Raw genomic sequence first — 115,343 nt, forward strand, 5'->3', positions numbered from 1 at the left:
CGGTGTGCTGGCCCAGCCAGGACACGAACATGTCGCACCAAGACTGGTTCTTGTAGACCGAGGCGCTCTCGGCGCCGATGCGGTGGGCGTTCTGCTCGCCCAGCGACGAGCTGACGTACCAGTTGTTGAACTTGCTGTTGCCCGAGGCGTTCTCGTGGGTGCCGACCTGCGTGCGCGCGAGCTTGATGACGTCCTGCGCGGAGGCGCCGGCCTTGGCGCCGTTGGCATCGGCCTTGGACACGGCGGCGACGTGCGCGACGTTCGCGGGCTTGGTGTCCGCCTGGGCGGACGGGGCCAGGGAGGCGAAGCCGAATGCACCTGCCAGGGAGAGGACGGCGCCGGCAGCGACGCGGGTGCCCACGCGCTTGGTCAGGTCAAAGGTACGAGCGGTCATACGAAGGTTCTCCTGAGTTCTTCCAGTCCGCCTACCGGGTTAGCTGTCGGGTTCGGGCATGGAAGTGGCCCTACCGCGGCCCCGCGCACGGCGGGGGTGCGGATTCACCCCGGTGTTTCGGTGGGTCCCCGGCTCCGCTCGGCCGTGATCGGCGCTCTGCGGACTCGGCGGCGGACGTGCCTTGATCGGCCGTCCTGATGATCAGGGACTCGATGCGCCCTAAATGATCTGGTCGGACGCTTCGGACGGGCTTTCCCGTCGGTCACACACCCACAACAGGCTCAAGCGGCCCCATATTTCGTCAAGCACGTCCCAAAGACCCGGCCCACCTGCAAAGACTCAACAAAAGTCCCTAAACGCAAGGGCTGCGGTCCAGTCAGGCGGGACCATGATTTTCCGGTCCGCCACCTCCGCACAGAGGGAGGCGACCACACCCGACCGCCCCAACGTCGCCTGAAGTTCGCGTGCCACATAGCTCGTTGTCTTTGAGCCAACTGTGCGGATCTGAGCCGAGCGTGGAGGCGGATCCCCCGCCGCCTACGGCGATGCCGGACACGGGTCGGACGCGGGTCGGTGAACAACGCAAGGGTCGGGGCAGCAACCCGGAATTCTGGACGGAGAACGTGTGCACAGGCACCGCCGTGAGCGTCGAAGCTGGCGCCCACGGCCGTCATTCATCCCGCCGTCGGAGCCCCGCCCGGCGTCCGCAGCGACTCCGCGACCCGTTGCCACTCCGACCACCGGCTCAGGACGGATGCTGCGCGCCACCTGGCCGCGTCAGTGACTCGTGGTGTTCTCGTGAACGCGCAGAGCTGGGTTCGCCGGCCGTGAGGACTCGGTGCTCCTGATCAGCCACAGGCCCGTGAACACGGCGGTGGCCAAGGTGACGACGCCGGCCACGACGAAGGCGCTGTCGAGCCCCTCCTCGAAGGAGGCGCCACCGGACTCCCGGGTGCGGACGACGGCTCCGAGCACCGCCACGCCGAGGACCGCGCCGATCTGCCGGGTGGTGCTGCTGACGCCCGACGCCAGGCCGCCCTCCTGCGGGCTCACCGACTGGATGGCGGCGCCGGTCAGCGGGGACATGGTCAGGGCGAAACCGATGCCGACCACCGCCAGCCGCCACCACACGTTCGTGTAGCCGGTGCCGGCGTGCACGAAGCCCAGGGCCAGCAGTCCCAGCCCGGCCAGCGTCAGGCCGATGGTGACCATGATCCGGAAGCCGTACCGGGCGGCGAACCGGCCCGCGAACGGGCTGATGACGACCATCGCGAGCGTGGCGGGCAGGGTCTGCACCCCCGCTCGCAGGATCGAGCTGCCCTGGACGTAGACGAAGAACTGGGAGAAGAAGAACGACGAGCCCATGAGCGCGAAACCGACCACGATCATCGCCGTGTTGGAGACCGTGAACAGGCGTTGCCGGAAGAGTCGCAGTGGCAGCATCGGTGCCGAAACCCGCCCTTCGACGACCACGAAGACGGCGAGGATCACGGCCGCGGCGGCGAAGCTGCTCAGGATCACAGGCGAGGTCCAGCCACGGGAGCCGCCCTCGATCAGCCCGTAGGTGAGCGCCCCCACGCCCAGGACGGACAGGACCGTTCCCGGGACGTCGATCGCCGGCGCGCTCGGGTTGCGGGACTCCCCCAGCGCGCGCAGGCCGGCGACCAGCAGGACCGCGCCGACGGGCACGTTGACGAGGAAGATGGCGGGCCAGCCGAAGGCCTCCACCAGAACGCCGCCGGCCAATGGTCCGGCGGCCAGACCGATTCCGCTGAATCCGGCCCACAGCCCGATCGCCCTGACCCGCTCCTGCGGAACCGGATACGCGGCGGCGAGCAGGGTCAGCGAGGCGGGGCTCAGCGCCGCGGCCCCGACGCCCTGCAGCACCCGCCCGACGATCAGCCAGCCGATCGAGGGTGCGGCGGAGCACAGGACGGACGCGGCGGTGAACACCACGACGCCGGCCAGGAACATCCTCTTGCGGCCGAAGCGGTCGGCGAAGACGCCGCCGGACAGCAACAGCATGGCGACCAGCAGCACATAGGCGTCGACGATCCATTGCAGCCCGGTCAACTGGGTGTGCAGCCGCTCCTGCATGTCGGGCAGCGCCGCACCGACGATCGTGTTGTCGAGCAGCACCATGAACTGCCCCAGGCAGGTCACCGTGAGCAACGCCGCCCGGTTCGGCACGGCCACCGGCGGTGCAGACTTCATCGCTCCTCCTAAAGCAGCTTGCTACTGCTTTAGGACCCTAGACAGTGAGGGCCGTTAACGCAACTGCGAGCTGCGCTAAGGTGGGGGCATGGAGGAACGACGGCCGGTCCGGCGGCCCGGCGGGCGCAGCGCCCGTGTCCGGACGGCGGTGCACCGGGCCGTCACGGATCTGGTCGGCGAGCGCGGCTACGGCGAGTTCACGGTCGGTGACGTCGCGGCCCGCGCGGGCGTGGCCGACACCAGCGTCTACCGCCGGTGGGGCACCCTAGAGGCCCTGCTCACCGACGTGGTGCTCACGCGCCTGAACGCGCAGTCGCCGATGCCCGACACCGGGAGCCTGGCCGGTGACCTGCACGCCTACGCGGCCCAGGTGGCGCGCGAGATCATGGGACCCGACGGCCTGGCGGTGCTGCGCCTGACCGTCGCCCTGTCGAACAGGGGCGAACGGGGTCTGCGGGCGCGTGACGACTTTCTCGCCGAACGCACCCGGTTCGTGCAGGCCATGCTCGACCGCGCCGGCGAACGCGGCGAGAATCCGCCCGACGTACTGGGCGTGCTCGACCACATCATGGCCCCGATGTACATCCGCGTCCTGTTCGGCGCGGGCCCGCTCACCCCGGACTACATCGCCGGCCTGGTCGACCGATTGCTGGGGCAGGACTGATCGCCTGCCCTTCGGCAGAGCGCGGAACGGCCGGGCGGTGCATGCTCTCGCTGATGGCACCGCGGTCGTCGCCGAGGCGCACCTCGGCACTGGAGCCGACCAGGGCCTTCCGCGCGGAGTCCGCGAGTGCGGCGGCTTCTGGAGAGCGGACGCTCCGTGGCGCAGCGGGCTGGGCGGGTTCACGCCCGCGGCGCAGGGCGTCGTCGACCGCGAGATGGGATCGAGGCGGTCAAGTAGGACGCCTCTGCGCCGACCTCACACGGGGCGGCCGCGGCCAGGACGCCGTTGGGGTCGTTCCGGCATCACCGAAAGTGCGGCCATATGCGGATGGGGCGAGACCTCGGCCGTCGTAAGGACCGGCGTGACACAGGCGTCGGTCAGCCCGAGGCCCTCGGGCATGGTCCGGTAGAAGGCCGGCGAGGGCCCCTACGGCCATCCAGCCGCCGTCGGCGCAGCGGTAGGTCCGGTAGAACGGCCGGCGGGTGGCGTCCCAGGCCCGCGCGTCCGGCTCGCCGGATCGCTCGACCCGTACGACGTCCGCGCCGAGGGACGCGAGCAGCATGCCGGCGTGCCGAACGGGACCGATGCCGCCGAGCTCGACGGCACGGACACCGGACAGGAGCCGTGGACGCCTTCGCTCATTCGACGGCGGAGTCGCAGCTCGCCGCGGCCTCGGTGAACCGGGTGTCGATGAGGTCCGCGGAGTCGAGCGGTTTGTCGTACTCCAGCTCGCCGCGCTTGAGGGAGAACGCCTGAAGGTCGTCCGCGAACTTCTCCGTTCCCTTCATCGAGAACGACGGGTCGAAGGCGAGGAGGGCCGAGTTCTTGATCGTGGCCTTGTCGACCTCCTCGGCGGTCGCGAGCAGGTCCACCGTCTCGGCGTTCTTGCGGTAGTCGCCATCGAGGTACTTCTTGGTGACCTTGCTGAGCACCTGGGTGAACTTGACGGCGAGCTCGGGCCGGTTCAGGAGCGTCCGGCCGGCCATGATGGCGGTGCCGGTCACACCCGGCGGGTAGCCCGCGATCGGGACGAGATCGGGATTCTTGGCGGCCTCGACCTCGAGAGGAGCGGAGATCCAGGCGGCCTTGACCGCACCGTTCGCGAGTGCGTTGAGCGCGTCAGGGCCGACCAGCGGCTGGGCGAGCTTGACGTCCTTGACGCCCAGCCCCACCTTGCTCAGGGCGTTGTCGAGGATCAGGCCGCTCACGCCGGTGCCGCCGGTGGGGGTGCTGACGGCGGCGCCCTTGAGCTTGGCGAGGTCGGGGGAGGTGGCACTGCCGACGATGTCCTTGCGGGACCAGTAGCCGGGCACCGGGGTACCGGCCGGGATCTCCTGCTGCTTGTCCATTGGAACGATCCAGCGGACGTTGACGCCGTCGTTCAGCGTGTTGAAGTGGGACGAGCTCAGCGAGGTCATCTGCGCGTCGAGCTGACCGCGGGCGACCAGCGGCAGCGATTCGGCGCTCGGGATCTTCTCGATCTTGACGTCGACGCCGGCCTGCGCGAACGCCTTGGTCTCGACGCCGAGCAGGAGCGGCGCGAACACGGCGAGCGAGGAGCTCATGCCGATCTTGATCGTGCCCTTGGTGTCGGCGGTCGGGCAGATCTGCGCCGCGGACTTCTCGTCCGCCCCGCCGTCGCCGCTCCGGGGGTCGGCGCAGGCGGCCAAGGCGCCCGACAGCGCCAGCACCGTCGCAGCGGCAGTGGTCACCGAACGCGCAGGAACTCGACGCATCGTGGCCCATCTCCTTGCTCATCGATCATTTCTTTCAGTGGAACTTTATTCCACTGTGTGCAATCCTGTGACCACGATCACTGGTCTGTCAAGGCTCGTGCCGACATTCGGCCGCATTCACCTCGGAGGAGACCCCCGTGAGCGACGCCCACGAAACCGCGCCCTCCGCCGCGACGGCCGAGGAGCGCGAAGCACCCGAGGTGCTCGTCGAGGACCGGGAGGGCGTGCTGGTCATCACCCTCAACCGGCCGCAGGCGAAGAACGCGATGACCTGGAACATGGCCCGGCTCATCGCGGCCGCCCTCGACCGGCTCGACGACGACCCGGCCCTGCGCCTCGCCGTGATCACCGGCAGCGGGGGCAGCTTCTGCGCGGGCATGGATCTCAAGGGCTTCCTCCGCGGCGAGCGGCCGAGCATCCCGGGACGCGGCTTCGGTGGAGTGACGGCGGCGCCGCCGCGCAAGCCGCTCATCGCCGCCGTGGAAGGATGGGCGCTGGCCGGCGGCTTCGAGCTCGTGCTCGCCTGCGACCTGGTCGTCGCGGCGTCGACCGCACGGTTCGGCATCCCCGAGGTGAAGCGCGGCCTGGTCGCCGCGGCGGGTGGCCTGCACCGCCTGCCGGACAGGCTGCCCGAGGTCGTCGCCATGGAGCTGGCGCTGACCGGGGACCCGGTGGGTGCCGAGCGGCTGCACGCCCTCGGCCTGGTCGGCACGCTGACCGGCACGGGAGGGGCACTCGACGCCGCCCTCGCCCTCGCCCGCAGGATCGCCGCCAACGGGCCGATGGCGGTCGCCGCGAGCAAGCGGATCATCGTCGAGTCCCGCGCCTGGCCGCACGAGGAGCGCTTCGCCCGCCAGCAGCCGTACGTCGACGAGGTGTTCGCCTCCAACGACGCGCGGGAGGGCGCCCGCGCCTTCGCCGAGAAGCGGCCGGCGGCCTGGACCGGCAGCTGAGCCCCGGCGCTAGGCTGCCGGCGTGGAGCTCCACCAGCTGCGGGCCTTCCTGAGCGTCCGCGACACCGGCAGCGCGACGGCCGCCGCCGCACGGCTCGGCGTCCGGCAGTCGACGGTCTCGGCCGCGATCCGCGCCCTGGAGCAGGAGCTCGCGGCGCAGCTGTTCCACCGCGTCGGACGCGGGATGTCGCCGACGCCGGCGGGCCACGCCCTGGTCGGGCCGGCGCGCCGGATCCTGCGCGACTGCGGGCAGGCCGGGGAGACCCTGGCCGCGGCCGGCCGGGGCGGCCGGCTGGAGCTCGCGGCCCTGTCGCCCGTGGTCAGCGGCCCGTTCTCCTCGCTCGTCTCGGCGTGGCTCGGCGCCGCGCCGGGACGCGCGGTCCGGGTGCACGACCTCGACCGCGAGGACGCGGTGGCCGACGTCCTGACCGGCGGCACCGCGGAGATCGTCTGCACCCGGCTGCCCGTGTCCCCGCCGGTGGCCGGCGCGCTGACGGTGCTGCCGATCGGCTCGTGGGGGCTGCGGGTCGCCTTCCCGCCGCGCTCCGAAGCCGTCCCGGAAGGCGCGGTGACGATGCGGGAGCTGTCCGCCGTGCCGACGGTGCTCGTCGCGGCGGGCCGCAACTCCTCCCTTGAGCGGGCCACCGCCCGGACTCCCCTGTCGGCCGCCGTGGTCGCCGATCAGCGGGAGGCCCGCACCTCGCTGATGCTGGCCGGGGTGGGCGCCACGATCGTCGGCCCGCGGCTCGCCGTGGACGCGGCCGCCGCGGGCGCGCACGTGCGGCCGCTGGACCCGCCGTTCACCCAGTCGGTCGGGCTGGTCTTCGACCCGGCCCGCCTCTCACCGGTCGCCCGGGGGTTCCTCGCGGCCGCGGGCGAGTTCGACGAGGGCGGCGCCGGCGGGTGACAGCGCCTGCTCGCGCCAGACCAGGTGGGCGTCCCGCCACAGCGGCGGGTCGAGCGAGCGGAGCGACGCCCAGGGCATGACGGCCTCCGCCGTGTCCCGGCCGACGAATGTCGCGACCGCGCCGTCCCTGACCAGCTCCCACAACATCGCCCGGTGGGCGCACTGGGCCCGGACCCGGCCCGCCATCGACGCCACAGCCGTCGCGGTGGCGCTCGCGGAATCAAGATCCGAGGGGACCACCCCGAGGTCGAGGTCCGCGACCCGTGCGCGCGTGACCGGCTCCGCCAGCCCCGCGGCGAATTCCGGGCTCGCGACCAGCACGATCTCCTCGGCCCCGAGGTCGCACCGGCCCCACCCCGCGTCCGGGGGCATGACGTCGGCCATGCCCAGTTCGGCCTCGCCCGAGCGCACCAGATCGAAGGTTCCGGCCGCGGTGCCCGCGTCCCGGACGTGGATCTCGAGTCCGGGATGCCGCCCGCGGAGCGCCGCGACGATCGGGGTCAGGGGGTGCACCGCGAGCGTCGTCGACGTCGCGACGACCAGCCTGCCGACCTCCAGGCCGGCCACCTGCCGGACCCGTTCCCTGGCACCGTCGGCCTCGGCGATCACCTGGCGCGCCAGGCCGAGCAGCCGCGCGCCGTCGGCGGTGGGACGGGCGCGCCGCCCGGACCGGTCGAAGAGCCGGACGCCGAGCTCGTCCTCAAGCCGGCGCATCGCCAGGGAGAGCGACGGCTGGCTCACGAACAGGACGCGTGCCGCCTGGGTGATGCCGCCCTCGTCGACGACCGCGACGAAGTAGCGCAGCGTCCGGAGGTCCATGGCCGCCCACCCTAGCGAGACATAGGACGCATCGATGGGACCTGCGAACGAGAGGTCTTTGCGCATATGCCTCCCGGGGCGCGACAGTAGGAGCCGAGACACCCCTACAGGGCCGTACGCTTGCAGAACACCGGAGAACCCATGACCGATCGTCACGTCACCGTCGAGCGGCAGGGCCGCGTCGGCCTGGTCTTCCTGGACCGCCCGGACCGCCGCAACTCCTACACCCCGCTGATGGCCCTCCAACTCCAGGAGGCGCTGGTCGCCTTCGACGCCGACCCGGAGGTGGCGGTCGTCGTGGTGAGCGGGCGCGGCGAGCACTTCGGCGTAGGCGCGGACCTCGACATGAACTGGCGCGACGAGAAGACCCACGGCGTCGAGACCCTGACCGAGCCGGAGAAGGCGCCGTGGAACCTGGGCACGCCGATCATCGCGGCCATCAATGGTGACGCCATCGGCGTGAGCCTCACCTGGGCGATGCAGGCCGACATCCGTGTGGTGGCCGACTCGGCCCGGCTGGCGTTCTCGTTCAACCGGGTCGGCATCATGCCCGACCGCGGCTCGACCTGGCTCCTGCCCCGGCTGGCGGGCTTCGGCGTCGCGATGGACCTGCTGCTGACCGGCCGGACGGTCGACGGCACCGAGTTCGAGCGCCGCGGCCTGGCGACCCACATCGCCGCGCCGCAGGACGTGCTCAAGGTCGCCGTGGACCTCGCGACCGACATGGCCCAGCGCTGCGCGCCGGTGTCGATGACCGCGACCAAGCGGCTCATGTACGAGTTCCTGGAGTCGACCGACCGGGTCGCGGCGTACAACCGCGAGCGCCGCGTCCTGACCTGGATCCGCAGCTGCGGCGAGACCCTGCGCGGCATCGCGGCCTTCAAGGAGAAGCGCGCGCCCGAGTGGGGCACCACCAAGCACACCCGCATCCCGGCCGAGCTGCGATGAGGGCGGACGTGGTGGACAAGCCCGATCTCCAGGTTCCCGACCTGCGTCCCCTGCTCTCTCCCGCCACCGTCGCCGTCATCGGCGGGACGTCGAAGGAGACGGGCCTCGGCGCCCGCACCCTGCGGCACCTGCGCAGGGCGCGGTTCGGCGGCGAGCTGCTGACGCCCGCCCCCCGGGACGGTCTCGACCGGGACGTGGACGTCGCGCTGCTCTGCGTGCCGGCCGCAGCAACACAGGAAGTCCTCGACCGGATCGACGGGCGCGCGAAGTTCGCCGTCGTGTTCGCCTCCGGCTTCGAGGAGGCCGGCGGCGGCTCGCTGACCACCACCCGGGGCACCATCGTCCTGGGCCCGAACACCGTTGGGCTCTACCACGCACCCGACCGCGCGGTGCTGACCTTCGCCCAGGCCTTCGACGGCCTCGTCGACTGCCGGCACGGGAGCGGCGCCTTCCTCGTCTCCCAGAGCGGCGCCTTCGGCGCCCGCGTCGTCACGGCCGCCGCCCGGTACGGCTTCCACCTCGACGGCTTCATCGGCAGCGGCAACGAGACCCATCTGGACGCCTGCACCCTGGCCCGTGGCGTGCTCGTCGCGGCCGAGCCCAGGGTCCTGCTGCTCTACCTGGAGGGCATCCGCGACGCTGGAACGCTCCAGTCCCTGTTGGCCGACGCGGCGGCCCGCGGCGTGCCGGTGGTGTGCCTGCTCGGCGGCCTCTCCGAGGCCGGATCCACCGCGGCCGCCTCCCACACCGCGGCGGTGAGCACGGACACCGCGGTGACCCGCGAGCTGTTCGAGGCGTACGGCGCCGCGCTCGTCGGCTCCGACCGCGAGCTCGTGCTCGCCGGGCTGGGCCTGTCCCTGATGGGCCGCGCGGCCGGGCGCCGCACCGGCATCGTGACGGGCTCCGGCGGCGCCGGCGTCGTGGCCGCCGATCTGCTCAGCGGCGCCGGCCTGGAGGTCCCGGTGCTCACCGCCGGGCTGCGGGAGCGCTTGATGGCGCACCTGCCGGACATCGCCTCGCCGCGCAACCCCGTCGACGTGACCGCGCAGGCGATCGGCGACGACACGACCCTCGATAAGGTCTGCGCGACGCTGCGCGAGAGCGGCGAGGTCGACCTCGTCCTCGTGATCGCCCGCGAGAACCAGGCCGCCGCCGCGGGCGCCCGCGCGGGCGCCGCACCGCCTACGGTCGTCGCCACGCTCGACCGGGAGCCGGCCACCGTCCGGCCGCGCATCGAGGCCGGCGAGGTCGTCCTCCCCGATCTCGACTCGGCGTGCCGCGTCCTCGCGTCCTGCGCGCCGCCGAGGTCGAGCGGTATCGCCGTGCTCCGCCCGGCCGCCGCCGGCCCCGGTTCCCTCGGCTCTGACCCGACCGCGTCCGAAAGCCTCCGGCTCGTCGCCGGCGTCGGCGTCGAGGTGGCGGACTGGGACGCCGCGACCACGGCCGCCGAGGTGCTCGCCCACGGCGAGCACCTCGGCTGGCCCGTCGTCCTCAAGTCCGACGTCGCGGCCGGCGTCCACAAGGCGCGCGCCGGCGGGGTCCGGCTCGACGTCACCGCGGCCACCGCCCGCGAAGCCGCCGCCGAGCTCCTCGCGAGCGGTGTCCCGCTCATCGTGGCGCGCCAGCTCCGCGCCTCGATGGAGCTGTTCACCGGCGTCCGGCGTGACCCCCAGTGGGGACTGGTCGTCTCGGCGGGCCTCGGCGGCGCCCATGTCGAGCTGCTGGACCGGACGGTCGCCATGCCGGCGGCCCTCGGCGCCGAGCACTTCGCCCGGCGGCTCGCGGCCGAGCTGTTCGACCGGGTGCCGGGACGGTACGACGGGCTGGCGGCGGGGCTCGCCGCGGCGGCGTTCGCCCTCGCCGACCTCGCCGACCGCACCGGTGCCGCGCTCGTCGAGTGCAACCCGATCGGCGTGGTCGACGGCCGGATCGTCGCCCTCGACGCCAGGGTCGTGCGATGAGCGCCGCGCTGCAGCTGGAGGAGCTGCTGCGGCGGGTGCTGCCCGCGCGCTGGACCGAGCTGGTCGACGCCGGCGACCGCGACGGCCTGGCCGACCACCTCGCCGGCCTCGACGCCGGCCTGACCGCCGATCTCGTCCGTACGGTCGCGGCGGACGGCTGGCTCGTCCCGGAGTGGCCGGCCCACCTGGGCGGACGCGCGCTGTCCGCCGACGAGACGGTCGACGTCCGCCGCACCCTCGCCCGCTGGCGGGTGGGCACGGTGGAGAGCGCCATCGGCACCGGCTGGGTCGGACCCGCGATCCTGAAGTTCGCGGGCGACGACGTCGCCGCCGAGCTGCTCCCCCCGATCGCCCGCAACGACGTTCTCTGGTGCCAGCTCTTCAGCGAGCCGGAGGCCGGTTCCGACCTGGCCTCGGTCCGCACCCGCGCCCGCCGCGACGGCGACGGTTGGCACCTCACCGGCCGCAAGATCTGGACCAGCCGCGCCGACCGGGCCCGCTGGGGCCTCGCGGTCGCCCGCACCGACATCGACGTCCCCAAGCACGCCGGCCTGACCTGCTTCCTCGTGGACCTTTCGACGCCCGGCGTCCAGGTCAGGCCGATCCTGCAGATGACCGGCGACGCGGAGTTCTTCGAGGTCACCCTCGACGACGTCGTGGTGCCCGACCGGTACCGCCTCGGCGCGACCGGCCAGGGCTGGGACGTCGTGCGCGCGGTGCTCCAGCTCGAGCGCGCGGCCGGCTCGGGAGCGGGCGCCGCCACCCCCGGCTCCGTCGTCGGCCGCACCGTCGACGAACTCGTCGCCGAACGCCTGGCGGCGGCCGACCCCGTCCAGGCCGACGCGATCGTGCGCCTGTACGTCGAGTCCCAGGCGATCGCGCTGAACAACCGGCGCAACGCCCTGCATCGTGCGGAAGGCCTGCCTCCGGTGGCGAACGGCACGCCGTACAACAAGGTCCTGCAGGCCGAGCACACCAAGCGCCTGCAGCGCGGCATCCTCGGCGGCGCCGGCCTCGGCGCGGTCGCGCACGCCCCCGGCGACCGCGCCCGCGCGTACGACGCCTGGGCCTTCCTGCGCGTGCAACCGAAGACCATCGCCGGCGGCGCCTCGGAGGTGCTCCGCGACCAGATCGCCGAGCGCGCCCTCGGCATGCCGCGCGGAGCGGACCCGAGCAAGACCGTCTCCTGGCGCGAGTTCACGGGCTCCCAGGGAGGGAACGCATGAGGCTGGCGTCCACCGAGCAGACGGATTTCGCCGAGAGCGTCGGTGCCCTGCTCCGCAAGCGCGATCCGCTAGGGCCCATGCGGCACGCGCCAGGGCCCCGGAAGTTCGACGCGGGGCTCTGGGCCGAGCTGATGGCCAACGGGCTGCTCGAACCGGCCGAGGCGGGTGACGTGCTCACCGCGTGCCTGGTCGCCGAGGCGCTGGGCCGAACCGCCGCTCCCCTGCCGTTCCTGAGCGCTTCGGTCGCGGGCGCCCTCATCGGGCCGGCCGGCGGCGAGGTCACCGGCCTGGCCACGTACGGGCTGCTGGCCGAGGACGGCACCTGGTCCGCGCCCGCGCTCGAGTACCGTGACGGACTGGTCCACGACACCCTTCCCTTCGTGCCGGACGGGGACATCGCCGACGTCGTCGTGGCGCCCGTCCAGGCGCCGGACGGTCGCCGGCTCGCGCTGGTGCGGACGAGCGACACCACCGTCGAGCCGCTGGAGAACCTCGACGCGACCCAGCCGCTCGTCCGGGTGGTCTGCGACGGCTCCCCCGCCACCCTGCTCCCGGCCGGTGGCGACGCCCTGGCATCCGTTGTCGAGGAGGCGCGGCTGCTCGCGCTGGCCCTGCACGGCGCGACGATGCTGGGACTGGCGACCTGGCTGCTCGACACCACCGTCGAATACGCCGGCCGGCGGGTCCAGTTCGGAATGCCGATCGCCGCCCGGCAGGCCGTCAAACACCGGTGCGCGAGCATGCTGATCCAGGTCGAGTCCATCCGTTCGATGGTGCTCGAACTGGCCGATGCGCTCGAGTCCGGCGCCGGCGATCGCGCCCTCGTCGCCGCGACCGCGATGGCCTGGACGACGGAGGCGGCCGAGGAGGTCGCCGGCGGCGCCCTGCAGTTGCACGGCGGCATCGGCTTCACCTGGGAGCACGACCTCCACCACTACTTCAAGCGCTGCACCGCCGGCGCCCTGCTGCTGGGCACGGCCGCCCACCACCGCGCACGGGTCGCGGCCGCACTCACCGCCTGACCTGCACAAAATTCGACTGAGCAAAACTGCGGTAGGCTCCAGTGGAACCGTCCCGTCGATTCAGGAGGCCGAGCGGTGGCCGAGGGTTCGATCGCACGGACGCTGCGGGTGCTCGAGACGGTCTGCGACCACGGTCCGGAGACTCTCAAGGTGCTCAGCGAGCGCACCGAGCTGGCGCCGCCGACCCTGCTGCGGATCCTGCGCCTGATGGCGGACGAAGGCTACGTCGTGCAGCAGGCCGACCGGACCTGGCGCGGGACGATGCTGGTCTGGCGGCTCGGCTGCGCGGTCAACACCTCGGTGGGCCTCTCGGCCATCTCCCGCGAGCACACCGACCGGCTGACCGCCGAGCTGGACGAGACATCGGTCTACGCCGTCTACGAGCAGGGCGCGGTGACCTACGCGGCCCACTCCGAGCCGATCAAGCCGGTCCGGGCGCACGTGCGCCTCGGTCAGCGGTACCGGCTCCTCGCTGTCACCACCGGCCATGCCGTGCTGGCACAGCTCGACGAGCCGTCCGTCGAGCGGGCCCTCGCCGAGCAGGCCGAGAGCGGCGATCCCCGCGACCGCGAGCAGGTCGTGACCATGCTGGCCGAGATCCGGCGGCGCGGCTACGCGGCCGGCCCCGGTGTGCGCTGGCCCGACCTGTGGGGGTGCGCCGCACCCGTCTTCGACGCCACCGGAGACGTCGTGGGCGCCCTCGGCATGTCCATCCCGACCGCACGCGCCGAAGAGATCCGCGACCGGGTCGTCGCCGGCGTGCTGCAGGAGGCGGAGGCCATGAGCACCCGCCTCGGCCGTCCGGCCGTCGTCCGGGAAGTCTGACCGGGCAACATACGAACGGGCACATACGAACGGGCACATACGAACAGGCAGCGCACGAAACCCCTGCCGCGCCCTTCGAGGATGGTGCGCAGGGGCTTTCACGCGGCCGCCCTCGCCGGGTCAGGTCAGCTGGAGCGTCCGGGCGATGATGCCCTTCATGACCTCGCTGGTGCCGCCGTATATGCGGGCGACCCGCGCGTCGGCGTACATCCGGCAGATGTCCTGCTCCCAGACGTAGCCGTAGCCGCCGTGCAACTGCAGGCAGGCATCGGCCACACGGCCGTGCAGCTCGGTGCAGAAGAGCTTGACCTGGGCCGCCGCCGGAGGCGCGAGCTCGCGACGCTCGTGCCGGGCCATGGCCTGGTCGACCAGCGCCTGGCCGGCCGCGATCTGCGCCGCCTGCTCGGCGAGGACGAACCTGGTGTTCTGGAACCCGCCGAGCCGCTGCCCGAACACCTCCCGCTCGCGCACGTAGTCGCAGGTCAGGTCCAGCGCCGTGACGGCCTGGGCCTGCGAGTTGACCGCGATGGACAGCCGCTCCTGGGCCAGGTGGGAGGACAGGTAGCGGAACGCCCGGCCCTCCTCACCGAGCACGTTGGCCGCGGGTATGCGCACGTCGTCGAAGAAGAGCTCGGTCGTGTCCTGCGCCTTGAGGCCGAGCTTGTCGAGCTTGGCGCCGCGGCTGAAGCCCGGCATGCCCGCCTCGACCGCGACGATCGTCAGCCCGGCACGGCGGTCGTCCGCGGACGACGAGGAGCGGGCGACCACGAGGACCAGGTCCGACTGCGCGCCGCCGGTGATGAAGGTCTTCGCCCCGTTGAGGATCCAGTCGGACCCGTCCCGGCGCAGCGTCGTGCGCATGCCGGCCAGGTCGGAGCCCGTGCCCGGCTCGGTCATGGCGATCGACGTCATCAGCTCGCCGCTCGCCATCCCCGGGAGCCAGCGGCGTCCCTGCTCGTCGGTCGCGAGGGACAGGATGTACGGGGTGACGACGTCGGTGTGCACGCGCAGGGAGCCGAGGGTGACGCGCTCGTAGGCGACCTGCTCGGTCACGACGCAGTTGAAGAGGAAGCCGTCCTGCCCGCCGCCGCCGTACTCCTCCGGGATCTGCAGGCCGACCAGGCCGAGCTTCCCGGCGGCCCGGTAGACGTCCCGGTGCACCATCCCCGCGGCCTCGAACTCGGCGACGCGGGGTGCCACGTCAGCGCGCAGGAAGGCTCCGACCATGTCGGCGAAGTCCCGGTGCTCGTCGCCGTAGACCGTCCGGTCCAGCTGGGGTCGCAGAGCCACGTCACTTCCTCCGCTGGCTGCCGCTGACGCCGAGCACCTGGGCGCCGAGCACGTTGCGCATCACTTCGGGCGTCCCGCCGCCCATGGTGAGGCCGCGCCCGTCGCGGAAGTAGCGCTCCACCGGCCAGCGGCGCGAGTAGCCGCGCGCGCCGTGGACGCCGATGGCCGTGTTGGTGACCCGCTGCACCATCTCGCTGCTGTGCAGCTTGGCCATGAGCGTCGCCGTCTGGTCGGGGAAGCCGCCGCCCCCGCTGCGGGCGGCCCGCCACAGCAGCATGCGCGACACGTGCACGTCCAGCGCCATGTCGGCGATCTTCCACTGGAGGCCCTGGAACTCCGCGAGCGGGCGGCCGAACTGCCGGCGGGCGTTGAGGTGGCCGACGCTCGCGTCCAGGGCGGCCTGGCCGAGGCCCGTGCACATGGCGGCGTTGCCGCACCGCTCGGGGTTGAACTGGTTGACGAGGATGCCGGTGCCCTTCTTGGAGTGCTCCTCGGGCATGACCAGGACGTCCTCCGGGTCGATGCGCACGTTGTCGAAGTGCACCAGGCACTCGGCGACGCCCCGGATCCCCATCTTCGGGTCGATGTGGAACTCGCCCACCCCGTCGGGCCGCCCGGTGAGCACCACGGCGCCGATGCCGTAGGGGCCGGCGGTGCCGGCCAGGCGGGCGAAGACGATGATGGTGTCGGCGACGTGGCCGCCGGTGATCCAGCACTTGGTGCCGGTCAGCCGGAACCCGTCGCCGTCCGGGGTCAGGGTGGCCCGAAGGTCGGTGCCGGCACTGCCGGCGGCCGGCTCGCTCATGGCGATCGCGAAGTGGTTCGTGCCGGCGGCGACACCCGGGAGCAGCCGGTCCTTCATCTCCTCGGTACCGAGCACGTGGATCGCGCGCCACGGACCGTTCAGGAACGGCTGGACGGACATCGCGGTGCTCAGGCAGGCGCGCGCCAGCTCCTCCACCGCGATGCATCCTTCGAACAGGCTCTCGCCCTGGCCGCCGTACTGCTTCGGGACCGTGAGCCCGACGAGCCCGGCTTCGAGGACGGCCTCGAACGTCTTGCGCGGGAACTCCTCGGTCTCGTCCCAGTGGCCGGCCATCGGGCGCAGTTCGCGGACGGCCACCTCGCGGGCCCGTTCCCGGATTTCGCGCTGGTGCGGCGTGAGCTCCGCCCACATGCCGTCGTACGTCGGCTCCGGGTCGAGCAAGGCCGGGTCCCAGACGTCGCGGGCGACATCGAACATCGGCTCCTGCCCTGCCGGGCCGTCCCCCGTCGGGGGTCCGCCTGCGGGAGTCGTGGTGTCGACGCTCATGGAGGGCTGCCTTTCAGAGGGAGGGAGCGAGGGCTCGGCCGACGTCATCGCGGGGACATCCGGATGGCGCCGTCGAGCCGGATCGTTTCGCCGTTGAGCATGGGGTTGGCGAGGATGTGGGCGGCCAGGGACGCGAATTCCGCGGGGTCGCCCAGGCGCGCCGGGTGCGGGATCGAGGCGGCCAGGCGGTCCCGGAGCTGCTCCGGCACGCGGGAGAGGATCGGGGTGTCGAACAGGCCCGGCGCGATCGTGTTGACGCGGACGTGGTTGCGGGCCAGGTCGCGGGCGGCGACGAGCGTCATGCCGACCACACCGGCCTTGGACGCGGCGTACGGCAGCTGGCCGATCTGCCCCTCCCATGCCGCGACCGAGGCGGTGAGCACGCACGCGCCGCGCTCGCCGTCGGGCAGGTCGTCGAGGGCGACCATCGCGGCGGCCGCGTGGCGCAGCACGTTGAACGTCCCGACCAGGTTGGTCTGGATCACGCCCTGGAACTGCTCCATGGAGCCCGGCGTGCCGTCCTTCTCGACCACCCGGACGGGCCCGCCCCGGCCGGCGCAGTGCACGAGCGCGCGCAGCTCGCCGAGCTCGGTCGCGGCCTTGACGGCCGCGGCGACCTGGCCGGCGTCGGTCACGTCGGCCGCGGCGAACCGCACCCGCCCCTCGGCACCCGCGCCGAGCTCCTCGGCGAGGCGCTCGCCGTCGCTGCTCTCCAGGTCGAGGAGGACGACGTGCGCTCCGGCGGTGACCAGCTCCCGCGCGGTCGCCCGGCCGAGGCCGGACGCCGCCCCGGTGACGAGTGCCGCCTTGCCCCGGATGTCCATTCGTTGTGCCCTTCGTGTCGTCGGTGGCGTGCGCCGTCAGGAGATCCGTTCGAGGACGGTCGCGTTCGCGAGGCCGCCGGCCTCGCACATGGTCTGGAGGCCGCGGGTGCCGCCGGTCTGCTCCAGGTGGTTGAGGAGGGTGACGAAGAGGCGGCATCCGCTCGCGCCGAGCGGGTGGCCGAGCGCGATCGCGCCGCCGCGCGGGTTCAGCCGGGCGTGGTCGACGCCGAGTTCCCTGGCCCAGGCGAGCGGGACGGACGCGAAGGCCTCGTTGACCTCGAAGGCGTCGAAGTCGTCGAGCCCGAGGCCGGTGCGCTCCAGGATCCGCCGGGTCGCCGGGATGGGGCCGGTCAGCATCATCTCGGGGTCGTCGCCGACGACGGACGAGCCGGTGATCCGCGCGCGCGGGGTGAGGCCGAGCCGCTCGGCCTTCTCCGCGCTCATCAGCAGCACTGCCGCCGCCCCGTCGGTGAGCTGGGAGCTGTTCCCTGCGGTGACCGACCAGGTGCGGCCCGGCAGGAGGTCGGCGTAGTCCTCGGACTCGAAGACGGCCTTGAGCCCGGCGAGCCGTTCGACCGTGGTGGTCGGGCGGATGGTCTCGTCGGCGGTCACCTCGGTGCCGTCCGGAAGGGTGATCGGGACGATCTCGTTGTCGAAGCCGCCGGACTCGGCGGTGGCCCGCGCCCGCCGGTGGGAGTCGGCGGAGAGCCGGTCCTGCTCCTCGCGGGTGATGCCCCAGGTCTCGGCGACCCGCTCGGCGGCGACGCCCTGCGGGACCAGGCGGAAGCGCCCGGCGACACCTGGGCCCCACGGGTCCTGCTCGATGCGGGCGATGCCCATCGGGACGCGGCTCATCGACTCGACCCCCGCGGCGATGACGACGTCGTGCATGCCCGTCGCGATGCCCTGCGCGGCGAACTCGATCGCCTGCTGCCCCGACCCGCACTTGCGCTCGACCGTCGTGGACGGGACGTGGACGGGGAAGCCCGCCGAGAGCCATGCCATCCGGCCGGGTGTCGCGGACTGCTCACCGGCCTGGCTGACGCACCCCACGATGACATCGCCGACGATGCCCGGGTCGATGGGCGTCCGCGACAGGATGTGGGTGAGGGTCTGGGCGAGAAGCTCGACGGAGTGGAGGCCGCTCAGCGCGCCCCCCGGCCGGCCCTTGCCCATGGGGGTGCGGCACCCGTCGATGATGACGACGTCACGAAGCTCGGCCATGGCTCACGCCCCCCGTCCGCCGGCGGCGGCCTTGCGCCGCGCCGGACGCTGGTCGAAGGAACGGTCGAGCAGCTCGGCGGCGATGCGGGTGCGCTGGATGTTGGGGGTGCCGCCGGCGAGCGCCCAGCCGTGCGCGTCCCGGTGCATGCGCTCCAAGCCGTACTCCTCGGTGTAGCCGTTCGCGCCGTGCAGCATCATCGCCATGTCGGTGACGCGCTTGGCCATCTCGTTGGCGGCGCACTTGGCGAGCGAGACGTGCAGGGTGCTCGGGGTGCCGGCGTCGAGTCCGGCCACGGCGCGGTCGCGGAGCATGCGCACCGACTCGACCTCCAGGAGCATGTCCGCGAGGGTGACCTGGACCGCCTGGAACTCCGCGATGGGCCGGCCGAACTGCTCGCGCTCCTGGACATAGGCGATGGTCTTGTCCAGGGCGGCCTGCCCCAGCGCGAGGCTCATCGTGGTGTTGCCCAGCCGTTCGATGGAGAACATCGAGAACAGGTCGCGGAAGCCGTCGGGGGGGCGGGCGACGATGTTCTCGACCGGGACCTCCACATCGTCGAGGACCACGTCCGCGGACGGCAGGCCCCGGAAGCCCATCAGCCGCTCGCGGGCCCCGAACGAGACGCCTCTGCGGTCGGCCTCGACGATCACGGCCCCGATGCCCTTGGCGCCCGGGACGTCGTCCATCCGGCAGTAGACGAGGTAGCGGTCCGCGTCCCCGCCGTTGGAGATCCAGCGCTTCAGGCCGCGCACCACGACGGTGTCACCCTTGATCTCCGCGCGAGTGACCATGTCGGTGGCGGCCGATCCGGCGTCCGGCTCGGAGATGCCGATGGCCATCGCGTTGTCGCCGCTGATCACGCCGGGTAGGAAGCGCCGCTTCTGCTCCTCGGTGCCGAGCCGCACCAGGTGCTGCGCCGGTCCGACGTTGGCCTCGAAGACCTGGAAGGCCGCCGGCGGCCATACCTTGGCCAGCTCCTCGACCACGGTCAGCGCTTCGGCGAACGTTCCTCCGGCGCCGCCGTACTCCTCGGGGAGGGCGATGCCCAGCCAGCCGAGGGACCCCAGGTAGCGCCGCTCGTCATGGGTGATGACGGTCCGGTCGCGGTCCCACTGCTCGACGTGGGGGGCGTACCGCTTCTCCGCGACCTGGCGGACGATCTCGCGCAGCTCGGACAGGTCGGTCTGCTGGGCGGCGGGGCACGGGTCGGCCGGCCGCGGGTCGGATGTCGTGGTCATGCGCTGTGCTGCTTCCCCGTCTGCGGGAGTGCGGGACCGTCCCGGCGCTCGTCGTCGAACGCGGGCAGGTCCTGCGTGGTGGATGGGAGGTGTTGCGCTGCGGTGGCGGCCGGGTCAGCGGCTCTGGGCGTACTCGCTGTCCGCCCAGCGCGACAGGCGGGAGCCGAGCAGCCCGACCAGTCCGCTGAACAGGACGCCGACGATCGAGATGGTCACGACGCCGACGTACATCCGGTCGGGGACGAAGACCTGCCAGGCGTGCCAGGTGTAGTAGCCGAGGCCCTCGTGGGCGTTGACGAACTCGACGGCGACGACGAGCAGCATGGAGATGCCCGAGGCGAGCTTGAGGCTGGAGACGATCTGCGGCGTGATCGCCGGGACGATCATCCAGCGGAACCGCTGGCCGGGCGACAGGCCGTAGGACCGCGAGACCTCATGGAACGCGGTGGGGATCATCATCGCGGCCGACAGCGTCGTGAAGGCGACGATGTAGAACGTGCCAAGGGAGATGAAGACCAGCTTCGGCACCTCGCCGAGTCCGAACAGGAGCAGGAACAGCGGGAGCAGCGCCAGCTTGGGGATGACGTAGAGCGCGCGGATCAGGGGCTCCAGCATCCAGCGCAGGATTTTCACCTGGCTCATCAGCAGGCCGATGAGGATGCCGGCCAGCGATCCGATGACGTAGCCGGTCACCAGCCGGACGATGGTGATCCTGAGCTCGGACCAGAGCAGCCCGCTCCGCAGGTCCTCCCCCGCCTTCGACGCCACCGCGCTCGGCTGGCTGAAGAAGCGGGCGTCGATCCAGCCCGACCTGGCCGAGATCTCCCAGGCGACGAGCACGCCGACGGGGAGCACGAGGCTGAGCAGGAGGCGCAGGACACCGTCGCGCCTCGCCTGGTCTGTCGCCGACCGCTGCTTGGGATCGGGCCGGCGCTCGACCCAGCCGTCCTCGTTCCGGGAGACGCCCCGGTCCATCTGCACGGTCACTGGACGGCCCCCTCGATCGCCTCGACATCGCCCTTCAGGTCGGCCCAGAGGTCCTCCTCCAGCCGAGCGAACTGCGGGTCCTTCCTCAGATCCGCCGACCGCGGGCGGGCGAACGGGACGTCGACGATGCGGCGAACACGTCCGGGACGGGCCGACATCAGGGCGATCCGGTCGGAGAGGAGGATCGCCTCGTCGAGGTTGTGGGTGACGAAGAAGACCGTGTAGCTGTGCTCGCGGACGATGGCGAGCAGCTCCTCCTGGAGCACCTTGCGCAGCTGCGCGTCGAGCGCGGCGAAGGGCTCGTCCATCAGCAGGATCTCGGGCTCGACGACGAACGCGCGGGCCAGGGCGACGCGCTGCTTCATCCCGCCGGACAGGTTGCCCGGGAGCGCCTTCTCGAACCCGGTCAGGCCGACCCGCTCGATCCACTCCTGGGAGCGGCGGCGCGCCTCCGCGCGGTCCACACCGGCGGCGTCGAGCCCCAGGCGCACGTTCGCCTCGACCGAGCGCCACGGAAAGATCGAGTATTCCTGGAACACCGGGGCACAGAGCGGCCGGTCCTGGTGCTCATGGTGGATCCGGACGACTCCGCCGGTGGGCTTCTGCAACCCCGCGAGCACCCGCAGCAGCGTCGACTTCCCGCACCCCGACGGCCCGGCGACCGAGAGGAACTCGCCGCGGCCGACGGTCAGGTCGACGGCGTCGAGGGCGACGACGTCCTCCCGGCCGCGACGACGGTATCGGTAGGACAACCCCTCGATGCGGATCTTGTCGGCGTTCGGCGCAACGTCGCCCGTCGGGGGCGACTCGGAGCGCACGGCCTCGGTCATCGGGCCCCTCCCAGCATCGTCACGACTGATGAATTCTATTGAATGGAATCTAATTACCCTGGTATGAATCATCGGTGTGATCCGAGGCTATGTCAAGGGTCATCGACCCCGACGGAAAGGAACGACCATGCGCCTGTGCGCCAACTGGCTCCCGCTTTCCCCCGGCCTGACCCGGCAGGTGGCCGCCCAGTGCGAGGCAGCCGGCCTGTGGGGCATGGGGATCGGCGACTCCCCCAACTACGGAGAGCTGTACTCCGCCTGCACCGACGCGCTCGGCGCGACGTCCTCCCTGGTCGTGAGCACCAGCGTGACCAACCCCGTGACCCGGCACTGGTCGGTGCACGCCAGCGCCGTGCGGACCCTGACCGCCGCCCACCCCGGACGGTTCCGCCTGGGGTTCGGCCGGGGTGACTCGGCCGTGCACACCTTCGGCCTGCGGCCCGCGTCTCCGGCCGGCCTCGAAGACTTCGGACACTCGGTGGCCGAGTCCGCGCGGGCGGCCGGCGTCGACCCCTTCCTGCTCGTCGCGGCGAGCGGCCCCGCGACCGCGCGCAGCGGCGGGCGCGTCGCCGACGGAGTCATCGCCGGCGTCGGCGGGGATCCCGTCGCGCTCGGCACGATCCGCGAGTGCGCGCAGGAGGCCCGCGACGCGGCCGCCGCTCCGCTGGAGATCTGGGCCTCGATGCGGATCGCCATCGGACGCGACGACGACGAGGTGCGCGAACTGCGGCGGCGCCTCGTCCCGCGCGCGGTGAGCGCCTCGCACTTCGCCTTCGCGTCGACCTTCGAGGGCAAGAACGTGCCCGCGGAGTACGCCGACGTGCTGGCCGAGCGCTACGCGACCTACGACTACGGCTCGCACGGCCGCTCCGGCGCGACCTCGAACGCGACGATGTTCGCGGACCGGCCCGACATCGAGGACTACCTGCTCGGCCGCTTCGCCGTCGTGGGCCGCGCGGACGAGTGCCGGGCCCGGCTGGAGGAGCTCTCGGCGCACGTCGACGGCATCTATCTGTCGCTGCTCTTCGAGGACGCCCTGCCCCAGATCGACCGGATCGGCGCGATGCTCGCATAGGTACGGGACCCCCGGCTTCGGCGGCACGTCTTGGTCGTGAGCACCGCGGCGCAGGCGCGGTGATCGGGCGACGCGGGCGCGCCCACCTGGGACGCGACACTGGGGCCCGTCTTGTGACCATCCGTCACGCGGCGATAGATTCCGTTCAGCAAAAGCAGATTGGAATGAATAGAACAACAAGGGGGAGGGTGCCCGTGCGCGCGCTGGTCTGGGACGGAACAGGTCTCCACGTCGACTCGACCATCGAGGTCCGCCCGCCGGGCCCGGGCGAGGTCGCCGTCGACATCGCCATGGCCGGCCTGTGCCACAGCGACATCAGCCCGGTGGAAGGCCGCATCCCCCAGCCCACGCCCACCGTCCTCGGCCACGAGGCCGTCGGCGCGGTCACCGCGGCGGGCCCCGGCACCGACGTGCCCGTGGGGCAGCGGGTCGTGCTCACCGTCCTGCGCCGATGCGGCGAGTGCCGCCACTGCCGCGAAGGCCGTCCGACCCTGTGCCCCGTCTCCGGCCGGCCCGTCGACAGCCCGTTCTCCCGCGGCGGCGACGTCGTGCACCAGTTCGTCAAGCTCGGCGCCTTCGCCGAGCGGATCGTGGTGGCCCAGGAGCAGGTCATTCCGATCCCCGCCGAGCTCTCCGACCCGGTCGCCGCCATGCTCGGATGCGCCACGGTCACCGCGTTCGGTGCCGTGGAGGACCGCGCCCGGCTCCGCGCCGGCGAGACCGTGCTCGTGACCGGCGCCGGCGGGATCGGGCTGAACGCCGTCCTCGCCGCCAGAGCGGCCGGCGCGAACCGCATCGTGGTCGTCGACCGCAACCCGGCGAAGGAGCGGATCGCCCGCACCTGCGGGGCCACCGACTTCATCGTCCCGAGCGATCCGGCCGAGATCGTCCCGGCCGTCCAGGCGCTGGTGCCCGGCGGCGTGGACGCCGCGTTCGAGTGCGCCGGCCACACCGGACTCCTCGAAGCCTCCGTCAGGGCCCTCGCCTGGGGCGGACGGGTCGTCATCCTCGGGCTGCCGCCGACCGGCGCGTCCATCGACCTCGAGGTGCGCGAACTGTTCCATGACAAGTCCCTGCTCGGCTGCCGCATGGGCTCGGTCGACCCGCACCGGAAACTGCCCGACCTCGCCGAGCGCGTCCTGCGCGGCGAACTCGACCTGACACCGCTCGTGTCGGCGGTCGTGCCCCTGGAGGACGCGGAGCAACTCGTCGACGACTTCCGCAACGGCCGCATCGACCGCGGCTTCCTCCGCTTCGGGAGTACCTCGTGACCACGACCGGCCACCACCTCATCGCCGGCGACAAGCTGAGCGGCTCGGCGACGTACGACATCACCGACCCCTACACCGAGCAGGTCATCGCCGTGGTCGCCGACGGCGACCGCACCGCGGCCGACGCCGCCGTGGCCGCCGCCGCCGACGCGCGCGACGCCTGGGCGGCGACCCCGGTCGAGACCCGCCGCCGCGTGCTCGGCCGCGCCGGCGAACTGCTCGAAGCCCGGCGCGGCGAACTCGTCGACCTGGCCATCGCCGACACGGGCGCCCGCCGCGCCGTCGCCGAGCAGACCCAGGTGGACGCGGCGCTGGCCCGGCTCCGGCACTGGTCCACCCTGCCCGCCGACCTGCTCACCGTCCCGGCGGAACCCGTGGCGTCCGGCCTCGCGGGAACGGTCACGCGCACCCCGGTCGGCGTGGTCGGCTGCATCAGCCCCTACAACTTCCCGCTGCTCGCGATGGTCGGGAAGATCACGCCCGCCCTGTTCGCCGGCAACACCGTGGTGATGAAGCCGGCCCCGCAGGATCCGCTGCTCGTCATCGCGCTCACCGAGGCGCTCAACGAGGCCCTGCGGGCGGAGGGCGCACCGGCGGGCGCGGTCAACCTGGTGACGGGCGCGGGCGCCGAGCCCGGCGCCGCGCTGGTCGACCACCCCGAGGTCGGCGCGATCAGCTTCACCGGCAGCACGGTGGTCGGCACCGAGATCTACCGGTCGGCGGCGCCCGGCATGAAGCGGCTCCTCCTCGAACTCGGCGGCAAGGGCGCGCTCGTCGCCCGCGCCGACGCGGACCTCGACGCCGTCGTCGCCGGCGCGACCCGGGCATGGACGGTCCACTCCGGGCAGGTCTGCGTGACGCCCGCCCGCATCATCGCCGACGCCTCGGTGCACGACGAGCTGGTCGGCCGCCTGCGCGCCGCGCTGGACGGCCTCGTGCACGGCGACCCGCGGGACCCCGCGACGACGACCGTTCCCCTGATCAGCGGGGTCCAGCGCGACCGCGTCGCCGCGCTGGTGGCCGGTGCCCGCGCCGAAGGCGGAACGGTGCACACCGCGGCGAACGTCCCGGACCACGGCTACTTCCACCCCGCCACCCTCGTGACGGGCGTCCGCCCTGAGATGACGGTCATGCGGGAGGAGGCGTTCGGCCCGGTCATCTGCGTCATCCCGGCGTCCTCGGACGACGAGGCGGTCGCCATCGCCAACTCGACGCGCTACGGACTGACCGACCAGGTCTACTCGCGCGACCTCGACGCGGCGCGCCGCGTAGCCGCCCGGCTGGCCGCAGCACAGGTCGGCATCAACACCTGCGCCCGCCGGGGGGACCTCCCTTTCGGCGGCACCAAGGCCAGCGGCCTGGGACGCAGCGGCGGCACCTACGCACTCGACTCGTACACCGAACTCCGCGCAACGGTGCATCCAGCCGGCTGAACGCCGGATCGTCCACATGAAGCACTACAACCCAGGGGGAGCGTGGAGTAGGTCGGCTACGGCTTCGGCCACCTGGTCGGCTCCTGCGAAGAAGGTGAAGGCGGGGGCCGGATTGGCCTCGAAGCAGAACCAGTCGCCTTCCGGGGTCATGCGCCGGTAGGGCTTCGCTGGTGGCGCGCCTTCTCTCCTCGACAGATTCCTCATCTGAGGTCCCGATAAGAAGGAAAGCGGTGTCGTCGTGCCGCTGCGCGGCGGTCGGAGCGCAGCTCTGGAGGATGTCGGCGACGGCCTCCATAGGCACCACAGGTCGGCCGGAGGTACCAGTCGAGACGCTTTCAGGCCATGCAGAGCGAGGCTCCCGCTCTGGCGCCGACCTCTCCGCTGGTCCACATGTCGTGGGCGGTTTTGCCGCGGATCTATCGGAACACCCGTCCCCAGGGTCATTGTCAACGCCAACGGCTGTCCGCAGGGTCAACCCCGCAGTTCCACACTTGTCCTGGCTTCTAGAGGTCAGTTCTCAGGCGTCCGGTTCATCGGCTGCCAAGTCGGAGTGGCGCGGTGGTGGACGGTGCCGTCCGGCTCGAAGACCAGGTAGCGGTCGAAGTCTTCGGCGAACCAGCGGTCGTGCGTCACGGCCAGGACGGTGCCCTGGTAGGCGGTCAGGCCGTCTTGGAGGGCTTGGGCGCTGGCGAGGTCGAGGTTGTCGGTTGGCTCGTCCAGCAGGAGGAGGGTGCTGCCGGACAGTTCGAGCAGCAGGATCTGCAGGCGTGCCTGCTGTCCGCCGGACAGGGTGTGGAAGGGCTGGCGTCGCGTGGGGGCGAGTTCGTATCGGGCCAGCGCCCGCATGGCGTCGTTCAGGGTTATCCCGAAGTCGGTCGTGATGATCTCGTCAGGGCTGCGGTCACGCAGGTCGGGGCGGGCGTGGGTCTGGACGAAGTGGCCTGGAGCGACGCGGGCGCCCAGCCTCACCTGGCCCTGATGGGGGACTGAGGACGGGTCGGCGAGCAGCTTGAGGAACTGTGACTTGCCCGACCCGTTCGCGCCGAGGACGGCGATGCGTTCGCCGTACCAGGCTTCCAGGTCGAATGGCTTGGTCAGGTCGGCGAGTTCGAGTCGCTGGCAGATCACGGCGCGTTTTCCGGTGCGTCCGCCGCGCAGGCGGACACGGATGTTCTGCTCGCGCGGCGGCGGCTTGGGCGGTCCCGCCTCCTCGAAGCGGTTCAGGCGGGTGCGGGCGGCCTGGTAGGACGAGGCGACGGCGTCGTTGGCGGCAGCGCGCTGGCGCAGGGTGTGGACCAGGCGGCGCAGTCGGGCATGCTCCTCCTCCCACCGGCGGCGCAGTTCGTCCATGCGGGAGGCGCGGTCGCGGCGCGCGGCCGGGTAGGTGGCGAAACCGCCGCCGTGCACCCAGACAGTGCCGGACTCGACGGTGATGATCCGGTCGGCGGCCCCGGCGAGCAGGCGGCGGTCGTGGGAGGCCAGCAGCACGGTCTTGGTGGTGGCTCGCAGCCGTTCCTCCAGCCACTGCTTGCCGGGGATGTCCAGGTAGTTGTCGGGCTCGTCGAGCAGCAGGACCTCGTCGGGACCGCGGAGCAGCGCCTCCAGCATGAGCCGCTTCTGCTCGCCGCCGGACAGTGTGCCCGCGGCGCGGTCCCGGACGTCCTCATACGACAGGCCGAGCGCCCGGGTCGTGCAGGCGTCCCAGACGACCTCCAGGTCGTAGCCGCCGGCGTCGCTGAAGTCGCTGATGGCCTGGGCGTAGGCCATCTGACTGTCCGGGGCGTCGGTCAGCGCGGCTTCGGCGTTTGCGAGCGCGCCGGTCGCCGCCCGGATCTGCGGCGGTGCGACCGACAGAAGGAGTTGGCGGACGGTCCGGTCCTCCGCAGTGAACTGGCGCATCACGCCGAGGCCGCCCGTGCTTGCGACCGTCCCCGCGGAAGGGGCCAGTTCCCCGGCGATGAGCCTGAGAAGCGTCGTCTTGCCGCCGCCGTTCGGACCGACCAGGGCCGACTTCGCGCCCTGCCCCACACGGAAGGTCACCTCGCGCAGCAAGAGCCGTCCATCGGGCAGCGCATAGGTCAGGTCGCTCACATCGATGTGCCCCACAAACCACCTCTGAACGCCGATCGGGTAACTAGAACGTTGATCCGGTACTCGTTCACCGTACTAGAGTGGGCGGATGGGAACGAGCCGAGCGGGCGACATCTGGTTGAGGGAGCCGCGCGGACGGCGGGAAGCGCCGCCGCTGTCACGGGAGCGCATCGTCGCCGAGGCGATCGCGCTCCTGGACGAGGAGGGCGCGGACCGGTTGACCATGCGGCGGCTGGCCGAGCGGCTCGGCACCGGCTCGACGACGCTGTACTGGCACGTGGACACCAAGGACGACGTGCTCGACCTGGCCCTCGACAGGGTGTTCGCCGAGGCCGAGGTGCCGCCGGCGACCGACGACTGGCGCGCTGACGTCACCGCGATGGTGGAGCGGTGGCGCGCGGTGATGCTCCGGCATCGATGGACCGCCACGCTGATGGGCCGACCGACGCTCGGCCCGAACGTTCTCACGCGCACCGAGTTCCTGCATGCGGCCCTGCAACGCGCCGGGCTCACCGGCGCGCCGCTGACCGCCGCAGCCTACGGCCTGTCGCACTTCGTGATCGGGGCCGCGATCAGCCAGCTGTCATGGCACGGGAGGGACGAGTCGTCCACCCGCGACGCCGCCGAAAAGCTTCTCGCGGCGCAGCGCGAGACGTATCCGACGCTGGCCGCGCACGGGCATCCCAGCGACAACGACTGGGACGACGCGTTCCACCGCGGCCTGAAATACCTGATCGACGGAATCCGCGCCAACACCATCGGGTAGCCAGATCCAGTCCCTGCCCGTTCCCGATCAGGTGGGCGGTGTTCGCCGGACATCAGCCAGTCGGCGAAGCCGTGGAGGGCCTCGGTGCGGTTGGTGATGGCGGTGATCTGCTCGCGCAAGTGCGGGCTCGGACAGGTAGCGCAGCAGGGTGATGGCGCGGATCGCTCGGCCGAGCGCGCGAAAGCGATGGACCAGCTCTTCCCCGAGATCATCCAGGAGCCGCCGGCAGGCAGCCAATCAGGCTCCGGGTGCTTCGGAGGGCTGTGAAAGGAAGGGGTGGGCGATACTGTTTTCGAGCCTGTGGCCTGTTCGATGTGAACACGATCGGATAATACGCCTGCACAACCTTTCAGGAATCAGCACAGGTCAGATGCCCTTCCTCCGTTCCTTTAGCACCTGCTCGAGGAAAATCAACTATTCCTGATATCCATATTTCACACCCACAGCCCTACACGAACGCAGCCACTCTGAGTTTCTGCCGCATCGTCGACGAGCTGGCTTCCCGGCCGTCGTGCCGGGTGGGCGCCAGTTCCACGGGCCGGTCGGGGCTCCTTTCGGGGTTTGAGGTGTGGTTGAGTCGTCTTACTGCGGGATTTCTCGGCCGACCGTCGCCGAGGCCCCTATCAGCCCGAACTGGTCGTCGGCGAGCTTGACACCGCACCTTCCGGGCCCGTCTGGCGCGACCCTGGCCATGCGATGGCCAACGTCCTCACGCGAGGTTGCGGTACGGAAGCCTCAACGTCGACTTTGCCCTCTCGTGCCGGGCACTTGCCCTGGCGCAGGCTCTGCCTCACCTAGCGATGCGTAGCGTGAAAGTGTGTCGGATGAGATCGCGCGCTCACATGTCCTTGAGGTCGCCACCCGCCTGTTCGGGCAACTCGGCTATGACGGGACCTCACTGCAGCTGATCAGTGACGCCCTCGGCGTCGGTTCCGCAGTTGTCGCCGAGGTGGCCGGAGACAAGCGCGCTCTCTACCAGGAGGTCATGCGGCAGGCATTCGAGGCGGAACGGGAAATGCTGGAAGCGGCCGTGTCCCGGTCGGACTCCGCGCGGTCAGCGGTGCACGAGATCGTCGACGCCTATCTCGATTTTCACGTGGCGAACCCGCAGAACCGCGCATTGTGGGCACATCGTTGGGTGGACGACGCCGCCGACTTCTCCACCATGGAGGACCAGTACGCCCGGCCGCTGCTCCAACTCGCCGCCCGCAGGATAAAAGACGCGGTCCCGCCGGACGTCAACACCTACTACCTTCTCGGCACCATGGTCTGGTGCGTGCACGGCTTCCTGGGATCGGGAATTCTCAACCACGACCAGGGGATGAAGGACCCGGCCCAGCCAGAGGTCGTCGAGTCATTCCGTGCGCACCTTCACGTCCTTATGGACCGACTGCTCGCCCCGTGGCGCCCGGCCCCCGATGACACGGGTCCACCGACCAGGCTGTCCGCCCCTCCTTCGGAGTAGCCGACCAGGTTGGCGCACTCACCGGCTCACCGGGCCGGGGCGGTTCGCAACGCATCCTGACTATGGGCATGGCCATGGACGGCGCACGGGCCGATCAGGTCGGATTCGAGCACGCAGAGGACGACTCGCGACACGGGCGCGCGCTTGATGGGTCAGGTGCTCGTGGTCGGGGCGCGGTGTCGGGCGCGCCCTACCCGGTCAGTGGCCCCATAGCGTCATGACCGGTGTTGGCCCGTGGGAAGTATGTCTTGGTGGCCGATCCCACGGGCCACTCCAGGCAACAGGCGCCCGTGCAGCCTCGCTCGGGTCTGGGGTGAAACACCAACGTGAGCACGCTGGGTGACTTGGCGGTTAATTCGGATGAGTGGACCGGGACGGGCGGAAGCAGCCCGGCGTCACGTTGTGCCGGCTTGCCTGCATCGCTTCGGACGGGAAGTGCCGTCGTGGTAGCCGGATCCCTTCGGCGGTGGGGGGCTGACCGCTCCTGCCCGGAAATGCGCGTGGTTTTGGGACTTGTGTATCCGGTCCGTTGTTGTGGCGCCCTTGGGTGCGGGTTGCCCTCTCGAGAATGCGGGGGGACAGTGCCGTGGACCCGGTTCGACGGAAACCGGGGACACAGCAAAGGGGCTGCTCTTCGTGGGTTTCATGCGAATCAAGAACACCGGGTTCAACTCGGCGCTGGTGCTGCCGACCGGGGCATGGAAAGCGATGTTCGTGCGCGGCGATCAGATGGCGCAGACCAGCGCGGCGGGCCTGGACCACAACGGGCCGATCGGCGCCACGAGCATTCACAGCGGGAAGCTGAACGGCATTCCCGAACCGTACAAGAGTGCCTGTGAGGGCGCGCTGATGCTGCCGATGACCGGCGGGTCCTGGCAGATGCTGCTTTTCAAGGGCGACCGGGTGTGCTGGTACCACTGGGACACCAAGGTCCGCAGCGAGGGACCGGTCACCGAACTGAGGCACGCCGACGGACTCCCGGCCTGGGGCACGATGCTGCCCGTCGGCTACCGCGAGGGCGTGGACGCGCTGCTGATGGACTCCACGGCCGAGTCGCCGTACTGGACGACCTACGTGTTCAAGAACGACCGGGTCGCCACCATCGACTGGCGAAACGGCTGCACCCGGGAGTGCCGGATCTACGAGGGCGCGCAGCCCACCGCGGGCTGGGCGAGGCTGCCGGCCGAGTGGCTGCGGGACTACGACCACGTACTGCCGCTGCCGGACGTGTCGGGCGCCAAGCGCAGCCTGCTGATCAAGGGCGGCAACGGGTGCGTGTTCAACTGGAACACCGGCCCGGAGAAGACCGGTGCGCTCACCACGCTGATGCCCGAACTGGCCGCGCTCCCCGCGCCCTACACCACGCAGTACAAGCCGATCGTGGGCCGCTGGGCCACTTCGGCCGCACCCAACCCGGTCACCGTGCGCGTCGATCTGGACGGCCTGGGTGCGACGCGGCAGTTCAGTGGGGACATCGACCAGATCAGCGGCATGACGCGGAGCCCCTTGTACTCCTTCCGCGTCAGCGCGCCGGACATCGCCGCCTCGGCCACCGAGGTAACCGCCACCGGCAGGGTGCGGTGGAAACCGGAGTGGGTCGGCTGCACCGCCAAGATCACGATTCCGCGGGTGACGCAGTCCTCCTCCACCCCCGCCCTGCGGGTGGAATTCCGCTTCGACGACGGCAACGTCCCCGTCTTCGATCTGCCCTACGAGTCGGCGCACCTGCGCACCATCGACCTGGAGATCGACGCGATGGCCAACCGGGCGGCCCTGGCCTCGTACAACACCGCCACCGATGCGGTGGCGGGCCCGCCCGACTACGTCGACCGGCAGCTGACCATCGCCTCCGCTTTCGCTGAGGCGGGCATCGAGTTGCGCTCCGCGGGCACGGTCAACGAGGTCGGCACCGCCGACTCCGGCACCGACCTGAAATGGTCGGACTCCGAACTGCACACCGCGATGCTCCACAACTTCTCCGGCCACGCCGAGACCGAGCAGTGGAAGCTGTGGGCGTTCGTGGCCAGTCGGCACGTCAACGACAGCACGGGCGTCATGTTCGATGTCAACGAGGGCAAGCAGCGGCAGGGCATGGCCGTCTTCTACGACCAGATCAGCGGCCAGCCCGGCTACTTCGTCCTGGGCCTGTACGTCCATGAGCTCGGCCACTGCCTCAACCTGCAGCACTCGTGGCAGAAGAACGACTCCGGGGCCCCGCTCGGCCCCAGAAACGGCCATGGCGACCTGTCATGGATGCAGTACTGGAACCTGTACACCGCCGAGGACGGCAGTAGCGGCTGGGACGTCTTCTGGAGCCGGTTCCCGTTCACCTTCACCGCCAACGAGCTCGCCCACCTCCGGCACGCCTTCCGCTACGACATCATCCCCGGCGGGGCCAACTGGGCCGCGCAGGGCAGCGCCGCCTACAACACCCAAGACCCGGCACTGGCCGCGATGGACGACCCGATCGCCGACGATTCCGGCCTGGCCCTCACCCTGTCGGCCCGGCCGTTCGCCTATGGCGAGCCGGTCACCGTCGAGGTCAGACTCGCCCGCGACGGCCGTGATGTCACCGTGCACCGCGACCTGTCGCCCAAGAGCGAATACCTCACCATCGCCATCACCGCCCCCTCCGGCATCACCCGGCCGTTCCGGCCTCTGGCCCGCCAGTGCAACGGGCACAGCGACGACACCCTGACCACGTTGACCGCCGAGGCGCCCGCCCTGTACGAGTCGGCCTACCTGGGCGCGGGCGCCGACGGCCAGTACTTCACCGACCCCGGGCTCTACACCGTCCGCGCCCTCTACACCGCACCCGACGGCTCCCGCGTGGTCTCACCCGACCTGACCATCCGGATCCGGCTGCCGCGCACCGGCGACGACCAGGACGCCGGTGAGCTGCTCATGGGCGACCAGGCCGGCACCCTGATGGCTCTGCTGGGCTCGGACTCGCCCGCCCTGCAAGCGGGCAACGACGCCCTGGCCGAACTGTCGGAACGCTTCCCCGACCACCCCTTGGCCGTCTACTCCCACCTCGCCCAGGGCGCCAACGCCGGCCGCCACTACCAGCACATCCGCGACGGCCGGCTTCACATCCGGCAACCCGACACCAAGAACGCCGTCACCCAGCTGACCGCCGCCGTCGACGCCTCCACCGGCTCGGGCGGCCTCAACGACATCACCCTCAACGCCGCCATGCGCCGCCTGGCCACCGTCCACGCCAAGGCCGGCGACCGCACCGCCGCCGGCGCCACCCTCGACCGCATGGTCGACCACTTCCGCGGCCGGCACCTCCCCGCGCATATCCTGACCACCATCCAGGACCAGGCCGACGCCACCCGTCGGCAGATCATCCCCGGCGACCAGAACCGCCCCCACAAGGGCCGCAAGCGCACCTGACCCCCACCACCCGGCCACACCGTGCGCCCACCATCAACAGGCGGTGGGCGCACCCGGCCGGTCCCCCACCGAGAGGTGTGGGGTTGGAGGATGCGGCCGGCGCGGCCACCGCCTTCGAGGAGTTACTGGCCGGGGGCCCCGGCGGGGTGCCGGTCCCCCGGCCACCTTGACCATCCCGCCCATGACCACCCGACGCAATCTGGCGCAGGGGCGAGATCGGGCGGTCGATCAAGGGTAAGTGCTCTCTCAGAAACAAACATTTCTGAGAATGGCCCAAGGTTCGCACGCGCGGACGGACGGTCGCCCGGTCGGCAGTCTTGTCCACTCCTCGTAACGGCCCAGACTCAGCGGGCGGCCTTCTTCAGCAGGACCCATATGTAGTGAACATTTTTCAACGTGCGTTGAGTTCGCGGTTCTGGAAGACGTGGATGGCCTCGGCCAGGTGACCGGCCCGGTGGGGGCAGCAACGTCGCTTGGTCAGTGACTTTCAGTTCTTGGCTGGGCGTTGGCTCGTTCGCCCGGGCCGCGGAGCCTGGAGTGGGAGCGGTTGGCGTCCATAAAGGGCTCGGGCTTGTTCTTGCCGCGAAGAGCTCCGAAGCGGCCAAGGACTGGCCGCGCGTGACATCGAGGCCGCTCTGAGCCATCACTTCCACCAGGGCATCGGGGCTGCTTCCCGTCCGCTCGGCGGGGCGCTCGAAGCGGGTGTGCAGCTCACCGCGCGGTCCGGTGGCGACGGGTCAGGCCTCCCCCGCCGACGACGGGCCGGTGTGGCCGCCGTAGGTGGCGATCTTGTATTCGGTCGCCGCCAGCGACAGGGTCAGCTCCTTGAGCTGCCGGCGGATCGTGTCGCGGTGTTCGAGCAGCAGGTCAAGGCGCTCGGGGACGGTGCCCTCGCCCTCGTCGGCCAGCCGCATGTAGTGCTGGAGGTCGCGCATGGCCATCCCGGACAGGCGCATGCGGGTCAGGAACACCAGTCTCCGTACCGCCTGCGCGTCGTAGCTGCGGTGGCCGCCGGCGTCGCGGGCGACCTCGATCAGCCCGATCCGCTCGTAGTAGCGCAGCGTGTGCGGCGACATGTCGAGCAGGTCGGCGACCTCGGTGATGGTCATGGGGTCGGTGGCGGCGCTGACGTCACCAAGGCGGTGGATCACCTCGACCGACATCGGGCCGTCGACCTCGTCGAGGGCGGCGAGCGCCTTCGACATCAGATCGTCGGTGGCCATGGCGACACTCTAGATCGGCCGGACGGATGCGGCGGCGCCGGGGAAGTCGGCGGCACGCGCGGTAGGGGCCCAGCGTTCGAGCTCCTGAAGGTTCTGCCGGTAGGACCTTGCGATGCGCTCGACCGCCTCACGCCCGAGCGGAAGGCGCAGCGGCAGCTCGTCACCGGCGACCAGGTCCACGATGATCTGCGCGGCCCGTACCGGATCGCCCTCCTGAATACCGTCAGCGCTCGCCATGTCGTTGCGGACGGCCCCCAGCAGCCCGGTGTAGGCGGCGCTGGCGTCGGCGATCCCGAGGACGTCGGGCGCGTTGAACGAGGTGCGGAACCGGCTCGGCTCGACGATCATCACCCGGACCCCGAACGGCGCGACCTCGCCGGCCAGCGCCTCCGACCAGCCCTCCAGCGCGAACTTGCCGGCCGAGTACGCGCCGACACCGGGGAAGGAGATGCGCCCGCCCTGGCTGCTCATCTGCACGATCGTGCCCGACCCCTGCTCGCGAAAGTACGGCAGGACGGCCCGCACGAGCGCCGCCGGACCCAGCAGGTGCAGTTCCAGAGACGCGCGAAGCTCCTCCTCCCCGACCTCCTCGGCCGCGCCGACGACCCCGCGGCCGGCGTTGTTCACCAGCACGTCCACCCGGCCGAACCGCTCGACCGCCGACCGCACGACGTCCCCGGCGCGCCAGGTGTCACGCACATCGAACTCGGCGACCAGCACCTGGTCGCGGTGGGCGTCGGCGAGGTCGGCCACCGACCCGGGCCGCCGCACGGCCAGCACCACGTTGTCGCCCCGCCCGACCGCGTACTCGGCGATGGCACGGCCGAAGCCCGCCGACGCGCCGGTGATGATCCATGTCCGCTGAGTCTCTGATTGAGATGTCATGCCGGCGACGCTAGGAGTTCGAGCGCGCTCGAACGCAAGCGCGGCGTCCGCCACAGCCAAACGACGCAAGCGGGGACGGACTATCGCGACAGCGGCCACGCTTTCACCTCGCCCGACGACGACCCGCTGGCCCCTGAACGGCTGACCCGGCTGTTCCAGGGGCTGGTCGCCGAGCACGGGTTGCCGGCGGTCCGGCTGCACGATCTCCGTCATGGCGCGGCGACGCTGGCGTGTCCACCGAACTCGCCCAGCACCGCACGCGAGAGCTGACCGAACATGGGCAGCGCACCGACCGGTTCACCGCCGCCGTCGCCCAGCTCGGCGACCCCTCCCCCCGCGATCCGGCTCGGCGGCGTCCACGCCCTGGCCGGGCTCACCAGCGGCGCCGCCACCCGCGAGTTCCACCAGACCTGCATCGACGTGTTATGCGCGTTCCTGCGTCCGCCCGATGACCCCGAACCCGGCGACTCCCCTGCCGAGGGCCAAGATCCCGCTGAGGATGCGCGCTGGGCTGGACAGTGGCCGTGCACCCGCGACAGCTCACCGCTTCCGGTCGGAGGATGCAGGAACCTTCTCCCACGCTCTCGGCTCCGACCGAGCCCGCATCCTTCTCTCCCCGTTTCGCGCCCCGCGGCGCGAAACGGCATGCGCGGTGCGGAGGCCGGTTTCGGTCGGGATGGTTGGTCGATCGCGACAACCGAGGTGATCGTCGGGGCGTCCTCACTGCAAAGCCGGGATCGGGGAGGAGTTCATGTGCGGTTCGTGAGGCGTTTCGCGATTCCCATGGCGGCGGTGGCGGGGGTGGTGCTCGCCGGAGCGCCGCCCGTCCTAGGAGCGGAGGCGGACTGGCGGAAGGTGCCGCACTCCAGCGCGGAGGGAACCCTCAAGGACGTCGCCGTGCTCGGTGGAAGCGACGCGTGGGCGGTCGGGGAGAAGCATCCGCCATACGAGTCCGCCGATACGGTCGCCGAGCACTGGGACGGCACGTCCTGGAAGGAGGTGACGGTTCCCGACACGCCGACGGGCACGGGCAGCCTCGACGGTGTCAGCGCCGTGGCGTCCAACGACGTCTGGGCCGTCGGCGACAGCGCCGGTCTCGGACCGGTGCTCCGGCACTGGGACGGTGCCGTGTGGACGGCGGTCCAGCCCGCCGCGCCGCCCGACGGCGCGCATGTCGGGGCCGACCGGCTCAACGACATAGCGGCGGTCTCCAAGACGCTGGCATGGGCGGTCGGATCCTTCTCCGACCGGAGCACCCCCGGCCCGGTCACCCTGGTCGAACGCTGGGACGGGACGAAGTGGTCGCGGGTGACCTCCCCGAACCCGGGTCGTCTCAGCAACACCCTTCAAGGCGTCGCCTCCCTCTCGGCGACGAACGCGTGGGCGGTCGGGTGGTACCTCAGCGACGCGGGCAACAATGTCGCGCTCGTCCTGCACTGGGACGGTCGCGCCTGGACCAGGAGCCCGCTGACCCTTCCGTCGGGCAACACTGAACTGCAGAGCGTCACCGCCGTGTCCGCCAAGAATGTGTGGGCGGTCGGCGACCATGAGGGCAGGCCGCTGGTGATGCACTGGAACGGCACTCGCTGGCGCGTCCTGCCGGAGCCCGCGCTGACCGAGTCGTGGCTGAGCGCCGCGGCTCCGGACGGCAGGGGCGGGGTCTGGGTCGGCGGTTACCGGATGACGGACGGCGGGGTGACGAGCAGACCGCTGTTCCTGCACTGGAACGGCACCGCCTGGACCACCGGCACCAGCGAGGAGGCCGAGGGGACCGTCGAGGGACTCACCCGCGTGGGCACCTCGATCTGGGCCGTCGGGACGACCTCGCCCTGCAGCTGCTTCGTCGCACCACCACTGGTCGAGGTCAACGGCCCTGTCCCGCAGTGACGCCGCGCCGCCGAAGATGCCGCCGGCACCGGGTCCGCGGGTGCCGATGCCCTCGCGAGGGCGGTCTTGCCGCCGGACGTCGACCCGATCACCGCGTCCTCGGGCACGGCGTAGTAGAGGTGGCGACCGCCGTACGTTATTTACGGTTGTCTATTTTTATGCAGGTCAGAACGAGAATGAGATTGCTGCAGCGTGCTGTAGCGGTCCTCTGGGTCAGCGCAGTGCGGCGAGTTCGGTGACGTAGCGGTCGGGGGTGCCCAGGAAGAGGTCGGTGGGTCCCGGGCCATTCGAGATGTTCAGGGTGTCGAGCCGGTAGGTCCACTCGCCGCCGTGTGTTCCGGCGAACCGGTAGTTGATCTGCCAGCGGAGCCAGTCCCCAGGTGTGAGGCGCACTGCCGGAGGCCGACGCCACCTGCGTGGCATGCCATAGGGCGTCACGGTGAGTTGGACGCGGAGCAGGCCGTTGTCCTCGCGAAGGAGCACGCCGGAGTCTGAACTGGTGACGGGCAGGCCTTCGTGGGCCGAGGCATGAGGCTGGAAGTCATCATGTTCGTTCATGAGGACCTGGTGGACGAACGGCGGTTGCATGGGCGGTAGCGGAAACGCGGTCGGTGCGGCGTTGCGGCCTGTGGCGCGGGGCTCGCCGCGAGACTGCTTTGTCCACGAGGTCCGGACCCATTGAACAACTGCTTCCATGGGTTGATCTTCCAGTAGGAAGTTGCCCGGGGCCAGCGGACACGGTGGATCAGGCCGCCAGGTCCAACCTCTCAAGGTCGATATCGGCGGACCCTGCGTCGGAGGCTTTGCGGCGCAGTCTCAGGGAAGCGCCCCCGGGAGGCGGCTATTAGTCGACGGCAGTGTTGATTCCTGTAGTCCTCTGCACTGACCGGTCTGAGCGCCTGTTCGCCGCGCATCGCGGTGGAGAGGGCTTCATTGCGCGCGTAGCCGTCGGATGGCCACACCCAACGGGAAGGCCCGCACACGGAGGAAAGGTTCACAGCAGGCCGTTATCGGCATCTCCACAGGGCAGATATTCTCCTCGACAAGTTATCTCGCGTCTCGGGAAGATCGTGTCCTTCGCGCTCTCCTGCGGTTAACGCCCTACCCGCCGTTGACAGCACAGTGGCGCGCAGTAAGCGAAGCCAGTTCAATTCGTAGCATGCGAGCCGGTACGTGTGGGAGGATCTGCGCGGCTACGTGGTCGAGCCGGACAAGCGGAATACTCCCAGGCGGGCGGTCGCCAGCCGGGGGCCGGGAGCCTCACTCCAACGGTCAGCCGGCGAGGTAGGGGGCTTCCCGTGCCCGCCGACCGGCGGTGACCTGACTGCACGCGCCGACGATCGTGTGCGAGGCTGAATCTCCTCGCATAAACCCCTCACCGCCAGCCGCACGCGCTCTCGACGCGGCGAAGCAACCGCGCGAAGAGGCTGGCACGCGCGCGGTCGGGTTCCCTCTGCGGACGTGAGCGGCGTCCAGGCGGTCGACATCGAGATCAGAGCCCGCACGCGGCTGTGTTCACCAGTTGCGTATCTGTCCGACAGAAGTCGCGTATACTGATCAGTCAATGTCGATGATGGGTAGGACTTTATCGTGGCTGGTCAGCGGGAATCCGGAATGCGGGTCATCGGCCAGAAGGTGCTCCGCCCCAGGGAGCAGGTCGAGGAGCGCATCCGGACGACGATCCTGTCCGGTGAGCTCAAGAGCGGCGACATGCTGCCGCCCGAAGCCGAACTGGCCCGGCAGTTCAACGTCAGCAGGACGACCCTCCGAGAGGCGTTGAGGTCGCTGACCACGCAGGGGCTCATCTACAAGATCCCCGGGTCGCGCGGCGGCAACTTCGTCCAGTCGGTGGATCACCACTCGCTCGGCTCGGTGGTCATCGACTCGGTGCACAACCTGCTCAAGCTCGGCAGCATCGACTTCGCCGAGGTCGCCGAGGTGCGGCAGTATCTCGAGGTCCCGTCCGTACGGCTGGCGGCGGTCAACCGCAGCGAGGAGGATCTCGAGCGCCTTCGGGACATCGTACGGCGGCAGAAGGCGGCCTCGGTGGACTCCCCGGAAGTGCCCAAGCTCGACGAGCAGTTCCACTCGCTGATCGCCCAGGCGTCGGGGAACCGGGTGCTCGCCTCGTTCGTCGCGGCCCTGCATCACGAGACCGAGCCCGTCCACTACCTCGATCTCTCCTCCGAAGTCGGCCGCACGACGGTGCGCCAGCACACCGCCATCGTGGAGTCCATCGCCGCGAAGGACCCGGACGCGGCGGAGGCCGCGATCGTCGAGCATCTGACCTACCTGCGCAGGCATCTGGCCGTGCATGTGAGCGACTGAGGCCCTCCGCCGGGTCCAGACCGAGGCCGTCACGGGTACACCGTGGCGGCCTCTTTGCTGTCGCGTAAAAGTTGGACCTTGTACAGCTAGGTGAAATGACCTACCGTTTCGGGCTACCAGCCACAGCGCACATGGGACACAACCTCAGGAGGGCGTCGGCATGGTCACTCCAACCCAGTCGGTCGGCGTGCCGATCCGGAAGGTCGCCTTCGCGAGCTTCATCGGCACCTGCATCGAGTTCTTCGACATGTACATCTTCGGTACGGCTTCGGCCCTGGTCTTCAGCAAGCTCTTCTTCCCGTCGCTGGACCCGCTGGCCGGCACACTCGCGGCGTTCGCCACCTTCGGGGTCGGTTTCGCCGCGCGCCCGCTGGGCGGGGTGATCTTCGGTCACTTCGGCGACCGTTTCGGGCGCAAGAGCATGCTGGTCCTGAGCCTGGCCATCATGGGCTCGGGGACGACGGTGGTCGGCCTGCTGCCGACGTACCAGCAGATCGGCATCTGGGCGGCGGTCCTCCTGGTGCTGGCCCGCCTGATGCAGGGAGTGGCGATCGGCGGCGAGTGGAGTGGCGCGGTCCTGATGGCGGTCGAGCACGCTCCGCCCCGCAAGCGCGCGTTCTATGCCAGCTGGCCGTTGTGCGGCGTTCCGGTCGGCTTGATTCTGGCCACGGGTTCCTTCTACCTCATCGGGCTGCTTCCCGAGAGCACCCTGATGAGCTGGGGATGGCGCCTGCCGTTCCTCGCCAGCGCGATCCTGCTCCTCGTGGGTCTGTACATCCGGGTCCAGGTCACCGAGTCGCCCGCTTTCCAGGCCGTGCGCGACCGCGGCCATGAGGCGCGCTTTCCCGCGAGCGAAGTGGTGCGCCGGAACGGCAAGGCCGTCCTCATCGGCGTTCTCGCGATGGCGGCCAACAGCATCCCGTTCTACATGCCCACCGTGTTCGCACTGCGCTACGGCGTAGAGGAGGGAGGCGCGAGCAAGGGCACGATCCTGCTGGCGGTCTGCATCGCCGCAGTGATCCAGGTCTTCACCATCCCGTTCGCCGCGGCCTTGGCCGACCGGTACGGGCGCCGCCCGGTTCTCCTCGCCGGGAGCCTGCTGGCGATTCTCGAGGCATTCCCGTTCTTCTGGCTGCTCAACACCGGCAACACGCTCGCCATCATCGTGGCGATGGTCATCGCGATCCCGGTGGTGCACACGCTGACGTACGCACCGATCGCCAGCTTCCTGTCCGAGTTGTTCGAGACCCGGCTGCGGTACAGCGGCTCCGCGATCAGCTATCAGATCGGCAGCATGGTGTGGAGCGGGCCGGTGCCGTTCGTCTCGGCGGCCCTGTTCGCCTGGTCGGGGGCCGCCTGGCCTCTGGCGCTGTACATGCTCATCCCCTCCCTCCTTTCACTCGTGGCGATCTACTCGGCCCGGGAGTCCTACCGAGACGACATCGTCGATCTGGGGGGTGAGGCCCCGACCGGCCCTGTCCGCACCGGGGCGGAGGGTTTCTGATGTGGAGAAATGTCGAACAATATAAGGTGTGTTCATGACTGCACCGCAGCAACCAGAATCGACAGACGGACCGTTGCGAGGTCTCCGCGTCGTGGACATGACGACCTCGTACGCCGGCCCCACGGCCTCGATGTACCTGGCGGACCTGGGCGCGGACGTGATCAAGGTCGAGCGTCCGGGGACCGGCGACGATGCGCGCTCGTGGGGCCCGCCCTTCATCGGAGCGGACTCGGCCTGGTTCGCCTCGGCCAACCGCAACAAGCGCTCGGTGGTCATCAATCTGCGCGCTCCCAGCGGGCCCGCCACGCTGCGCACACTGGTCGGCCAGGCCGACGTGTTCATGGAGAACTTCAATCCCGGCAAGCTGAAGGCGCTGCAGATCGACCACGAGAGTCTGCGGACGGAGTTCCCCCGTCTGATCTACTGCGCCATGTCGGGCTACGGGCTGGACGGTCCGGACCACACCCTGCCCGGGTACGATCTCGCCGCCCAGGCACGCTCAGGGCTGATGTCGGTGACAGGCGCCAAAGGCGGTTCACCGCAACGTGTCTCCACCGCGCTCACCGACATCGTGACCGGCATGTGCGCCGCGCTGGCGATCAACGCGGCGGTGGTGCGGCAGCGGGCGGAGGGCGTCGGCGACCTCATCGACGTGTCGCTGCTCGACTCCTCCCTCGCGGTGATGGCGCCCCGGGTCGCCGCCCATCTCGCGGGCGAGCCGGACCCGTCCCCGAGTGGCGGCACCGATTCGGTGCTGGCGGTGTACCAGTCGTTTCCGACCGCCGACCGCGATCTCGTGATCGCCATCGGCAACGACGCGATGTGGCGCCGGTTCTGTGTCGCGATCGGCCTGCGCGAGCTCGCGGAACGTTCCGAACTGGCCGACAACGCCGGCCGACGCGCCCATCGCGAGCAGCTGATCGATCTGGTGACCGGCCGGCTGACCCAGCGCACCGCGGCCGAATGGCAGTGCGTGCTCGGAAACGCGGGCATCCCCTGCTCGCTGGTGCAGCGGGTCTCAGAGGTGGTCGCGGATCCGCAGGTGGTCGCCCGCGAGGCCCTGTTGCCGGTGCCCGGCACATCCGCCCGCACGGTGCGCGGCCCGTTCCGGCTCGCGTCGATGCCGCGGCCCCGCAATTCGCGATTCCCCGAACTCGGCGCGCACACGGCCGAGGTCCTCGCCGAGCACGGTTTCGGTCCGGACGACATCGCGCGGCTCGTCGAGTGCGGAGTCGTCGAGGTCGGCGGCGCGCGTGAGAGTGCGGTGCGATGACCAGCGAGTTCGTGGTGGTCGAACGTGATGGCGCGGTGGCCACGGTCCGGATCGACCGCCCGGAGGTGCACAACGCGTTGAACGCGGAAATCCTGCGGCACCTCGGGGAAGAGATCGCCGCACTGGCCGACTCGGGAGGCACGCGCGCCATCGTGCTCACCGGTAGCGGCGCCAAGGCGTTCAGCGCGGGCGCAGATCTCGACGAGCTGGCGGGGCTGAGCGCCGAAGAGGCGGCTCCGGTGATGAGGGCGGGGCAGGCGGTCGTCCGGAGCATCGAGCAGTGCCCGGTACCGGTGATCGCCGCCGTGAACGGCCTCGCCCTCGGCGGGGGGTTCGAGCTGGCACTCGCCTGCTCGTTCGCACTCGCCTCGGCGGACGCGGCGTTCGGGCTGCCGGAGGCGGGGCTCGGGCTGATCCCCGGTTACGGCGGCACCCAGCGCCTCGCGCGCGTGGTGGGGCCCGCCGTGGCCCGGCATGTGATGCTCACCGGGCACCGGATCGACCCTGAACGCGCCTACCTGCTCGGCATCACGGTGCTGCCGCCGGTCGAGCCGCAGGCACTGATGCCGCTCGCACTGGACACGGCCCGCCAGATCGCCTCACGAGGTCCGGCCGCCTGCCAGGCGATCATCAACGCCGTCGACACCGGAATGGACGGTCCGCTGGACGCCGGACTCGCCCTGGAGACCAGCCTGGCCGCGGTGGCCATCGGCGGGAGCGAGTCGGCCGAGGGGGTGGCCGCGTTCCGGCAGAGGCGGCCACCGGCCTTCGGGATGGCTCGACCCGAGCGAAAGGGCGGTGCGCCGTGAACCCCACGGTATTCGAGCTCGATCTGGACCGGGACCCCGAGGCCTACCTCGCGCTGCACCGGTCGCTCGACGAGTCGGCCGCGGACGCGCTGCTGGACGAGCGGGAACTCTCCGTGCGCATGGCGGTGCGGGAGGTGGTGGCCCGCGCCGTCGCCCCCCGGGCCGCCGCCGCGGACCTGGACCATGCGTTCGTGCACGAGAGCTACCAGGCTCTGGCCAAGGAGGGCCTGGCCGGCTTGATCTTCCCGGAAAGACTGTCGGGAAGCGGCGACAGCAATGTCGCCTACGCCGCGGCGGTGGAGGAGATCACCGTGGGTTGCGCGGCCACCAGCCTGGTCTACATGACACAGATGCACGCGGCGTACCCGATCATGATGGCCGGGACGGAGGAACTGGCCGAGCGCTACATACCCGGGCTGCTGAGCGGGCGGACCTATGGTGCGCTCGCCATCACAGAGCCGGACGCGGGCAGTGACGTCGCGAGCCTGCGGACGGCGGCCGTTCCGCATGACGGCGGGTACCGCCTGTCCGGGGGCAAGACGTTCATCACCACTGGTGACCGGGCCGACGTGATCATCTGCTTCGCCACGGTCGACCGGGCGCGCGGGCGCGACGGCATCACCGCCTTCGTGCTCGACGGCCGGTGGCGGGGGCTGTCCCGGGGAAACCCGCTGGACAAGCTCGGCATGCACGGGTCGACCACCGCCGAGCTGTTCTTCGACCATCTCGAGGTGCCCGCCGACCACCTCCTGGGCGAGCCGGGCCAGGGCTGGCGCATCGTGATGAACTCCGTCACCAAGTCGCGGATCAGCGCGGCGGCCCAGGGCGTGGGGCTCGCCCGCGCCGCGTACGCGCGGACGTTGCGCGCTCTCACCTCTCTGCACGGCACCCGGCCGCCCGCCGAGGCCGCTTCCGCCCTCGCCGCGCTGCGCGGCCGGATCCTGCAGGGCAGGCTTCTGCTCTACAGCGTCGCGCGGCAGGTGGACGCTGCGGCGGATCCGCCGGCCGGGCAGATCGCCATCATGAAGCAGTCCTGCACCGATCTCGGCTGGCAGGCCTCTCGCGAGGCCATGCGCATCCTCGGCCCCTACGGCGACCTCGCCGAGCTCGGGGTCGAGCGCTGCCTGCGGGACGCGAAGGTGACCCAGATCTACGACGGCACGAACGAGATACAGCGGTTGCTGATCGCCCGCGACACGGCGCGCGCGATGGAGGAGCGGAGATGACCACGGTGCGGGAACGGCCATTGGACGGGAAGGTGGCCATCGTCACGGGCGCGGGGCGCGGCCTCGGACGGTCGATGGCCGGAGCGTTGGCCGATGCCGGCGCTCGGGTCTGCGTCGCCGCGCGGTCCGGCGATGAGCTGGACACGTTCGTCCGGGAGCAGGCGGATCTGGGCCGGGAGGCCCTGGCATGCCCGACGGACGTCACCGATGCCGAGGCCGTGAACCGCCTCGTCGACGGCACGGTGGACGCCTTCGGCCGGCTGGACGTCCTGGTGAACAACTCGGGAATCGTCGCCACCACCCCCCTGCTGGATCAGGAGCCGGACGAGTGGGACCGGATCATCGCGACGAACCTGCGCGGCGTGTACCTCGCCACCCGGGCCGCCGGCCGGTACATGGTCCCGGCGAAATCCGGCAAGGTCGTGAACATCGCGTCCAACCACGCGATGATCGGCGTTCCGGGTTTCGCGGCCTACGCGGCGTCCAAGGCCGGCGTCATCGCGTTCACCAAGACGATGGCGATCGAGTGGGCCCGGTACGGGATCAGTGTCAACGCGCTCGCGCCCGGCTACTTCGCGACCCCGCTGAACGCGGGGCTGCGCGCCGACCCGGAACTGACGAGGCGTGTGCACAGGGCGATCCCGGCCCACCGGTTCGGCCGGCCCGAGGAGCTCGCACCCTGGCTGCTCCTGCTCGCGGGAGACGCCTCTGACTTCATGACGGGAGAGACGATCGTCATCGACGGCGGCCAGATCGCCCGATGAGCACGCCACATCGCGAACAGGAGTGCACGACGTGACAACGCAGAACCACCTCGTGGCGGTGCTGGGGGCGGGGACCATGGGGTCCGGGATCGCCACCGTCGCCGTACGGGCGGGCCACCGGACCATCATCCACGACCTCGACGAACGGGGCGTCGAGCGGGGCCTCGGCGCGGTCCGTGGATTCCTGGACAAGAGCGCGCGCCTCGGCAAGATGACCGAGGAGCAGGCCGGGGAGGCGGCCGCCCGGATCGAGGGCACGACCGACCTGAAGGCGATCGCCGGAGCCGACGTGGTGATCGAGGCGATCTACGAGGACCTCGGCGCGAAGCAGGCGCTCTTCGCAGAACTTGACGGCATCGTGGGTGAGCACACCCTCTTCCACACCAACACCTCGACCTTGTCGGTGACCGCGATCGCGGCCGGATCGAGGCGGCCGGAACGGGTCGTGGGCACCCACTACTGCAACCCGGCCCCGCTGATGAAGCTGGTGGAGATGGCCGACGGCCGGCACACGGCGGGCTGGGCGCACGACGCCACCCTGGAGTTCCTGGCCGGCCTCGGGAAGACCACGGTGGTCACCAAGGACCGACCCGGCTTCATCGTCAACCGCTTCCTCATTCCCTGGGAGAACAGCTGTATCAGCGCGCTGGAGTCGGGCCTCGGCACCAGGGACTCCATCGACGCGGCGGTGACCGGGGCACTGGGCCACCCGATGGGTCCGTTCCGGCTGCTCGACGTGGTCGGGCTGGACATTCACCAGCAGGTCGCCACGAGACTCTATGAGCAGTTGCGCGACCCGCGCTTCTACCCGCCCCCCATGGTGGATCGGATGGTCGCCGCCGGCGATCTCGGGCGCAAGACCGGGCGCGGCTTCTACACCTACGACGACAGCCGGCTTTTCGGCTCCTGAGCAGGAGATTGCGCATGTCTGACATTCGACGGGTGGCCGTGCTGGGGCTGGGGACCATGGGTTCCGGTATCGCGCAGGTCGCCGCGGCGGCGGGCTACGAGGTCACGGCCCTGGAGGCCGACCGGGACAGGATCGATGCCGGGCTGGCCGCGCTCGGAACGTTCCTGGACGGCGGTGTGGAGCGCGGCAAGATCACGCAGGCCGAGCGGGACGGCACGTTCGCCCGCATCCGGCCGGTGACCGACGTCGCCGAACTCGCCGGTTGCGACCTGGTGGTCGAGGCGGTGACCGAGCGGGCCGAGGTGAAGCGCGCACTGTTCGACGCGGTGGCCGGAGTGGTGGGCCAGGACGCGCTGATCGTCACCAACACCTCGGCGTTGTCGGTGACCGATCTCGCGGCCTCGGTGGCCCGCCCAGAGCGGTTCGCCGGCCTGCACTTCTTCAACCCCGCACCGCTGATGAGGGTCGTGGAGGTGGTCCGCGCCCTGCAGACCGCCCCCGAGGTGATCGAACGGCTGGCGGCCTTCGTCGGCTCACTGGGCAAGGACCCGGTCGTCGTCAAGGACCGGCCGGGATTCCTCGTCAACCACCTGCTGATGCCCTACCTGAACGACGTCGTCGGCGAGTATGACGGCGACCTGGCCGACGCGGCCGACATCGACACGGCCATCCGGCTCGGACTCGGTCACAAACTGGGGCCGTTGGAGTTGCTCGATCTGATCGGGCTCGACGTCCACCTCCACGCGACGCAGAGCGCGTACGAGGCCACGCTCGATCCGAGATTCGCGCCGCCGCCTCTGCTGCGGCAGATGGTCGCCGCCGGCCACCACGGCAGAAAGAACGGCCAAGGATTCCGTATCGGCCGAGAGGACGCCCGATGACCGAGTACACCGACATCACCGCGCAGGTCGACGGCCCGGTCGTGACGATCAGCATCGACCGGCCCGACCACGGCAACAAGTTCCGCCACCAGACCTGCCTCGAACTCTTCGACGCGCTGCAGCGGTTCCGGCTCGATCCGGGACTGCGGGCCGCCGTGCTGACCGGCACCGGAGAGAAGTTCTTCTGCATCGGTGGAGAGCACGACGAGGTGACCTCGCTCGACCAGTCGCAGGTACTGCCGATCGTCGACGTCTACCAGGCGGTCGACACGATCCCGAAGCCGATCGTCGCGGCGGTCAACGGGTTCGCGGTCGGCGGCGGCAACGTGCTGCACACCGTGTGCGACCTGTCCATCGCGGCGGACAGCGCAGTGTTCCGCCAGGTCGGCCCCATGGTGGGAAGCTTCGACGCCGGGTACGGCACGTGGTACCTGGAGGACACCATCGGCCGCAAACGGGCCAAGGAGATGTGGTACCTGAACCGCAAGTACAGCGCGGCGCAGGCGCTGGAGATGGGACTGGTCAACCAGGTCGTACCGGCCGCCGAACTGCGGGCCCGCGCCGCCGGGGTCGCGCACGAGCTGGCCACCCGCAGCCCGATGGCGCTCGGCGCACTGAAGTCGGCGTTCTCCGGTCGGCACAACGGGGTGTCCGGACAGGCCAGGATGGCGCATGACCAGTACCTCAGCGTGTACCTGACCACGGGCGAGGCGCACGAGACGAACGCGGCCTTCACCGAGCGCCGCGCCCCCGACCCCGGAAGGTTCTGGTCGTGATTCGCCATGCGCCGGCCCTCACCACCGAAGAGGCCGATCTCGCGGACATGGTCGGCGAGGTCGTGGCCGGAGCGAAGGAACGCCCGTCCGACGAGCGGCCGGGCGAGGTCACGACCGTCCGGCGCCGCCTCGCCGAACTCGGAGTGTGGACGCTGGAACCCGGTGAACCGTCCGGGGACGCCGGCGGCACGGGGGAAGACGTCGAAGGGGATCATCTCGCCGCCGTCATCTTCGCCTGCCTCGCGCAGAGCTGGCCCGCCCTCGCCTGGGGGTCGGTGCAGGCGAGCGTGGCGGCCCGGATCGTGGACGGGACGAGGCTCGCCGTCACCATCCGGGCCGGGGACACCGCGGTGGCGGTGGTCGACGGCGACTCGGACGCGGTGCGCCTGACCGTCCGGGACGGAATGGTCTCCGGGCGCGTCGACCGCATCGACCCGGCCGGGGAGCGGCCTTGCGTCGTCGTGGTCGGCGACGGTTCGGTCCTGGTACTTCCCCCCGAGGCCCTCCGGTTCGAACGGTTGCGGCGCACCGGCCTCGACGGCGCGCTGACCACGTCCGCCGAACTGGTCGAGCCGGTACGAGAAGCCGAAGCGCTGGCCTTCGGTGTCGACACCGACGCCGCCCGTGTCCGGCTCCGGCTCGGCGCCGCCGCGGTCGCCACCGGGATCGCCGACGCCGCGGCAGAGGCCGCACTGGCCTACGGCGGGCAGCGGGTGCAGTTCGGTGCGCCCCTCACGGCGCTACCGACCGTGAGGGACACGCTCTTCTCCGCTTCCCTCGCGGTGACCACCGCGTGGCGCCAGGTGCTGCGGCCGCGGGACTGCCCGGTCTGGCAGGCCGCGGCGGTCCTCGACTCCGCGTGCGAACAGGCGATCGATGCTTGCGCCGCGGCCGTCCAGTCCCACGGTGGCTATGGCTATCTCACCGAGTACCGGGTCGAACGCATGCTCCGGGACGCGCTCTCCCTTCGCGCGGCATGCGACGTGGTGACCGCCCGACGCACCGCCGCAGTGGCCCTGGCCGGGTCGCCGCCGCCCACCGACGCTGGAAAGGAATCTCAATGACCGGCTTGCTGGAGCACGGGCTGCGCGGCCAGTACACACCGATCACCGACGCCGACGCCGACGCGTTCCGGGCGGAAGGCTTCTGGCAGGGCAGGACGCTCCGCTCGCTGCTGACCGACGCGGCTGACAGGTATCCCGACCGCGTCGCGCTGGTCGGCTACCGTGCCGCCGGAACGCCGGTACGGCTGACCTACCGGGAGTTCGAGCACGCGGCCAGCCAGGTCGCCTCGGCACTGGCCGCCATCGGCGTGGGCGCCGGTGACGCCGTCGCGCTCATGCTGCCCAACCAGGTGGAGTACGCCTCACTCGTCTTCGGCATCAACGAGATCGGTGCGGTCTACACCGGCATCCCTGTCTCCTATGGCGAGCGCCAGATGACCGCGATCATACGACGCTCGCGGGCGAAGGTGCTGGTCATCCCGCGGCGGTGGCGCGGCACCGACCTCCTTGCGGTGGCGCGCCGCCTGCGGGGGGAGATCTCAACCCTTGAGCACCTCGTGGTGCTCGATGAGGACGGGGCGCAACTCGGTCAGGGCGAACACGCGTGGACGTCGTTCCTCCGTGTGCCCGCCGTCACGTTCACCCCACCGGAACCGGAAGCCCTGTGCTACCTCGGCTTCACCTCGGGCACCACGGGCGAGCCGAAGGGGGCGATGCACACGCACGACACGCTCGTCTACCCCCTCAAAGCCCTCGCCGACCACCTCGGACCCGAGACCTTCGGCGATCCGATGGTGCAGTTGGTCGCCTCCCCCGCCGGACACCACTCGGGCTTCGCCTGGGGCATCCTCTTCACCGTCTACCTCTGCGGAACCGGTGTGCACATGGACTCCTGGGACCCGGCCTGGGCGGTCGAAGTGATCCGTGCCGAGCGAGCCACCGCGTTCTTCGGCGCGCCGACGTTCCTGCAGGACATGCTGCGCACGGAACTCGCCGGAGATCCGGAATGCCCCCTGGAGTGCCTGGTCATCGCGGGTTCGTCCGTGCCGAGGACATTGCCGGCCAAGGCGGGCGAGGCGCTCGGCGCCTACATCGCCCCGGCCTGGGGAATGACCGAGTGCAGCATCCTGACCTCGGCCACGCCCGCCGAGGCGGAGGAGATCCAGCGCACCGACGGGTCGGTCCTCGCGGGCTCCGAGGTTCGGGTCGTCGACCCGACCGGCGCCGAGGTGCCGCCCGGCGTGGTCGGGGACCTGCTGATGCGGGGGCCTGGAGTGCTCGTCGGCTACTACGACCGCCCGGACGCCACGAACGAGTCCTTCGCGCCGGGACTGTGGTTCAAGACCGGCGACACGGCCAGTGTGGACGCGAACGGATGGCTGTCCCTGCACGGGCGCAGCAAGGACATCATCATCCGGGGCGGGGAGAACATCGCGGTGGCCGAGGTCGAAACGATGCTGTTCGACCATCCGGACGTGCTCAAGGCGGCGGTCGTCGGCTACCCGGACGAGCGGCTGGGCGAGCGGGCCTGCGCCGTCCTCGTCACGCGGCCGGGAGCGAGCCTGGACCTGCCCGCGGTCTGCGGCTACCTGCTCGCCAACGGCCTGTCCAAGCACTACCTGCCGGAACGGCTGATGCTGCTCGACGAACTCCCGTTGACGCAGAGCGGCAAGATCCAGAAGTTCAGGCTCCGCGAGCTCGCCGCGTCCGGAGAGGACCCGCGATGACACCCGTCCGCCCACTGTCCGGTGTGCGCGTGCTGGACCTGTCCACCCTCCTGCCCGGGCCGCTGGCCACCCTGCTGCTGGCGGAGGCCGGCGCCGACGTCGTCAAGATCGAGCGACCGGGCCCCGGTGACGAGATGCGCACCTACCGGCCCGTCCTCGGGGAGGTCAGCGCGAACTACGCGGTCCTCAACCGGGGGAAGCGCGGCTTCGCCGCGGATCTGAAGAACGCGGTCGAGCGCGACCGCGTGCTCGCGCTGGCGAGCGAGGCCGACATCGTGGTCGAGCAGTTCCGTCCGGGCGTCACCGACCGGCTCGGGGTGGGCTACGAGGAGGTGCGCGCGCTGAACCCCCGCGTGATCTACTGTTCGATCACCGGTTACGGGCAGCGCGGGCCCAACGCGAACCGCGCCGGGCACGATCTGAACTACCTCGCCGAGACGGGTCTGCTCGGCGTCGTGGTGGACGGTGCCGGAAAGCCTCCGATTCCTCCGACGGTGCTGGCCGACATCGCCGGCGGCACCTATCCGGCGGTGATGAACATCCTTCTCGCCCTGCGGCAGCGCGACGTGACCGGGACCGGGTGCCACCTCGACATCTCCATGACCCACAACCTGCACCTCTTGGCCTACGGCTACTTCGCGACACATCAGGGCGGCGGGGGCTGGCCCGTACCCGGCAAGGAACTGCTCACGGGAGGAAGCCCGCGCTACCAGGTGTACGCGACCTCGGACGGACGGCACGTCGCCGTCGCCGCGCTCGAGCAGAAGTTCTGGGAACGGCTCGCCGGCCTGCTCGAACTCCCCGCCGAGTACCTGGACGAGCGCGGGCGGGAGAGCGAGGTCATCGAAGTGGTCGGCGACCTCATCGGGGCACGCCCCGCCGAGCACTGGCGGAAGCTGTTCGATGGGGAGGACGTGTGCACGGTGGTGGTGGCCACGTTCGAGGAGGCCACCGCGGCCGGACTGGTCGACACCGATTCGGATGATCGGCTCGTCGGCCAGGGGTTCGACGTCGGCACGCTTCCGAGCCCGGTGGATCCTGCCCTGCGCCGACCGCCCGGCGCCCTTGGCCCCGCCGCGCTCGATCCGCTGCCGGACGGGCGAATCTGGTCAGAACGCTGAACGGGCGAGGGCACCCGGACGACGGGTGCCCTCGCCCCGGCCGGATCCGGCTAGATCTTCGCGTCCGGGACGGCCACGGTGCCGCCGTCGACGACGACGGTCGCACCAGTGGTGCTCGCAGAGAGTGCCGAGAGCAGGAACACGATCGTGGCGGCGAGTTCCGACGGCGCGGCCACGCGCCCCAGGGGCACCTGGTCGTCCAGTACCTTCCTCGCCGCCTCGATGGCGAAGCCGTCCCGCTCGCTGAGACGTTCGGCGCGGCGCTCGTAGCGATCCGTGGCCGTCACTCCAGGGACGACGGTGTTGACCCTGATCCGCCGTTCGGCGAGTTGAGCCGCGTAATGGCGCGACAACGCCTCCACGGCCGAGTTGACCGCGCCGACGTGGGGCGCCCGGGGCATGTACCGCATCGACGCGATCCCTGAGATGTTGACGATCGAGCCACCGTCGCGCAGGTGAGGGAGAGCCGCCTGGACGACGGATTCGTAGCCGAGGAGTTTGAGCTCGAAGAGCTGGGTCCACGCGACCCGATCAGGGTGGCCCTCGTGAACGGCGAAGCCCGCCGCGTTGTTGACCACCCCGTCCAGCGGCCCGAACCGTTCGACCGCGGCCGTCACGGCCGTCCCACCCGCATCGGCGTCCCGCAGGTCGGCCTGGACGAACGCGACACGCGGATGTGCACCGAGCTCGGCAGCCGCCTTCTCGATCGATGCGCTGGTCCGCGCCGCGACCGTGACCGCGGCGCCCTCCTCCAGCAACAGCCGGGTGGTCGCCAGGCCGATGCCTCGCGTGCCCCCAGTCACCAGGTACGACCGCCCGCCGATTCCGAGGTCCATCAGACGCCGCCACGGGGGACGGAGGGAACCGGCGCGCCGGTGATGTGGTCGGTCATTGCTTCTCCTTCGACCTGCCATGCGATGCGTGGACGGCCCTCGTCCACGCCCGCGAGCTCGGGGTGGTCCGGCATTGCCGTGCAGTGCTCGGGCCGACAGATGGTAAAGTCGGACATTAGTCGGAACAGCTCGATCCTGTCAATGTCAGACATAGTCGTTTAATGTCCGACTATTGACGCCTCTCTCCCAGATGGGTAATGTTGGACAAATATGGGCCGGGCTGGGAGCGGCTCGCCGGCGGAAGCACGGGCGACCCCCTGGTCGGCTCCTCCGCCTGCCCGCCGATTGCGAGGAGAACCACGTGAGCCCAGTGAACAAGCCGTGGGACGGTGCCATCCCCGACGAGGACCTTGCGAGCTTCGGGCGGGAGTTCGACAACGTCGAGCGCCCGCTGAAGGCCGGCGCCCGCCCGGCGGTCGTCGTCGTCGACATGACCCGGGCGTTCGTCGATTCCACTTACCGGACCGGCTGGAGCCCGACGGGCTACCCGGCTGTGCACGCGAACGCGAGCCTGCTCGGCGTCGCCAGGGAGGCGGAAGTGCCGGTCTTCTTCACCAAGGCCTACGCCGACCCGGACCACGAGCCTCTGCACCTGGAACGGGGACGCTGGAAGCTGGCCTCCGACCCCGAGCCGCTGCCGGAGGGGACGCCCCCCGGCGATGTGATCGCCGACGGGATCGCCCCGCTGCCCGGGGAGATCGTCATTCCCAAGGGGGCACGCCCCAGTGCGTTCTTCGGCACCCCGCTGGCGTCCTACCTGATCCAGGCGGGACGCGACACGGTCATCGTCACCGGGATGACGACGAGCGGATGCGTGCGGGCCACCGTACTGGACGCCTTCCAGTACAACTTCAACGTCGTCATCCCGTTCGAATGCTGCGCAGACCGCAGCCAGATCTCGCACAAGGTCAACTTGTTCGACATGCACATGAAGTACGCGGACGTCATCAGCGTGGACGAGACGATCGACTACATCCAGAAGCTTCGTTTCGCTTGATCCGCGGTATCGGCCGAGACCGCGGCCAGTACTGCCATCCCTGACTGAGGAGAATCATGCGTAACGAGCTCTACTCTTACTCCCCGATCACCTCCCGGCCACCGCTGGCCTTTCCGAACGGTGCGCGACTGGCGTTCTACGTCGGCCTCAATATCGAGCATTTCCGCATCGACATGCCTTTTCCAGGGGTCGGGAGCATACCGGATCCGCTGTCTTACGGCTGGCGGGACTACGGGAACCGCGTGGGCGTCTGGCGGCTCATGGAGCTGTTCGACGAGGTCGGCATTCGCCCCTCGGCCATCATCAATTCCGACGTCTGCACCGAGTATCCGCAGATCATCGAGGCCGGCGTCCAGCGAGACTGGGCGTGGGTGGCCCATGGCCAGACGAACTCCGTCTTCCAGGCGGCCATGGCCGACGAGGAACCCGAGGTGGAGGCCCGGTTCCTCAAGGAGATGTTCGCCGCGCTCGACGACTCGCTCCCGGCCCGGCCGCGGGGCTGGCTGGGCCCCGGTCTCAGCGAGACGTTCGCGACAGCGGGCATGCTCGCGGATCACGGCGTCGACTACCTCCTCGACTGGTGCTGCGACGACCAGCCGTTCCCGCTCAACGTTCCGGGGATGCTGTCGGTGCCGTACTCGCTCGACGTCAACGACTTCGTCCTGTTCGTCTCGACGCCCGGGCTGTCGGGGCCCGACTACGAGCGGATCGTCCTCGACCAGTTCGAGCAACTGCTCGAAGACTCGGCCACCACGGGCCGGGTCCTCGCCCTGCCGGTGCACACCTTCATCGCCGGCCAGCCGTTTCGCGCGAAGTACCTGAAGCGAGTGCTGCGGGAGATCACCTCGACGCCGGAGGTGTGGGTCTGCACGAGCGACGACATCGCCGACCACTACCGCGCCGTCCGCGACGACCTCGCGGGCGCGGCAGAGTCCGGCTGACCGCCCTCCACAGCCGAGGGAAGCTCAGAGAGTCCCCCTGAGCTTCCTTCGGCTGCGACGCGTCGAGGCCTGCCCCGCCCGGCTCCGCTCAGCGGGCCGCGCGCCACACGGCGAGAAGCCGCGACACACCACCCTGTTCCGGGACTGCCGCCGCAGTTCGGAACAGCGGGCCGCCGAGCTCCCCGAGCAACGCGGTGCAGTGACGGTCGAAATCCGCCGGCTTCCAGCCGCTCGTGTCGCCGTCGCCCGCGAGCGCGAGCCGCCGGCCGTCGGAGAGCACGACGTCGATTCGAGCGGTCAAGCCGGAACGCGCCGGGTCGCCGACGACCTCGACCGAAGCCTCACTCGTCCGGAGACCGGGATGGAACGCCCGCACCGCCGCAAGGGTGATCCCCTCCACGCTGGAGATCGATTCGGCCGACGCGTCCCGCTGGTTGCCGTACCCGGCCGCGAACGGCGCGAGCCGGACGACGATCCGCTCGGCCGACCCGCTGACCGGGGGCCGCCGCTGGAAGGCATCGAAGATCGACTGGCCGTACATCGCGACCGGATGCCGCTTGAAGGTGACGCGAAGAACAGCGGGTTCACGCACCTTCGGCAATGACGCCGTCCCATCCCCGAACAGCTCGTACAGACCGTGGGGCCCCGTCAGCGCTCCCGCCCCGCCCCGCAGACCGGCCGTCGCGGCGACAGCCGCTGACACACCCGCCTGTACGGCGAGAGCCGGCTGGAGCCGCCAGGCGTCGCCCGCGGTCGAGACGACTCCGAGCGGCCCACCACTGGCGGAGGAGGCCAGCCCCAATGCGGCACAGGCGTCCTCCTCCGGGAGATCGAGGGTGAGCGCCATGGTGGCGGCCGCCGCCAAAGGAGCGATCACCGAGGTGACCCGCCAGCCCCGGCGCGATACCTCGGGCAGGAGCCGGTCGGCCAGTCGGCAGGCGCATTCGTACCCGCCGACGACGGCTCGCAGGACCCGCTCCCCGTCCACGGCCCTCCCGGTTCGGCGGGTGGCCTCTTCCAGCGCCGCCAGCACGACCGGCACGACGGCGAGGCCCGGATGCGCAGCGACCCGGAACGAATCATCGGTGAGCCGCGCGTGCATCAGATAGGCGTTGGCGAGAACCGCGCCGGCCATGGCGGCTCCCTCCGGCGAACCGCTCACCGTGCAGGCGCCGGGCGGCCCCGCCAGCGCCGCCGCGGCCGAGCGGTGTCGCGGGGCACGTGCGGACACGACCATGTCGGCGATGGCGACCGCCAGGCACCCCGCCGCGCGTTCGAGCGCGGCGGCATCGGCCGCCTCGGCCCCGTCGCGGGCGCACCGCCACAACGTCAGGCATGGATCCTCGACCGAGCCGCCCGTACCCGACGCGGCCGCCGTCGGGACGACCGCGCCGCCGTCCGGGCCCGTCACCGCTCGCCCTTCCCGCCGGGCGACCCGGCCATCTCTTCGTACATCGTCGCGATCCGGGTGCAGTCCTGCTCGCCGTAGCCTCGCTCGACGGCCAGCCGCCAGCAGTCCACCACCGCATGCGCCAGAGGCGCCGGGAGATCGAGCCGGTCGGCCAGATCGCTGAAGAGCGCCACGTCCTTGAGTGCGCCCACGACAGGGAAGCCGAAGTCGAAGCTCCCCGTCAGCACGTGCTGGGGGAACTTCACGGCGGTGGCGGAATTCCTCCCCGAGCCGAGGTTCAGCGCGCCGAGCGCGACGTCCAACGGGACCCCCGCCCGGCTGGTGAGGGCGGTCGCCTCCGCAGTGATCGCCAAAGCCCCGAGCGACAGGAGGTTGTTGGCGAGCTTCACCACCTGGGCCTGCCCCGGTTCGGGGCCTACCGCGACCACATGTTCGGCGATGACGTCGAACACGGGCGCGCATCTCGCGATGTGGTCCGGCAGCCCGGAGACGATGGCGGTCAGTGTGCCCTGCCGCGCGCCGGCCGCTCCCCCGCTGACCGGTGCGTCCACGAAGCTCATCCCCGCGGCCGACAGCGTGGCGGCGACCTCCCTCACGGCGGCGGGCCCGGTGGTGGAGGTGTTGATGACGACAGTGCCGCCTGACGATTCGGCGGCCATCCGCGCGCCGACATCCAGCAGGGCCGCGGGCGCGGGCAGACTGAGCAGCACGGTGTCCACCCCGCTGAGCAGGTCCGCCACGTCCTCGTGGACCGTCACCAGCGCCTGGCCACGGAAGGGGGCGGTGGCCTCCGGTGCGGGATCGAGCAGCCGGACCCGTCCACCTCGTTCCACGAACCGCCAGGCCATCGGCGCCCCCATCATCCCCGCGCCGATGAACGCGACATCCCGCATCAGTGCCAACCTTCTGTCGAGAACCGATGATCCGGCCTGGTCGGCCACCCTCGCCGAAGGCAAGCCCAAGCGCCGCCGGACCTTCTCAGCGCGACCGCGGTCCGCCAAGGGACGCCACTCGAACCTGCCATCTGCACGTGCCCATCCCTTGTATCGATGTAGACAGCAAAACTATTGTTAGACATTCGTCAGATGTCAACCCCCGGAGCCCTCGATGCAGGACAGGTCGACCCCGGTGTCACCGGGGGACGCGGGGTGCTCGCCCGGCGGGCGAGGAGGCCGAGCGGTGCAGTGGACCCGTCGCAACGCGGGTGGAGGTCGGCGGGCCGGAACCCCCTGCAGAGCACCGTCGGCCGGACCGGCCCGCCGCCGCCCAGACCCTCCTCAAGATCGTCTCTGACGACCCGCCCCTGCGGGTGCTGTTCGGCCAGGGCTTCTACCCGACGATCCAGCGGACCTACGCCGACCGGATCAAAATGAGGGAGGACGGACAGAACCTGTCGGCCGCGGCCTACGGCAATTCGATCGATTGATCCGGCAACCGCGTCCGCGCGTCTCAGGCGGCCGCGTCGTTCCTGTGCCCACTCGCCTGACGAGGGCCTCTAGGACGCACGACGCCCGACCGCATCACGACGGCCAGTGCGACAACCGGGGCCCTGAACGGCTCCGGAAGCTCGACACAGCGGCCGCTTCAGCCAGGGGCAGGCCGTCCAGATCGACGAGCTCGATGAGAAGGTCCGGTCCGGCCACCCGCGCGCCGCTGGACGCTAGAGCACCGCTCAGGAGCTCCGCGAGCCACTACGGTGCCGCTAGTCTCCCTGGCCGCGAAGGGCGTCCCGTCCCTCCCGGAAGGTCTGCAGGACGTTCGCCGACGTCCCCGGACCAACGCCGCCGGACGATGAACGCGACCCGGATCACGTTGTCGGTCGAGCACGCTGGCGAACGGTCGGGGTTAGCGGAGGAACCGCTAACGCATCAACCAAAACGAGTCATGCACAAGGAGTCGTCCCATGGACGAGCCCACCCACGAGTCCGAGCCCGACAAGCCCGAGCCGCAGCATCCGAGTTTCCATGAGAGGGCCGCAACGGCGGCCGTGATCATCGAAGAGAACATGAAGGTGGGCAGGCCCTTCACGGAGGCTGTCCTGCACGCGGCAAAGTGGTTCAACTAAGTCGTTTGACCCGACCAGGTCTGGCGACAATCTAAATGCCCAGGTGGGGAGCCGGTGTCTTACTAGCGTCGCCGCTCCCCACCCCCGCGAACGGGGTGGTGGGGCACAACCATCACCCGGAGTCGAGGTGGGAGGGATTGAATCCCTCCCACCTTTCTTTATTCTCCGGGCGGCTGCGCACGCACCAGGTGGCGGTGGGCCAGGTGCCCGCGATCGGGCAGCCCGCGGCTAACGTCGCGAGCGCCGGACGCCCGGCAGCTTCCGCCACCGCTTCTGAAGGCCTCGCGGAGGCGGATAGTGCGGCATTGAGTGCAGCCGGTTGCCCATCCAGTCGCCGCGCGGGGTGATGACGGCGAAGCGGGCGCCCGCGGGATCGGTCATGAAGGCCATGCGCCCCTTCGCCACTTGTTCCTCGTCGGTCGGGCCGAAACGGATGCTGGCGCCCAGCGCCGCGGCCCGGCTGGCCGTGGCGTCGCAGTCCTCGACCCATATCCAGGGAAACCAGTGGGGCGGATAACCCGCCGGAAAGGAGTCATCCATCTCGATTACGCTTGCGACCACGTTCCCGTCGACCGTCCAGGCGGTGACGGGGCGGTCACGGAAACGGCGCTCCACGGCCTGCCAACCGAACACCTGCTCGTAGAACGCACGCGCCTGCCCGGGCCGACGACAGGCGAGCTCCACCCAGCAGACGGCGGAGGGCTCATCGACGACCGCGGCGCCGTGGAGCCGGCGGGGCCGCACGACGGCGAAATCGGCCCCCTCGCGGTCGCCGTACATCGCGAGCTGTTCGAGGTCTGCGACATCAATGGGGTCGGACAGCACGTGACCGCCCGCGTCCACCACCGCCTGCGCGGTGACCTGCAGGTCGCCGGCACGGAAGTAGCAGAGCCAGGACGGATACTGCGCGCTGTCGGCGAGCGGCTGAACCCCGAGGACCTCTGGGCCCAGGTCGCCGAGCGTGAACATGGACAGATCGGTCAGACCCGGGATCGTCACGTCATAGACGCCCCACCCGAACAGCTCGCAGTAGAACCTTTTCGAGCCCTCCACGTCAGGGCTGGCCAGCTCGATCCATGCCGGCCATCCTGCCGGATACTCGTCAACGTCCGGCATATACACATCACCTCTCTAAAGCTGCAACTTTAGGCGCTTGAGAGGCGGATTTTTCAACAAAGCTTTGGTATAAACGCCTTAAAATGCTCACAAAGGGCTCCAGTAAGTCTAGGTTTTGAACGCGGACAGACGGGCCTCCTGAGTGAAAGTGGGCCACCGGAGCAAGAGAAACCTCTTCGTGCCTGGACTGTTCCACAGGGGCGCAGTTGCATTCGCTATACAGGGATGGACACCAAGACAGTAAGACGCCACCACAACGCCCGACAAATCAAGGGAGGCAGTGCAGGGGCGGCATCGAACGGTCCGGGCTGCCCACGCCACGTTTCCCCTCGGGCCGGATCTCTCCACTGGCGGCGAAACTCCGCCTCACTGTCGAACGCGCCCGCCAGGACCTGGACCCGAACATCATGTAGGTGAACAGCGAATTGATGGACCGCTGGAACGCCGCAGGGGCCGAGCGCCTGTTCAAGACTGCTTCCCATACGCACGGCCCACATGGGGCCGGAGGGACCCTGGGCCAGCTCCGCCGCTCCGCTCTCCTCCGCCTCGCGCCGCCCGCCAACCGGTCATCACCAACACCGGGCCCCTGCACGATCCGCCTCATGGGCCAGTCACTACTGTCCGGGTCTCTCTTCGGTGGCGGCACCTCAGACCGTCCCGTCACCACTGACCGGCTTTCCGGCCGAGAAATCAGTCGCGCTTGACTGGCGGACCACCAGTGCGGGGTGGAGGGTGGCGGATTCGCTGGTGTTCCCCTCCAGCATGGTGATGAGCTGGCGGGCCGCCACCTCGCCCATCTCCCGCAGCGGCGTGTGGACGCTGGACAGCGGGATGGGCAGGTCCTGGGCGATGGCGATGTCGTTGTAGCCGACCAGGGCAAGGTCGCGGCCGACGGTCAGGCCGTGGTCTCGCAGTGTCCCCATGGCTCCTATGGCGGCCGAGTCGTTGACGGCGAAGATCGCTGACGGCCGGCGGGGGTGTTCGAGCAACTGCCTGGCCGCCCGCCGGCCTCCCTCCGGATCGAAGTCGGTGTGCACGATCCGGTCCGATGCGACGGTGATGCCCGCCCGCTCGTACACCTCGACGCAGCCCTGGACCCGGTCGAGGGCGACGGGGTAGCGCGGCCCGGCGATGATGCCGATGTCGCGGTGGCCGCGCTCCAGGAGGTGCTCGCCCACGAGCTGCCCACCGAGCCGGTCGTTGCCCGTCACGGACACGTGGCCGGCCCGGCGGTGGTTGACGAGGACCCCGAGGGTCTCGGAGCGGCGCAGCTCGCCGTAGATCCCCTCGTCCAGGGTGGCGTCACCGATGACCAGACCGTCCACCTTGCGGCTGAGCAGCATCTCGACGCGCTCCAGGCGCTGCTCGGATTCGCCGTGCGTGTTGGTGACGATCGTCTGGTAGCCGAGTCTGAAGGCTTCGGCGTCGATCCCGCTCAGGATCGCTGCGAGCACGACGTCGTGCAGCCGCGGCATCAGAACGCCGATGACCCTGCTGCGTCTGGTCCGGAGGCTGGCCGCGGTGAAATCCGGCCGGTAGCCGAGGCGTTTTGCGATCTCGCGTACACGCGCCTCGGTCTCGGCGAAGTCGGCCCGCCGGGGCCCGGGCTGCCGGCGCAGGATCCTCGAGACCGTGGAGGGGTGGACGCCGGCCTCCTCGGCGATCAACTTGTGCGTCGGAGTCCTCGGCCCCGGCCCCGTCGGCTCGTTCGTCAACTGTCGTCTCCTTGCGATGCAGGTCAAGCGGCGAGATGCGTGGAAGTGCCTCTTGACAACCGGGCTCCTGCAGTCGATTGTACCTATACGCAGTCGACTGCAGATAACTCCTCCGGACATGCCGGGAGAACGTCGGGCCGACTGAAGGGCGGGCAGAACCTGCCACCTCATCCGTCGCGTCATGGGGACGGGTGCCGTGAAGGCGATGTCCGATCGACTGGAGGCGCAGATGAGGTGTACCGGAACGCTCGCGATGGCCACCGCCCTGATACTCGCGGCCGCCGGCTGCGGCGGCACAGCCGGAGGCGGTGAGGAGTCCGGGCCGATCAAGATCGGGCTGTCGACCCCGCTGTCCGGGGCCGCCGCATCACTCGGGGAGAACGAGCGCAGGGGCGTCGAGCTCGCGATCGAGCAGGTCAACGATGGCGCGGGCCTCTTCGGCGGTCGGAAGCTGCGGCTCGCCGCCGAGGACAACGCCTGCAACCCGACCGAGGGCGCGAGCTCGCTCACCAAGCTCATCACCAAACAGCGGGTGTCCGCGGTGATCGGTGCGCTCTGCAGCGGGGTCACCCTGTCGGCCATGCCGCTGGCGAAGCGCCACCGGGTGCCGTTCATCGTGTCGACGTCCACGTCACCTGACATCACCACCGCCTCCGGCAAGGGAGGCAACGAGTTCACGTTCCGGATCAACCCGTCCGACGCGACGCTCGCCAACGCGCTCGCGACCTATCTGGCCTCGGCCGGCAAGATCCGCAGGCTCGCGATCCTGGCCGAGGACAGCACCTACGGCCGTACCGGCGCGAAGGCGCTCAGCGAGGCGCTCAAGCAGAGGGGCCTCGGGGTGACCGGCATCGACTACGTCCCGCAGGGAACCGCCGACTTCTCGACGCAGATCAGTAAGTACCGAAACAACGGGACCCAGGGCGTCGCGCTGTACGTTTCAGGCGCCGACCATCTCGGATTCCTGCGGCAGGCGGCCGGAGCGGGCCTGCGCCTGCCGATGACCGGCCGGGTCGAGTTCGAGGGACAGAACCTGCAGATCCTCAAGAAGGAGCAGTTCGCCGGGTCGTCCAGCGTCTATCCCTACAGCTCGCTCATCAATACACCGCAGAACGCGAAGTTCACCCAGGCGTACCAGAGCCGCCACAAGACCCCGCCGACGTACGAGTCCTTCGAGGGCTACAACGCCGTGATGGTCATCGCGGACGCCGTCCGGCGGGCGAAGAGTTCGGATCCGGTCGACATCCAGAAGGCCCTCGTCAACCTCAACATGCCTTCACTGACCGGCGGAACGGTCAAATTCGATGACCACAACCAGGCACACGACAAGGCATTCATCCTGCAGCTGAAAAAGGGCGACATCACCATCGAGTCAGACGTCACCACCTGATCCGGCCGCGCTTCCGGATCGGAGTTGGAGGTAATCTCCCGTGGATACGACATTTATTTGGGAACTACTGGTCAACGGTGTGATCCTGGGGTCCAGCTACGCATTGCTCGCCGCGGGCCTGGCCGTCATCTTCGGCGTTCTCAACGTCGTGAACTTCGCGCACGGCGCACTGTACATGCTCGGCGCGTTCGCCGCCTACTTCCTGATCCCGCACAGCGGGTACTGGGTGGGGCTGCTGCTCAGCGCTGGGATCATGGCGGCGTTGGGCGCCGCCCTGCACGGCGGATTGCTGCGGCGCCTTCCCCCCGACGGCGCGTTCTCCAGGAGCCTGCTGCTCACCCTGGGCCTCGCGATGATCATCCAGAACGGGGCGATCATGTTGTGGGGTGCCGGGCCGCGGCAGCTCGCCGAGGATGCGCGGCCACAGGGGCACATCGTGCTGGCCGGGGCGACGATCCCGTCCGTCCGGGCGCTCGTCGTCGTGGTGGCGGCCGTCACCCTCGGGGCGCTCTATCTGTTCCTCAACCGGACGCAGATGGGCCGGGCCATGCGCGGCGTCTCCCAGAATCCGACGGCGGCACTGGTCGTCGGCATCTCGCCGACCAGGGTCGGCCGGCTCGCGATGGCACTGGGCGTGGGCCTCGCCGGCCTCGCCGGCGCCACCCTCGCACCGGTGTTCACGGTCAGCCCGCAGATGGGCATCACGATCGTGTTCAAGGTGTTCGCCATCGTCGTCATCGGCGGCCTGGGCAGCGTGCCCGGCGCGGTGATCGTCGCCTTCGGCGTCGGCGTCCTGGAGAGCTTCGCCGGCGGCTACGGGACGGCGATGACGCAGAGCGTCAGCGTGTTCCTGTTCATGATCGTGATCATGCTCGTTCGGCCGCAGGGGCTGTTCTCCAAGGAGGTGCGAGTGTGACCGCGGCGATGAGGGCGCACGAGCGCGCGACCGGGACCGGCGCGAAAGTGCCGAATGGGGCCCCGTCCCCGGCGACCCGCCTGATGGGAACGATCCAGCGTCACCCGCTCCTGCTGACGGCCGTGGCGATCGTGCTGCTGCCGGCGGTGGTCGCCAACGACTACTACATCGACGTCGCCAGCCTCGCACTCACCTTCATGGTGCTGGGAACGGCCTTCAACCTCCTCTACGGCTACGTGGGGCTGCTCTCCTTCGCGCAAGTCGCCTTCGTCGGCATCGGCGGCTACACCTGCAGCTGGCTCGTGACGCACACCGGTGTCTGGCAACCGATCGCCTTCCTGTCCGCGGGTGTGGTCACCGCGATGGTCGCAGCGGCGATCGGCGTCGTGACGGTGCGCCTGTCGGAGGGCGCGTTCGCCATCATCACGCTCAGCTTCTCGTTGCTCTGCGCACTGGTCGCGGCGGAATGGACGAGCGTGACCGGCGGCAGGCAGGGCATCTTCGGGCTGCCCGCCCCCGAGTTCTCGCTCGGTGCGGTCAACCTGGCGGCGGACACCCCTCGCCACTACTACTTCCTCCTCGCCGGATTCACCGTGTGCGCGCTCTGGGCCATGCACCGACTGGTCAAGTCGTCCGCGGGAACGGTGATGATCGCCATCCGCGACAACGAGCCGCTGACGAAGGCGCAGGGTTACGCGACGAACTCCTACAAGCTCGCCGTCTTCACTCTCTGCGCATTCGTGACCGGCCTCACCGGTGCGCTTCACGTTTTCCGCCTCACGGCGATCGACCCGTCCATCTTCGACTTCTACCTGATGCAGGTAATGCTCATCATCGTCATCCTCGGTGGCGCGGGAACCTTCTGGCCGGTCGTCTGCAGTGCCGTGCTCTTCTCGGCCCTCCCCGAGATTCTCCGGATGGCCGATGAGGCCCGCCTGGTCATCTACGGCGTGATCCTGGTGGTCGGGCTCCTGTTCGCCCCGCAGGGCGCCGGCGGATTCCTTCGAACACGTGCGGTGAACAAACGCCTGCGCGGCATGAGAGTCGAGGGCCAATGATGAACGCTTCTCAGGAGAAGGAGCCCGCGGCGCTGAAGGTGACGGGCCTCGGAAAGTCCTTCATGGGCGTCGCCGCACTGCAGGACGTCGACTTCTCCCTTACCAGGGGCAAGATCCTCGGCCTCATCGGCCCGAACGGGTCGGGCAAGTCGACGGCCCTGGACTGCATGACCGGATTCGTCCGCCCGGACTCGGGCCAGATCACGCTGGACGGGCAGTCCGTCTTCGGTAAGGCGCCCCACACCATCGCCAGGTCCGGCCTGGCGCGGACCTTCCAGACCGTCCGGCTGTACGACGAACTCACGCTGGACGAGCATGTCGAACTCGCGCTTCACGGGCTGGCACGGTCGAGACGGTCCCGCCGCAGCCGTCGGCGGGAGGCCGACAGGGAAAGGGCGATGGCCTGGTTGACCCTGTTCGGTCTCGAACGCCTCCGGACCGCGCCGGCGGGGATCCTCTCCTACGGCCAGAAGAAACTGCTCACGCTGGCCTCGATCTTGGGGGCACAGCCACGCATCGTGATGCTCGACGAGCCTCTGGCGGGCGTCAACCCGCGGGTGATCGACCTGATCCTCGACGCCATCCTGCAGGCCAACAAGGACGGGCAGACCTTCCTCATCATCGAGCACAACGTCGAGTTCATCACCTCCTGCTGCTCCTCGGTCGTCGTACTGGACGCGGGCAGGAAGCTCGCGGAGGGTCCTCCGTCGGTCATCTGGGAGGACCCCGCCGTGTACGAGGCATTCCTCGGCAGAAAGGCGTCCTGACATGAAGACCGACCCGAGCCTGCGCGTTTCCACCTTCTCAGCCGGATACCTGAACGACGTTCCTATCGTCACTGACCTGACTCATGGTTTCGCGGACAACAGCGTCACGACCATCGTCGGTCCGAACGGGGCCGGAAAGTCGTCTCTTCTGAATGGCATCTACGGTCTGACGCGGTGGTCCACCGGCTCCGTCCGGATCGGTGACGTCGAGGTCCGCAGGATGCCGGCCTGGAAGCGCTTGAAGGCGGGCATCAGCCTGGTCCCCCAGGGACGCTGCAACTTTCCCCAGATGACCGTCCTTGAGAACCTCCGGCTCGGGGCCTACACGCTGCCGCGAAACGACCGCGAGACGGCCGTCGCGGCGGCGTTGGACGAGTTCTCCGCACTGGCCGCCTTCAGGGCACGTGCCGCCGGGAACCTCAGTGGGGGCCAGCAGCAGCTTCTGGAGATCGCCATGGCGATGGTGGTGCGTCCGAAGGCCCTGCTCATCGACGAGCCATCGCTCGGACTCTCCCCGAAGGCCCGCTGCCAGGTCTTCGACAGACTCCAGGAGATCGCCGCGAGCGGCGTCTCCGTCGTCATGGTCGAGCAGAACGTGGTCGAGGGACTGGCCGCGTCCGATGTCGCCGTCGTCATGACGGACGGCCGGATCCACCGGAACGGACCGGCCGGCGAAATCCTCAACGACCCCGAGATGAAGAACGTCTTCCTCGGCGGACGGCCCACCGCCGCCGGAACCGCCTCGCGATCTGGAGGAGACCCTCGATGAAACCCACGGTGGCCGACCACCTCAGCCGCCTGGCCCCCGGAGACGTCGGCCGGGGGCTGATGGAAGCCGGCCGGCTGGCGAGCGGTAACGCGATCGGCGTCCCCTATCTGATCGCCCGCGGTACGGGAGACGGCCCGTGCCTGTGGGTCAATGCGGCGGTGCACGGCGACGAGTCCCAGGCCCCCATCGTGGCGACACAATTCTTCCATTCCATTTCGACCGGCCCGCTGTCCGGCGATGTCATCGTGACGCCCGTCGCCAATCCGCTCGCCCTCGACCACCGGCGCAAGCACTCGCCGTTCGACGGCACCGACCTCGATCAGAGCTTTCCCGGACAAGTCGACTTTCTCGGCACCCAGCGGCTCGCCCACCGGCTCTTCGCGGAACTGTCGCCGCTCGCCGACACCACGGTCAACATCCACACGATGGGCCCCTTCCTCGACGCCTGCAACTACGCCGTCTACAAGAACCATCCGAAGGGCGGCGACGAGGGCGATCTGCTGGCCCTGCTCGCCCTGCTCGACGTGCGCGTGGCCTGCCGGATGGACGTTTCCGGCGGTGGCGAACTGCCCGGCCGGATCGAGGGCGCGCTGGACTACCAGATGAACGAGCTGGGCAAGCGGGCATTCATGCTGGAGGCGGGGGCGGGGGGCCGGCATGACCGCCCTGCCGTCGACAGGGCGGTGCGCGGCCTCGTCCGGCTCGCCGCGGAGACGGGCACGGTGGCGCGGACCGGGGCGCCGGCCGACCGTCCCGCCTCCATCTGCAGGGCCACCCGGCGGACCCATGTCACCTCGGCCGAGGGAGGCTTCTTCCGCGCCCTCGTCCGGCCGGGAGACGTGCTGCCCGCCGGGCGGCCGCTCGGCGAGATCCGCAGCGTGTACGGGGACGTGGTGGAGGCGGTCTCACTGCCTTCGCCGGTGCTCGTGATCGGTGTCCGGCGCGATCCCGTCGTGCACTCCGGTGACCGCGTGGGGTTCGTCGCCACCGAATGGGCCGACGTCGACCTGACCGCGGCACTCCGGGAGGCATCATGACCCGGCAGGTCACGACGATCGGCGGCGGCGAGGTCGGGACCTTCCGGGTCGCGTCCGGCCGGACCATCGAGGTGATCAACACGCTCGGCGGCCAGGTCGTCGACGCGTGGTTCTGCGCGGCCGACGACCCGGCCGGGTTCGCGTCCATGAGCCACTCGCGGGCGTCCTTGCGGACGATCCGGCCGACGGTGGGATGCGCCTTCGTCACCAGGCGCCGCGAGCCCCTGATGACCCTGGTCGCCGATTCGTCACCCGGCATCCACGACATGACGATGCCGCCCTGCGACGAGTGGCGCTACCGGCAGCTCGGCGCACCGGGGCACGGCAACTGCGCCGACAATCTGCGGTCCGCGCTGCGGGCGGCGGGGCACGGGGCCATGGACGTGCTGCCCGACCCGCTGAACCTGTTCCAGAACTCGCCGTACGACGCCGAAGGCCGTCTCACCTTCCTGGAATCGCCCGCCCCCGCCGGTTCGTCCGTCAGTCTGCGGGCCGAACGGGACCTCGTCGTGTACCTGTCCGTGTGCCCCATGGACATCATGCCGATCAACGGTGGCGTCCCACGTTCGATCGGCGTCGCCGTCCTCGATCCGGACGAGGCGAGGTAGATGTCCGCGTCGCTTTCCGAGTTCACCCTGGAGGAGACACGGGCCGCCCTTCTCCGGCGGGACGTGTCTCCGACGGAGGTCGCCGCCGGCTACCTGGCCGCGATCGGCCGCTGGGAGCCGGCCGGCGCGTTCGTGACGGTCAGCGAGGAGCGCCTCCGCGCGGACGCCCGACGCGCGGAGAACGACCTGCTGGGCGGGACGGCCGGCCCGCTGACCGGCATCGGTGTGAGCGTCAAGGACAACATCGACGTCGCGGGGCTGCCGACCACGGCCGGTTCCGCGTGGTTCAGCGAGCGGGTCGTGGCCGACGCCGAGTCCTGGCGGCGGCTGGCGGTGGCCGGAGCGGTGCACGTCGGCAAGACCAACATGCACGAGTTCGCGTACGGTGCGAGCAACGTCAACCACAAGGCGCGCGCAGCGCTCAACCCCTGGGACCTGCGACGGGCGAGCGGCGGATCGAGCGGTGGCAGCGCCGTTTCGGTGGCCATCGGGGCGTGCGGGGCTTCGCTCGGGACGGACACCGGGGGGTCGGTGCGCATCCCCGCCGCTCTGACGGGCGTGACCGGCTTCAAGCCCAGCCAGGGTCTGGTCCCGACGGCGAAGGTGTTCCCGCTCAGCCCGTCCTGCGACACCGTCGGCGTGTTCAGCCGCACGGCGGCCGGCTGCGCCCACGTCATGCGGAGTCTGCTCGCCGAGAGCGCGGGCGGGGGCGGGGACATCCGCCGGGACTCTTCGCTCCGGGGGCTTCGTCTCGGGCTCGTCCGGGCGCATCTCGCGGCGGCCTCCCCGGCGGTGCGCGAGGTGATCACTTCCGCGCTCGGCGTCCTCGAAGGGCTCGGTGCCGCCGTCGACTGGGTCGATCTGCGCCACGAGGAGGAGGCCCGCGCGGTCACGAGCACCGTCGTGGCGTTCGAGGCGGCGCAGGTGCACCGGCGCTGGCTCCGTGACCGCCCCGGGGACTACGAGGACGACGTCAGGGCGCGACTCGAAAAGGGCCTCGCGGTGCCGGCCTCCCACTACCGGGCGGCCAAGCGGGAAAGGCGGCGGCTCACCGCGGAGTTGCTCGCCGGACAAGCCTCCTTCGACGCCGTCATCGGCCCGACGGTCCCCGTCACCGCCCCGAAGGTCACCGACTGCGGCACCGAGCGGGCACCGGCGGTGCAGGCCGTGCTGCTCGCCAACACCTACTGCTTCAACGTCACCGGCCAGCCGGCGATCTCCATCCCGGGTGGGACGGCGTCCGACGGCCTCCCGGCGGGGCTCCAGATCGCGGCCGGGCCCGGGAAGGACCGGGACGTCCTCGCCATCGCCATGGCCGTGCAGGACGCGACCGACTGGCATGACCGCCGGCCTCCGCCGAAGGAGCCCGTCCCATGAGCACGGGCAGACCGACCAGCTCCCACTGGGGTCCCCTCCGCGCCCGGGTAGAGGACGGGCAACTCTCCATCGTCCCTCACGAAATCGATTCGTGCCCTTCCTCCCTGCTGCGCAACATGGGCCCGGCCAACGGGCATGCCGCGAGGATCCACCACCCGATGGTGCGACGCGGATGGCTGGAGAACGGGTCCGGTCCCAGCCAGGCGCGCGGGCGCGACGAGTTCGTCCGCGTGGAGTGGCCCGAACTCGTCGCGCTTCTGGCGGCCGAACTGGACCGCGTCATCGACCTGCACGGCAACGCGGCGATCTTCGGCGGCTCCTACGGGTGGGGCAGCGCGGGCCGGTTCCATCATCCGCAGAGCCAGGTGCACCGGTTCCTCAACACCGTCGGCGGCTACGCGCGCTCGGTGAACACCTACAGCACGGGCGCGTCCAGCGTGATCCTTCCCCATGTGCTCGGTGCCGGCGTGGACGCGGTCCACGGCCTGACCGGCTGGTCGGTGCTCGCCGAGCACACCACCTTGATCGTCGCCTTCGGGGGGCTTCCGGCCAGGAACATGGCGGTGGCTCCCGGGGGGATCACCCGGCACCGCGGGGCGGCCGCGTTGCGTCAGATCATCGGCGACGGCACCGCCGTGGTGGCCGTGACCCCGTCGCGGGCCGACTGCCCGGACGGGCCCGACGTCCGATGGTGCCCCATCGATCCCGGGACCGACGTCGCGATGATGCTCGCCCTCGCCTGGGTCCTGATCACGGGACACCTGCACGACACCGAGTTTCTCCGCACGCGATGCGCCGGCTATGACCGGCTGGAGGCGTACGTCCTCGGGCTGGAGGACGGTGTCCCGAAAACTCCCGAATGGGCGGAGGTGATCACCGGTGTCGCGGCCGCCGAGATCTACACGCTCGCCGCGCGGATGGCGGCGAACCGGACCTTCGTCTCGGTCACCTGGTCACTGCAGCGCGCCCAGCACGGGGAACAGCCCCCGTGGGCGGCCGTCGCGCTGGCCGCCGTCCTCGGCCAGATCGGCATGCCGGGCGGCGGATTCGGGCACGGCTACGGATCCATGGGCGACGTGGGGCTTCCCCAGCGGCGAAACCCTCTCCCCACGCTTCCGCAGGGCCGCAATCCCGTCGGAGCGTTCATTCCCGTCGCCAGAATCGCCGACATGCTCCTCAATCCGGGAGCCCATTTCGAATACAACGGAGGCGTCCACCGCTATCCGGACGCACGGCTCGTCTACTGGTGCGGAGGGAATCCGTTCCATCACCACCAGCACATCGGGCGACTGCGCAGGGCGTTGGCGATGCCGGACACGGTCGTCGTTCACGAACCGTTCTGGACCGCGACGGCCAGGCACGCTGACATCGTCGTCCCCAGTGCGACCTCCCTCGAACGGTCGGACATCGGCGCCTCGCGCAACGATCCCTGCCTGCACGCCATGCATCAGACCTGCGACCCGCCCGGCGACGCGAGAACGGACTACGAGACCTTCAGTGAACTGGCGGCCGCGATGGGGGTCCGGTCCGCATTCACCGAAGACGCCTCGGAACGCGACTGGCTGCGCCGGATCTACGAACGCTGGCGGCGCCAGCTCGCCGGTCAGGGAGCGGCCCCGCCGCCTTTCGAGGAATTCTGGAACGCCGGTCACACCGAACTGCCGGAGCTTCCGGACGACGAAGTCATGCTGCGCGACTTCGCGCGTGACCCGGAGACCTACCGGCTGAGTACGCCCAGCGGACGCATCGAGCTCTTCTCCGAAACGATCCAATCGTTCGGCTACGACGACTGCCCGGGCCACCCGACCTGGCTGCCGCCGGACGCAGGACCGAGCGCGAAGTATCCGCTCACCCTGCTGGCGTCCCAGCCCGCGAACCGGCTGCACAGCCAAATGGACATGGGCCCCGCCAGCCAGGAAGGCAAGGTCAACGGGCGGGAGCCCATGCTGATGCACCCGGAAGACGCGGCGAGCCGGGAGATCGCGCCCGGCAGCATTGTCGTCATCAGCAGCGCCCAAGGAAGCTGCCTGGCGGGCGCCGTGCTCACAGACGACATCAAGAAGGGATGCGTCCAGCTCTCCACCGGCGCGTGGTACGCCCCACTGGATCCCTCTGACGTCGACTCGCCCTGCGGTCACGGCAACGTCAACACCCTGACCGTCGACCGCGGCACCTCGCGACTCGCCCAGGGATGCACGGGCCAGCTGGTGAGCGTTGACGTGCGCCGACATCAGGGCCCCGCCCCGGCCGTGTCGGCTCACGCGCCGCCGCGAGACGCCGTCCCGAACCCCCCGGCCCGGCCCTGCGACGGCCGTCCTCGTTCTGTGGAAGACAGGAGCACGAAATGACCGGCGAAGATCACACTGCCTTCATCAGTTTCGATGAGATCGAGCGATGGCGCGCCACCGGAAAGGTCCATGGCCTGCTGGACGTTCGGGAGCGGGGAGAATACGCGCTCGGCCAGATCCCCGGCAGCTGCCCGCTTCCACGAGGGCTCATCGAGATCTGCCTCGAACGGATGGTGCCGTGGAAGGACGTCCCCCTCGTCCTGTACTCCAACGCGGAGCATCGAAGCGTCCTCGCCGCGCGGACCTGCCTGCGGCTGGGGTACCGGGACGTCCGCGTCCTCGCGGGCGGCATTCAGCAGTGGTCCGCCAACGGGCGCTCGCCGGCGTACGGGGTCAACGTCATCGGCAAGACCTTCGGCGAGAAGCTCTCGGTGACCGACGAGGTACAGCAGCTCACGCCCGACGAGGTCGCGGTTCTCGCGGAGGCGGGGAACACCCTCATATTCGACGCGCGCACCGCGAGCGAATACGCCAAGGGCCACATCCCCGGCGCCTACAACGTGCCCGGTGGCCAGCTCGTCCCCACGGTGTTCGACGCCGGAATCGAGCAGACCGACCGCAGCGCGCCCATCATCGTCCATTGCGCGGGCCGGACACGGAGCATCGTGGGTGCCTACCTGTTGCGGCAGGCCGGCTTCGAGAACGTGTTCGCGCTCCGCAACGGGACGATGGCATGGGTGATGTCGGGCCGGGAACTCGACCGGGAACCCAGGCCGTGGACCGGCCCGCGGGCCGACGCCCAAGGACCGGCGAGATCAGCGAAGTTCGCCCACGAGTTCGTTCGCGGCACGCACGCGTACCCCATTTCGGAATGCGAGCTCCCCGCCCCGGGCGAGTTCCACCGACCCTGCTACCTCATCGACGTGCGCATGGTGGACGAATTCACCGCGGGACACATCCCGAGCGCCCTCTCCTGCCCTGCGGGCCAGCTGGCCAACGCGGTGGACGAGCAACTCGCCGCTCGTGACGCGCTCCTGGTGTGCTACTCCGGCAGCGAGACGCGCGCCAAGATCGGAGCCGGGCTGCTGGCGCGCATCGGATACCGCCGCGTCGCCTGGCTCACCGGCGGCCTCTCGGCATGGGGCGGCCCCATCGAGACCGGCGGTCCGAACGCCTACCTGGACGATCTCTCCTTCTCCCGGCCCGGCGTCCAGACGATCGACGGCGCAGAGCTGGCGGACGTCCTGCGAGACGGCACCGGCACGCTCCTCGACGTCCGGCGGAGCAGCGAGTACGCGCTGAGCCACATACCCGGATCGGTGTGGATCCCGCGAGGCGACCTCGAACGGCGCATCGACGCCCACGCGGCGCCCGGTACCCGGCTCATCGTCGCCTCCGACCGAGAACTCCGCTCGACGCTGGCGGCGAGAACGCTGCTCGACCTCGGCCACCGGAACGTCTCGGTGCTCGAAGGCGGGATCAACGGATGGATCTGCGCGGGCCGGCCGACGGAGGAGGGACTCGACGGCGCGGACGTCTCCCTGGCCGAGGCCAAGGAGGACGCGGAACTCGTCGCACGGCGTCCCAAGCTGCTCGAACGCAACCGTGACGACATGGTCCGCTACCTCGACTGGGAGGAGCGCCTGGGGACGCGGAAGCAGGCGAACGCGGAATCCAAGACCGGTGCGTCCGCCGGTCCCGGAGGAGACCATGGCCGAGCTTGAACTCAGCGAGTCCCGGCTGCGCGCCCACGGAGGCAAGAAATGGCGCACCTATGCCGATGACGTGCTTCCGATGTGGCTCGCCGACATGGACTTCCAGCCCGCGGAGGCCGTTCGGCGCGCCGTCCTCGAGCCGGCGATCGAGGGGGCCTTCACCTACCCGTTCGACGCCGAGCACCGCGGTGTCGCCGAAGCCTTCGCCGCACGCATGCGCACCCGTTTCGGGTGGGAGGCCGGCGCGGACCGGACGGCCGTCGTCGCCGATCTCGTGCAGGGCCTCACAGCGACCGTGCTGGCCTACAGCGAGCCCGGAGACGGGGTGATCATCTTCAGCCCGATCTACCCGCCGTTCGTGCGGAGCGTCGAGGTGAGCGGCCGGCGGGTCGCCGACGTGCCGATGATCGACGCGCCGGGCGGGTTCGCGATCGACTTCGACCTGCTCAGGCGGCAGGCCGCGCGCCCGGATGTGCGGCTCATGCTGCTGTGCAACCCCCATAACCCGACCGGCCGGGTGTTCACCGGCGAGGAGCTGCGGCAAGTGTCGGAGGTGGCGCACGACCATGGGGTCGTCGTGGTCTCCGACGAGGTGCACGCGGACCTCGTGTACGCCCCGCACCGCCACGTCGTCTTCTCCACCGTGGCCCAGGACGCCTGTGCCACGGTCACCCTCCAGTCGGCCACGAAGGCGTTCAACCTGGGCGGCCTCCGATGCGCGGTCGTCCACTTCGGATCCGAGCGGCTGCGGGAGCGGTTCACCACGACGTTCCCGGACCGGGTGCTCGGCCGGGTGTCGGGTGTCTCCGCCGCCGCGACCGCCGCCGCCTGGAACGACGGGGACGCGTGGCTGAGCGCCGTACTGGAGATCCTCGAACTGAACCGCCGGGCGGTCTTCGAATGGGTGACGGCCAACCAGGGGGCCGTCCATGCCCACATGCCCGAAGGCACGTACTTCGCGTGGCTCGACTTCAGGCGGCTCCCGCCCGGCGGCGGGTCGGCCCACGAGCACCTGCTGAAGTCCGCTCGCGTAGCCCTGCAGGCGGGCGAGGACTTCGCCGACTCCTGCTCGTCATGGGCCCGCCTGAACTTCGCGACCTCGCCCCTGATCCTTGCGGAAGCCCTGAACCGCATGGACGCGGCCCTCGCCCCCCGCTGACCCGACGATCACGAAGGAAGGCGACGCATGAACGCCCTCGACCAGTTCATCCATGACCTGACCGACCTCACCACCGCCGAGAACAGGATGCCCGACGAGGCCCTGGCGAGCACCGTCTCAGAACTGCTGCGGCAACTCGTCATGCGACCGGACCCGATCCCCGCCGAGTTCACGCGGCTGTCGGCCGCGCACAACGGCCGCGGACGCTACCTCCTGCACCGGTCGCCCACTTTCACCGTCAGCTCGATCGTGTGGGCGCCCGGGGAGGTGGCCCCTCCCCACACCCACGAGACGTGGGGTGCCATCGGGCTGATCTCCAACCGCATCGAAGAACGGCGCTACGAGCTCGCAGGCGACGACACCCTGACCCCGGTCGACCACCAGCGGCACACGGCGGGCGCCGTCTCCGTCCTCGTCCCGGACGAGGACATCCACTCGATGCACAATCTGACCGACACCGACACGGTGGAGATCCACGTCTACGGAAAGGACCTCACGGGCCTCGTCCGCCGCCGCTGGACGCTGGACGGGGACGGCATGCAGGAATTCGCCAGCGGCAAATACTTCAACTGCTGACCTGACCCGGCCGCCGTGACCCCGCCCACCCCGCGGCGACTGCTGTAGCAGGGCCGCGCTCCGTCAGACGACGGGCGCGCTCTGCTCCCCGGGCAGCGGGCTGCGTACTGCGTCTCACCTGGCCGCACAGCCAAGTGCTGACCGAGCGCGGCCACGAAGGCTGCCGTTGACCGCCGCACCATACCGCCGCAAGCCCGGCGCTTCCGTGCAGGTCAACCAGCGCGCGGGGTCTCGCGGCCGGCAGATCGTAGAACCCCCTTACCTGCGCGGGCCACTGCACTCCGCCATCAGGGGACATACGGCACCGCCGTGCAACGTGCTCAACGCGGCCGAACTCCACGAGCTCGTCGCGGAACTCGAACCGATCGCCGCCGCGGGGGAACTACGGCTCGCGACGGTCTGCTCGATCAGCATCGGCGTGCTTCCTACCGCGCTGCGCGCCTGGACCCGCCGCTACCCGGGGATCGATGTCCGGTTGTTCGAGCACCGGCACGCCGGCGAGCTGGCCGACGCGATGACAGCCGGGCGGGCCGACCTGGCCATCGGCCCGCTCCCGCCCGGCTGGCCCGGACCGGTCCGAAGGCTCGGTACGGAGGAGTTCGTGGTGGCCGTCTCCGCGGACGATCCGCTGGCCGTCCAGGGCGCGGCCGAGGTCGAGTTCGAAGCGCTGCGCGACCGCCGATGGGTCCACTACGGACCGGACAACGGCCTGGCCGCCGTCCTGGACCAGGCATGCCACAACGCCGGCTACCGGCCGAGAACCGCGGTCCGCGCGGAGCAGACCGCGTCCGCCCCGACCCTGGCGGCCGCCGGCCTCGGCCCCGCCCTCTCCCCCGCCAACCGGTTACCGGTCGTGAGCCGCTGACGTCCTGGTGAGCCACGCCTCCAGGCCGTCCAGAAGGCGCTCCAGCCCGAAGTCGAACCCGTCTTCCTGGCTCTTCTCGAGATGCACGTCCTTGTTCTCCAGCCACCATGCGCTGAGGTTCGGATGGTCGGCGGCGATGCGCTGGATGTAGGGCTCCATCTTGTCGACGATGTCGTCGGCGTTCTGCCCGGTCTGGGCGGTCATCGTCCGCGTGGCCGCCTCGGTCACGGCCGTGCCGATGGCGTGCGACGTCAGCAGCGAGCTGGCCCAGGAGATCTCCTGACCCGTGAACCCGGCCGCCGTCAGCAACCCGATGGCCCTGTCGCCCACCCTCATCGCGTTGGGGCCGATGTTGGGCTTGACGCCGAAGATGCCGATCGCCCACGGGTGGCGGAGGATCATCGACCGCATCCCGCGAGCGTAGTCGCCGGCCGCGACGCGCCAGCCGACCTCGGCGGCGTCGGGGCCCACGACCTCGCCCATGATCTCGTCGATGGCGAGCTCGAGCAGCTCGTCCTTGTTCGCGACGTAGAAGTACAGGGACGTCGCGCCGGCACCGATCGTCGCACCGAGCCTGCGCATGCTCAGGCCGTCCAGGCCCTCGGCGTCGAGCAGCTCGACCGCCGCGGTCACGATCTCCTCGCGGCTCAGCTGCGGCCTGCCCCGCCGTGCCCTGACCGGACGCATCCAGACGGAGCCGGTGATCGGGTCGGTGTCGCGTGGCATGCGCAGTCCTTCGGGCGGCGGAGTCGTCGAGCTTCAGCGTACCGGTTTGCGGACGCTGTTCGAAAATTAGTACAGTGTGCGAAAAATCGTGCATTGTACCAACGGAGAGCCATGTCGTCCCCGCATCCCCGCCGGTGGTGGATCCTCTGCGTCCTCTGCCTGAGCCTCCTGGTCGTCGTCGTCGACAACACCGTCCTCAACGTCGCCATCCCGTCACTGATCCGCGACCTGCACGCCAGCAACTCCGACATCCAGTGGATCCTCGACGCCTACATCGTGGTGTTCGCGGGTCTGCTGCTGACCGCGGGCGCGCTGTCCGACCGGTTCGGCCGCCGCCGCGGCCTGATCATCGGGCTGGTGGTGTTCGGCGGCGCCTCGGTGCCCGCCGCCCTCGCCGACTCACCCGGCCAGCTCATCGCCGCACGCGCGCTGATGGGGGTGGGCGGCGCGTTCCTCATGCCGGGAACGCTGTCGATCCTCACCAACGTCTTCGACGAGAAGGAGCGCAAGAAGGCGATCGCCATCTGGAGCTCGGTCCTCATGCTCGGGGCGCTCGGCGGCCCCGTCGTCGGCGGCCTGCTGCTGGAGCACTTCTGGTGGGGATCGGTGTTCCTGATCAACATCCCGATCGCCGCGCTCGCCGTCATCGCCACCGTGCTGATCATCCCCGAGTCGCGCGGCCCGGCCGGCCGGCCCGACCTCGTCGGCGCCCTCCTGTCGACCGTCGGCATGACGGCCCTGGTCTGGAGCGTCATCTTCATCCCGCGGGACGGCTGGTCCGCTCCGCAGGTGCACATCGGGTTCGCGGTCTCAGTCCTGGCGCTGGGGGGCTTCGCCCTCTGGGAGCGGCGCGTCAGCGAGCCCATGCTGCCGGTGAAGCTGTTCCGCGACCGCGACTTCAGCGGCGCCAGCCTGTCGATCGTGCTGCTGTCGTTCTCCTCCGGCGGCCTGATGCTCGCGCTCACCCAGTACCTGCAGTTCGTGCTCGGATACAGCCCGATGAAGACGGGCCTCGCGTTCATCCCGCTGCTCGTCGCGGTAATGGCCTTCAACGGGATCGGGGTGGTGGTGGACAAGAAGCTCGGCGCCCGCGTCGCCCTCGCCGCCGGCCTCGTGCTCCTGGCAGGAGGGTTCGGCCTGCTCGCGATGATGTCGCCGGGTGACGGTTATCCCCGCCTCGTCATCGCGCTTGTCGTGATGGGCATGGGCAGCGGGACCGCCGGCCCCGCAGCCTACGGCACGCTGCTGGGCGCCCTCCCGCCCGAGCGGGCCGGCGTCGGCTCCGCCGTCAACGACACCGTCCAGCAGGTCGGCCAGGCGCTCAGCGTGGCCATCCTCGGCAGTGTCCTCACCGCCGCCTACACCGACGCGATGCCCGAGAACGTCACGGGACCGGCCCGCGACTCCATCGGCAACGCGCTGGCCATCGCCGCCGCCCGGGGGGACGTCGCCCTGGCCGGCGCAGCGAAGAGCGCCTTCGTCGACGCGATGTCGTTCACCGCGATCGCCGGAGTGTTCGGCGGCCTGGCCGCCGCGGTCCTGGCCTTCGTAGTGCTGCGCCCACCCTCGCGCAGCGCGGAGGCCGCGCGCCCCGAAGTCGTCCCCGACGTGGACGGCCAGCCCACCGCCCACTGAACAAGACCGCTGGACCGGTGTCTCGTCGGTGCAGGCCAGGGCGTCCAGCCGCGTGCGGGACGCCCCGGCCTGACGAGTTCGGACCGCCGTCACCATCGAGACCGAGCCCCAGCCTCCGCAGGTGCTCCTGCTGCGCAGGCGGATCTCGATCACCGAGGGATCTCGCCCTCCAGAGCCGATTCCAGCACCCGCTTGGTCAGCGGCTGCAGGCTGTCGGTCACCTGACGTCCCCTTGATCATCAGATCCGCCGTTGATCAGACACTCCCCGCGCGTAGACCGCGGCGGGGGTGCAGGGTGGAACCGGTGCCGTGGGTCAGGTGTTCAACAGAAGTGCGCAGCGGATGACACCGAGGTGAGTGTAGGCCTGGGGGTGGTTGCCGAGGCCCCGTTCGGTCACGGGGTCGTACTGCTCGGGAAGCAGGCCGGTGGGGCCGGCGGTGTTGAGCATCTGGGTGAACAGCTCTTCGGCGTCGTCGCGGCGGCCGGTGCGCAGGTAGGCCTCGATCAGCCAGGCGGTGCACAGGTGGAAGCCGCCTTCTCGACCCGGCAGGCCGTCGTCCCAGCGGTAGCGGTAGACGACCGGGCCGCTGCGCAGTTCGGCTTCGACTAGTTCGACGGTGGCCAGGAACCTGGGGTCGTCAGGGGCGAGCAGGCCGGACAGCCCGACCCAGAGCGAGGAGGCGTCCAGGTCAGGGTGGCCGTAGGCGACGGTGTACGCGTTCGCCTCAGGATGCCAGCCGTGTTCGGTGACGTCGGAGGCGATCTGGTCGCGCAGCCGTCGCCACTGGGGCCGGTCATGGCCGCGATGCCGCGCCGCGATGTGGAGTGCGCGGTCCACCGCCAGCCAGCACATCACCTTGGAGTAGACGTGGTGGCGTCGGGGCAGCCGGGCCTCCCACAGTCCGTGGTCGGGCTCGCGCCAGCGTCGGTGGACGGCCTGGACCGCCGCCTCGACGATGCCGAACTCCGCGTCGCCGATGCCGCCGCGGGCATCGGCGACCGCGGCGATCAGGTCGGTCACGGGCCCGAAGATGTCGAGTTGCACTTGGCGATCGGCGAGGTTCCCGACACGGACAGGCCGGGAGCCGGCGTAACCGGGCAGGGTGTCGATGACGGCTTCGGGGCCGAGGTGCCGACCGTCCAGGGTGTAGAGCGGATGCAGGCGTTCGGGGTGGCCGCCGGTGGCCGCGATCAGGTCACCGGTCCAATGCAGCAGGTTCTCGGCCTCGCGGTGGCTTCCCAGGTCGACCAGGGTGCGGGCCGTCATTGCGGCGTCACGTAGCCAGCAGTACCGGTAGTCCCAGTTGCGGACGCCTCCGATCTCCTCGGGAAGGGAGCTGGTGGCGGCTGCCAGGATGGCTCCGGTCGGCGCGTGGCACAGACCGCGCAGGGTCAGGGCGCTGCGCAGGACGTCGGCGCGCGCGAAGGCCGGCAGGCGCAACCCGGCCGCCCAGTCCCGCCACGGCCGTTCGGCCAGCGTCTGGCGGCTTCCAATGTCGATCGGGGGATGGTGGAGATCATGTGTTCCTAGGCGCAGTTCGAGGGTGACGGTGCCACCGCATGCCGCGAGGTCGACGATCGCGCGTGCGGTGTCATGGCCGTCCTCATCGGATCGCACGGTCCAGTCGACCTGGGGTGAGTAGAGGGCGGCCCGCTCGCCGGCACCGGCCACCAGCAGCCCGTCTGGACGAGTCGCGAGCCGAACCTCGACCTGGCCGAATTCCGGGCGCGGGGCGAACTCCAGCTGGGCCGTGCTCGTGCCGGACAGCACCCGGACAAGGGTGGTGGTACCAGCGGGCCGGGCCGTCGCCTCGGGGTGGCCGCCCGAACCGCCCGAACCGTCCGGGCCGGTCGGGGCACCGGACTCCAGCCAGTCGGTGACGGTCAGTCCGGGCCACCGGGTCTCCAGGGTCATCGTGCCGGTCCGGTAGCGCTGCCCCAGAGGCAGGCCACCGCGGTAGGGGCCCGTGGTCAGGCGTCCGGCGGCGGCACCGCCGATCAGGTGCCCGAACAGCGTGGGCGAGTCGGGCCGGGGATGGCACAGCCAGGTGACGGTGGCGTCGGGGGTGAGGAGGGCGACCGTGCGCTGATCGGACAGCAGGGAGTGGCGTTCGATGGGGACGGCCGGCTCTCCGTACAGCCACCGGCGGCGGGTCCGCTCCAAGAGCCCCAGCGCGCCGACCGCCGTGGCGTCGGGCTCGCCCGTGGGGCGGGTGGTGTCTATGCCCAGGTCCGGACCGTTCAGCCGCGCGAACACCTCCGCGTCGGCCTGGCCGTCGCCGATGAACAGCACCGCCCCGGCTGAGGTCCGGGCGCGCAGGGCCTCCACGGCGCTGCCGGTATCGGTGCTGATCAGCGCGGGTCCCAGGGTGTGCTCGACACCATGGCCCGCGATGAGATGCACCTCGGCGGGCAGCCGCGACAGCGTGGCCAGTTCGCCCAGCGGCCTGCCGGACATCACGGCGACCGAGGTGTCCGGCAGCGCCGCGAGCATCCGCAGCACCGCGACGGCCTCGGGGGCCGCGACGGCCTGGCCCCGGTCGGTGCCCGGCGGGCTGAGGACGCCGTCGTAGGCACAGGCCACCAGCAGTCGCGGCACGCGCGCGATGCGATGCACGGCGGCGGCCAGTTCGGGGTCGCGCGGGCCGTCCTCGGCCGCGCTCGGCTGCCGCGGGTGCGGGTGGTGAGGACCCCTCGGGTCCAAGGTCGCGCTCATGCGGCGCTGCCTCCAGGTGGTGTCATGCGAACGGGCGCACCGGGAAAAGGTGCACAGGGGGATGAGCGCGGGGAACGGGTGCGGGGGGAACCGGGTGCTCAGAGAGTCACTACGGCCTTCACGAAACCGTGCGGTTTGGAGTCGAGGGCCCGGTAGGCCTCGTCGATGCGGTCGAGCGGGAAGTGGTGCGTGAGCAGCGGCGCCACGCTCAGCCGTCCGGCGGCCATCAGACGCAGTGCGGCCCGGGTGGCCTCGGCGAGACGGCCGGAGTCCCGGACGTGGGCGTTGACGACATCGAGCGCTTTCCAGTTCCAGGTGCGCAGGTCGATGGCACGGCTGGGGGCCTGGTGGTAGCCGAGAATCGACAGGACGCCGTGTTCGGCGGCCATGGCGGTGGCCAGCTCCACGCCCGCCTGGGTGCCGCTGGCCTCCACGACAAGGTCGGCCGAGGACGGGAGAAGCCCGGGATCGGCCGGATGCAGGACCTCGGTGATCCCGGTCGCGGTCGCGGCCATCCTCGCGTCCTCACGCGGGTCGATCCCCAAGACCCGGGAGGTGGGGCTGCGGGCCAGGAGCTGGGCCATGACCAGCCCCATGAAGCCGAGCCCGATCACCGCCGTTCGCGCGCCGACCGCGGGCCGGGCGCGGCGGTAGCCCTCGACGACGCATCCCAGGGGCTCCCCCAGGGCGAGCGCGGGATCGACCTCGTCGGGTACGACGACGATGTCGGCCGGCGAGGCCGTCACATAGTCGGCGAACGACGGGACGAGCCGGCCGGTGACGACCTGGCCCACGCGCAGGCCGCTGACCCCGTCACCGATGGCATGCACGGTGCCGACCGGTTCGTGGCCGAGGCGTAGTGGGGGGTCGCCGTCGGCGGGTCCGGTGCGCCAGTCGCCGAGGTCGCTGGCGCAGATCCCGATCCGGTCGACCTTGACGAGCACCTGTCCCGCCCGGGGAAGTGCGAAGCGGTGCTCCCGGACGGTGAAGGTCCGGGGAGCGGTGATCTCGGCGATGCGTCCCGTGAGGGCGGTCATTTGGTGGCTCCAGCGGTGAGGCCCCGGATGAACTGCCTGTTGAGCAGCAGGTAGACCGCGAGGACGGGGACTATCGCCAGCGTGGTGCCGGCGGCGATGACACCGGTGTCGCTGGTGAAGCGTCCCTGGAAGAAGGTGAGCCCGATGGGCAGCGTGCGCACCGATTCGTCCTGGAGGAAGAACAGCGGCACGACCATCTCGTTCCAGGACCACATGAACTCGAAGACGGTCAGGGCCTGCAGGGTCGGGCGGGCGAGCGGAAGCACGACGGACCAGATGATGCGCAGGTTGCCGGCACCGTCGATGCGGGCCGCGTCGATGATCCCCTGCGGGATGGTCTGCATGAAGGCCCGCAGCATGAAGATGGCGAACGGCAGCCCCAGGCACGCCTCGACCAGGATCGCACCGGTCCGGGTGTTGACCAGGCCGGCGGAGCGCATCTGGAAGAACAGCGGGATGATGATCGACCAGATCGGGATCATCAGGCCGAGCAGGAACAGCACGAAGAGCGGCCTCGACAGGGGCAGCCGCAGGCTGCTGAGCGCGTACGCGGCGGGCACGGCGCACATCAGCACGACCAGCACGGCGCCGGCGGCGATGAGGAGGCTGTTGCCCAGGTAGTCGGCGAAGTGCGCCTGCGTCCAGGCCCTGACGTAGTTGTCCCATCGGGGCCGGTCCGGCAGCCCGAGCGGGTGGGAGGTGATCTGGGTCGAGTCGCGCAGCGAGGCTACGCCGACCCACACCAGGGGCGCCAGGGAGGCCACCGCGGTCAGGCAGAGCGCGGTGTATCCGGCGGATCTGGTGATGAGCGACGGACGGTCTGTCATGAGGTCAGTCCCTTTCCCGCAGGCGCAGGAAGACGATGGTGATGATCAGGGTGAGGAGTGTGAGGATCACCGCCGCCGCGGCGCCGTAGCCGACCTGCCGGGTCATGAAGGCCAGGGAGTAGATGTAGTACGCCACCACCTCGGTCGACCCGCCGGGACCACCGCTGGTCATGACGTAGACCAGGTCGAACGTGCGGAGCGTGTTGATGAACGAGACGATCAACAGCAACGTGATCTGGGAGCGCAGCCCCGGGATGGTGATGTGGCGGAACTGCGCCATCGGACCCGCGCCGTCGATCGACGCGGCCTCGAAGAGGCTCCGGTCGAGGTTCTGCAGGCCGGCCATGAAGATGACCATGGCGAAGCCGAAGTAGGTCCAGTTCGCCGTGGCGATGATCGCGGGCATCGCGGTCGACTCGTCGGACAGCCAGCCCGTGGCCAGCGGCCCGGCCTCCACGGTTCGCAGGGCGTTGTTGAGCAGCCCCCAGTTGGGGTTGTAGACGAAGTCCCAGACGATCCCGACGACCACCAGGGACATGGTCGCCGGTATGAAGAAGATGGTCCGGAAGGCGGCGCGGCCCCGGATCCACGTCGCGGACAGCAGCGCCGCCAGCGCGAGCCCGAACCCCTGGGCGAGCCAGCTTCCGGCGACCCACTTGAAGTTGTTGAGCAGGGCACCGTTGAAGCGGTCGTCGCCGACGAGCCTCCGGTAGTTGTCCAGCCCGGTCCAGGTCGGTGAACCGGTCAGCCCGTCCCACTGGGTGAAGCTCAAATAGATCGTCTGACAGATGGGCACCAGTAGGAACGCGCCGTACAGGAGCGCCGCCGGTAGCAGCAGCGCGTACCCGCCGGCCATACGCCGGGTGCGCGGCCACCGGCCGGGCCGGTCGCCGGCACGGTGGCGTCTCCCCGGTGCCGCGGGGCGGTCCGCGCCGGACTCCTTCCGGCCGGCGCCGGCCGAGAGCCGTGAGAGGAGCAGCATGGTCGCGCCGCCTAGCCTCGGGCCTGCCGGGCACTCGCGAGCGCCTTCTGCAGGTCCGCGGTGAACTTGGCGGCGCTGATCCGGCCGTCCAGGAATCGCTGCGCCGAACTGTTCCACGCCTCGGTGACGAGCGGCGAACTGGAGTAGCCGGTCCAGGCGCCCAGGCCCCCCGCGCTCTGCGCCGCCCGCACGACCGCGAGGCTGTCGCCGACCAGGGCCGGAAGGGTCGTCCCGGAACCGGGCCCGTAGCCGGTCGTGGGCAGCACACCCGCCTGCAACCAGGCGCTCTCGGCCTCTGGGGAGAAGTGCACGAAGTCGATCCAGTCGGCGGCGATCGCGGGGGCCTTCGCTGCGGCGGAGATCGCCCACGCGCCGCCGACGCCGCCCTCGGCCTGCTGCCCCAGCGCCTGATTGATCATCGGGAACGGCACGAACTCGGCGGTGCCGGGACGCATGTTCTCCATCACGTCCGGGGTGAGCCCGGTGCCCTCGATGAACATGCCGGCCTTGCCGGTGAAGAACTGCTTGGCGGCGTCGTCGAAACTGACGCCGTTGAAGTTCGGAGTGACCCAGCCGCGCTCGATCCACTCGCGAACCAGGTCGAATGATCCCTGGATGCCCGGATCGGACCAGCTGCCCTTGCCGCTCAACCGCTCCACACCGTTGATCGTGGTCAGCGGCACGTTGGCGTGCAGCACCGCGCCCAGCAGGTGCGAGGAGGGCCACAGGTCCTTGTTGCCGAAGGTGATCGGGGTCACCCCGGCGGAGCGCAGCTTCGCGGCCGCGGTCTCGAACCCGGCGTGGTCGCGGGGCGGGTCGATGCCGTTCCGGCGGAACAGCTCGGCGTTGTAGAAGAGCCCGACGGCCTCACTGGATCGGCCCACCCCCAGCATCTGGCCGCCGTAGGTGGTGCGAGCGGCGATGTTGGGAAGCAGCTTCTTCTTCCAGCCGTACTTGGCGGCCGCGGCGTCCAGCGGGAGGAGGAGCTTGGACTTGGCGAGGACCCCGAGCGAGGACTCGCCCGCGTCGTAGTCGATGATGTCGGGCCCGGCACCGGAGGCGAGCGTGGTCGGGGCGCTCTTGGTGAGGTCGTCCAGGGTGAGGTACTGGATCTTGACGGTCACCTTCGGGTTCTTGCGGTGGTAGGCCTCGTTCAGGCGGTTGAGGACCTTCTGCAGCGTGGGGTTGTCGCCGAACTGGCTGAGCACGGTCAGGGTCGCGGCGTCACCCGGTTGGGGGCCACGGGTCAGCCGGCCGGTGCTGGGCGCCTCCGCCGAGTTGCCGACGCAGGCCGTGAGGCAGAGCGAGCCTGCCAGCAGCACCGCGAACACCTTCCTGGTGGGTGCCGTTCTCTTGGTGGGTGCCGTCTTGATGGTCTCGACGGGACTCCCCGGAGGGGAGGGGAAGCGGGGGTGTTGCCTGCGATGGACCATGGAACGCTCCAGGTACGAGGGAGAAGAACGTGCTGTTCGATGTGCCGGCCTGCGTGGTGTCCGAGGACGTCAGGCGTCTTCTGTCGCGGTCGGCTCGTGGGTGCGCCCCGCGCGGGCGCCGGACCCGCCTTCGGTGAAGGCCTCGGCAAAGAAGCGCAGGTGACGGAGACCATCGACCAGTTGTGGCGGCCGTTCGCTCCGGTCCGGAACCTGGATCTGGTCGTAGATGTCCTGGAACAGCGCGATCGCGCTGGCCAGGGGCGCCTCGGAGTTCTCCCAGCCGGTGGTGGCGACCTGGCGAAGTCCTCCCGCGGACCCGGTGTCGAGCGCGGTGGGGCCGTCCTGCCGGGTCATCAGCAGGGATTCGTGGTGGTCGTACTTCCACGTCGCGGTGGCGTCGCGGCCGTCGACCTGGAGGAAGAGGTGGTTGTCACTGGCCGGGGAGACCTGGGAGACGGCGATGCTTCCCAGCGCCTCCCCCGCGCTGAACAGGACGTTCGCCTGCGGCAGACCGGCCGGCCCCGCGTCGCGGATCCGGGCGGTCGGCCTGGTCGCCGGGACCCCCAGGACGTGCTCGACGAGGTCGATGAGATGCGTGCCGATGTCGAGCAGTACCGGCGAGAATCCCGCGCGCGCGGGATCGCAGCGCCAGTCCCCCGGGGCGGCATCGAGCTTCCAGCTCTGCAGGTAGTGCCCGCGGACCGCGTGGATCGGGCCCAGCACCCCGCCCGCGACCAGTTCGCGTAGCCGCCGCACCAGCGGCAGGTAGCGGTACTTGTAGCACAGGAACGCCTTCCCCATGCCGCGGGTGGTGAGCCTGACCATCTCGGCCGCATGCGCCACCGTGGCCGCCACGGGCTTCTCGCAGACGACGTGCTTGCCCGCCAGGACGGCCGCCCGGACCACCGGCAGATGCTCGTCGTTGGGAGTGCACACGTGCACCACCTCCGTCTCGGGAGCGGCGATCAACTCCCGGTAGTCGCCCCATCGGGGGACGCCTAGGCGGCGCGCCGTCTCCCGCGCCGTCCGCTGGGAGGAACCCGCCACCGCCACGACCGAGGCGTTCCGGACGTGACGCAGCGCCTGGGCGTGCACGGCGCCGACCCCACGCCCACCGACGATCAGCGTCCGCAACTGCTGCGGGACGCTCATCGCGGAGCTCCCCGGCCGCCCGCCGCGTCAACGGCGAGCCGCTCCAGCGTGTCGGCGAAGTGCTCGGCGGCGAAGGCCTGGTCCAGGGCGAGCAGCGCGGCCCCGAGCATCCCCGAGTCGGGGCCGAGCGGCGAGGGGGCGATCACGAGATCACGGGTCGCCAGCGCCAGCGCGTTGCCGTACACGACCTTGCGGACCCGTGCCAGGAACTGGTTCCCCGACGCCCCGAGACCGCCGGCGATCACGACGATCGACGGGTTGAAGAAGTCCACGCAGACCGCGATGGTGCGGCCGATGTTCTCCGCCGCTTCGCGCAGCAGCAGGCTGCTGGGCTCGTCGCCCTCCTCGGCGAGCCGGACGATGTCCTCCACACGTGGCCGGCCGGCCGCGAAAAGGGTGTGCAGCGGCCCGCCCGGATGCTTGGCCGCCACGATCGCCGCCTCGTGCAGCAGTTCCTCACCGCCCGCCATGCTCACCAGGCTCCCGGCGCAGCCCTGCGCGCCGCGGTGCAGCATTCCGTTCGAGATCAACCCGGCGCCCACCCACGCGCCGATCTTGATGACCAGTGCGTTGTCGTGGCCGGCGGCGGCACCGATCCGCGACTCGGCCAGCGCCATCAGGTTCACCTCGTTGTCGACCCAGGCCGGCACGCCGAACCGGCGCTCCAGCCAGTCCTTGATGGGGAACTCGTGCCAGTCGGGGTTGACCGGAGGGGCGACCGTCCGTCCGGTGGTGAACTCCACCGGAGCCGGGACCCCCAGCCCGATACCGCAAAGCCGGGCATCGGGCGCGGCGTCCCGGGCGCAGGAGGTCATGACCGCGGCGAGGGCCTTCAGCACCACCTCCGGGCTGCCGGCCATGTCCAGTGCCTCCTCGGCGACGCGCAGTGGCCGCCCGTACAGGTCGGCGGCCGCCACCCGGACGTGCGTCATGCCGAGTTCCGCGGCGAGCACGAACCCCTTCTGCGCCGCCAGCCGCAGCCCCTTCGCCGGCCGCCCGCCCGAACTGGGGAGCATCCCCGTCGAGGTGAGGACTCCGGCCGCCAGCAGATCCTGGACGCGGTGGTTGACCACCGTCTTGCTCAAAGCCGTGTCAGCTGCGATCTCGGTCCGGGACAGCCCCGGTCTCGATCGCACCAGATTCACGATCTCCGAGGTCGCCGCGTCCGCGCCCGCGGCACCCTGCGCCTGTTCGCCCACCCGCCTGGTCTGAGACATCTTCACTCCAATCCGAGAGCACTTTGGAGTTTGATGGGTCAAAGTAAGGTTGTCAATAGTCCTTAGTTGGCTGCTGGAGGTCCGAAGTGGCACAGGACTGTCTGAGAGGGCGGGGCGATCTGAGAGCAGAGCGGCCCAGGGGCGGAGCGGCCCGACACCCGCAGGGGCATCGGGCCCGTTCACTTGACGGCCCCTTGCAGCAGTGCCTTGACGAAGTTGCGCTGGAAGAGCAGGAAGATCACCAGCGAGGGCAGGATGATCAGCAGTGATCCGGCGCAGAGCAGCACGGTGTCGGTGCCGTACTGGCCCTGGAAGGCGCCGAGCCCCCCGGCCACCGTGCGTTTCGTCGGGTCGTCGACGAGGACCAGCGGCAGCAGGTACTGGTTCCACGTGGCGAGAAAGAACAGGACCGAGAGCGCGGACAGGGCCGGAGTGGCCAGCGGCAGGTGGATACGGCGGAAGGTCTGCCAGGTGCCGGCGCCGTCGATCTTCGCCGCCTCCGTGAGCGCCGTCTCGGCACCGAGGAAGTGGGCCCGCATCCAGAAGACGCCGAACGGCATCAGCAGCCCGATGAGCGGCAGGACGATCGCCGACCGCGTTCCCAGCAGGCCTAGGCTCTGGATGTTGTAGTAGAGCGGGGTGATGAGCGCCTCGACCGGCAGGGTGAGGCCCACGAGCAGTACGGCGTAGATCGCCTTTCCGCCGGGCACCTTCAGCTGGGCGAGTGCGTAGCCCGCGGCGGTGGCCATCGCCACGGTGGCCGGGACGACGCCCAACACGATCAGAGCGCTGGAACGGAACAGGGCGAGGAAGTTCGCGGCGCTCCACGCGTCTCGGAAGTTGTGCCAGTGCGGGTCGGCCGGCCAGCTGATTCCCTGTGGAGAGCTGCCCGGTGCCGCGAGGGCGGTGGTGAACATGCTGACCAGGGGCAGGACGGCGAACAGCATCAGCGCGAGCAGGATGGCGGTGCGGGTGGCGCGCTGCGCGGCGGGGGTCCTCACTTCTGCCTCCCCAGCCGCTGGATCGGCCAGATGACGACGAGGACGAGGACGGCCAGGAACACCGCCAGCGCGGACGCCTGGCCGACGTGCTGCTGGAGGAACGTGAGCCGGTAGATCTCCACGCCGGGGACCATCGTCTGGTAACCGGGCCCTCCCTGGGTCGAGATCTGGATCACGTCGAAGCTGGCCAGGGCGGCGATCATGGTGAACGTGGTGCAGACGACGAGTTCCTGACGCAGCCCGGGCAGCGTCACGGCGAAGAACTCGCGGAACCGTCCCGCACCGTCCAACCGGGCGGCCTCGTACAGGGACGGGTCGATCTTGCCGATGCCGGCGAGCATCAGCACCGTGCAGAAACCGAGCATCACCCACACGCCGATCACCCCGACGGCCGGGAGGGCGAATGTGAAGTCACCAAGCCACGCCCGCGTGTGCGAACCGAGGCCGAACGCCCGCAGGATCTGATTGACGAGCCCGTCCGAGGAGTACATCCACGTCCACGCGATGCCGGCCGCGACCAGCGGCAACACCTGGGGAATGAAGAGGACCACCCGGGCGACGGTGTTGAACGGGCCTGGCTTGAGTTCCCGGATGAGCGTCGCCGCGACCAGGCCGAGTCCCACCGGCAGCACCGTGTAGAACACGATCAGAACGAAGGCGTGTTCGACGGAGTGCAGAAGCTCCGACTGGGTGACGAGCGCCTTCCAGTTGTCCAGCCCCGCCGGCGAGGCCGTGCCGATGCCGTCCCAGTCGTAGAAGGAGTACTGCACCGACTGGACCATGGGGTACAGCACGAAAATCGCATACATTCCGAACCCCGGCGCCACCCAGAGCAGTGCGCTCCACTGCCGGGTCCGGGCCCTGGACCCCCAGGGACGCCGGCCCGACTCACCGGACGCGGGATGTCTGCCGGTATCTGTCGTGCTCGGCGGAACAGACTCGGCCGAAGCCCTGCCCGTCCCGAGCGGATCGGAGATCGTCGACATTGGGCCTCCCGATAGGGACGGAACCGGATCGCCAGGTGCGGCGTCAGCGCCCGAGATCGCGTTCATAGTCGTCCTGGACCTTGGCCGCGAACGCCTTCGGCGACGTCTTGCCGCTGAGAAGAAGCTGCGTCTGCGGCACCAGGGTGTTCACGTTGATCGACGCGGTGGCATCGGCCATGAACCCCACCAGCCCGTCGCTTCTCAGCAGGGTCTGAAATGCCGCGACGGTCGCGGCGACGGCGGATCCGGCCGGCGCGGTGGGCACGGTGGCATCCGCCGGACCGGCCGGAACGAGGCCGCCCAGTGTCACCGTGCCCTGCCGGGCCCGGGGGTCGGTCTGGACGAAGTCGAGGAACGCGGCCGCGACGTCGGCGTGCTGCGACTTCGCCGGGATCCCCAGGGTGGCGGGGGCGGTCATCGCCCAGGAGGAACCGCCCGCTTCGCCGGGCGGGAAGAGGAAGAAACCGAACCTGCCCGGGCCGGACTTGTCCAGGCCGGGGGCCTGCCAGTTCCCGCTGGGGAAGAAGACGGCCTTGCCCTTCATGAATTCGGCGGGCGCCTTGGTCTGGTCGATGGCGTTCACGTCGGCCGGCAGATAACCGGCCTGGGCCCAGCGGCGCAGCGTGGTGGCGGCCTTCACCGTCGCGGGCGTGTCGATGTTCGCGCCGGGCTTGGCGAAGTTCCAGTCCTGGACGCCCTGCGCGTTGCCCGCATAGGCCATCTGCAGGTTCTGCAACGGGTACACGGTCCCCCCGTCCTTGCCGTTGGTCATCAGCGGCTGCAGCCCGGCGCTCTTGGCCTTGGCGAGGAGCCCCTCGAACTCGGCGACGGTCGCCGGCGGCCGGGCCATCCCGATCCGCTGCGCGAGCGCTTTGTCGTAGTACACGCCCGTGAGGCCGAAGCCCGGACCGGCGCCGTACAACGAGCCCGTTCCGCGCTGCTTGCCGTCGGCCGCGACACGAGTCGAGGCGAACTGTGATTGGGGCCAGCCGGCCCAGCCGTAGGCCTTCGCGTAGGGGTCGAGGTCCGTCAGGAGGCGGTTGTTGATCAGGTTGCCGAACTGTGGGACCCGGATCAGGTCGGGCACGTTGCCGCCGGAGAGGATGTGCGGGATGTTGGTGGTCAGCGCACCGTAGTCCTGGCTGGTCACCTTGACGGTGACGTTGGCGTGCTCGGCGTGGAACAGCTTGCCGAGTGCCGTGAAGAACGGCACGTCAGTGCCGCTGGTGACGAGAAGGTTCAGCGTGACGGGCTTTGTGCCGATGTCTGTGTTCACCGGCTTCGACGACTTGTCCGCCTCGGACGTCGCGCCCGGTGCGCACGCAGAGAGGAGCAGCGCTCCGGCTGCCGTGGCGGCGGCCAACCGGACGGCCCTGCGGCAGTGGGTCAGTGATCGCACTGGAATTCCTTCGCAAGCTAGATGGGGTCTAGGTGCCGAAAGGCCCGACGCAGGGCATCCCCGGCGACGTCGACGGCATGGTGCGCATCAGTCATCACGCTGAACATCTCGAAGAAGCCGTGGATCTGGCCGACGTACTCGCGCAGATCGACGGGCACGCCCTCGGCCTGCAGCCGCCCGGCGTAGTCCTCGGCCTCGCCGCGGAGAAAGTCGTGTTCGGCGGTGATGATCATTGCGGGTGCAACGCCCGCCAATGACGGTGCGTGAAGCGGCGACGCGTACGGACAGGTGCGCAGCGCCGGGTCGGGGACGTAGGCCCCCCAGATGTGCTTGAGGCGCCGGTAGGTGTTGGGACCGTAGCCCGGCTGACCGGCGAAGCGGGCGTATCGCCGCTTGAACGCGATCTTGTAGTCGGTGTCCTCCGTGCTGTCGAGCACCGGGTACACGAGCAGCTGAACCGCCATCCCGACCCCGTCGTCGCGAGCCTTGAGGGCCGCCGCTGCCGCGAGGTTGCCGCCTGAGCTGTCCCCGCCGACAGCGACACCGTCGAAGACGCGCCGCGCCCAGTCGACGGCGGTCCATACGTCGTCGAAGCCGCCGGGAAACGGGTGCTCGGGCGCAAGTCGGTAGTCGACGGAGAGCACGGCGCAGCCCCCCCGGTTCGCGAGAGCCCGGGCGACGCCGTCGGCGGTGTCCAGGTCGCCGTGGATCCAGCCGCCTCCATGGGCCCAGACGAGCACTGCCCGCTCCCTGCCGGTGGGCCGGTACAGCCGGCACCCGACTCCGTCCGCGTCGATCGCCTCGACAGACACCACGGGTTGCGGATCACCTGTCACCGCCAGGACTCGTTCCCGCGCGTCCGTGCGCAGAGTGGCGAGGTCCGCGACCCAGGGGTCGGGCGACGGCGCCGCTCGCGCCAGAAACCCGCGGACCTGCTCGTGCGGCCGAGGCGGCGCGTCCCCATCGCGGACGTCCGGCCGCTTCTGCCCGAACCCTGTGCTCACTCGGTCCCCCATCTGCCCGGACTTAAGACTGACTGATCGCTCAGTCTGTTTCCGGGAGGTTACTGAGTACTCAGTCAGTTGTCTATACTTGGGCCGACCTTTCGTCAGCGCGAGGGAGAACCAGCCGTGCCCCCTTCCCCCAGGCCCAAGACCTCGTCGGCCAAGGGCATCGAGACTCGGGAGCGCATCGTCGAGGTCGCCGTGCGGTTCATCGCGCGCAACGGAGCACGGGGCACCAGCCTCAGCGACATCGCGGCCGAAGCAGGCGTCTCACAGGCCGGGCTCCTGTATCACTTCGGCAGCAAGGAGGCGCTGCTCAACGCCGTGCTCGACCGCTACCTGGAGTTCACTGAGCAGTGGCTGTGGGGCGACGGGCCCGATCCCGGCCTCGGAATCCTGTGGATCATCGCTAGGCACATGGCCGACTGGCCGAGCCAGCCGCATGACGACAGCGTGTACAGCCTGATCGGCCTGAACACGGTGGTGCTCGCGGAGAACGTCGGTAAGGACACCGACCTCCATCCCCGCCTCGCCGAGGGCTACTGGACGACGATCGACCGCGTCGCGGCCACGCTGCGGTCCGCCCAGAAACGGGGTGAGATGCGCGACGACGTGGACCCGCGACTGAAAGCCATGGAGATCATCGCATTCTGCTACGGCCTCGAGGCGGCGTGGCTGGTCAATCCGACGGTTCCGGTCGCCGACGCCGCCGCCCAATGGGCGGCCCAACAGACCGCACTCTTGACCACTGAGCCAACCACCTCCAGTCCGCGCTCAAGCGCCTCCCCGCCACCGGCAACACACTCCTGACCACGCGTTCGTGGACGTCACGAACCCAGTCGTCGACCGCCACGCTGATGGTCTGGTGCCGCCCATCAGCGGGCGAGGACACGGACGGGGTGCCCGTCCGGCCTTCGGGTCCGAGCCAGTTCGCCGAGCCCGCGGCGATCGTGGCGGACACCTGAGTCGGCAGCCTGGCCAGCGGCGCCTGGGCTCTCTGTCAACTGGTGCAGCCGCGGCGGTGAAGTGGACGCTGAGCGCGGTGGCCGCAACGCCGCTCCCGATCAGCAGCGCCTGAGCCGCCGAGGCACCGGTGCGGTATGCGGCGACGAAGGCGACGTTGACGGAGCCCGCCACGAGCAGGCCCCTGTCTCATGCCAGGAAAGGTTCGGCGGAGAAGTAGCAGATCTGCATGGTGCAGTGGGCGATGCGCCAGCCTTCGGGGGTGCGGCAGAGCTTCCAGTGGTGCCATCCGGCTCCGTCGGCGTGCCGTCGCGGGTCGCTCGCGTCGAGCAGGTGCGCGGCGAAGAAGCAGGACCGCGCTTCGGCCGTGTCCCCGTCCAGGGTGATCGCGTGGTTGGTGCTGAGGTGGTGGGTGCCGGCGTACCGGCCGAGGTTGCCGGCGACGAACTCGGCCATGCCCTCGCGTCCGCGGTGGGTGATGCTCTGGGCGATGAGCGGTGAGACGGTGAGCGCGCCGTCCTCGGCGAAGTCGGCCGCGTAGCCCGGCCAGTCCTGGTCGTCGAGCGCGCGGGCGAAGTCCAGGAGCAGATCGCTGATCGCCGCCCGGTCGACCAGCCATTGGAGCCTGGTCGCCGAACCGGTCGGCGGGTTCGTCGGTGGCATGTCGGGATCTCCCTTCGGGTCGGGCGGGGCTGGTGGCGCGGCCCTCGGCGGAGCGGTCAACCACCGAGCGTCCGCCGGACCACCGTCTCGGCCGCGGCCGCGGCGGCCGTGGAGCCGAGGGAGACATGGTGCTTCAGGCGCTGCCCCCGCCTCGGGCCGAGAGGGTCCGCCTGGTTGGTCCGGACGTTGATACCGAGTTGGCCAGTGGTCATGTCGCCGAGGACGGACTGCATCTGAGAGGACGAGTTGTTGAACGAGTAGATCGAATCCAGGAGCATGTGCATCCCGTTCTCCGGGCCGAGGCTGTCCGCCAGGAGCTCGCGGGCGATGTCCTGCATCACCATGCCCAATGCTTTATCGAACTTCAGTCTGGGGTAGATGGACCGCACGGATCCTTCGATGTTCCCCATCGACTTGCCGATCAGGGAGACGAGCGGGCTGACCTGGATTCCGCGTTCGGTGGAGTAGCGGGCGAGCGACATCAGGGCGACCCCGAAATTCAACTCCTCCAGGGTGGCGTTCGCCCAGTAGGGAATGGTGTTCGACACGTCGTTGGCGAAACGGGTGCTGTTGCTCCAGGGCGTGAGCGAGCCCAGTTTGATCCAGTCCCTCGCCAGAGCCGCGCCGTCGCCGCGCGCCATCCCGACGAGGCCCTTGAGCAGGATCAGGCTCGCGTTCCTGTCGATCTTTCCGTACATCCCCCAGTCGATCACATACGCCTTCCCGTCCTGGTCGATGAGGATGTTCCCCGGGTGGGGGTCGGCGTGGAAGGCGCGGTCGACGAAGTAGCCGCGGAACATGAATCCCATCAGCTGGTAAGCGATCTTCTTGCGCTGCTTGTCCGACAGCTGGTCGTCCTTCACCCGGTTGATCGGCGTGCCGTCGACGAAGGTCTGGACCAGCACGCGCGGCGTCGCCTCGATGACCTTGGGGACCTTGACCTGCTTGAAGTGCCGCGCGGCCTTGCGCGCGTCCTTCATGTTGCGGGCCTCGCGCGTGAAGTCCACCTCGGCCTCCATGGCGGTGAACACCACGTCCATCATCGACTTGACATCGATGACCTCGCACATGTGCGGGGCCGCCCGGTGCAGGAGGCCGGCGACCCTGCGCAGCACGGCCATGTCGCCCAGCATGGCCGCCGAGGTTCCGGGGCGCTGCACTTTCAGCACGCAGGGACGGCCGTCGGTCCAGACGCCGCGGTAGACCTGGGCGACGGAGGCGGCGCCCAGCGGCCGCTCGGTGTTGATCTCCTGGAAGCGGGAACGCCAGTGCCCGCCCATCTCGGCTTCTATGACGGGTTCGAAGACCCGGAAGGGCTCGATGCGTGCCTGGTCGTTGAGGTTGGCGAACTCGTCCATCAGGTACTGGGGCATGATGTCGGGCCTGGTCGCCAGTATCTGCCCGAGCTTGATGTAGATCGGACCCAGGTCCTCCAGCATCGCCCGCAGCGCCCTCGCCCGCTCCTGCCTGCGCAGACCGTCGGCGGGGACCTGCTGCCGGGCCAGCCGCGCCCGGAGACTGCGGGTCGCCTCGTGGGCGGCCGACCGGGAAGCGATCTTGATGGTGCGGCTGGCCCTGCCTGCGGGCACGCGTTCTCCCTACCCGCCGGCGCGATCGGCCGGCGGCACGGTGTTCGGGTCCGGCTACTTCTTCATGTCGGCGATCTGCTGGCTGAGCATGCTGATCTGCCCGGCGAGCTCGCGGATATCGCGCTCGTTCCGCTTGGCGCGCTTCTTCCCGCTCTTCTTCTTTTTCTTCACGCCGAGACTTTTCCGCACGGCCTTGGCGTGGCGGTTGCCGGACTTTTCGGAGCGTCTGATCATGTCATCGAAAACGGATCTTCTTGCCACGACGCCACCTTTCCCACATGGTAGGGCCTCGGCTCCGAATCCGTAGAGATCGCCGATTGACGTGGATCTTTTTCCGGGGGAGCCTCGTCGAGTGCGAGTATGCATCGGGCCGCCCGTCGACTGTCAACACCCCAGCGGAGCTTTCGTCGAATAATTCGAAGAGGCCGCGCTCGGATGAGCTCGCCCACTCCAAATGGAGCGATTTAGTCCCTATTTGCCGATATTTCGAGGGCCATGCACGGTTACCCGATGAGAAAGCTGCTCATGGGCGGTTTGGATAGGGCGTTCCGGGCCGGTACCGCCGCGAGTCCCGGGGCGCGGATGCCCCTCTCGGTCTACGAGACCGCCCGGCTGGTACGCCTGGCGCCGTGGGTGTGAAGCCATCACGCGCGCATCGACTACCTGGTGGCTCTGCAGCGCCGGGACGGCGCCTTGGGCGGCCCCGACCTCTACGCGCTGGTGCCTTGCCGCCGCAGGGACGGGCCACCGGCCGTTGTGGCACGGCACGGACCTCTACGCCCCCGCCGCCGTCATCGACGCGGCGATCCTGGCGGTGACCTGCCGACTGCGCGGCCATGTCCCGCTTACCAGCCGTGCCTATTCCCTTTCCCTCTCGCTCACGCCGGCTCGCGCGGAGGAGCGCGGCTCGCACGGCGCAAAGGGGCTGGTCGGACGGTGAGGACCAGCGCCCGCTCGCGGACGGCCCGGCCTTTACCCGTCCAAAACCTCCCGGTTGCACTCCGTCAGAAATGAATTACTCTGCGTGAAGCCCTTCTCGTTGCTCCCGCTCGCGTGGAAGGATCACATGTCCCCTCGCATCGCCGACACCGCCGCGGTCGCCGCCCGGATCGCGACCGGCGCCGATCCCGTCGATCAGCCGCCTGCCTCCCAGTCCCCGACGCCACTGGACGTGCCCCCACGGGTCGCCCTGGTCAACGGCAGTTTCGAGGAGCCGAAGATCGCCGTTGGAAACCAGATGCTGCACGACGCCTCCGAGCCCGGTGCGGACTCGGTGCCCGGCTGGCTGACGACGGCCTCCGACCGTGTGATCGAGATCTGGCACAGCCGCAGGGGCGTGCCCGCGGCGCACGGAGAGCAGTTCGCCGAGCTCAACGCCAACGAGTCCGCCGCGCTGTACCAGGATCTGGAGACCACGCCCGGAACCACGCTGTACTGGAGCCTGCGGCACCGCGGCCGCGAGGGCGACGACACGATGTCGGTGAAGATCGGGCGACCTGGCAGGAAGCCGAACAAGACCTGGACCTTCACCGACGGCACCGCCGAATGGGTGCCGCACGCCGACTCCTACAAGGTCCCGGCGGGGCAGACGGTGACCCGGTTCGCCTTCGAGGCCGGTGGGACCGCCACCGGCGACCCCACCGTCGGCAACTTCCTGGACGACGTCGTGTTCGGCACCGCGCCCTGCGTGGTGGTGGCCACCACCGCCGTGCCGGAGTCCGGAGCCGTCGTCGGCGACACCATCACCTATACCGTCAACCTGAAGAACCATGGTGGCATCCCCGCCGAGAACCTCATCCTGTGCGGCACCGTCCCCGCCGGAACCAGCTACGTGCCCGGATCCCTGAAACTCGAAGAGGGGTCCGGCCAGAGCAGCGGCAACGGCTGGTACGACTCGACCACCGGCCGGCTCACCCTGCCGGTGGGGCAGGGCGCCACCGCCGCCCAGGGCGGCACGCTGCCCTCCACCGTCGAGCTGCCCGACGGCGTCACCGCCCAGTTCACGGTCCGGGTGGAGCCCGAGGGCGCCGGTCGGACGCTCTCTCATCAGGCCACCGCCACCTACGCGGGCGCCCGCGGCGACGCCGGCGAGCAACTGACCTCCACCTCCGACACGACCTACGTGGCCGTCGATCCCGCGACCGAAGCGCAGGCGGCCGAACTTGCCGCGACGATCGTCGCCGACCGGCCGTACGCCGCCGTGGGCGAGGACATCACCTTCCACCTGGCGGTGAGTAACCCTGGGCCCGTCCAGGCCACCGGCGTTGTCGTCTCCGTCGATCTCCCGGCGGACCTTGAGCTCGTGTCGGCCGAAGGAGCGCCGTCCTATGACCGGGCCACCGGCCGGTGGGCGATCGAGGCCCTGTCCGCGGGCAGCACCGCCGAGCTCCAGTTGCGCACCACGGCCACGGCTCCGGGGCCGCTGTCCTGTACCGCCACCGTCACCGCCGAGCTGCCCGGCGAGCCCGACCGCACCGGCCATGGCACCGCGACCGCGAGCATCGCGGTGTGCCCTCATGCTCGAACTTCCTGCGCCGCGGCTGACAGGCAGAGCGGCCCCGTCCCCTGCGCCTGCCGGCTCGGCTGCGCATGCAGCCGGCATGAACAGCCCGCGCAGGCTCCTTCGGCGCTTTTCCCGGCCACCACGCCCCACAGGTGGCACGGCAAGAAGGGCAGCAAGAAGCGGGACAGGCACCACCGGCGGTTGCTGCGTGAACTGGCCTTGCAGGTCCAGGCGCTCAGCCGGCAGCTCACCGAGATGCGCGACGAACCGTGACGTGGTGACTCGGCCGTTCGCAGCCGCGCCTCCGGGTCGAGGACACCGCTTCGGGATGCCCGGACAGTCACCTCTGGCATGACCGCCGGATCGGTGACACTTCCGCATTGCAAAGGTGCGCCTGAAGTCGGACATTCCTTCCGCCAACCCCACGACTTCCCGATCCCGACATCGTTCGGCGAACGCGCGCCGTGACTCGTGCGGCCATTCTCGCGTCGAATTGACACCGGACATGATGTCCTGCGAAATCCAGTAACAGTTTGTATCGGCAAAGCAACTCTCCACGATGCTAGCGTGCTCATTGTTGCAAGCGCGACAACGGCACCAGCATTGCCGACTCATCCAACTAGTGGGGGAGATCGTGCGTCGTCATCCACATTTCGGGAGTCTTCGATGACCGGGGCGGGGCCCCGCCGCGTGGTCGTCACGGGGTTGGGGGCGGTGACGCCGGCAGGAATCGGCATCAAACCGTTCTGGGATTTGATCGTCCATGGCGACTCGGCCATTCGGAGGATTACCTTCTTCGACCCGACGGAGTTTCGTTCCAAGGTCGCCGGAGAATGCGACTTCGATTCGCGGGAGCACGGCATCGGCCCGGACGAGGCCCAACGGCTGGACCGCGCGGGCCAGTTCGCCCACGTCGCGGCGCGGCAGGCGATCGCCCACAGCGGGCTCGACCCGGACCGGATCCCCCGGGACCGGATCGGGGTCTCGATGGGAAGCGCGCTGGGCCGGGTCAGCTCCTTCGACCACTGGACCGCGCGCAACACCACCAACCGGTTCGCCGTGTCCCTCGGGGGCCCCGGCGGCAGGGGGCGGCCGCTGTCCGAGGCGGAGCCGAGCGTGATCGCCCAGGTGGTCGCCCAGCAGGTGGGGGCGCGCGGGCCGGTGCGCGTGGTGAGCAACGGCTGCACCTCCGGACTGGACGCGGTGTCCCACGGCGTCCAGCTGATCGAGGACGGGCAGGCCGACGTCGTGATCGCCGGAGGCACCGAGGCGCCCCTGACGCCGGTCGCGGTCTCCTCGATGGACGCCATCCGGGCCACCTCCGCCCACGACGGCGACCCGGCGGAGGCGTGCCGCCCGTTCGACCGCAACCGCGACGGCATGGTGGTGGCCGAGGCCGCGGGCGTCCTGGTCCTGGAGGAGGCCGGCAGTGCCCGCGACCGGGGTGCGGTGGTCCTGGCCGAGATGCTCGGCTGCGGCCACCGCGCCAACGCCCACCACATGACGGGCCTCGATGCGCGGGGGTCCGACCTGGCCGAAGCGATCCAGGAATCGCTGCGCACCGCCAAGGTGCCGGCGGGCGAGGTCGACTACGTCAATGCCCACGGCACCGCGACCGGGCACAACGACGAGCACGAGACGGCGGCGCTCAAGCAGGCGCTGGGGCCGCGGGCCTTCACCGTCCCGATCAGCTCGATCAAGTCGATGGTCGGCCACTCGCTCGGCGCGGCGGGCGCGATCGAGCTGATCGCCTGCGCCATGGCGATCCGCGACCACCTCATCCCGCCCACGGCCAACCTGTACGACCCCGACCCGAAATGCGACCTGGACTACGTGCCCCTGATCGGGCGCGAGCACCGCACCAACGTCGCGCTGTGCACCGGGAGCGGGTTCGGAGGTCTCCAGACGGCGATCCTGATGGGCGCCCCCGGAGGTCGCCGGTGACGCGCTCGGAGAGGATCATCGTCACGGGACTCGGCGTGCTGAGCCCGACGGGTCTCGGCCACGCCGACTTCTGGAGAGCGGCCCTGGCCTGTGACACCAGCCGGCTCACCGGCGCACGGCAGGTCACTCTGGCCAGCTCCTTCGAACCGGGGGCCCACATCCCCGCCCATCTGCTGCCCCAGACCGCCCGGGTCACCCAGATGACTCTGGCCGGGACGGACTGGGCCCTGGCCGACGCCGAGCTCGAACTGTCCGATGTCCCGGCGGAAGGCCGGAGCGCCGTGTTCGCCAACGCCTTCGGCGGCACCGACTACGTCGGACAAGAACTGCGGAAGCTCTGGACGCTGGGGCCCGGGCACGTCAAGCCCTACCTGTCCTATGCCTGGTTCTACGCCGCCAACTCCAGCCAGGCGTCGATCCGACACGACGCCCACGGCCCGGCCTGGACGCTGGTGAGCGGGCAGGCGGGCGGGCTGGACGCCGTCGCGCAGGCGTGCCGACACCTCCGCAGGGGCGGCCGCGTCGCCATGACCGGCGGCTTCGACTCCTTCCTCGACCCGGTCGGGCGGGAAGTCGCGTCCGGGTATCTCGCCGACGCGGACGCGCGACACCCGGACGCGAGCAGCGTGGTCGGGGAGGGCGGCGCCGCCCTCGTGCTCGAATCGCACACGGCGCACCCTCGGCCCTCCACCCCCTACGGGCAGATCAAGGGCTACGGAACATCCTTCGACCCGGTGGCACCGCGGCCGGGCGACTCGGGGCTGGAACGCGCGGCCCGCGCAGCCCTCGCCGACGCCCGGGTCGATCCCGCCGACATCGACGTGGTCTTCGCCGGCGGCTCCGCCCCCGGCCTGGACGACGTGGAGACGGCGGTCGTCACCGAGGTCTTCGGCGGCCACGCGGTGCCCGTGACCTCCCCCAAGACCCTCACCGGGACGATGGGGGCGGGTGGAGCCGCCCTCGACGTCGCGACCGCGCTCCTGGCGCTGCACCACCAGGTCATCCCCCCTACCGCCCGGCTGGGGGGCGTACCGCGGCAGCCGGGCGTCGACATGGTCTACGACCGTCCGCGCGAGACCCGGCTGAGCAACGTACTGGTCCTGGCCCGAGGGCACGGCGGCCACAACTCGGCCCTCGTGGTCAGCGCTCTGGACTGACCCGCACTCCACGTCCGCCTAGAAAGGGCACCGACCATGGACCCAGACGTCCGGCTGAACGAGAAGGACCTCATCGCCATGTTGCCGTCGGACGGCGCGCCCGCGCCGTCGGACGACAGCGTGACGACCAGCGACCGCAGCCTCGCCGACTTCGGATACGACTCGATCGCGATGGCCGACCTGATGTCCCAGATCGAGCTTCGCTACAAGGTCAAGCTCCCCGACCCCCTGCTCGGCGAACTGCTCCACGTCAGCATCACCCAGGCCACCGAAGTGATCAATCAGCACATCGCGGCGCCGGCCCGGTGACGCCGGCCGGTCCGCGTGCGGCGCTCGCCGCCAGGCGAGCGCACCCGGCAACGCCGGAGGCGATGACCGCGCCATCGCCGGACGGGACGTCGCGAACCAGAGGGGACCAGTGACCGTGGAGACCACACCGCCCGGCTCCATCAAGGACCTGATGGAGATCTGCACCGGCTTCTGGGCGTTCAAGGCCATCGTCAGCGCGCAGGAGCTCGGGCTCTTCGACCTCCTGCACGAGACGGGCGCACAACCGATCAGTGACCTGGCACGGCGGCTCGACGTGCAGGAACGGCCCGCGGAGACGCTGGCGACCGCCCTGGCCTCGCTCGGACTGCTCAAGGTCGGCGGCGGCCGGTACGGCAACAGCCCGCTCGCCGAGACCTACCTGGTCAAGGGCGGGAGGTACTACTTCGGCGGCTGGATCGCCCATCTCGACCAGCGCAACTACCCCGGTTGGGCCCACCTGACCGAGGCGATACGCGCCAACCGCCCGATGGGCTGGCAGTCCGGCAGGCAGGAGGAGACCCCCTTCGACATCGTCGACCCGGAGCTGACCTCGCAGTTCCAGGACGCGATGCACTCCCTGTCCCGGCAGTCGGCGGCCTCGGCCGTTCAGCGGATCGACCTGTCGAGCGCCCGGACGCTGCTCGACGTCGGCGGCGGGACCGGGGCCTGGGCCATCGAGCTCGCCGCCGCGAACCCGCAGCTGGCGATCAGCATTTACGACCTGCCGCCCGTGTGCGAGCTCGCCCGGGCCAGGATCGAGGCCGAGGGGCTGAGCGACAGGATCGGCACGGTCGGCGGGGACTTCCGCGTCCAGGAGCTGCCGTCTGGATACGACACCGTCCTGCTCTCGATGATCCTGCACGACTGGAGGCCGGACGAATGCCGCCGGCTCCTGCGCGCATGCCACCGGGCGCTGGTGCCCGGCGGCCGGGCGATCATCAGCGAGCTCCTCGTCCACGACGACAAGTCCGGGCCCGCCGACGCGGCGCTGATGAGCCTCAACATGCTCGTGGCCACCCGGGGCCGCAACTACACCGCCGCCGAGTACGGCGCCTGGCTGCGGGAGGCGGGATTCGAGGCGCCGGAAGTACGGCCGATCGACGCCCCTTCCTGCAACGGCCTGGTCATGGCGCGCAAGCAGGCCCCGTCCGGCGGTCCGCCGGCGGGGCGGCACGCCGTCGACACGCCCGTCTCGTAGGGGCGCGGGCCGACTCACGAGTCAGGGCAGATCCGAGAAGACGAGTACGGAGGATCGGAATGGAACCAGCCCAGGACAGCATCGCCGCCGCGACGATCATCCTCGACCAGACCGTCGGGATCTACCGGACCGCGGCGCTCGCCGTCGCGGCCAGGGCCGGCGTCGCCGACCACCTGGACCGGCCGCGAACGGCCGCCGAGCTCGCCGACATGACCGGCATGGACGCCGCGTCGCTGCGCCGGGTCCTGCGCATGCTCGCCTCCCAGGGCATCTTCCGGGAGGACGACCAGGGCCTGTACCACCTGACGCCGGCGGCCGGGCTCCTGCGCTCCGACGCGAGCCCGTCCCTGCGCAGCGCCGTGATCATGTTCTCCGAGGACTACATGTGGAGGTCGGCCGGGCATCTCGGCGACGCGGTCCGGGAGGGGTCCAGCGCCTTCGAGCAGCTGTACGGGAAGCCGTTCTTCGAATGGCTGGGCAGCGACCCCGAGGCCGCCTCGACCTTCCACGCGTCGATGGTCGGGCTCTCCGAGACGGGGATCGAAAGGGTGATCGACGCCTACGACTTCCCCGCCACCGGCACCGTGGTCGACGTCGGCGGGGGGCGGGGCTCGCTGCTGCGCGCGATCCTCGAACGGAACCGGCGGCTGAACGGCGTTCTCCAGGACGACCGGAGCGCGCTGCGCGAGCACGTCCTCGACACCCCGCAGACGGCCGAGCGGTGGCGCCTGGAGGAGGGAAGCTTCTTCGACACCGTCCCCGTCGGCGGAGACGTCTACATCCTCAAGCACATCATCCACAACTGGGGCGACGAGCAGGCCACCGCCATCCTGCGGCACTGCCGGTCGGCGATGAAGGGCGACGCCCGCGTACTGATCATCGACCCCGTCCTGCCGGACCCCGGCACCCCTCACTTCGGCTGGGCGCTCGACCTGGTCATGCTGAGCACCCTCACCGGCAAGGAACGCACCCGGCAGGAGTTCGAGAAGATCCTCAACGCCGCGGGCCTGCGAATCGGCACCGTGCTCCCGGTGCGGACGCTCGGGGAGTACTCGATCATCGAGGCGGTCGCGGCCTAGGCGGAGCCCCCGGGCCCGCCCAGGCCGCGCTTTCCGGTACTCCCCTACGGACGTGGAGAGGCTGCTCGGTGAGCGAGCCGAACATCTACATCACGGCCTGCGCGACCTGGCTGCCGCCGCTGCTGCCGGTCGCGCAGGCCGTCGCCGACGGCCACTGCGACGAGAGGCTCGCCCGACGCACGGGAATGGTGTCGGTCGCCGTGGCCGGCGCCGAGGCGGCGCCGGAGATGGCCGGCAGGGCCGCCCGGATCGCGCTGCGCCGGGCGCGCTACGACGGAGCGGACATCGCCCTGATCCTGCACGCGAACTTCTTCTACCAGGGCCACGACGTGTGGGCCCCGGCCTCCTACGTCCAACGCGTCGCCGTGGGCAACGACTGCCCGGCGGTGGAGATACGCCAGGCGTCCAACGGGGGCATGGCCGCGGTCGAGCTGGCGCGCGCCTTCCTGGTCGCCGCTCCCGGCCGCGAGGCCGCGCTCGTGACGACGGGCGACAAGTTCGGCCCGCCGGCCTTCGACCGGTGGCGGAGCGACCCGGGAACCGTCTACGCGGACGGCGGGACCGCGCTCGCGCTGTCCCGGCGGCGGGGGTTCGGCCTGCTGCGGAGCCTCGCGACGGTCAGCGACCCGGAACTGGAGGGCATGCACCGCGGCGACGACTCCTTCGGGCCCGCTCCGTTGAGCGCGCGCTCCATCGTCGACCTCGACGCGTGCCAGCGCGACTTCCTCGCCAGCGCCGGGATGCGACACGTGGCGGCGCGCGTGTGCGCGGGGCAGGAGGCGGTGCTGACCGAAGCGCTGGCGCAGGCGGGGGCGCGACTCACCGACATCGACCGCGTCGTCCTCCCCCACCTCGGCCTCCACCGGCTCAACGGCAGCTACCTGCGAAGGTTCGGCCTCCGGCCGGAGATCACCACCTGGCCGTGGAGCCGGCACATCGGGCACCTCGGCGCCGGAGACCCCATCGCCGGGCTGGAGCACCTGATGCTGACCGGCGCGCTCGGCGCCGGGGACCGCTGCCTGCTCGTCAGCGTCGGCGCCGGCTTCACGTGGTCGGCCGCCGTGATCGACATCCTGGAACGCCCGGCCTGGGCCGATACCCCGGCGAGACCGCCGTGAAGCCCGCCCGCGTCCCCGCGGACCGGCCCCCCGCACCGGTTCGCCCCGTCCAACCGATCGCCGGTCCGGCCCGGCCCCGCGGCCGGCGCCGTCCGGTCCACCGCACCGGAGGAAGCCCGTGACTCAGCTCGACGCCCCCATCAGCGACCGGCACCCGTCGGTTCCGATCGTCACCATCGACCCCCTCGGCGCCGACCCGCACGCCGAGATGGCCCGGCTGCGCGCCGCCGGTCCGGTCGTGCGGACCGTGCTGCCCGGCCTGCCCGACACCGTGCACGCCTGGATGGTCACCCGGCAGGACCTGCTCGCCCAGCTCGGGCGGCATCCCGCCGTCTCCCGGGTCGCGCACCGGCACTGGGCCGCCCACCGCGACGGCCTCGTCCCCTCCGACTGGCCGTTGGCCGGCATGTTCATCGGCTTGACCAGCCTGTTCTTCCTCGATGACCCCGAACACCGGCATCACCGGCGGATGATCAGCTCGGTGTTCACCGCCAGGCGCGTGGAGCGGATGGCCGGCGACATCACACGCATCGTGCGGGACGCCTTGGACGCCCTGCCCTGCCACCGCGGCCCGGACGGCGCCGTCGACCTACGCGCCCACTACGCCTACGCGATCCCCATGGGCGTCATCTGCCACCTGCTCGGCATCCCCGGACCGATGCGGCCCCGCTTCCGGACCCTGGTCGACATACTGCTCAGCACCGACGACAAGACGGCGGCGGACGCCGCCGCCCTCGAACAGGGCCGCCTGGAGCTGCTGGACGAACTGGTCGAACTCCGCCGCACCCGACCCGGCACCGATCTCACCAGCAGCCTGATCACCGTGCGTGACGGCGGCGGCGACACCCTGCCCCACCGGGAGCTGCTCGACACACTGTGGGCGCTGGTGGTCGCCGGGCACGAGACCACCCTCAACCTGATCACCAACGCGGTCCGCGCGCTGCTCACCCACCCCGACCAGCTCGCCCGCGCCAGAACGCTTCCGCCCGCCGGCTGGAGCGCCGTCGTGGAGGAGACTCTGCGGTGGGACGGCGTGATCAACTACCTGGTGGCCGGCTACACCACCGACACGATCGCCATCGGCGGCACCAGCATCCCGCCCGGGCAGCTCCTGGTCAGCCTGTACGCCGGCATCGGCCGCGATCCCGGCGTCCACGGCCCCACCGCCGACAGGTTCGACATCTCCCGTGCCAACACCCAGCAGGTCGCCTTCGGCTCCGGAAGCCATTACTGCCTGGGGGCGCCTCTCGCCCGCCTCGAATCCCGCATCGCACTGTGCGAGCTGTTCAGCCGGTACCAGGAACTGCGGCTCGCCGTCCCGGACAGCGAGCTCCGGAGCGCCCGTTCTCTGTTCACCAACAGCCCCGGCACGCTGCCCGTCCGCATCGACGCCCACCCGGACCGGCGCTGCTGAGCGGACGGTCGTCGCCCCCATGTGGCGGTTCAGCATCCGCCGATCTCCCACCGTCAACACCCTGCTGATCAAGCTGGTCGAAGGAGTCCGCGGCCGGACGGCGGCGATCGTCCCAGCCGCGGTCCCAGGACACCGACGCCTGACCGGGTGGCTGTCAGGTGCTTGGCGGGAGGCTGTCGAAACGGAAGTTCAGAGGTGCTCGGTGAACCAGGCCGCGGCCACCCCTGCCGTCTCGCGGCGCACCTCGACGTCCTCGTAAAGGGTCAGGTGGGTGGAACGGGGAACCACGTGGAACTTCTTGCGGGGGCCGGGGATCGCGTCGAACGCCTCGGCCGCGAGGTCCCAGTGCGTGTGGTCGTCGCCCTCGGCGACGCACATGAGGGTGGGTGTGGCGACGAGGCGCGTCAGGAACGGGCGGACACTGTAGGCGAGCAGCATCTCGGTCGACTGGGCCGTGGCGTTGCCCACATATCCGGGTGCCTCCGTCCCCTTGATGCGGGCGAAGGTGTCGCGACTCGCCGGGAAGGGGAAGGTTCCGACGGCCCCGAGTTCGACCGGCTGGTGGTCGATGTAGGTGTGCTCGCCCGTCTCGAACAGCCGGATACGTGCCTCTTCCAGGGCGGTTCGCAAGGCGCGAAAGCTCACCGTGCCGTGCGAGAGGCGGAGGTTGTCCCATCCGTCGATGACGGGGACGACCGAGCAGACGGCGCGGACGCGAGGGTCGACGGCGCCGAGGATGAGGACGTGCCCGCCGCTGTAGGAGATGCCCCAGGCCCCGATCCGGGTGCCGTCGATGTCGTCGAGGGCCTGTAGGCAGGAGATCGCGTTCCGGTAGTCCTCGATCTGCCGCCAGGGGTCGATGTGCCGTCGCGGCTGTCCCGTGCTCTCGCCGAAGTAGCGGTAGTCGATGACGAGCGCGGCGAGGCCGGCCTGCGCGAAGACCTCCGCGAACAACGGCTGGGCCACTTCCTTGACGTAGCACCACCCTCCGGCGAGCACGACGGCGGGATGGGGGCCGGGTCCCTCCGGCAGGTAGAGCAATCCGCTCAGTCGGTCGCCTTCGCTGGGCACGGTCACAGCGCGTGGTTCTGCCATTCCGGCTCCCTGGTCGTCTCGTGGATCCCAACATCTAGCCTTATGCGGTCAGATGCACGGATGATGAACATAGCCTAGACGCGCCGTCGAGTCATCGGGACGCCTGCCTCCGATCGCACAACGGCGGAGGCAGTGCCCCCTCTCCAGGTAGGACGCGCCACACTCGCCCTCTTGACACCTCCCCCAGAGTGTTCATAATACGTACTCATGTTCGCTAATCGTGCATTCGAGGAGACGAGATGAACCGTGGTCCGGTCCGGATAGGCCTGTGCGGCCTCGGCAGCATCGGCGGTGCGGCCGCCCGTCTTCTGCTGGAGCACCGGACGGGGTTCGACATCGTCGGTGCGGCGACCAAGGAACCCGACGCGGTGGGTCATCCCCTGCACGAGGTGGTGGGCTCGGCCGCGCCGGGCGGGCCCACCGTCGTGGGCGACCTGGAGGACGTGCTGTCGGCCGATCCGCAGGTCATCCTCTACGCGACGGGCTCGTTCCTGCGCGACACCGAGGACGACATCGTGGATTGCGCCCGAGCCGGCGTGGATGTCGTTTCCCCTTGCGAGGAACTGGCCTTCCCGTTCACCAGGCACGCCCCCGCGGCGGCGCGGATCGACACGGCCGCGCGCGAGGGCGGTGCGACCGTCCTCGGTACCGGGGTCAACCCCGGCTTCCTCTTCGACTCGCTTCTGGTCGCCGCGACGGGTGTGTCGTGGGATGTCCGCACGATCCGCGGGCACCGCGCCGTGGACGTGTCCGGCTTCGGGGAGAACATCCACCGCCGCCTCGGAATCGGGTACACCCCAGAGGAGTTCGAGAGGGGCCACGAGGCCGGCACCATCGCCGGGCATGTCGGGTTCCCCGAGTCGATCGAGCTCGTCTGCGAGCGGCTCGGGCTGCTGCTCGACGGTCCGGTCACCGAGCGGTTCGAACCGTTCATCGCCGAGACCCCTGCCCCGACCCGGTACGGCCAGGTGCCGGCCGGATACACCGACGGCTTCCTGCAACGGGCCACCGGGTACGTCGGCGGGGACCCCTTCGTCCAGATGGATCTGGTCCTGCACCTGCGTCCCGAGAGTGCCGGGTTCAAGACCGTCGACTCGCTCGCCATCGAGGGCCGGCATCCGGTCAACCTCACGTTGTCGCCCGGGATGGACGCGATCCCGGCGACGTCGGCGCAGCTGGTGAACAGCATCCCGGGAGTCCTGCAGGCGGCTCCCGGCCTCAGAACCGTGAAGGACCTGCCTGCCGCCGGCGCCTGGCACGACCTGCAGACCCATCCGTTCCGGTGAAGTGAGCCCCCATGACCCAGACAGCAGCGAACTCGCACGCGCCGGCGGAGGTCTTCACCGGCCTTCCGGTCGGCGAGGCCGACCTGGCCGAGGCACACGCGCTCTACCGAGGTATGACGGTCGTGCGCGCCGTCGAACTGGAGATCGAGAAGATGCACCGGCTCGGGCGCATGTCCGGGTCGTTCCATTCGTCACTTGGCCAGGAGGCTGCGGCCGTCGGTGTCTGCGCGGCGCTGCGCGACGGCGACATGGTCACCAGCACCCATCGGGGGCATGGGCACGCGCTCGCCAAGGGCGTGCCCATGGAGGGGGTCCTCGCCGAGCTCTTCGGTCGGACGTCGGGGGTCAGCGGCGGGCGCGGCGGCTCGATGCACCTGCATGACCGGCGGAGCGGATTCCTCGGCGAGAACGCCATCGTCGCGGGAGGCCTGCCCTGGGCGGCCGGCGCGGCGTGGGCTCGCAGGCGCCGGGGCGGCGACGACATCGCGGTGGCCTTCATCGGCGACGGCGGGTTCGCCCAGGGCGTCACCCACGAGACGCTGCTGCTCGCGCGGTTCTGGGCGAGCCCCTGCCTGATCGTCTGTGAGAACAACGGCCTCGCGCACTCGATGCCGTCCGACCGTCTCTTCGGGGCGCCGGGAAACATCGCGCGCATCGTCGAGGGGACGGGGATGCACGCACGCTACGTGGACGGCCGGGACGTCATCGCGGTCGCGGAGACCGCCCGGGAGATGGTCGCGCAGGTGCGGGCGGGGTCTCCGGCCTTCCTCGAATGCGGCGTCTACCGCGTCCGGCCGCACAGCCTCTCCGATCCCGACTACCGGTATCGGCCCAAGTCGGCCGGCCGCGACTGGCTGGCGCTCAACGATCCGATAGCCAACCTCCGCGCGCGGCTGGATGCCTACGCGGCCAGCCGGGTCGCCCAGATCGACGCCGAGGTGGCCGCGGAGGTCGAGGCCGCGCGGACCCGGGCCGAGGCGGCGGAGCGCCCGCCCGCCGCCGCGGCGAAATCGTTCGTCTACACCTCTCCGGAGCTGCAGAACCATGCGTGAGGTCAAGTACGCCGAAGCGGTGCGCGCCGCCCTGGAGGCCGAGATGGCAGCCGACGAAAGCGTGGTCGTCATGGGCGAGGAGGTCGGGGCGCTCGGCGGGGTCTTCACGGTCACGCAGGGGCTGGTCGACAAGTTCGGGGACGACCGGGTCCTGGACTCGCCGATCTCCGAGGCCGGCGTGGTGGGCTTCGCGATCGGCGCCGCCACGGAGGGCATGCGCCCGGTCGTCGAGATCATGTTCTCGGACTTCGTCCTGTTGGCGCTCGACCAGATCGTCAACCTCGGGGCGAAGATCCGCTATATGAGCAACGGCCAGTTCAGCGTGCCGTTGACCATCCGGATGCCGACGGGCGGGGGCACCAACCACGGCCCCCAGCACTCGCAGAGCCTGGAGAGCCTCTTCGCGCATGTGCCGGGGCTGGTCGTGGCGATGCCCGGCAACGTCTCGGACGCCTACTGGATGCTCCGGCACGCTATACGTTCCGACGATCCCGTGATTTTCTTGGAGAGCAAGAACCTGTATTTCCGCACTTCAGGGGATATCGATGCACGCACCGGACCGGACGGCTTCGGGGCGAGCGTCGTGCGCCCCGGAGGCGACATCACCGTCGTGTCGGCCGGCCGGATGGTCGAGCGCTGCGTGCTGGCGGCCGAGGAGCTCGCCGCCGAGGGCGTCGCATGCGAGGTTATCGATCTCCGCTATCTGTGGCCCCTGGACACCGCCTCGGTCGAGGCGTCGCTGAGGCGGACGGGCAAGCTCGCCGTGGTGTACGAGGCCGTCGAGTTCTGCGGCTGGGGCGGCGAGGTCGCCGCGTGGGCCGGGGAGCACTGCTTCGAGAGCCTCGACGGACCGGTCGTGCGCGTCGGCGCCGAACGCGTCCCCATCCCCTATGGGCACGCGCTGGAGGACGAGATCGTCCCCACCACCGACCGCATCGCCGGCGAACTGCGCAAGCTCGCGATCTACTGACCGTCGCCGCGGCGACCTGAAAGCAGGAACGTCTCCATGAGGTTTGCAGTCGACACGGGTGGCACTTTCACCGACCTCGTCATCGAGGACGAGGGCCACCTGAGCGTCCACAAGAGCTCCACCGTGCCCGCGGACCCGGTACAGGGCATTCTCGACGCCTTCGAGGTCGCCGCCGCCGAACGCGGTTGCTCACGACGGGCGCTGCTGGAGCGGGGGACCATGCTCGTCCACGGCACCACGCGCGGGCTGAACGCCGTCCTGACGAAGAAGGTGGCCCGGACGGCGTTCCTCACCACCGAGGGCCACCCGGACATCCTGCTGCTTCGCGAGGGCGGCAGGCGCGACATCTTCAACCAGCGCCAGCCGTACCCCGAGCCCTATGTCCCGCGTTCGCTCACCTTCGAGGTCCCCGAACGCATCGGCGCCCAGGGGGAGGTGGTCCGGGAGCTCGACGAGGAGGCCGTGGCCGACCTGGCCGCCGCGCTGCGCCGGGAGCGGGTCGAGGCCGTCGCCGTCTGCCTGCTGTGGTCCATCGCCAACCCCGCCCACGAACTGCGGGTGGGCGAACTGCTGCGGGAACTGCTGCCGGACGTCCCGGTGACCCTCTCGCACCAGCTCAACCCCTGCGTCCGGGAGTACCGCCGAGCCTCGGCGACCGCGATCGACGCGTCGCTGAAGCCGCTGATGACCGCGTACATCAGTGGGCTCAAGGGGCGCCTGCGGGAGGCGGGCTTCACCGGCCGGGTGCTCATGGTCACCTCCGCCGGCGGCGCGCTGGACGCCGAGGACGTGGCGGCGTCCCCGATCCACTCGCTGAACTCCGGTCCCGCGATGGCCCCGGTCGCCGGGCGGTACTTCGCCGATCTGGACACCACGGCGTCCATGGCGATCGTCGCCGACACCGGCGGGACCAGCTACGACGTCAGCGTCGTCAGGAACGGCCGGATCCCGTGGACGCGCGAGTCCTGGATCGGCGAGCCGTTCCGCGGCCACATGACCGGCTTTCCGTCCGTCGACGTGCGCAGCGTCGGCGCCGGCGGCGGCAGCATCGCCTGGGTCGACGAGGGCGGGCTCCTGCACGTCGGGCCGCAGAGCGCCGGCGCCGACCCGGGTCCGGTCTGCTACGGGCGGGGCGGCACCAGCCCCACGATGACCGACGCGTGCCTCGTTCTGGGCTACCTGGATCCCGGTTACTTCCTCGGCGGGCGGTCGGCGCTGGACCTGGAGGCGGCCCGTGAGGCGATCAGGACCCGGATCGGCGAGCCGCTCGGACTGGACGTGATGGAGGCCGCCGGCGCGGTGTACAGGCTCGCGACCGAGCGCATGGTCGGTGCCATCGAGGAGATCAGCGGGCAGAAGGGCGTCGACGTGGCGCAGGCCGTTCTGGTGGGAGGCGGCGGCGCCGCCGGGTTCAACACCGTGGCCATCGCTCGGCGGCTCGGCTGCCGGGAGGTCATCGTCCCGATCATGGGGCCGGCCCTGAGCGCGGCGGGTGCGCTGATCTCCGACCTGTCGCGCGGCTTCGAGACGACGTTCCGGACCACCACCGGGGCGTTCGACTTCGCGGGCGTCAACGCGGTGCTCGCGGACCTGGCGGTCCGGGCCCGGGACTTCATCGCCGGGCCGGGCGCCGGCGCCGTCGAGACGTCCGTCGAGTTCTCCGTCGAGGCGCGCTATCCGAGCCAGGTCTGGGAGCTGGAAGTGCAGATGGGTTCGGAGGGGTCACTGGACGGTGAGGGGCTCGAACGGTTGAAGAAGGCGTTCCACGAGGTGCACAGGGATGCCTTCGCCGTTGACGATCCCGGTTCGCCGATCGAGTTCGAGAGCTGGCATGTCAGGGCGCGCTGCCGCATCACCGACCCGGTTCTGCCCGAGGCGGGGGCCGGCGACGGCGTGCGCCGGGAGCGCGAGATCTATCTGCCCGGCATCGGGCTGACAGGCGCAGCGGTCTGGCGGCTGGAATCGGTGCCGGTCGGCGCGGAGCTGCGGGGACCGGCGATCGTGGAGTCGGCGACCACGACGGTCGTCATCGATGACGGCGCCGTGTTCACCCGGCGCCCCAGCGGCACCGTCCATGTCGTCCCCGGGAGTGGGGCGGCGACCGCCCCGGCCGCGGAGGCCGGAACCGGACGAGGGGGGAACTGACGATGGACGGCGTGCGCATGGCGGTGATCAGCAACCGCCTGAACGTGGTCGTGGAGGCCATGATGAACACGGTCTTCCGCTCCAGCCGGTCGGGGGTCCTCAACAGCGCCCACGACTTCTCCTGCTGCATCGTCAGCGCCGATCACGAGCTGGTGATGGGGGCGGAGAGCCTGCCCATCCACATGATGAGCGGGCCCGACCTGATCTCGAAGGCGGTGCTGCGCTTCCATCCCGAGATGCGGCGCGGCGATGCGTACCTGCACAACTCGCCGTACAACGGCAACTCGCACGCCGCCGACCACGCGATGCTGGTGCCGGTCGTCGACGACAGGGGGGTCCACCGTTTCTCGGTCCTCGCGAAGGCCCATCAGGCCGACTGCGGCAACTCCACGCCGACGACCTACATGACGGACGCCCGCGACGTCTACGAGGAGGGCGCCCTTCTGTTCGACGCCTGCCGCGTCCAGACCGACTACCAGGACAACGACGACATCCTCCGCATGCTGCGGCTGCGCGTCCGGGTGCCCGAGCAGTGGTGGGGCGACTACCTCGCTCTGGTCGGCGCGGTGCGCCTCGGAGAGCGCCGCATCCTCGAACTGGGCAACGAGCTCGGCTGGGATGTGCTGCAGGAGTTCGTCGACGAGTGGCTCGCCTACAGCGAGGGCCGGATGCGCGGCGCCATCGCGGAACTCCCCGCCGGACGCCTGAGCCTGACCACCAGGCACGACCCGTTCCCCGGGATCCCCGAGGGGCTGGACATCAAGATGGACATCGACGTCCGGCCGGAGGACCAGGAGATCCATGTCGATCTCACCGACAATGTCGACTGCCTGCCGAACGGCCTGAACCTCACGGAGTCGACGGCCGCCACGGCCGCCCTGATCGGGGTCTTCAACTCCATCGGCGAGGGCGTACCGCCGAACGCCGGAAGCCTGCGCCGTGTGAAGGTCCGGTTGAGGGACGGCTGCGCCGTGGGCGTACCCGCGCATCCGCACAGCTGCTCGGCCGCGACCACCAACCTGGCCGACCGGGTGACCAACGCCGTGCAGCGCGGCATGGCGGAACTGGTCGAGGGCATCGGGCTGGCCGAGTGCGGCGCCGTCATCCCCGCCGCGGCGGCGGTGGTGTCGGGCGTCGACCCGAGGTCGGGCGGGCGGCCGTTCGTCAACCAGATCTTCCTCGCGGTGACCGGCGGGGCCGCCACCCCGTGGTCCGACGCCTGGCTGACGATCTTCCATGTGGGCTGCGCGGGCATGCTGCGCCGGGACAGCGTGGAGATCGCGGAGATGACGCACCCCCTCCGGGTGAGCCGCCAGCGGCTCCTCCAGGACACCGAGGGCGCGGGGCGGTTCCGCGGCGCTCCCTCGGCGGAGGTGGAGTACGGGCCGGTGGGCACGTCCATGACGGTGGCCTACGGATCCGACGGCGCGGTCTATCCGGCGCTCGGCGTGCGGGGAGGAGGCGAGGGCGGCCTCACCCGGCACCTGCGCCGTGACCGCGCGGGCGACCTCACCGAACTGCCCTCGCAGGGCCTGGTCGAGCTCGAGGACGGCGAGCGCATCGTGTCGATCACTGCCGGAGGGGGCGGGTACGGGCCAGCAGCGCACCGGGACCCCGTAAGCGTCCGGGAGGACGTGCGGGAGGGCTGGATCAGCCCAGAGCGCGCGCGGGACGTCTACGGCGTCGCCCTGCGCGCGGACCTGTCGATCGATGAGGCTGCCACGGCGCGGTTGCGCATGGAGCCGGCGTCCAGTTGACCGCCTTCCAAGGCTTCTTGAGAGAGGGCTCCGCGCATGGCAGTCCCCGTCACCATGCCGCAACTCGGTGAAAGCGTCACCGAGGGCACCGTAACCCGCTGGCTGAAGCGCGTGGGCGAGCACGTCGAGGCCGACGAACCCCTGCTGGAGGTGTCGACCGACAAGGTGGACACGGAGATTCCCTCGCCGGCAGCGGGAATCCTTCAGGCGATCCTGGTCCAAGAGGACGAGACGGTCGACACCGGCACCCAGCTCGCGACGATCGCCCAGACCGACCCGGCGACCGCACCGCCCGCCGGCCCCCAGGTGGACCGGCCCTCGCCGTCCCGGCGACCGATCCACCCGAACCACCGCCCCCCCATACCGTCGAGCGCGGCGCCCTCGCCTCCGCTCGCCGCTCCCCCGCCTCCACGGCCGGTCGCCCCGGCTGCGCAACCGGTCGCTCCTGCTCCGCAGCCGGCGGCGCCTGCTCGAAACCCCGGCGGCGTCGCCCAACGGGGGCGGGCGGATTCCGGAGCGTACGTGACGCCTTTCGTCCGCACGCTTGCGCGTGAGCACGGGGTGGACCTGGCATCCCTGCGGGCGGCCAGAAACGGGGACCGGATCCGGAGGGACGACGTCTTGAGAGCCGCGCGTTCACCGCGCGCTTCGCAGGCGGCGCTCACTCCGCCTGTCCCCCGAACGACGCCCGCCCTTCCGGTCCCCGTCGCCGAACGGGCACCTGCCAGGGACGAGCGGGGAGGGACGGTCGTGGACATCGGCCCGGCGCGACGGGCCTTCGCCGCGAGTCTGCTGGAGTCGCTGCGCACCAGCGCGCACCTGACCACCGTCGTGGAGGCCGACGTCACCGAGACCGTCCGGTCGTGCGAGGCGGCCGCGGCGTCCTTCCGGGCGCGTGAGGGCGTCGAACTGACCCTGCGGCCGTTCCTCGCGTCCGCCGTGCTGGAGGCGCTCAAGGCGTACCCGGTCCTCGGAGCGCGCGCGGACCTGGACCGGAAAGTGATCGTCCACCCGGACGAGGCGCACCTCGCGATCACGGTCGGCACCCCGCAGGGCCCGGTGTCACCGGTCATCCGGAACGCCGGGGACCTCAATCTCGCCGGGCTGGCCCGCGCGTTGGACGATCTCGACGAACGCGCGCGGACCGGTTGCCTCGTCCCCGAGAACCTGAGCGGCGCCACGTTCACGCTGGACGACCGGAGTGCGGAAGGGGCGCTGTTCTCCACCGCGGTCATCGCGCAGCCCCAGGTCGCGGTCCTCGGAACGGGAGCGGTCACCAGGAGGCCCGTGGCCGTGGCGCACCCCCTGCTGGGCGAGGTCGTCGCGGTGCGGTCAGTGCTCTGCCTCGCACTCACCTACGACCACCGTCTGATCGACGGCGCTGACGCGGCGCGCTTCCTGGCGGCGGTGACGGAGCGCCTGCAGGGCGGCAGCCTCACCGCCGGCCTCGACATCTGAACAACGGCCTCCCGGACCGTCCGGGAGCCGCTCCGCGGGACGCACCGGGCACGCCCGCCGAGCCCGGTGCGCCAGCCCTTTCACATCACGCATCCGTGGCTCGCATGGCGCACCAGGTGCGCCATGCGAGCGCTGGCCTCTTCCACCAGGAGTTCTCGATGAAGTTCGGTCTCGCCGTTTTCGCGACAGATCAGGGCCTGACGCCGGCGGACCTCGCCCGGCTCGCCGAGGACGGCGGGTTCGAGTCGCTGTTCTTCCCGGAGCACACGCACATGCCCGTCGAACGCACGGCGCATTTCAAGGCGGAGGGCGGTGAGGTGCCGTCCGAGTACGCGAGGACCCTCGACCCGTTCGTCGCGCTCGCTTCCGCGGCGTGCACGACCCGCACGCTGAAGGTCGGCACCGGCATCTGCCTGGTGTCCCAGCGAGATCCGATCACCACGGCGAAGGAGGTCGCGACGCTGGACCATCTGTCCGGCGGGCGGTTCCTGTTCGGCGTGGCGGCGGGGTGGAACCGCGAGGAGCTGCAGAACCACGGCACCGACCCCAGGCGGCGCCTGTCGGTGATGGCGGACCGGATCAAGGCGATGCAAGCGATCTGGGCCGATGACGTGGCCACCTACGCGGGACCGCATGTGGCCTTCGACCGGATCCAGTCGTGGCCCAAGCCC

102 protein-coding genes, 2 pseudogenes and 1 riboswitch (2 of these 105 running past the window's edge) are annotated in these 115,343 nt (G+C 70.4%); of the genes and pseudogenes, 63 read left to right on the top strand and 41 right to left on the bottom strand.

The features are described 5' to 3' along the window. On the bottom strand, positions 1–394 hold the 5' portion of the coding sequence (locus CHC11_RS11940) for a CHAP domain-containing protein (protein ID WP_089311764.1). 275 nt of this gene lie to the left of the window's left edge; only the first 394 of its 669 coding nucleotides appear in the window; the start codon lies at positions 392–394; its stop codon lies off the left edge, out of view. Positions 395–408: 14 nt separating this feature from the next. Then, positions 409–558: riboswitch (cyclic di-AMP (ydaO/yuaA leader) on the bottom strand. A 613-nt stretch (positions 559–1,171) separates the two neighbouring features. Continuing rightward, positions 1,172–2,608 (bottom strand): MFS transporter, encoded by a 1,437-nt coding sequence (locus CHC11_RS11945; protein WP_089311765.1) that lies wholly within the window; start codon positions 2,606–2,608, stop codon positions 1,172–1,174. Positions 2,609–2,696: 88 nt separating this feature from the next. On the opposite strand from CHC11_RS11945, the gene CHC11_RS11950 reads away from it, so the two are divergent. Beyond that, on the top strand, positions 2,697–3,272 hold the full coding sequence (locus tag CHC11_RS11950; RefSeq protein ID WP_089311766.1) for a TetR/AcrR family transcriptional regulator: 576 nt from the start codon (positions 2,697–2,699) through the stop codon (positions 3,270–3,272). A gap of 229 nt (positions 3,273–3,501) precedes the next feature. Here CHC11_RS11950 and CHC11_RS43835 read toward each other — a convergent pair whose 3' ends face one another. Both CHC11_RS43835 and CHC11_RS11960 read right to left on the bottom strand, forming a co-directional pair. After that, positions 3,502–3,891: a CoA transferase gene (locus CHC11_RS43835; RefSeq protein WP_218826076.1), complete on the bottom strand. Its 390-nt coding sequence runs from the start codon at positions 3,889–3,891 to the stop codon at positions 3,502–3,504. Between the two features lie 19 nt (positions 3,892–3,910). After that, entirely contained in the window at positions 3,911–4,984 is a 1,074-nt protein-coding gene (locus CHC11_RS11960; protein WP_089311767.1) for an ABC transporter substrate-binding protein, read from the bottom strand. Positions 4,985–5,145: 161 nt separating this feature from the next. Here CHC11_RS11960 and CHC11_RS11965 point away from each other — a divergent pair, with 161 nt between their 5' ends. Together CHC11_RS11965 and CHC11_RS11970 are read left to right on the top strand one after the other, a co-directional pair. After that, positions 5,146–5,961, top strand: a complete 816-nt coding sequence (locus CHC11_RS11965; RefSeq protein ID WP_089311768.1) for a crotonase/enoyl-CoA hydratase family protein — start codon at positions 5,146–5,148, stop codon at positions 5,959–5,961. Between the two features lie 22 nt (positions 5,962–5,983). Next, positions 5,984–6,868: a LysR family transcriptional regulator gene (locus CHC11_RS11970; RefSeq protein WP_089311769.1), complete on the top strand. Its 885-nt coding sequence runs from the start codon at positions 5,984–5,986 to the stop codon at positions 6,866–6,868. On the opposite strand, the gene CHC11_RS11975 is transcribed toward CHC11_RS11970, so the two are convergent. Beyond that, a complete protein-coding gene (locus CHC11_RS11975) occupies positions 6,803–7,687 on the bottom strand; it encodes a LysR family transcriptional regulator (protein ID WP_179278806.1) in 885 nt (294 codons plus the stop codon). The genes CHC11_RS11970 and CHC11_RS11975 overlap by 66 nt on opposite strands. Before the next feature lie 141 nt (positions 7,688–7,828). Between CHC11_RS11975 and CHC11_RS11980 the strand changes: the two genes are divergently transcribed. From CHC11_RS11980 to CHC11_RS12000, 5 genes are all read left to right on the top strand, one after another. Then, a complete protein-coding gene (locus CHC11_RS11980) occupies positions 7,829–8,635 on the top strand; it encodes an enoyl-CoA hydratase/isomerase family protein (RefSeq protein WP_089311771.1) in 807 nt (268 codons plus the stop codon). Next, positions 8,632–10,596, top strand: coding sequence for an acetate--CoA ligase family protein (locus tag CHC11_RS11985; RefSeq protein ID WP_089311772.1), 1,965 nt, complete (start codon positions 8,632–8,634; stop codon positions 10,594–10,596). Before CHC11_RS11980 ends, CHC11_RS11985 begins: the two co-directional genes overlap by 4 nt. After that, complete coding sequence (locus CHC11_RS11990) at positions 10,593–11,822, top strand: acyl-CoA dehydrogenase family protein (protein WP_089311773.1); 1,230 nt, start codon at positions 10,593–10,595, stop codon at positions 11,820–11,822. The genes CHC11_RS11985 and CHC11_RS11990 overlap by 4 nt, the downstream gene beginning before the upstream one ends. Further along, complete coding sequence (locus CHC11_RS41255) at positions 11,819–12,844, top strand: acyl-CoA dehydrogenase family protein (RefSeq protein ID WP_089311774.1); 1,026 nt, start codon at positions 11,819–11,821, stop codon at positions 12,842–12,844. Before CHC11_RS11990 ends, CHC11_RS41255 begins: the two co-directional genes overlap by 4 nt. A 75-nt stretch (positions 12,845–12,919) precedes the next feature. After that, positions 12,920–13,669, top strand: coding sequence for an IclR family transcriptional regulator (locus tag CHC11_RS12000; protein ID WP_089311775.1), 750 nt, complete (start codon positions 12,920–12,922; stop codon positions 13,667–13,669). 120 nt (positions 13,670–13,789) lie between these two features. Here the strand turns inward: CHC11_RS12000 and CHC11_RS12005 are convergent, their stop codons facing one another. The 7 genes from CHC11_RS12005 to CHC11_RS12035 all read right to left on the bottom strand — a co-directional run bounded on the left by CHC11_RS12005 (position 13,790) and on the right by CHC11_RS12035 (position 21,375). Further along, positions 13,790–14,959: an acyl-CoA dehydrogenase family protein gene (locus CHC11_RS12005; RefSeq protein WP_281258307.1), complete on the bottom strand. Its 1,170-nt coding sequence runs from the start codon at positions 14,957–14,959 to the stop codon at positions 13,790–13,792. A 1-nt stretch (position 14,960) separates the two neighbouring features. After that, positions 14,961–16,271, bottom strand: a complete 1,311-nt coding sequence (locus CHC11_RS12010) for an acyl-CoA dehydrogenase family protein (RefSeq protein WP_218826038.1) — start codon at positions 16,269–16,271, stop codon at positions 14,961–14,963. Between the two features lie 44 nt (positions 16,272–16,315). Continuing rightward, complete coding sequence (locus tag CHC11_RS12015; protein ID WP_089311776.1) at positions 16,316–17,095, bottom strand: SDR family NAD(P)-dependent oxidoreductase; 780 nt, start codon at positions 17,093–17,095, stop codon at positions 16,316–16,318. Between the two features lie 36 nt (positions 17,096–17,131). Beyond that, positions 17,132–18,319, bottom strand: coding sequence for a thiolase family protein (locus CHC11_RS12020; RefSeq protein WP_089311777.1), 1,188 nt, complete (start codon positions 18,317–18,319; stop codon positions 17,132–17,134). Positions 18,320–18,322: 3 nt separating this feature from the next. After that, positions 18,323–19,558, bottom strand: coding sequence for an acyl-CoA dehydrogenase family protein (locus CHC11_RS12025; protein ID WP_089311778.1), 1,236 nt, complete (start codon positions 19,556–19,558; stop codon positions 18,323–18,325). 114 nt (positions 19,559–19,672) lie between these two features. Continuing rightward, positions 19,673–20,545, bottom strand: a complete 873-nt coding sequence (locus CHC11_RS12030; RefSeq protein ID WP_089311779.1) for an ABC transporter permease — start codon at positions 20,543–20,545, stop codon at positions 19,673–19,675. Continuing rightward, positions 20,542–21,375 carry an ABC transporter ATP-binding protein gene (locus CHC11_RS12035; protein WP_089311780.1) on the bottom strand — a complete coding sequence of 278 codons (834 nt, stop codon included), beginning with the start codon at positions 21,373–21,375 and terminating at the stop codon, positions 20,542–20,544. The genes CHC11_RS12030 and CHC11_RS12035 overlap by 4 nt, the downstream gene beginning before the upstream one ends. Before the next feature lie 127 nt (positions 21,376–21,502). Between CHC11_RS12035 and CHC11_RS12040 the strand changes: the two genes are divergently transcribed. From CHC11_RS12040 to CHC11_RS12050, 3 genes are all read left to right on the top strand, one after another. Then, entirely contained in the window at positions 21,503–22,450 is a 948-nt protein-coding gene (locus tag CHC11_RS12040; RefSeq protein ID WP_089311781.1) for an LLM class flavin-dependent oxidoreductase, read from the top strand. 194 nt (positions 22,451–22,644) lie between these two features. After that, positions 22,645–23,721 (top strand): zinc-binding dehydrogenase, encoded by a 1,077-nt coding sequence (locus CHC11_RS12045; RefSeq protein WP_179278807.1) that lies wholly within the window; start codon positions 22,645–22,647, stop codon positions 23,719–23,721. Next, positions 23,718–25,154, top strand: a complete 1,437-nt coding sequence (locus tag CHC11_RS12050) for an aldehyde dehydrogenase family protein (protein ID WP_089311783.1) — start codon at positions 23,718–23,720, stop codon at positions 25,152–25,154. Before CHC11_RS12045 ends, CHC11_RS12050 begins: the two co-directional genes overlap by 4 nt. A 510-nt stretch (positions 25,155–25,664) precedes the next feature. On the opposite strand, the gene CHC11_RS12055 is transcribed toward CHC11_RS12050, so the two are convergent. Next, the gene (locus tag CHC11_RS12055; RefSeq protein WP_089311784.1) at positions 25,665–27,260 is read right to left on the bottom strand and encodes an ABC-F family ATP-binding cassette domain-containing protein; all 1,596 of its coding nucleotides are present in this window, start codon (positions 27,258–27,260) and stop codon (positions 25,665–25,667) included. A gap of 73 nt (positions 27,261–27,333) precedes the next feature. On the opposite strand from CHC11_RS12055, the gene CHC11_RS12060 reads away from it, so the two are divergent. The 4 genes from CHC11_RS12060 to CHC11_RS12070 all read left to right on the top strand — a co-directional run bounded on the left by CHC11_RS12060 (position 27,334) and on the right by CHC11_RS12070 (position 32,875). Next, positions 27,334–28,011: a TetR/AcrR family transcriptional regulator gene (locus CHC11_RS12060; RefSeq protein WP_089311785.1), complete on the top strand. Its 678-nt coding sequence runs from the start codon at positions 27,334–27,336 to the stop codon at positions 28,009–28,011. A gap of 84 nt (positions 28,012–28,095) precedes the next feature. Then, the gene (locus CHC11_RS41260) at positions 28,096–28,278 is read left to right on the top strand and encodes a hypothetical protein (RefSeq protein ID WP_179278808.1); all 183 of its coding nucleotides are present in this window, start codon (positions 28,096–28,098) and stop codon (positions 28,276–28,278) included. Positions 28,279–28,828: 550 nt separating this feature from the next. Next, positions 28,829–29,476, top strand: coding sequence for a TetR/AcrR family transcriptional regulator (locus CHC11_RS12065; protein ID WP_089311786.1), 648 nt, complete (start codon positions 28,829–28,831; stop codon positions 29,474–29,476). A 645-nt stretch (positions 29,477–30,121) separates the two neighbouring features. Beyond that, positions 30,122–32,875, top strand: a complete 2,754-nt coding sequence (locus tag CHC11_RS12070; RefSeq protein ID WP_143227036.1) for a zinc metalloprotease — start codon at positions 30,122–30,124, stop codon at positions 32,873–32,875. Between the two features lie 391 nt (positions 32,876–33,266). On the opposite strand, the pseudogene CHC11_RS42585 reads toward CHC11_RS12070, so the two are convergent. The 5 genes and pseudogenes from CHC11_RS42585 to CHC11_RS12085 form a co-directional block, all read right to left on the bottom strand. After that, positions 33,267–33,460 (bottom strand): annotated as a pseudogene (locus tag CHC11_RS42585) (IS5/IS1182 family transposase); the annotation flags it as partial. A 35-nt stretch (positions 33,461–33,495) separates the two neighbouring features. Continuing rightward, a pseudogene (locus CHC11_RS43840) lies at positions 33,496–33,585 on the bottom strand (DUF6461 domain-containing protein); the annotation flags it as partial. 27 nt (positions 33,586–33,612) lie between these two features. Continuing rightward, positions 33,613–34,098 carry a MerR family transcriptional regulator gene (locus CHC11_RS12075; protein WP_089311788.1) on the bottom strand — a complete coding sequence of 162 codons (486 nt, stop codon included), beginning with the start codon at positions 34,096–34,098 and terminating at the stop codon, positions 33,613–33,615. Positions 34,099–34,107: 9 nt separating this feature from the next. Then, on the bottom strand, positions 34,108–34,983 hold the full coding sequence (locus CHC11_RS12080) for an SDR family NAD(P)-dependent oxidoreductase (protein WP_089311789.1): 876 nt from the start codon (positions 34,981–34,983) through the stop codon (positions 34,108–34,110). A gap of 209 nt (positions 34,984–35,192) precedes the next feature. Beyond that, positions 35,193–35,399 carry a hypothetical protein gene (locus tag CHC11_RS12085; protein WP_089311790.1) on the bottom strand — a complete coding sequence of 69 codons (207 nt, stop codon included), beginning with the start codon at positions 35,397–35,399 and terminating at the stop codon, positions 35,193–35,195. Positions 35,400–35,736: 337 nt separating this feature from the next. On the opposite strand from CHC11_RS12085, the gene CHC11_RS12090 reads away from it, so the two are divergent. Beyond that, entirely contained in the window at positions 35,737–36,870 is a 1,134-nt protein-coding gene (locus tag CHC11_RS12090; protein WP_089311791.1) for a beta propeller repeat protein, read from the top strand. A gap of 213 nt (positions 36,871–37,083) precedes the next feature. Here the strand turns inward: CHC11_RS12090 and CHC11_RS42045 are convergent, their stop codons facing one another. Continuing rightward, positions 37,084–37,263, bottom strand: coding sequence for a hypothetical protein (locus CHC11_RS42045; RefSeq protein WP_218826039.1), 180 nt, complete (start codon positions 37,261–37,263; stop codon positions 37,084–37,086). 1,197 nt (positions 37,264–38,460) lie between these two features. Between CHC11_RS42045 and CHC11_RS12100 the strand changes: the two genes are divergently transcribed. The 12 genes from CHC11_RS12100 (at position 38,461) to CHC11_RS12155 (ending at position 51,193) form a co-directional block, all read left to right on the top strand. Then, a complete protein-coding gene (locus CHC11_RS12100) occupies positions 38,461–39,198 on the top strand; it encodes a FadR/GntR family transcriptional regulator (RefSeq protein ID WP_218826040.1) in 738 nt (245 codons plus the stop codon). Between the two features lie 160 nt (positions 39,199–39,358). Then, the gene (locus tag CHC11_RS12105; protein ID WP_089311794.1) at positions 39,359–40,702 is read left to right on the top strand and encodes an MFS transporter; all 1,344 of its coding nucleotides are present in this window, start codon (positions 39,359–39,361) and stop codon (positions 40,700–40,702) included. A 34-nt stretch (positions 40,703–40,736) separates the two neighbouring features. Next, on the top strand, positions 40,737–41,975 hold the full coding sequence (locus CHC11_RS12110; protein WP_089312121.1) for a CaiB/BaiF CoA transferase family protein: 1,239 nt from the start codon (positions 40,737–40,739) through the stop codon (positions 41,973–41,975). Continuing rightward, positions 41,972–42,784, top strand: coding sequence for an enoyl-CoA hydratase/isomerase family protein (locus tag CHC11_RS12115; protein WP_089311795.1), 813 nt, complete (start codon positions 41,972–41,974; stop codon positions 42,782–42,784). Before CHC11_RS12110 ends, CHC11_RS12115 begins: the two co-directional genes overlap by 4 nt. Beyond that, positions 42,781–44,010, top strand: coding sequence for an acyl-CoA dehydrogenase family protein (locus CHC11_RS12120; RefSeq protein ID WP_089311796.1), 1,230 nt, complete (start codon positions 42,781–42,783; stop codon positions 44,008–44,010). Before CHC11_RS12115 ends, CHC11_RS12120 begins: the two co-directional genes overlap by 4 nt. Continuing rightward, positions 44,007–44,774 carry an SDR family NAD(P)-dependent oxidoreductase gene (locus CHC11_RS12125; protein ID WP_089311797.1) on the top strand — a complete coding sequence of 256 codons (768 nt, stop codon included), beginning with the start codon at positions 44,007–44,009 and terminating at the stop codon, positions 44,772–44,774. The genes CHC11_RS12120 and CHC11_RS12125 overlap by 4 nt, the downstream gene beginning before the upstream one ends. A gap of 31 nt (positions 44,775–44,805) precedes the next feature. After that, positions 44,806–45,684, top strand: a complete 879-nt coding sequence (locus CHC11_RS12130) for a 3-hydroxyacyl-CoA dehydrogenase family protein (RefSeq protein WP_218826042.1) — start codon at positions 44,806–44,808, stop codon at positions 45,682–45,684. A gap of 14 nt (positions 45,685–45,698) precedes the next feature. Continuing rightward, a complete protein-coding gene (locus tag CHC11_RS12135) occupies positions 45,699–46,565 on the top strand; it encodes a 3-hydroxyacyl-CoA dehydrogenase family protein (protein ID WP_089311799.1) in 867 nt (288 codons plus the stop codon). Then, positions 46,562–47,341: an enoyl-CoA hydratase-related protein gene (locus tag CHC11_RS12140; RefSeq protein WP_089311800.1), complete on the top strand. Its 780-nt coding sequence runs from the start codon at positions 46,562–46,564 to the stop codon at positions 47,339–47,341. Before CHC11_RS12135 ends, CHC11_RS12140 begins: the two co-directional genes overlap by 4 nt. After that, positions 47,338–48,405, top strand: a complete 1,068-nt coding sequence (locus CHC11_RS12145) for an acyl-CoA dehydrogenase family protein (RefSeq protein ID WP_089311801.1) — start codon at positions 47,338–47,340, stop codon at positions 48,403–48,405. The genes CHC11_RS12140 and CHC11_RS12145 overlap by 4 nt, the downstream gene beginning before the upstream one ends. Next, positions 48,402–50,072 carry an AMP-binding protein gene (locus tag CHC11_RS12150; RefSeq protein ID WP_089311802.1) on the top strand — a complete coding sequence of 557 codons (1,671 nt, stop codon included), beginning with the start codon at positions 48,402–48,404 and terminating at the stop codon, positions 50,070–50,072. The genes CHC11_RS12145 and CHC11_RS12150 overlap by 4 nt, the downstream gene beginning before the upstream one ends. Beyond that, complete coding sequence (locus tag CHC11_RS12155; RefSeq protein WP_089311803.1) at positions 50,069–51,193, top strand: CaiB/BaiF CoA transferase family protein; 1,125 nt, start codon at positions 50,069–50,071, stop codon at positions 51,191–51,193. The genes CHC11_RS12150 and CHC11_RS12155 overlap by 4 nt, the downstream gene beginning before the upstream one ends. A 50-nt stretch (positions 51,194–51,243) precedes the next feature. On the opposite strand, the gene CHC11_RS12160 is transcribed toward CHC11_RS12155, so the two are convergent. Both CHC11_RS12160 and CHC11_RS12165 read right to left on the bottom strand, forming a co-directional pair. Next, positions 51,244–52,029 carry an SDR family NAD(P)-dependent oxidoreductase gene (locus CHC11_RS12160; protein ID WP_089311804.1) on the bottom strand — a complete coding sequence of 262 codons (786 nt, stop codon included), beginning with the start codon at positions 52,027–52,029 and terminating at the stop codon, positions 51,244–51,246. Next, positions 52,029–52,238, bottom strand: coding sequence for a hypothetical protein (locus tag CHC11_RS12165; protein WP_089311805.1), 210 nt, complete (start codon positions 52,236–52,238; stop codon positions 52,029–52,031). The genes CHC11_RS12160 and CHC11_RS12165 overlap by 1 nt, the downstream gene beginning before the upstream one ends. 149 nt (positions 52,239–52,387) lie before the next feature. On the opposite strand from CHC11_RS12165, the gene CHC11_RS12170 reads away from it, so the two are divergent. Next, complete coding sequence (locus tag CHC11_RS12170; protein WP_218826043.1) at positions 52,388–53,083, top strand: isochorismatase family protein; 696 nt, start codon at positions 52,388–52,390, stop codon at positions 53,081–53,083. Positions 53,084–53,139: 56 nt separating this feature from the next. Next, positions 53,140–54,024, top strand: coding sequence for a polysaccharide deacetylase family protein (locus CHC11_RS12175; RefSeq protein WP_089311807.1), 885 nt, complete (start codon positions 53,140–53,142; stop codon positions 54,022–54,024). A gap of 88 nt (positions 54,025–54,112) precedes the next feature. Here the strand turns inward: CHC11_RS12175 and CHC11_RS12180 are convergent, their stop codons facing one another. Beyond that, positions 54,113–55,435: an MmgE/PrpD family protein gene (locus tag CHC11_RS12180; RefSeq protein ID WP_179278809.1), complete on the bottom strand. Its 1,323-nt coding sequence runs from the start codon at positions 55,433–55,435 to the stop codon at positions 54,113–54,115. Then, positions 55,432–56,328: an NAD(P)-dependent oxidoreductase gene (locus tag CHC11_RS12185; protein ID WP_089311808.1), complete on the bottom strand. Its 897-nt coding sequence runs from the start codon at positions 56,326–56,328 to the stop codon at positions 55,432–55,434. The genes CHC11_RS12180 and CHC11_RS12185 overlap by 4 nt, the downstream gene beginning before the upstream one ends. Before the next feature lie 311 nt (positions 56,329–56,639). On the opposite strand from CHC11_RS12185, the gene CHC11_RS12190 reads away from it, so the two are divergent. Next, complete coding sequence (locus CHC11_RS12190; protein ID WP_089311809.1) at positions 56,640–56,861, top strand: SDR family oxidoreductase; 222 nt, start codon at positions 56,640–56,642, stop codon at positions 56,859–56,861. 477 nt (positions 56,862–57,338) lie between these two features. After that, a complete protein-coding gene (locus CHC11_RS41265) occupies positions 57,339–57,500 on the top strand; it encodes a hypothetical protein (protein WP_179278810.1) in 162 nt (53 codons plus the stop codon). Between the two features lie 228 nt (positions 57,501–57,728). Here CHC11_RS41265 and CHC11_RS12195 read toward each other — a convergent pair whose 3' ends face one another. Both CHC11_RS12195 and CHC11_RS12200 read right to left on the bottom strand, forming a co-directional pair. Further along, on the bottom strand, positions 57,729–58,616 hold the full coding sequence (locus CHC11_RS12195; protein ID WP_089311810.1) for a VOC family protein: 888 nt from the start codon (positions 58,614–58,616) through the stop codon (positions 57,729–57,731). Positions 58,617–59,263: 647 nt separating this feature from the next. After that, positions 59,264–60,331, bottom strand: coding sequence for a LacI family DNA-binding transcriptional regulator (locus tag CHC11_RS12200; protein ID WP_179278811.1), 1,068 nt, complete (start codon positions 60,329–60,331; stop codon positions 59,264–59,266). A 205-nt stretch (positions 60,332–60,536) separates the two neighbouring features. Here CHC11_RS12200 and CHC11_RS12205 point away from each other — a divergent pair, with 205 nt between their 5' ends. From CHC11_RS12205 to CHC11_RS12265, 13 genes are all read left to right on the top strand, one after another. Continuing rightward, the gene (locus tag CHC11_RS12205; RefSeq protein WP_179278812.1) at positions 60,537–61,721 is read left to right on the top strand and encodes an ABC transporter substrate-binding protein; all 1,185 of its coding nucleotides are present in this window, start codon (positions 60,537–60,539) and stop codon (positions 61,719–61,721) included. Between the two features lie 40 nt (positions 61,722–61,761). Then, on the top strand, positions 61,762–62,637 hold the full coding sequence (locus tag CHC11_RS12210; RefSeq protein WP_089311813.1) for a branched-chain amino acid ABC transporter permease: 876 nt from the start codon (positions 61,762–61,764) through the stop codon (positions 62,635–62,637). Then, positions 62,634–63,695 (top strand): branched-chain amino acid ABC transporter permease, encoded by a 1,062-nt coding sequence (locus tag CHC11_RS12215; protein ID WP_089311814.1) that lies wholly within the window; start codon positions 62,634–62,636, stop codon positions 63,693–63,695. Before CHC11_RS12210 ends, CHC11_RS12215 begins: the two co-directional genes overlap by 4 nt. Continuing rightward, on the top strand, positions 63,692–64,462 hold the full coding sequence (locus CHC11_RS12220; protein WP_218826044.1) for an ABC transporter ATP-binding protein: 771 nt from the start codon (positions 63,692–63,694) through the stop codon (positions 64,460–64,462). Before CHC11_RS12215 ends, CHC11_RS12220 begins: the two co-directional genes overlap by 4 nt. 1 nt (position 64,463) lies before the next feature. Continuing rightward, positions 64,464–65,231 (top strand): ATP-binding cassette domain-containing protein, encoded by a 768-nt coding sequence (locus CHC11_RS12225; protein ID WP_089311816.1) that lies wholly within the window; start codon positions 64,464–64,466, stop codon positions 65,229–65,231. Continuing rightward, positions 65,228–66,268, top strand: a complete 1,041-nt coding sequence (locus tag CHC11_RS12230; RefSeq protein ID WP_089311817.1) for a M14 family metallopeptidase — start codon at positions 65,228–65,230, stop codon at positions 66,266–66,268. Before CHC11_RS12225 ends, CHC11_RS12230 begins: the two co-directional genes overlap by 4 nt. After that, positions 66,265–66,876 carry a DUF1989 domain-containing protein gene (locus CHC11_RS12235; RefSeq protein WP_179278813.1) on the top strand — a complete coding sequence of 204 codons (612 nt, stop codon included), beginning with the start codon at positions 66,265–66,267 and terminating at the stop codon, positions 66,874–66,876. The genes CHC11_RS12230 and CHC11_RS12235 overlap by 4 nt, the downstream gene beginning before the upstream one ends. Continuing rightward, positions 66,877–68,253 (top strand): amidase, encoded by a 1,377-nt coding sequence (locus tag CHC11_RS12240; RefSeq protein ID WP_089311819.1) that lies wholly within the window; start codon positions 66,877–66,879, stop codon positions 68,251–68,253. Continuing rightward, positions 68,250–70,601, top strand: coding sequence for a molybdopterin-dependent oxidoreductase (locus CHC11_RS12245; RefSeq protein WP_089311820.1), 2,352 nt, complete (start codon positions 68,250–68,252; stop codon positions 70,599–70,601). Before CHC11_RS12240 ends, CHC11_RS12245 begins: the two co-directional genes overlap by 4 nt. After that, positions 70,598–72,265: a rhodanese-like domain-containing protein gene (locus tag CHC11_RS12250; protein WP_089311821.1), complete on the top strand. Its 1,668-nt coding sequence runs from the start codon at positions 70,598–70,600 to the stop codon at positions 72,263–72,265. The genes CHC11_RS12245 and CHC11_RS12250 overlap by 4 nt, the downstream gene beginning before the upstream one ends. After that, positions 72,252–73,415 (top strand): MalY/PatB family protein, encoded by a 1,164-nt coding sequence (locus tag CHC11_RS12255; protein ID WP_143227037.1) that lies wholly within the window; start codon positions 72,252–72,254, stop codon positions 73,413–73,415. The genes CHC11_RS12250 and CHC11_RS12255 overlap by 14 nt, the downstream gene beginning before the upstream one ends. A gap of 27 nt (positions 73,416–73,442) precedes the next feature. Further along, a complete protein-coding gene (locus CHC11_RS12260; protein WP_089311823.1) occupies positions 73,443–73,991 on the top strand; it encodes a cysteine dioxygenase family protein in 549 nt (182 codons plus the stop codon). Positions 73,992–74,307: 316 nt separating this feature from the next. Beyond that, the gene (locus CHC11_RS12265; protein WP_245919122.1) at positions 74,308–74,856 is read left to right on the top strand and encodes a LysR family transcriptional regulator substrate-binding protein; all 549 of its coding nucleotides are present in this window, start codon (positions 74,308–74,310) and stop codon (positions 74,854–74,856) included. Here the strand turns inward: CHC11_RS12265 and CHC11_RS12270 are convergent. Continuing rightward, a complete protein-coding gene (locus CHC11_RS12270; protein WP_089311825.1) occupies positions 74,836–75,582 on the bottom strand; it encodes a TetR/AcrR family transcriptional regulator in 747 nt (248 codons plus the stop codon). The two genes, CHC11_RS12265 and CHC11_RS12270, sit on opposite strands and share 21 nt — an antisense overlap. A 111-nt stretch (positions 75,583–75,693) precedes the next feature. Here CHC11_RS12270 and CHC11_RS12275 point away from each other — a divergent pair, with 111 nt between their 5' ends. After that, positions 75,694–77,217: an MFS transporter gene (locus CHC11_RS12275; RefSeq protein WP_089311826.1), complete on the top strand. Its 1,524-nt coding sequence runs from the start codon at positions 75,694–75,696 to the stop codon at positions 77,215–77,217. Positions 77,218–77,531: 314 nt separating this feature from the next. Here the strand turns inward: CHC11_RS12275 and CHC11_RS12280 are convergent, their stop codons facing one another. The 11 genes from CHC11_RS12280 to CHC11_RS12330 form a co-directional block, all read right to left on the bottom strand. After that, a complete protein-coding gene (locus CHC11_RS12280; RefSeq protein ID WP_089311827.1) occupies positions 77,532–79,934 on the bottom strand; it encodes a trehalase-like domain-containing protein in 2,403 nt (800 codons plus the stop codon). Between the two features lie 98 nt (positions 79,935–80,032). Further along, positions 80,033–80,971 carry an alcohol dehydrogenase catalytic domain-containing protein gene (locus tag CHC11_RS12285; RefSeq protein WP_089311828.1) on the bottom strand — a complete coding sequence of 313 codons (939 nt, stop codon included), beginning with the start codon at positions 80,969–80,971 and terminating at the stop codon, positions 80,033–80,035. Next, positions 80,968–81,798, bottom strand: a complete 831-nt coding sequence (locus tag CHC11_RS12290) for a carbohydrate ABC transporter permease (RefSeq protein ID WP_089311829.1) — start codon at positions 81,796–81,798, stop codon at positions 80,968–80,970. The genes CHC11_RS12285 and CHC11_RS12290 overlap by 4 nt, the downstream gene beginning before the upstream one ends. A 4-nt stretch (positions 81,799–81,802) precedes the next feature. Beyond that, on the bottom strand, positions 81,803–82,780 hold the full coding sequence (locus CHC11_RS12295) for a carbohydrate ABC transporter permease (protein ID WP_089311830.1): 978 nt from the start codon (positions 82,778–82,780) through the stop codon (positions 81,803–81,805). 11 nt (positions 82,781–82,791) lie between these two features. Continuing rightward, on the bottom strand, positions 82,792–84,102 hold the full coding sequence (locus CHC11_RS12300) for an ABC transporter substrate-binding protein (RefSeq protein ID WP_179278814.1): 1,311 nt from the start codon (positions 84,100–84,102) through the stop codon (positions 82,792–82,794). Positions 84,103–84,282: 180 nt separating this feature from the next. Next, positions 84,283–85,365: a Gfo/Idh/MocA family protein gene (locus CHC11_RS12305; protein ID WP_089311832.1), complete on the bottom strand. Its 1,083-nt coding sequence runs from the start codon at positions 85,363–85,365 to the stop codon at positions 84,283–84,285. After that, positions 85,362–86,582, bottom strand: coding sequence for an ROK family transcriptional regulator (locus tag CHC11_RS12310; protein ID WP_089311833.1), 1,221 nt, complete (start codon positions 86,580–86,582; stop codon positions 85,362–85,364). Before CHC11_RS12310 ends, CHC11_RS12305 begins: the two co-directional genes overlap by 4 nt. Before the next feature lie 179 nt (positions 86,583–86,761). Beyond that, positions 86,762–87,583: a carbohydrate ABC transporter permease gene (locus CHC11_RS12315; RefSeq protein WP_245919124.1), complete on the bottom strand. Its 822-nt coding sequence runs from the start codon at positions 87,581–87,583 to the stop codon at positions 86,762–86,764. After that, entirely contained in the window at positions 87,580–88,377 is a 798-nt protein-coding gene (locus CHC11_RS12320; RefSeq protein WP_218826045.1) for a carbohydrate ABC transporter permease, read from the bottom strand. The genes CHC11_RS12315 and CHC11_RS12320 overlap by 4 nt, the downstream gene beginning before the upstream one ends. A 235-nt stretch (positions 88,378–88,612) precedes the next feature. Continuing rightward, positions 88,613–89,968, bottom strand: a complete 1,356-nt coding sequence (locus CHC11_RS12325) for an ABC transporter substrate-binding protein (protein ID WP_179278815.1) — start codon at positions 89,966–89,968, stop codon at positions 88,613–88,615. 17 nt (positions 89,969–89,985) lie between these two features. Continuing rightward, positions 89,986–90,972, bottom strand: coding sequence for an alpha/beta hydrolase (locus tag CHC11_RS12330; protein WP_179278816.1), 987 nt, complete (start codon positions 90,970–90,972; stop codon positions 89,986–89,988). A gap of 126 nt (positions 90,973–91,098) precedes the next feature. On the opposite strand from CHC11_RS12330, the gene CHC11_RS12335 reads away from it, so the two are divergent. Then, positions 91,099–91,782: a TetR/AcrR family transcriptional regulator gene (locus CHC11_RS12335; protein WP_179278817.1), complete on the top strand. Its 684-nt coding sequence runs from the start codon at positions 91,099–91,101 to the stop codon at positions 91,780–91,782. Positions 91,783–92,124: 342 nt separating this feature from the next. Here CHC11_RS12335 and CHC11_RS12340 read toward each other — a convergent pair whose 3' ends face one another. From CHC11_RS12340 to CHC11_RS12350, 3 genes are read right to left on the bottom strand one after another with little or no spacing between them, the layout of a single operon-like run. After that, entirely contained in the window at positions 92,125–92,598 is a 474-nt protein-coding gene (locus CHC11_RS12340; RefSeq protein ID WP_089311838.1) for a nuclear transport factor 2 family protein, read from the bottom strand. A gap of 56 nt (positions 92,599–92,654) precedes the next feature. Then, positions 92,655–94,187 (bottom strand): ABC1 kinase family protein, encoded by a 1,533-nt coding sequence (locus tag CHC11_RS12345; protein ID WP_089311839.1) that lies wholly within the window; start codon positions 94,185–94,187, stop codon positions 92,655–92,657. Positions 94,188–94,241: 54 nt separating this feature from the next. Further along, on the bottom strand, positions 94,242–94,448 hold the full coding sequence (locus tag CHC11_RS12350; protein ID WP_143227038.1) for a hypothetical protein: 207 nt from the start codon (positions 94,446–94,448) through the stop codon (positions 94,242–94,244). Positions 94,449–94,697: 249 nt separating this feature from the next. Between CHC11_RS12350 and CHC11_RS43410 the strand changes: the two genes are divergently transcribed. From CHC11_RS43410 to CHC11_RS12395, 9 genes are all read left to right on the top strand, one after another. Continuing rightward, on the top strand, positions 94,698–94,826 hold the full coding sequence (locus CHC11_RS43410; protein WP_281258308.1) for a hypothetical protein: 129 nt from the start codon (positions 94,698–94,700) through the stop codon (positions 94,824–94,826). Between the two features lie 427 nt (positions 94,827–95,253). Beyond that, positions 95,254–96,963, top strand: coding sequence for a DUF11 domain-containing protein (locus CHC11_RS12360; RefSeq protein WP_089311842.1), 1,710 nt, complete (start codon positions 95,254–95,256; stop codon positions 96,961–96,963). A gap of 393 nt (positions 96,964–97,356) precedes the next feature. Continuing rightward, complete coding sequence (locus CHC11_RS12365; protein ID WP_089311843.1) at positions 97,357–98,634, top strand: beta-ketoacyl-[acyl-carrier-protein] synthase family protein; 1,278 nt, start codon at positions 97,357–97,359, stop codon at positions 98,632–98,634. Further along, positions 98,631–99,791 (top strand): beta-ketoacyl synthase N-terminal-like domain-containing protein, encoded by a 1,161-nt coding sequence (locus tag CHC11_RS12370; protein ID WP_089311844.1) that lies wholly within the window; start codon positions 98,631–98,633, stop codon positions 99,789–99,791. The genes CHC11_RS12365 and CHC11_RS12370 overlap by 4 nt, the downstream gene beginning before the upstream one ends. Positions 99,792–99,827: 36 nt before the next feature. Next, positions 99,828–100,100 carry an acyl carrier protein gene (locus tag CHC11_RS12375; RefSeq protein ID WP_089311845.1) on the top strand — a complete coding sequence of 91 codons (273 nt, stop codon included), beginning with the start codon at positions 99,828–99,830 and terminating at the stop codon, positions 100,098–100,100. A gap of 115 nt (positions 100,101–100,215) precedes the next feature. Then, positions 100,216–101,298: a methyltransferase gene (locus CHC11_RS12380; protein WP_218826046.1), complete on the top strand. Its 1,083-nt coding sequence runs from the start codon at positions 100,216–100,218 to the stop codon at positions 101,296–101,298. Positions 101,299–101,357: 59 nt separating this feature from the next. Next, a complete protein-coding gene (locus CHC11_RS12385; RefSeq protein WP_089311846.1) occupies positions 101,358–102,377 on the top strand; it encodes a methyltransferase in 1,020 nt (339 codons plus the stop codon). Between the two features lie 68 nt (positions 102,378–102,445). Next, on the top strand, positions 102,446–103,495 hold the full coding sequence (locus tag CHC11_RS12390) for a ketoacyl-ACP synthase III family protein (protein ID WP_089311847.1): 1,050 nt from the start codon (positions 102,446–102,448) through the stop codon (positions 103,493–103,495). 118 nt (positions 103,496–103,613) lie between these two features. Next, the gene (locus CHC11_RS12395; RefSeq protein WP_245919126.1) at positions 103,614–104,909 is read left to right on the top strand and encodes a cytochrome P450; all 1,296 of its coding nucleotides are present in this window, start codon (positions 103,614–103,616) and stop codon (positions 104,907–104,909) included. A 189-nt stretch (positions 104,910–105,098) separates the two neighbouring features. Here CHC11_RS12395 and CHC11_RS12400 read toward each other — a convergent pair whose 3' ends face one another. After that, positions 105,099–106,004: an alpha/beta hydrolase gene (locus tag CHC11_RS12400; protein WP_089311848.1), complete on the bottom strand. Its 906-nt coding sequence runs from the start codon at positions 106,002–106,004 to the stop codon at positions 105,099–105,101. Between the two features lie 239 nt (positions 106,005–106,243). Between CHC11_RS12400 and CHC11_RS12405 the strand changes: the two genes are divergently transcribed. The 7 genes from CHC11_RS12405 to CHC11_RS12435 form a co-directional block, all read left to right on the top strand. Next, positions 106,244–107,290 (top strand): NAD(P)H-dependent amine dehydrogenase family protein, encoded by a 1,047-nt coding sequence (locus tag CHC11_RS12405; protein WP_089311849.1) that lies wholly within the window; start codon positions 106,244–106,246, stop codon positions 107,288–107,290. A gap of 11 nt (positions 107,291–107,301) precedes the next feature. Beyond that, positions 107,302–108,342 (top strand): thiamine pyrophosphate-dependent dehydrogenase E1 component subunit alpha, encoded by a 1,041-nt coding sequence (locus CHC11_RS12410; protein WP_089311850.1) that lies wholly within the window; start codon positions 107,302–107,304, stop codon positions 108,340–108,342. Next, positions 108,335–109,312 carry an alpha-ketoacid dehydrogenase subunit beta gene (locus tag CHC11_RS12415; RefSeq protein ID WP_089311851.1) on the top strand — a complete coding sequence of 326 codons (978 nt, stop codon included), beginning with the start codon at positions 108,335–108,337 and terminating at the stop codon, positions 109,310–109,312. Before CHC11_RS12410 ends, CHC11_RS12415 begins: the two co-directional genes overlap by 8 nt. Positions 109,313–109,348: 36 nt before the next feature. Continuing rightward, positions 109,349–111,457 carry a hydantoinase/oxoprolinase family protein gene (locus CHC11_RS12420; RefSeq protein WP_089311852.1) on the top strand — a complete coding sequence of 703 codons (2,109 nt, stop codon included), beginning with the start codon at positions 109,349–109,351 and terminating at the stop codon, positions 111,455–111,457. 2 nt (positions 111,458–111,459) lie between these two features. Further along, positions 111,460–113,214 carry a hydantoinase B/oxoprolinase family protein gene (locus CHC11_RS12425; protein WP_089311853.1) on the top strand — a complete coding sequence of 585 codons (1,755 nt, stop codon included), beginning with the start codon at positions 111,460–111,462 and terminating at the stop codon, positions 113,212–113,214. 36 nt (positions 113,215–113,250) lie between these two features. After that, positions 113,251–114,672 carry a 2-oxoglutarate dehydrogenase, E2 component, dihydrolipoamide succinyltransferase gene (sucB, locus tag CHC11_RS12430; RefSeq protein ID WP_089311854.1) on the top strand — a complete coding sequence of 474 codons (1,422 nt, stop codon included), beginning with the start codon at positions 113,251–113,253 and terminating at the stop codon, positions 114,670–114,672. 158 nt (positions 114,673–114,830) lie between these two features. Beyond that, positions 114,831–115,343 carry the 5' portion of an LLM class F420-dependent oxidoreductase gene (locus CHC11_RS12435; RefSeq protein WP_089311855.1) on the top strand. 321 nt of this gene lie beyond the right edge of the window, so 513 of the gene's 834 nt are visible here — the first part of the coding sequence; its start codon is at positions 114,831–114,833; the stop codon falls past the right edge of the window.

Source organism: Actinomadura mexicana (assembly GCF_900188105.1).
Lineage (GTDB): Bacteria > Actinomycetota > Actinomycetes > Streptosporangiales > Streptosporangiaceae > Spirillospora > Spirillospora mexicana.

Bases quoted from the DNA above. Each gene is read 5' to 3' on its own strand.
- CHC11_RS12295 (WP_089311830.1), bottom strand. From the start codon at position 82,780: ATGCTGCTCCTCTCACGGCTCTCGGCCGGCGCCGGCCGGAAGGAGTCC.
- CHC11_RS12160 (WP_089311804.1), bottom strand. From the start codon at position 52,029: ATGGACCTCGGAATCGGCGGGCGGTCGTACCTGGTGACTGGGGGCACG.
- CHC11_RS12385 (WP_089311846.1), top strand. From the start codon at position 101,358: ATGGAACCAGCCCAGGACAGCATCGCCGCCGCGACGATCATCCTCGAC.
- CHC11_RS12410 (WP_089311850.1), top strand. From the start codon at position 107,302: ATGACCCAGACAGCAGCGAACTCGCACGCGCCGGCGGAGGTCTTCACC.
- CHC11_RS12060 (WP_089311785.1), top strand. From the start codon at position 27,334: ATGGGAACGAGCCGAGCGGGCGACATCTGGTTGAGGGAGCCGCGCGGA.
- CHC11_RS12025 (WP_089311778.1), bottom strand. From the start codon at position 19,558: ATGACCACGACATCCGACCCGCGGCCGGCCGACCCGTGCCCCGCCGCC.
- CHC11_RS12280 (WP_089311827.1), bottom strand. From the start codon at position 79,934: ATGAGCGCGACCTTGGACCCGAGGGGTCCTCACCACCCGCACCCGCGG.
- CHC11_RS41265 (WP_179278810.1), top strand. From the start codon at position 57,339: ATGGACGAGCCCACCCACGAGTCCGAGCCCGACAAGCCCGAGCCGCAG.
- CHC11_RS11985 (WP_089311772.1), top strand. From the start codon at position 8,632: ATGAGGGCGGACGTGGTGGACAAGCCCGATCTCCAGGTTCCCGACCTG.
- CHC11_RS12165 (WP_089311805.1), bottom strand. From the start codon at position 52,238: ATGTCTGACATTGACAGGATCGAGCTGTTCCGACTAATGTCCGACTTT.
- CHC11_RS12015 (WP_089311776.1), bottom strand. From the start codon at position 17,095: ATGGACATCCGGGGCAAGGCGGCACTCGTCACCGGGGCGGCGTCCGGC.
- CHC11_RS12340 (WP_089311838.1), bottom strand. From the start codon at position 92,598: ATGCCACCGACGAACCCGCCGACCGGTTCGGCGACCAGGCTCCAATGG.
- CHC11_RS12175 (WP_089311807.1), top strand. From the start codon at position 53,140: ATGCGTAACGAGCTCTACTCTTACTCCCCGATCACCTCCCGGCCACCG.
- CHC11_RS12070 (WP_143227036.1), top strand. From the start codon at position 30,122: ATGCGAATCAAGAACACCGGGTTCAACTCGGCGCTGGTGCTGCCGACC.
- CHC11_RS12360 (WP_089311842.1), top strand. From the start codon at position 95,254: ATGTCCCCTCGCATCGCCGACACCGCCGCGGTCGCCGCCCGGATCGCG.
- CHC11_RS12010 (WP_218826038.1), bottom strand. From the start codon at position 16,271: ATGAGCGTCGACACCACGACTCCCGCAGGCGGACCCCCGACGGGGGAC.
- CHC11_RS11950 (WP_089311766.1), top strand. From the start codon at position 2,697: ATGGAGGAACGACGGCCGGTCCGGCGGCCCGGCGGGCGCAGCGCCCGT.
- CHC11_RS12035 (WP_089311780.1), bottom strand. From the start codon at position 21,375: ATGACCGAGGCCGTGCGCTCCGAGTCGCCCCCGACGGGCGACGTTGCG.
- CHC11_RS12115 (WP_089311795.1), top strand. From the start codon at position 41,972: ATGACCAGCGAGTTCGTGGTGGTCGAACGTGATGGCGCGGTGGCCACG.
- CHC11_RS11945 (WP_089311765.1), bottom strand. From the start codon at position 2,608: ATGAAGTCTGCACCGCCGGTGGCCGTGCCGAACCGGGCGGCGTTGCTC.
- CHC11_RS12230 (WP_089311817.1), top strand. From the start codon at position 65,228: ATGAAACCCACGGTGGCCGACCACCTCAGCCGCCTGGCCCCCGGAGAC.
- CHC11_RS12085 (WP_089311790.1), bottom strand. From the start codon at position 35,399: ATGCAGGTCTGGTGGAACTCGCGGGTGGCGGCGCCGCTGGTGAGCCCG.
- CHC11_RS12425 (WP_089311853.1), top strand. From the start codon at position 111,460: ATGGACGGCGTGCGCATGGCGGTGATCAGCAACCGCCTGAACGTGGTC.
- CHC11_RS12245 (WP_089311820.1), top strand. From the start codon at position 68,250: ATGAGCACGGGCAGACCGACCAGCTCCCACTGGGGTCCCCTCCGCGCC.
- sucB (WP_089311854.1), top strand. From the start codon at position 113,251: ATGGCAGTCCCCGTCACCATGCCGCAACTCGGTGAAAGCGTCACCGAG.
- CHC11_RS12220 (WP_218826044.1), top strand. From the start codon at position 63,692: ATGATGAACGCTTCTCAGGAGAAGGAGCCCGCGGCGCTGAAGGTGACG.
- CHC11_RS12275 (WP_089311826.1), top strand. From the start codon at position 75,694: ATGTCGTCCCCGCATCCCCGCCGGTGGTGGATCCTCTGCGTCCTCTGC.
- CHC11_RS41255 (WP_089311774.1), top strand. From the start codon at position 11,819: ATGAGGCTGGCGTCCACCGAGCAGACGGATTTCGCCGAGAGCGTCGGT.
- CHC11_RS12195 (WP_089311810.1), bottom strand. From the start codon at position 58,616: ATGCCGGACGTTGACGAGTATCCGGCAGGATGGCCGGCATGGATCGAG.
- CHC11_RS12415 (WP_089311851.1), top strand. From the start codon at position 108,335: ATGCGTGAGGTCAAGTACGCCGAAGCGGTGCGCGCCGCCCTGGAGGCC.
- CHC11_RS12185 (WP_089311808.1), bottom strand. From the start codon at position 56,328: ATGCGGGATGTCGCGTTCATCGGCGCGGGGATGATGGGGGCGCCGATG.
- CHC11_RS12105 (WP_089311794.1), top strand. From the start codon at position 39,359: ATGGTCACTCCAACCCAGTCGGTCGGCGTGCCGATCCGGAAGGTCGCC.
- CHC11_RS12310 (WP_089311833.1), bottom strand. From the start codon at position 86,582: ATGTCTCAGACCAGGCGGGTGGGCGAACAGGCGCAGGGTGCCGCGGGC.
- CHC11_RS11980 (WP_089311771.1), top strand. From the start codon at position 7,829: ATGACCGATCGTCACGTCACCGTCGAGCGGCAGGGCCGCGTCGGCCTG.
- CHC11_RS12365 (WP_089311843.1), top strand. From the start codon at position 97,357: ATGACCGGGGCGGGGCCCCGCCGCGTGGTCGTCACGGGGTTGGGGGCG.
- CHC11_RS12075 (WP_089311788.1), bottom strand. From the start codon at position 34,098: ATGGCCACCGACGATCTGATGTCGAAGGCGCTCGCCGCCCTCGACGAG.
- CHC11_RS12420 (WP_089311852.1), top strand. From the start codon at position 109,349: ATGAGGTTTGCAGTCGACACGGGTGGCACTTTCACCGACCTCGTCATC.
- CHC11_RS12260 (WP_089311823.1), top strand. From the start codon at position 73,443: ATGAACGCCCTCGACCAGTTCATCCATGACCTGACCGACCTCACCACC.
- CHC11_RS12235 (WP_179278813.1), top strand. From the start codon at position 66,265: ATGACCCGGCAGGTCACGACGATCGGCGGCGGCGAGGTCGGGACCTTC.
- CHC11_RS12080 (WP_089311789.1), bottom strand. From the start codon at position 34,983: ATGACATCTCAATCAGAGACTCAGCGGACATGGATCATCACCGGCGCG.
- CHC11_RS43410 (WP_281258308.1), top strand. From the start codon at position 94,698: ATGAGAAAGCTGCTCATGGGCGGTTTGGATAGGGCGTTCCGGGCCGGT.
- CHC11_RS12125 (WP_089311797.1), top strand. From the start codon at position 44,007: ATGACCACGGTGCGGGAACGGCCATTGGACGGGAAGGTGGCCATCGTC.
- CHC11_RS12255 (WP_143227037.1), top strand. From the start codon at position 72,252: ATGGCCGAGCTTGAACTCAGCGAGTCCCGGCTGCGCGCCCACGGAGGC.
- CHC11_RS12375 (WP_089311845.1), top strand. From the start codon at position 99,828: ATGGACCCAGACGTCCGGCTGAACGAGAAGGACCTCATCGCCATGTTG.
- CHC11_RS12135 (WP_089311799.1), top strand. From the start codon at position 45,699: ATGTCTGACATTCGACGGGTGGCCGTGCTGGGGCTGGGGACCATGGGT.
- CHC11_RS12405 (WP_089311849.1), top strand. From the start codon at position 106,244: ATGAACCGTGGTCCGGTCCGGATAGGCCTGTGCGGCCTCGGCAGCATC.
- CHC11_RS12040 (WP_089311781.1), top strand. From the start codon at position 21,503: ATGCGCCTGTGCGCCAACTGGCTCCCGCTTTCCCCCGGCCTGACCCGG.
- CHC11_RS12285 (WP_089311828.1), bottom strand. From the start codon at position 80,971: ATGACCGCCCTCACGGGACGCATCGCCGAGATCACCGCTCCCCGGACC.
- CHC11_RS12305 (WP_089311832.1), bottom strand. From the start codon at position 85,365: ATGAGCGTCCCGCAGCAGTTGCGGACGCTGATCGTCGGTGGGCGTGGG.
- CHC11_RS12205 (WP_179278812.1), top strand. From the start codon at position 60,537: ATGTCCGATCGACTGGAGGCGCAGATGAGGTGTACCGGAACGCTCGCG.
- CHC11_RS12225 (WP_089311816.1), top strand. From the start codon at position 64,464: ATGAAGACCGACCCGAGCCTGCGCGTTTCCACCTTCTCAGCCGGATAC.
- CHC11_RS12240 (WP_089311819.1), top strand. From the start codon at position 66,877: ATGTCCGCGTCGCTTTCCGAGTTCACCCTGGAGGAGACACGGGCCGCC.
- CHC11_RS12150 (WP_089311802.1), top strand. From the start codon at position 48,402: ATGACCGGCTTGCTGGAGCACGGGCTGCGCGGCCAGTACACACCGATC.
- CHC11_RS12020 (WP_089311777.1), bottom strand. From the start codon at position 18,319: ATGGCCGAGCTTCGTGACGTCGTCATCATCGACGGGTGCCGCACCCCC.
- CHC11_RS11990 (WP_089311773.1), top strand. From the start codon at position 10,593: ATGAGCGCCGCGCTGCAGCTGGAGGAGCTGCTGCGGCGGGTGCTGCCC.
- CHC11_RS12270 (WP_089311825.1), bottom strand. From the start codon at position 75,582: ATGCCACGCGACACCGACCCGATCACCGGCTCCGTCTGGATGCGTCCG.
- CHC11_RS11975 (WP_179278806.1), bottom strand. From the start codon at position 7,687: ATGGACCTCCGGACGCTGCGCTACTTCGTCGCGGTCGTCGACGAGGGC.
- CHC11_RS12290 (WP_089311829.1), bottom strand. From the start codon at position 81,798: ATGACAGACCGTCCGTCGCTCATCACCAGATCCGCCGGATACACCGCG.
- CHC11_RS12110 (WP_089312121.1), top strand. From the start codon at position 40,737: ATGACTGCACCGCAGCAACCAGAATCGACAGACGGACCGTTGCGAGGT.
- CHC11_RS12250 (WP_089311821.1), top strand. From the start codon at position 70,598: ATGACCGGCGAAGATCACACTGCCTTCATCAGTTTCGATGAGATCGAG.
- CHC11_RS12155 (WP_089311803.1), top strand. From the start codon at position 50,069: ATGACACCCGTCCGCCCACTGTCCGGTGTGCGCGTGCTGGACCTGTCC.
- CHC11_RS12400 (WP_089311848.1), bottom strand. From the start codon at position 106,004: ATGGCAGAACCACGCGCTGTGACCGTGCCCAGCGAAGGCGACCGACTG.
- CHC11_RS12140 (WP_089311800.1), top strand. From the start codon at position 46,562: ATGACCGAGTACACCGACATCACCGCGCAGGTCGACGGCCCGGTCGTG.